Genomic DNA, 111924 nt, shown 5'->3' with positions numbered 1-111924 from the left:
TGCCATCACCATTCCGTTGTAAGCGTTTTTATTTATTATACACAAAAAATTCAAAAAGGTTTTCTATTTTTTTGTTTATGGCGACTGATGAATGTCAAATGTCTGAAGATTATAATTGTTTTAAGCAGAATATTGTAGAAAAAAGGGGAAAACACAATGAAGATTGTTATTGCACCCGATTCGTTTAAAGGATCACTTACTGCACTTGAAGCTGCCCAGGCGATTGAGCGGGGTATCAAAAGGGCGAACACTTCAGCTGAAACGGTGCTTGTGCCGGTTGCTGATGGAGGAGAGGGAACAACCGATAGTTTAGTTGCGGCAACAAATGGCCGAATGGTGGATGTCATGGTGAAAGGCCCATTATTAGAACCGGTGAAGGCAGCCTATGGAATGCTTGGCGATCAGGAAACCTGTGTTATCGAGATGGCGACCGCATCCGGCTTAAATTTGATTAAGCCTGAACAGCGTAATCCGATGCTTTCGACCACCTTCGGGACAGGGGAACTGATTAAAAAAGCATTAGACGATGGCTGCCGAAAATTTATTTTGGCCATAGGTGGAAGCGCTACCAACGACGGGGGAATTGGTATGCTTCAGGCACTAGGAATGAAGCTGTTGGATTCGGATGGAAATCCTGTGCAGGATGGGGCTGGTGCAGGTGAGCTTGCCCAGATTGCTTCCATTGATGACCGGGATTTTGACTTGCGCATTGCCGGGGCCCAGTTTCTAATTGCCACAGATGTTCAGAATCCTTTAGTGGGGCTGAGCGGAGCATCCCATGTGTTCGGTCCGCAAAAAGGGGCCACCCCGGAAATGGTGGAAATTCTGGATGGATATTTACGCCATTGGGCCGATTTGGTTGAAGCCAAAACGGGTATCCGACTTCATGACAAGCCGGGTGCCGGGGCAGCAGGCGGAATTGGCGGAGCTTTCCAGGCTTTTTTTCCAGCCGAAACAAGAAGGGGCATCGATATTGTCATCGAGTACACCAAGCTTGCAGAAAAGCTGGACGGTGCTCAGTGTGTGTTTACCGGGGAAGGCCAGACGGATTTTCAAACCGCTTCCGGAAAAACGCCGATGGGAGTGGCTCAAGAGGCGAAGAAACTGGGCATACCGGTATTTGTCCTTGCCGGGTCGATTGGCAAAGGGATTGACCAGCTTTATGAGCATGGGATTTCTAGTGTTCATAGTATCATCAATGCTCCGATGACGCTAAAAGAGGCAATGGACCGGGGGGCGGAATTGCTCGAGCAGTCAGGAGAGCTGGTAATGCGGACATATTTGGCGTCACTAGCTTAAGGGTTTTGGAATACGAACAGGGGTTGGCAGAGAGAAAGACCTTGCTGTAAAGAGGCAAAGATTTTTACAAAACAACAAAGGGGTAATACAGATGTTATTTCTAGTTTTATTAATTGGCGTACTGTTAGTCGTCATCGCCACGACGAAATTTAAGCTGCACCCATTCTTATCGTTATTATTAGGTACATTTTTTGTAGGTTTTGCTTCAGGTATGCCGCTGATGAAGATTGTGGAAAACGTGAATACCGGATTCGGAGGATTGATGGGGGGAATCGGTCTCGTTATCGTGTTCGGAACCGTTATTGGGACAATCCTTGAAAAATCAGGAGCGGCCCTCAGGATGGCTGAAGTCGTACTCCGCGTTGTCGGTCCAAAAAGACCGCAGCTTGCGATGAGTTTAATTGGATACATTGTTTCGATTCCTGTATTTTGTGATTCCGGGTTTGTTATTTTATCAAGTTTAAGAAAAGCACTAGCAAAGCGTGCAAAGGTAGCGGTCGCATCGATGTCTGTGGCGCTTGCAACCGGCTTGTACGCTACTCACACGCTTGTTCCGCCAACACCGGGGCCAATCGCCGCGGCAGGAAACATTGGCGCAAGCAACTTCTTGGGAACTATCATTTTAATTGGTCTTATTACAGCTATTCCAGCAACCATCGTCGGCTATTTCTGGGCAACAAAAGTAGCGAACAAAATTGAGGTAGAAGACGATGGTGAGGAATTGAACTATGACGAAATCGTTCGTTCCTTTGGAAAAATGCCATCTACGTTTCTATCATTCTTGCCGATTGTCTTGCCGATCGTTTTGATTGGTATTGGGTCTGTTGTTACTTTCCTTGGGTCAGAAGGAAATATCGCTAAATTTTTAGTATTCTTGGGCACACCGCTTGTCGCGTTGCTTGCTGGTGTCATCGCCGCTTTTGCCTTGCTGCCAAAATTTGATGAAGAGACCTTAACAAAATGGGTGGGAGAAGGTTTAGTAGAATCTGCTCCAATCCTGTTAATTACCGGCGCTGGCGGTGCGTTTGGCGGCGTTATCAAAAACACTGGAATTGCGGATGCGATTCAAAGCTGGTCAATCGGCGATACATTTAGCGGCGCACTGTTCTTATTAATTCCTTTCATTATTGCTGCTGCATTAAAAACAGCTCAAGGTTCATCAACTGCAGCATTGGTTATTACTTCATCTTTGATCGCTCCAATGCTGCCGACTCTTGGCATTGAGGGAGCCGTTCCATTGGCACTAGTTGTTATGGCGGTTGGTGCAGGTGCGATGACAGTCAGCCACGTAAACGACAGCTTCTTCTGGGTTGTAACGCAGTTCAGCGGAATGAAAGTTACCGATGCTTACAAAGCCCAGACTATGGCAACCTTATTGCAGGGTGCAGTTACTATCGTTGTGACGATGATTTTATGGGTAGTTTTAGTTTGATTGATTGCTAGACAGATATACGGTTTTGAACCGGTAAATGACGGCATTATCGTCCGGTCCTATCGGTTAAATTTTTAAAAAAAGTATTGAGCGGTTTAATTTTTCAGCCGCTCAATTTTTTATTTAAGGCCTCTTTTTAATCGTTCAAAACCATAAATGATTAGAGAAAAACTGATAAAAGATAAAAAGATGTGCTTAGGTTTAAAGTTAACCAATGTAAAAAGCTTTAATTTTTGATAAAGAAAACTTAATGGAAAAGAAAATAATACATCCATGATCAGGTTAACCAGCATATACCGTTTGAATTTCCCAAAGGTAAAATGGAATATCCATAGGGTTCCCACGAAGAATGGCCCCAGAATAAAGCTGCTATCGTTTAAAAGTTTCCCCTTCCATCCACCTTTAACAGTCCACCATTTATATGGAATAGCCAGCAAGCACAGCACTGTTACAAATAATGAAGCAACTATGGAAACAGGGAAGAACTGCCGAAGAGACTTTCTTGGAAGAAAAGCAATGGAAAACCAGGGTAAAATAAGATGAAGAATTCTAATCAAATATGGCATAATGGAACCTCCTTTCCAATCTTAAATTCCCCTTGATTAAAGGAAATCATTCTCAATCGAGGAAAAATTACTTTTTTCATAACCTTTGAAAAGTTTTGCAGGAAAAAGGATATATTTCGAGAAGTCTATTACTAGAAATTGAATAACAACTATAAAAAATAGATAAATAAGTTAAAAAGGAAGGGGAGTCGAGACCAATGTTATCGTTTGAGGAGAAAAAGGAGATTTTCCGCACGTTTAAGCTGGAGGAGAAAGAAATCAGCAACGGCAGAGTGAACTTTAACTATCCCGAGAGCAAGCAGAGAGGCCTGGTTCTGGCCAGGGAATTGCAGCAGAGCGGCAATGGCTATGTGCTTGGCAAGTACATGTCTGAAGAAGTCATTAGGAAAAATAGCTATACGGTTGATGCACGCGGCTGGATATCAGTAAGAGATTTTTCAAAAGATGAGTTAATAAAGGTCATTGTTGAGGCCATGAAGTCCATGTCGGGTCTGGCCATCGAAGCAGATGCGTTTATCAGGGCACAGGGTCCATCGAAAACTGTTAGGACGACGCCGAGGAAAAAAGTAGTCAGTATTAAGGCAGTCAAGGATGCAAAACGGAAACCTGTTGAAAGCAAAATACAAACACCTGATACGGCAACATCCACAGTTGTGGAGGAAGTTAAAAATGAGCCGCTTGAGGCTTCGAAACCGGCAGCTCCCGTAAAAGATGATGATTTTTCAAAAGAATTGGAAAGCTATCCCCTTTCTTGTATGTTTTTCTGGACAGGGCTGACAATGTCGTTGATGGAAACCGGCTTCCTGATGTGGAGGAATGCGGTGCGGAGATATGGTGAAGTCAGTCGAGGATTGACTAGAAAAGAATAGGATTTATTTAGCCTGGTATTCATACTGGGCTATTTCAATTCTATCCTTATTTAATGCAGGATTTTTATTATTACTCGGACGCCCCATCTGATAAGAAGGTATATAGGTTCAATGAGATCGAAACCTGACTCAAAGAATTCCCATTTGTCGCCCTTCTCTTCCTTCTTTTTCTTTTTCATTTTGAATCCCATTTTACATCCCCCCCGTAAATTTTATTACGAATTTACCTTGTGAAGGTTTCAAAATAAATAGTCCTAATCCGATTTTTGTTAATATTCGTAAATTGCTGTGATAGAATTTGGATATCATAACCAAATGTTTTTTTCAAAATAAGAGCACTAGATAGGGTTTCGGATGATGAATGAATTGGGGGATTAAGGATGGGATTTTTATTAAATAAGGTTTTTGCCGGGCAGCCAAAAACAGTCGGTGATAAGGATGCCGCCAGTTTGATGGACCGTGAGTGGACGAGTGCGATTTTTAAAGAACCTGTTGAGGGGTCTATTTGGGTCGGTAAAACAGGCTTGGCGGGAGACAGGGTATTTGATACGGAGCACCATGGCGGTCTGGAGAAAGCTGTATTTGCGTATGCTTCGGAACATTATGTGGACTGGCAAAAGGAATTGGACAACTCTCATATTGGACCAGGAGCTATGGGCGAAAACTTTCTTATAGAAAATGCTAGGGAGGATTTGATTTCGATAGGTGATACCTTTCAAATCGGCGAAGCGGTTGTTCAGGTATCCCAGCCCCGCCAGCCATGCTGGAAGCCGGCCCGCCGTTTTAAAATCAAAACCCTCGCACTGCTTATCCAAAATACCGGACGGACCGGCTGGTATTTTCGGGTGTTAAAGGAAGGTCTAGTGGAAGCCGGACAGGGCTTTACGTTGATTGAGCGCCATTATCCGCAGTGGACTATTCAGAAATGCAATGAGATTATCCATGCAAGGAAACCTAATTTTGAAGAAATGGCTGAGCTTGCTCGGTGTGAACTGTTAGCGCCAGGTCTGCGAACTACTTTAGGGGAAAGAATTAAGAAAAGGGAAATACCGGATATTACAAAAAGGGTCTACGGACCGAATGAGTGATTAAAAAGGACAAATCGACTAAAATCCTAGGTCAAAGTTGTCCGAACCAGTGCAGCCTTCGGACAAAAACGTTTGAAAAAAGGGTCAAAGTGTCCGAACTAGAGCAACCTTCGGACAAAAACGTTTGAAAAAGGGGTCAAAGTGTCCGAACTAGAGCAACCTTCGGACAAAATCGTTTGAAAAAGAGCGGAAGTGTCCGAACCTAGGTAACCTTCGGACAAAATTGCTTGAAAAAGAGGTGGAAGTGTCCGAACTAGTGCAGCCTTCGGACAAAACCGCTTGAAAAGGGGTCAAAGTGTCCTTCATAAAAGTACGTATGAAAATCTACAATCCTAATAGGTATTAATGAGGAGTGGAAAACTATGTTTTTAAAATTAATCCACAATGACACCGCAATCACAGAAGGAAGTCCATTTACTTCGGATGAAGTCCAATACAATCTAATCCATCGAATCAGTGAAGACCCTAACTCATTATGTCTTAAAACACCAGACGAAAAAATGATTTTTGCCCATACGCCCGAACATAAGGGCTGGCTGTGGATTTCGAACGATATCCTGGCCACAGAACGAACATCCTTAATACATGAACTTATAAATCATCTCACAGGAGTATCCTTGCCAGGAATTACTGGGGATCCCCAGACGGCACGGATGTTCACTGAAATTTTTTCAAAAATAAATAACGTTCAATACGAAACGGATATGACCATGGAAGCCTACCATTGTCCAAAGCTCATTAAGCCTCAAGGTGTTAAAGGTGAACTCATTAAAGCGGCTGAACAGCATGTTGACGTTGTCGCAGATTATCTCGCGGGCTTTATGAGGGATGCATTTGGGACCACTGTTGAACCGTCATCTCAGCAGACAAGGGCTGCGACGATGATTGCTGGTGGCGGGTTGTACCTTTGGATCGTCAATGGCCAGCCAGTGGCGAAAGCGAACATTTCCCACCGTTCTCCAAGGTATGCTAGAATCAATGCCGTATTTACCCCAATCCAACATCGAAAAAACGGCTATGCCAGTGCGCTGGTCGCTGAACTTTGTGAAAACATAGAGTCAGAGAAGCGAATTCCGATGCTCTATGCTGATGTGAAAAATCCTGACTCCAATAAGGTATATCAAAATATCGGGTTTCAAAAATGCGGGCTGATTGAGGAAATCAAGTTTTTCTAGTAAGAAAACAACCATCGAGGTGAAACAATCAATGTATGAAATTATAGAAGGACAAGTGCTAAGAACTGAAAATTCCACCATTCCCTACACATGGATTCGCAGCAAAGAACCAGCAAAAAGCATCTGTATCATGCTGCCGGGGCTTGGTTACACCACACAGCGGCCGCTATTCCATTATTCAACTGGAATATGTCTGAACCAAAACATAGATGTTCTTCACATAAACTACCAGTTTGCAAATAATGAACATTTTAAAAAACTTCCTGGGCCAGAGCATGAGCAATGGATGTATGACGATATAAAAGCAGTTGTGGATGAAGTATTAAAGGAACGTTCCTATGACCAATGTTTTCTGTTAAGCAAATCAATTGGCACGATTCCAATGGCGATGGAGTGGAAACAAAGGAATTTCATCCACAATGCTATTGGAATCTGGTTAACACCGCTTATCAAAATGGATAAGGTGTATCAGGCTCTTTTAAACACCGAACTTCCTTCACTCTGCATAATAGGAGACCTGGACCACCATTATAACAAGGAAAAGATTTCAGCTATAATAACTAATCATCTTGTAGATACGGTTGTAATACCAAATACAGAACACAGCCTAGAAGTAAAAGGGGATACCTTAGCAACGATAGACGCCTTGAAGGAAGCTGTGAAACATATCGAAGCATTTGTGGAGAATCATAAGATTTAAAAATATTTCAACGGAGAAATAACATGTTTAAACAATTAAAAACCTGGGCGAAAGCTTTGAAACGAAAGATATTTGTCTTGTATTTGGCATATAAAGACCCAAGAGTCTCCTGGTATGCAAAAGTTTTTGCCATCTGTGTTGTAGCGTATGCCTTTAGTCCAATCGACCTCATTCCCGACTTTATCCCTATCCTTGGCTACCTTGACGATATCATCCTTGTCCCATTAGGAATCATGCTAGCATTAAAAATGATTCCGAAGGATGTTATTGCAGAATGTGAAATGAAAGCACAGGAAATGATGAACAAGGGGAAACCCAAGAACTGGATAACAGGTTCTATTATTCTGGTTATCTGGTTCTTGATTCTTATTTGGATATTGAAAATAATTTATTTTCGGTAACAGTTCCTAAAAAGGCGTGAATAATGTGTTAAACAGAACCGTTCTGTTCCTATTGATTTGTTTATTGCTGTCAGGCTGCCAATCCACCAGTGCTCCACCAACTAAAGTAAACCCCGGAAATAATGATGTGGTTGAGACACACGGTGGCTTGGAAAATTTTCAAAGGCTGGACCAGTTTGTGAAACATGTCCAGAATAATAAGAAAGATAAAGTTCGGCTTATCCGTTACACCATTGAAGGGGATCCGATTTTTCACAATCTAGCCTATGATGGTACTAATTTAAAGTTTACCTTGGATACAACCGAGGACAAGTTTGGTCAGGGAGAAATAACCACCACAACTTGTGAAAGTATCCTGAAACAAGAAGCCGAGACGGAAACGAAATACCTGTTAACCGGTTGCCCGCAACAGGAAACAAACGAGCTGTTAGTTATTTCCCATGACGTCGATAAAGAGGACTTTTTTGCCTTCGAGTTAAAATACGGGGTAGGAGAGAAAAGTGTCATCAATACAAAAGATCAAAAGCTCATCAAGGATTTGCAAAATGGGGAGACAGTACAGGTAAGCGACTTTCAATTTACCAAACAAGAAATAAATCAAATTTATAAACTAATGATTTTATCCAACTTCCTTGATGAAAAAAAACTGTCTGCTGCATGTAACAAGAAGCCTTACGAAAGCTACGAATTGAAGGTTTGGATCAACAGTGCTGAACGGCATTATAGCTGGTCAGAATGTGATAAAAGCAAGGATGGCGAAGTAATGACCAGGCTTGTTCAGGATATTGTTGCTATCTTAAAAAACAACCACACCTACCAGTCGCTTCCAGAAGTGAAAGGCAGTTACGAATAAAAAGAGAGCGGTCCTGACCGCCCTCTTTCCGTTATTCCTCATAAATCATTTTCCGAGTCATACCTCCGTCAACGACCAGATTGATTCCTGTCACAAAATCATTTTCCTTGGCGGTTAAATAAAGACAGGCCCGGGCAATGTCCTCCGGCTTTCCGACCCGCTTTGAAAAATGCTGTTCATGATCAGCCACGCTCAATTTTGAATAATCTCCTGTTTCAATCCAGCCTGGGGAAATGGCGTTGACTGTGATCCTATATTCACTAAGAGATGCTGCAAGTGCATGCGTTATGGCGACGATTCCCCCTTTAGTGGCAGCATAGCCTTCTGAATTCGGCTCAGACATGATAGCTCGTGTGGAGGCCAAATTCACAATCGAACCGCCATCTTCGTTCTGACGCATATATTTTGCTGCTTCCCGCGAACCTAGGAACACACTTCTTAAGTTCGTGTTGATGATATCGTCCCATTCTTCGACGGATACATCAAAAGGGGACTTGAATAATCCTTTACCAGCGTTATTGATTAAAATATCAATCCGGCCGTAGGTTTGATAGGCTGTTTCCATCAATCGGACAATGTCTGATTCCAGTCTCACGTCAATTTTTACAAAAAGGGCTTCGCCGCCTTGTTCGCTTATCGCGCTGGCTGTTTGCGAACCTGCTTGCTCATCCAAATCTGCCAAAACGACATTAGCGCCTTTTTCAGCATAAAGAAGCGCTACTCCTTTTCCAATTCCATTGCCTGCTCCTGTAACAATCACTGTTTTATTAGAAAAATCCATTTATTTTCACATCCTTATTTTTAAAAATCCACGAACACTAGTGGCTATGGTATTCTTTAGTTAATATTAAATATACCACTACAAATTAAAGATAAAAAAATTGGGATGCGATAAGATCAATTTTCCTTCTCTCGGGTGTCTTGCTTTTAGGTGTGGGAATGCGTGCTTATAAAAATAGACAGTTATTCATGAAGAAAGAGAAGAATTTTTAAAGCATAGGAGGAATTGCATCGGGGCAATTCCGCTTTTGAATAAACTTGCCAATGGGATTTCATGGTAAAATGAATATAGTTTAAAATTAATTAGGAGAAGACCAATGGAAAGCGAAAAATTAAAAATTTTTGATGATAACAGAAATCAAATTGGAGTTGCGTCTCGGGAAGAAGTACATAGAGTCGGCTATTGGCATGAAGTATTCCATTGTTGGTTTGTTGGTAAGGAAAAGGATACCGATTATATTTATCTGCAGCTCCGCAGTGAAGTGAAAAAGGATTATCCAGGTCTATTTGATATTACAGCTGCCGGCCATTTGCTGGCGGAAGAATCTGTAATGGATGGTGTACGAGAGGTAAGGGAAGAGCTGGGTATTGATGTTTCTTTTCATGAACTGGAACCATTGGGTGTAATATATTACCGCGTGTTCAATGGGAATTTCATAGATAAAGAAATTGCAAACATATTTTTATATAAAATGTCGGGCGGGTTTGAAGATTTCAAACTTCAAGAGGATGAAGTTTCCGGAATTATAAAAGTTAAGTTTGATGACTTTGCTGACTTTTGGCTGGGTGGAAAGGAAACCATCCATATTGAAGGTTTTAAAATGGACGAAGAGAGCCATAAAATTCATATTGATCAAATGGCAGGAAAGAATCAATTTGTTACACATCAAAATTCATATTATGAAACAGTTATTCAAAGGATTGCTCAAAAATTAAATTCTAAATAAGTACAACTTTAGAAAGAGGTATCCTTACTGGACTCCTTTGGAAAAATAAAGCCACAATATTGCCCGGGACCTATTGGAAGAGGTGGGAACGGTAAAAATAGAGCCGCAAAATTGCCCGTTCCCTTGTTGGAGAAAGTTGCGGACTCAGAGGTAGAGAACCAAGTTATCAATTCAGAATATTTAATAGATTTATATAGGAAAAATGAGGAGGAACATCATGCTAGCAGCACTACTTCATGGAATTGTATTAGCCTTCGGGTTAATTCTTCCTCTTGGTGCCCAAAATGTATTTGTCTTTAATCAAGGGGCATCGCAGCCAAAGTTTAGAGGGACTATTCCAGTCATTATTACAGCATCACTTTGCGATACACTGCTAATTTTATTAGCCGTATTAGGGGTTTCAGTCATTGTATTAACAATGCCGGTCTTACAAACCGTTCTATTTTCTATTGGTATATTATTCTTAATTTATATGGGCTGGTCCATTTGGAAAAGTGATCCATCAGACCTATCCCGCCAGGAAGCCTCTATGCCTCCTAAAAAACAGATCATGTTTGCGATGTCGGTGTCACTGTTGAATCCTCACGCTATCCTTGACACAATCGGCGTGATTGGAACGAGTTCACTAAGCTATTCCGGTACAGAAAAAGCGGCATTTACGGCAGCCTGTATCATCGTATCATGGATTTGGTTCTCCGGGCTTGCTGTAGCCGGTAGAATAGTAGGGAATGTCGACTCTCAAGGCAAATTCCTAAAAATGATCAATAAACTATCCGCCCTCATTATCTGGGGAGTAGCGATTTACATAGCCATTCAGCTTTTTCAAAAATTTTAGGTTGGCGGTGGAAAAATTATGGAACAGAAAATTTATGATGTCATTGTCATTGGTGCAGGTTCAATGGGAATGGCAGCGGGCTATTTTTTAGCGAAGAGCGGAAAAAGCACGCTGTTATTAGATTCCTTCAACCCGCCGCATAACAAGGGCAGCCATCACGGAGATACCAGAATCATACGATATGCGTATGGGGAAGGTGCGGAATACGTTCCGTTGGCCCTTAAAGCCCAAGAATTATGGAATGATTTAGAGAAAGCAACGGGAAAACAATTGTTTCTTCAAACCGGGGTTCTCAATGTTGGTCCAGAACAATCGGACTTTATCCAAAACATCATTTCCAGTTCAGAGACTTACTCTTTGCCTCTTGATGTTTTAGATTCAAACGAAGTAAACCGCCGTTGGCCCGGAATTTCATTATCTAATGAATATATAGGCTGCTTTGAACCTACATCAGGTGTTCTGAAATGTGAGGAATGTATCGAGGCTTACCAAGAACTCGCCATAAAGCATGGTGCTGAAATTTTAACAAATAGTAGAGTAAAAGAAATCAATATTCATAATAACCTAGTAACAATTAAGACTGAGAATCAGACATTTCAGTCCGAATCCTTAATCGTTTCAGCGGGAGCGTGGTCAAGCGAGCTCCTTTCACAGTTAGGTTTGAACCTTCCTCTCGAGCCAGTTAGAAAAACCTTTGCCTGGTTTGAAGTGGATGAGAATTTATATAATCATAAACATTTTCCAGCCTTTACATTCGAATCCGCTCAGGGCCATCATTATGGATTTCCGAGTATCGATGGAGCAGGCTTGAAGGTTGGCCGGCATGACGGCGGGGAAAAAATAAATCCGGACAACGCGATACCAGGATTTGGTGAACTTCCGGAGGATGAGACTGATTTGGTGCAATTTCTGAATGCCTTTATGCCGCAAAACCAAAAATTAAAATACGGTAAAACCTGTATCTACACCCTGACACCAGATGAAGATTTTATTATCGATTTGCACCCGAACTATCCAAACGTCGCTATCGCATCTGGTTTTTCAGTCCATGGTTTTAAATTTAGCAGTGCAGTTGGACAGGTATTAGCCGAATTGATTATTGCCGGGAAAACAGAGCAAGATATCTCTTTATTTTCCATTAATCGATTTAACTAGAAGAGTTTCGAAGGGGGATATATGAAAAAAATAAATTGGTTCCTTTTCAGCGCAATTGTCATTTTAATCGCTGCAGGCTGGTTTACATATCAAAAGGTCACCGATGAAACATATGAAGGAATGTCGATTATTCCTGAGCAGCACAAGGATATTCCGTTATTTAAGGGATTGAAACCAACACGTCATGAGTATGTAATGGAAGGAAACCACTGGAAAGAAATCTATGATTTTTATAAAAAGGAAATGCCGAAGAATGGCTGGAAGATTGATCTCGAGCAAAGCTCTCCAAATGAGGATGTACCAAGTTCTATGATCACATGGCGTAAAAAAGGAATAGATTGGGAATTATCAATTAGCGTGAGTTATTTTAAATTGAATAACCAGACAGAGGTTATTTTTGATAAAAATCCAATCTTACATTCGACCGAGTGGATTGGTCAAATTCCCAATGCCATCTGTATTTATAAAAGTACTTCTGATGAAAATTGTTCCGAAATTCAAGACCCATCTCAAATAACCGAGTTGGTCCGTATTATCAATGGTGCTATTGATTGGAATGGGAAAGTGCAGCCCCGTGAAAAAACTACTGTTATTAGAGTTGGAGATATAGAAATTAAGGTACTCTATGAAGGCGACAAGGAAATCTATCTTCAATCAGAAAAAGGCACGAAAATCATGAAGCCTGAATCGGAATTCTTTAAGCTTATGAATCTTTAATGGAGGGATCCTATATATGACACTAAACAGAAAACTCTTTATCCCTGGAGTCATTGGTTTATCATTTTTTGCAGCAATGTTCGTTTTAAATTTTTATTCACTAGAGAACGCAAAAAATGCCTGTGTCGAAAACAATAGGACCCCTAAAGTCGAGCAGGGGTTCTTGGCAATAAATTGGTCTGTTTCATGTAAATAGTAAAAACCTATAATGCCTTAACATAAAACGTCCGCGTTCTCGGCCCATCGAATTCGCAAAAATAGATGCCCTGCCATGTACCCAGAAGCAGCTGTCCATCGGAAACGATAACATGTTGTGATGCGCCAACTGTACTTGCCTTCATATGTGCAGCCGTATTGCCTTCCATGTGGCGGTCAAGGTTATGGTGCCAAGGATACACCTCATCAAAGCGGCGAATCATATCCCGTTTTACGTCCGGGTCAGCATTTTCATTAATGGTGATTCCGGCCGTTGTATGAGGGCAATAAATAATCACCGCTCCATCATGTAATCCTTGTTCATTTACAAAATCCTGCACCTGTTCGGTTACTTCAATCAATTCATCCCGTTTGCCGGTTTTCAAAGTGAATTTTTTGAGCATGCTCTTCTTCCTTTCAAAAAATAAAAGCCCAACAAAGATTGAGCTGTTATTTTTTCATATCCTTATGATAATAATCCATCAGTTTAACGGATTTTGCAATTAAGTGAGGATTGTTGTTATTTGCAAAAGCAATAAAATCGGTATTAACAGCAAGAACGATTGTATCGGCTGCCTTTATTTCTGTTTTTTCATTTAAGGTGATTCCGTCAAATGGCAGATAAATCCTAACAATGTGGGTATATTCGGAGAGAACAGGCTTTCTCTTAACCTCCTTGATCCAAATGCGGATGTCACTCATTTCCGGAGGATCCATCATGACCTGATTGGCATTATATTTTTCATGGTAGAAATCGCTGGACTCTTTGATGATCCAGTGATCAAGAGTCTTGTATATGAAACTCTTTGCCGCCGCGTTTTTTACTTCTATTTCTTTTCCCGTCTCGATGACTTCAGCGGCCGCAGGGGAATGGAAATATAGTATCATTAAGAAAAATAACATTAGAATTTTCTTCAAAGTCAGTCACCTCCTAAAATTTAAGGTTTCCTAAATTAATTTATTTATTTTTAAGAAAAGGAAGGAGAAAAAATATGATTTTAGAAGCTGCGATGCTCCAAGTTAAACCAGGAATGGAACAGGAATTTGAGGGCGCATTCCGTAAAGCATCTTCCATTATTTCATCAATGAAAGGCTATCTCTCCCACAAACTGCAGCACTGCCTGGAAGTGAAGGGGAAATACTTGCTCCTGGTACAGTGGGAAACATTAGAGGATCATACTGTCGGCTTTAGAGAGTCGAAGGAGTATCAAGAATGGAAAAAACTTCTCCATCATTTCTATGATCCATTTCCAACAGTGGAGCATTTCAAAAAAGTGGAACTTTAAACGTGAGGTCTTTCTAAGCTGCCCACAGTAAAAAATGATAAAATAGAGAAAACTAGCTTAATAGATTAATGGAGGCAGCTATGAGATACGATATAATCTTTTTTGATATTGATGATACATTGTTCGATTTTGGGAAAACGGAACAGAATGCACTGCATAAGGCATTTACAGACTTTGGTCTGCCGTCAGGAATGCAGGATTATCGTCCGCACTATAAAGAAATAAGCAAGGTTTTATGGGGAGAATTAGAACAAGGGCTGATAACATTAGCCGAATTAGGTGTGGAAAGGTTTAAACGCTTGTTTGTTGAATATAATCTCAGCATTGATGCAGAGCGTTTTAATCAAATCTATCTAGGGTATTTAGGAGAGGGAAGCCATCTTGTTCCCGGAGCATTTGAAGTGTGCACTAGTTTGAATGAGTGCAGGCTGGCTGTTATTACTAACGGATTTGGCCAGGTGCAGAAGTCTAGAATAGCGGGCTCGCCACTCTCTCATGCATTCGAGGAGGTAATAATTTCTGAAGAAGCAGGATACCAAAAGCCTCATACAGGAATCTTTGATTATGCCTTTTCCAAGCTGCAAATTACAAACAAAGAACGAGTTTTAATGGTGGGTGATTCCCTGACTTCTGATATCCAAGGCGGTATCAATTATGGGATTGATACTTGCTGGTTTAATCCGAATTATAAAGATAACAATATTGGTATCAAGCCTACTTATGAAATTCGTGAACTAACGGACCTTTTAAAAATTGTTGGGCAAAAACAAGCTATGCTGATTAAATAAGTGAACGAGGGATTGAATGGAACAGAACGTAGGCTTTGATAATAGTGACTTGCCGAAGAAATTGGCCAAGCCTGCTCGCAGGGCGCTAGAAGGTGCGGGCATTTTTCGGCTAGACCAATTATCAAAGTTAAGCGAGGAAGAGATTCTGAAATTGCATGGCATGGGTCCCAAAGCATTAGGGCAGATACGTGAAGCGTTAGCTGCGAAGGGAATTTCATTCCGCAGCTGATTGTGAGATTATCTTGTGGATTCCTTGAACGTCACTTTTTGAATCTTTTCCGTTTTGTTTTCAAATTGAATATCGATAAATACACCAAATTCTCTTTGTCCTTCCTTTAACCACAACTTGAATTTTTCTACTGAGGAATTGGCGCCAGGCGTTCTTCCAATGTGGAGATAATCGACAATTTGGGCATTCGGATACTTTTTATGTGTTCTTTCCATTGCAACCCTTCCCCATTTGGCATAGGGTGGAATGGGTTTCTGCTGCGCATTTGTGTTATGTGTTAAAACCGTTGGAAGGCTGCTGACAGACACAAGAGCTGTTGCGGTTAGGAAGCTGACTAGTATCTTTCTCAACTTAATTCCCCCTTTGTTTACGATTAGGATGGGGATTTTGAATCGGAATTATGTTAACAAATCTGTGGAAGTAAAAGGATGTTATTGAATGGTTATAAGAGAGATAGAAGTTAACGAAGCAGAAAAGCTTGCGAGTCTTATCCAACAGGTCGAAGCTGAATCTGCGTATATGCTGATGGAGGCGGGCGAAAGAAGAACGACGGCCGAACAGCACCGCAAAAGAATTGAATCAATGAAGACGAGCGAAAACTCAACAATATTAGTTGCAGAGAATAGCGGGACATTGGTCGGTTATATGTTTGTAATCGGAGGGACAGTAAGAAGAACCAAACACTCTGTCTATCTTGTTGTCGGTATTTTAAAGGATTATCGTGGGCAAGGTATCGGGACTAAACTGTTTGAAAGACTTGATCAGTGGGCGGTTAGCCATAAGATTCACCGTTTGGAATTAACGGTTGTCACCCATAACGAAGCCGGAGTAGCCCTATATAAAAAAATGGGCTTCGAGATTGAAGGAACAAAGAAACATCCCCTGCTAATTGCAGGTGAATTTGTTGATGAGTATTACATGGCCAAACTGCTGCAGTGAACGGGGGAAAGGGGAAGACGCCGTTTATAGGCGGTCGTCCTCCCATGCACGGCTGTAATCCTTTATATTATCATTTGTTTTTAGTGTTTTAACTTCCTGGCTTTGGGTATTCCCCTGTGCAGGCTGGCGTTTTTTATTTTGCTTTTTCAAATCGATTGCCTCCCGATAAGAGTCTATTCAAAGAATCCTAAGGCATACTTTACAGCTTCATGAATATCGCTTGTTTCGTATGCCACCATATCCTCATGGGAAATTTTCATTCTTACGCTTTCCAAATCATATCCACTGTCCAAATCCATCTCTAAAAGAACCTCATATCCTTCGGACCCAACACTCGTCTCAATAATATTAAATGTCCGAATAGCTGACCCTGTTTCGTAATCCTTTGAGTCCAAACTATCTGCCATAAAAACACCCCGTTTTTCGCATTCTTGGCTACAAATTTAGATTTCCAATCGCGCCTTGTCCGTATTCATTTCAATTTTTGGAGTAAATACCTATATAAATTGGGAAGATAGCAATAGGAGGGAGTCATGATTAAACATTAATTTCCTTATATAGCGGAACGGACATTGGTGAAAAAAGGTTAGTTATAACAAGTGGTAAATACAGCGAAAAATGGGGGAACTCATTTACCAGGTATATTTTTTATAAAGAGATCAACGGGTCAAATATCCTTTTAAAAATAAAGCTGGTCCAGAAAAGTGGGAAGTGGTTGAAAAAAGTAAAGTTCGTGGACGATACATAACATTGAGGGAAATTAATAAAAACTGCGGACAGGGTGGGTGAAATTGGTAATTGAAGAGATCATAACGCCCGATCCGTCTGGAATATAAGTGGTCCGGTCGTTATGAAAGGCTTATAACACCCAAACCGAAGAAAGAAACAGCGCTTGGGTAGTTATGAAAGGCTTATAACACCAAAGACATCCAAAATCCGCACCCCTAGCGTTATAACAGACCAATAACAGCTATTTATCCCCCAAATACTCCGTCCTAAGCTCAGTCTCAATCACCTTATTATCAAAAGAGAGGGAGTAGGCCTTTGCATTCGGCCTGGAACTAACAATTTTATGAACATCCTGATCAATAAAATGAATCGCCACCCCATCATCTGCGGCAATCCCTCCCCCAAGTGCTCCCGTACCCACAAGCCGATGGTAAGCCGGCCGTCTGTCCTCTTCGCCATCGTAATGCGGACAATTACTGCCTTTCAAAAATCCCAGTGCTTTAATTGGTTCAAGGCCGCCGCCAAAGGAATCAGTGACACCTTCTTCAAACCAGCAAATCGAACCAGCACTGATTCCTGCCAAAACGATGCCTTGATTCCAAGCCTTTTTCAAAATTTCATCCAAGCCCCATTCTTTCCAAAGCACCAATAAATTTTTGGTGTTGCCACCGCCGACATAAATGATATCTTTTTCCAACACGAAGCTCTCCAAATCTCTAGTCGGAGGTCTGAACAATGATAGATGCGAAGGTTCACAAGGCATTTTTTAAAAAAAACGATAAAAATCGCTGACATAACTGTCTGAATCCCCGCTGGCAGTCGGGACAAAACAGATTTTTGGATTGGTTTTCCTAGATTGTTGCAGGATATATGTATCTAATAACGGGTTCTCCGGTTCCATCGAGAATCCGCCGCCGCCCAGCGCGATAATTTGCTTCATTCGATTCAGTCCTTTCCAAAATTATTGATATCCTTTTGCTTTTTTTAAAAAAACTATAGCAATATATTTAAAATAATCAACAACATAATCCCTAAAGCAAAAAAACTAATAAAAAAGTATCCAAAATACCTTAACGGCTTTGGCAGTTTTTTTAAACTTCCGTTTGCGGCATTGCCTTCGATTTTATCATAGTGATCAATGACATCATTAAATGGTTTATTTTTCGTCATTCAGACTCACCTCGTTATGAGAATGTTTTCTTTTTCTAAACATGATGATAGCAGCTGCCATTAAGAAAAGAGGGGAAATAACTAGCCATTTAAACACTCCAGGTGTTGCCGCCAAATATAAAGTTAACGGGAAAGACCAGATTGCACAAATCAATAATAAGATAGGTTTAAAAGAGCGGCTTGCGTAAAGACCTATAATCATCGGAAGAAAATACGAAAGTGAAAAGGATGCAAGAACATCTTCAGGCGGAGGACCTCCAACGTAAGGATTATTGAATAAAAAGTATATGCAGAAAAGAAGTCCGCCTAAAGAGCCAAGCACTCCCAAAAGTCTTGCTATATTCAACGCCATCCCCCCTCATTTCTTTATATTCGAATATTAGACCCAAATAACCTTCATTTTCCAAATCTTTGATAAAATAAAGAAAACATAAGCAGGGGTTATTTCTATGAAAAAGGTTGTTTTAAAGCCCGTTGAATGGGATCAAAGATTGTCTTTTTTTGATTTGCTTCTTTTAGCAGATGAAAGCGAAGAAATCGTTAACAAATATATACTTGAAGGTGAAATGTACTCCATCAAATATAAAGGGGCCACTGCCGGCGTTATGTTATTCACCTTCCATCTGGACCACGTTGTGGAAATTAAGAACATGGCTATATCAGAAAAGTATCAGGGAATGGGAATTGGCAAAATGGCCATAAAGGAGTCCTTTGTAGTTTATCGGTCCAGAGGATTCAACAAAATGATTGTCGGCACCGCCAATTCCAGCATTGCTAACCTCGCCTTTTATCAAAAAGCCGGTTTTCGAATGTCGGAAATTAAAAAGGATTTTTTCAAAAAATACCCTGATCCAATCTATGAAAATGGCATTAGGGCTTTGGATATGGTGTTGTTCGAGAAAAATTTACCATAAACTAACATACTTTTGCTTGAAACTCAAAAACAAATCCAGTAAAATGAAAATTACTCAAATTCGGAAGGGTGAACATTAAGCCAATGAATAACTAATCCTATTTTTAGAAATAATTCGTAATAACGAACATAATTCTGGATAGGATTGGTATGGGCTTTTTTATAAAAAGGTTTAAATGGTACTTGGTGTACTATGACTTTTTGCGCCTGAAAAACCTCCTATCCATTGATCGGATAAGGAGGTTTTTTTATGGAAACAACAAAATCAGACATGACCCTTGGGGCATTGTTTCGAAATCGGGTGATTCAAACAATCCTACTTTCAACTTTTTTCCTGCAAATCGGGATTTGGGTCCGAAATTACTCGATTTTACTATTCGTAGTAGAAAAAACAAATGAAAATGCAGTAGCCGTGTCGCTCATTTCGGTGGCGGAATTTGCTCCAATCTTTCTATTTTCCTTTATTGGAGGAACATTTGCCGACCGCTGGCGGCCAAAAAAGACGATGATATGGTGTGATTTCCTTAGTGCTATTTCGATCTTTGTTGTGCTGCTGGCGCTTGTTTTTGGAAGTTGGAAAGCTATTTTCTTTGCGACACTCGTATCCTCTATACTTTCCCAGTTTTCACAGCCATCAGGGATGAAGCTGTTCAAACTGCATGTAAGGGAAGAACTCATTCAAATGGGGATGTCAATCTACCAAACCCTATTTGCACTGTTTATGATTCTTGGCCCGGTGATTGGGACGTTTGTGTACCAGCGTTACGGAATTGATGTCGCGATTGCCATTATGGGCGTTGCCTTTTTGCTATCGGCAGGAATTCTATTTTTACTTCCAGCCGATTATGAGGTAGAGGAGAAGGCCGAAAAAACAACCATCACGCAGGAAATGAAAGCAGGGTTCAGTTACGTTTTGAACAGCCGTCCATTGACGATGCTTGGCGGATGTTTCGCGGCAGCCGGGTTGGCGCTGGGACTGACGCAGCCGCTGGCAGTATTTCTTGTCACAGAAAAGCTCGGCCTGCCAAAAGAGCAGCTGCAGTGGCTGATGGCAGCATTTGGTGCAGGGATGATTTTAGGTGGCGGCCTTACTGTAGGATTGGCCAAAAAGACCCCGCCGCAAATTCTGCTAGCACTAGGAATGGCTATAAATGCGATTGTTTTTATGATGCTGGGGCTATCTGAGTTGTTCTGGCTAACTTTAACGGTTCAATTTATCGCTGGCTTATTTATGCCATGTATCCATATTGGAATCAATACGATGATTTTGAAAAATACAGATGCCGACTTTATCGGCAGGGTAAACGGAATTTTGAATCCGATGTTTATGGGAACGATGGTCATTACCATGACCGCAAGCGGCTGGCTCAAGGAAAAGTTTTCGCTTGTGGCGATGTATGAAACGACTGCGCTGTTATTTATCATCGGGGTGTTATTCCTAGTTCCGCTTTTCAAAGGGTCGGCTGTTTTGAAAAAAAGTGAAGAGGCTTAATTTTTTAAGAGGAGCTTTTATAAAGGCTCCTTTTTTTATGGTAAAATATTCATATTGAGTACGAGGGAGGGCTTCAGACATGGATGTAATTGAAAAAGCACTTCAAATTGCCAGTAAAGCGCATCAGCGCCAGTATCGGAAAGGAACGGACATCCCATATATCGCACATCCGGTTGCCGTAGGAATGCTGTTGATGAAGGCGGGTTATCGCGATGAAGTCATAGCAGCGGGAATTCTACATGATACTGATGAAGATACCGATTACAAACTAAAAGACATCAAACATGACTTTGGTGAAGAGATAGCTGAAATCGTGGCTGGATGTTCCGAGCCCGATAAGTCGCTTTCCTGGGAAGAACGGAAGGAGCACACAATCGAATTTTTGAAAAACGCCTCCAGCGATATCCGTGCGGTTGCTTGTGCCGATAAACTTCATAATATCCGGTCAATCATTAAAGATTATGAGCAGGAAGGCGAAGCGGTGTGGAAGAGGTTTAACCGCGGCAAGGAGAAGCAGGAGTGGTATTATACAAGGTTAGTGGATAGCCTCAGGTACCAGGGGTCGTTTAGTTTAGTAGACGAACTAGAGAAAGAGGTAATCAGGTTGTTTAAGCGTTAGAATTTTTTGTTATCTAGCTTTACTTTAGTAGGGGAATGAAGGACATTTTGAACGAGGGGCCGCAAGGATTTGGTCGTCATCAAGTCTATGAAGGACATTTTGAATGAGGGGCAGCAAGGATTTGGTCGTCATCAAGTCTATGAAGGACATTTTGAATGAGGAGCCGCATGGATTTGGTCTTCATTAAATCTATGAAGGACATTTTGAACGAGGAGCCGCATGAATTTGGTCTTCACCAAGCCAATGAAGGACATTTTGAACGAGGAGCCGCATGAATTTGGTCTTCATCAAGCGAATGAAGGACATTTTGAACGAGGAGCCGCATGGATTTGGTCTTCATCAAGCGAATGAAGGACATTTTGAACGAGGAGCCGCATGAATTTAGTCTTCACCAAGCGAATGAAGGACATTTTGAACGAGGAGCCGCATGGATTTGGTCTTCATCAAGCCAATGAAGGACATTTGGAACGAGGGGCCCCATGAATTTGGTCTTCATCAAGCCAATGAAGGACATTTTGAACCAAGGACCCCATGGATTTGGTCGTCATCAAGCGAATGAAGGACATTTTGAACTAAGGACCCCATGAATTTGGTCGTCATCAAGCTTATGAAGGACATTTTGAACCGATACCCACCCGATTATGTCATTCATCAAAAAACGGTGGGCACATATAATCCATCCAATAGACAAACCAACCCCAGAACAACCCGAAAATTTTAACAAGGGAGATAAGTATGGAAATAAGACTACTAAACTCAAACGATGCCGCTAGCTATTGGCAGCTAAGGTTAGAAGCCTTGCAGCAAAATCCGGAGGCCTTTTTAACAAGCTATGAAGATGCCATCAAAAGAGAAAAACCAGTGGAACAAACCGCACAAAATCTCTCCGCAGAAGGAAACTATACTTTTGGAGCCATCAATAACCAAGAACTCATTGGTGTCGTCACCCTAATGCACGAGAAACCAAGCAAAATCCGTCACAAGGCCAACATTTTTGCAATGTATGTGACACCTCATAAACGTGTATCCGGTGTAGGCAGCGCTTTACTTTCAGCCGCCGTTGAAAAAGCAAAATCAATCCAAACGATCGAAAAAATAAATTTAACTGTAACAGCAAGCAATGAAAAAGCGAAGAAGCTCTATACCAAGCATGGTTTTAAAGTATTTGGATATGAAGAAAAGGCATTAATAGTGAATGGCGAATATTTCGATGAGGAGTATATGGTTTTACACCTATAACTAAAATGGGAGGGGACATAGTGCTCAAAAGCAAAAACATCTACATAAGACCCTTTACCGAAGACGATGGAGCATCCCTGCTCAAATTGCAAATAGAGAACCGCTACTTTTTCGAAAAGTTCTCCTATGAGCGCACCAACGATTTTTACACAATCGAGGCACAGCAAAACAGAATCAAAGAGTTTGCAAAGGATTGGCAAGCTGATCAGGCGTATACCTTCGGAATTTTCACAAAGGATGACGCTTTAATCGGCACAATCAATCTCTTCCAAGTTCTCCGCAGTTCTCTCCAAAGCGCCTTCATCGGTTACTTTTTGGATCAAGAGCACAACGGGAAAGGCTATACTACTGAGGCTGCAAAGCTCCTAGTGCAGTATGCGTTTAATGAATTAAATTTGCACCGTATCGAAGCGGGAGTCATGCCGCATAATATCGGCTCCATCCGGGTGCTGGAAAAGGCAGGCTTCCATAAGGAAGGAATCGCCATCAAGAATGTCAAAATTAATGGAAAATGGGAAGACCATCAGGTGCTGGCGATCATAAACCCAAATGATTAGAACATCGGTGCAGGTGATTATCCCCAAAATGATTAGACCAAAAAACCGGCTAGCCTTAAAGGGCTATTCCGGTTTTTGCTCAAGGGCTTGTCTTTTCAAATACCCACAATCACTAGATCCAAAAAAATTTCTTAAAATCATCAAAAAAATCATGATGCTTATCTTTCTCTTCTTCTTTAACAACAATTACTTTATTAGCACGAATTACGACTTGTTCGGCATCAATAACGATTCTTCCTCGTTTGTCACGGTGATGCCTCGTTAAGCCTTCTACTTCAATCTCTATTTTTTCGCCATCTCTCCATCCACTATACACTTAAAAACCCCCCTTTCCACCATTATTTATTAAAATATGCTTGTACAGAAAAAAGGCTTGGACAAACATTCTTTTTTAAAACTGTATCGGTTTAAATCTACAAAAATATGTAACAAACCTCATTATATTAATAATCTTGTTTATGATAAAATTGTCCTGTAGAGAATGGAGGTAGCTGACGATGACTTTCTACAAAGCTCTAGTTTTCATACACATTTTTTCTGCCATTATCGGGATGGGTCCAGGGTTTATTTTAACAACGGTTGTTAAATCAGGAAAAACAATGACCGAACTGCGCCATTCCTATTCAATCCGTAATAAGTTACATATCTATGTCATGATTGGCGGTACGCTATTACTGGTCACAGGCTTAGGTCTTGGCCTATTCAATACAGCACTGTTCCGTCAAGGATGGTATCTTATAAGTCTTATACTCTTTTTGGCGGCACTCGCAATCGGCCCAATCGTCTTATCGCCTAGGTCCAAACCCATTAAGGCGATGCTGGAGTCCCATAAAGGAGATGACATTCCAGAAGAGTATTGGCGGTTATCTAAAGAGCTTTTCTTTTATGAAAACTTGGAAAATGTTATTTTTATAATTATCATTGCCCTTATGATACTTAAACCTTTTTAGGGAAAAATTAGAGTGCAAGGCCGAGTCGGTTTTGCACCTTGTTATTTAGGAGTGTTTTATGAAAAAGAAACTGGCCTATACAGGCGCTGGAATCCTGCTAGTTTTTCTACTATTAATGGGTACATATAAATTAATGAATTCACGAACCTTCCAGTTATTTGGGGACCTCACCTATAAGGTAGGTACAAATCAGAAGCTTGTGGCATTGACATTTGACGATGGCCCTTCGAAAAATATACCGGAGCTTCTGCCATTATTGGAAAAATACGATGCAAAGGCAACCTTTTTTCTAATCGGCAGCGATATCCAGAAACATCCCGGGGTAGCGAAAGAGCTGGCCGATGCTGGCCACCAGCTTGGCAACCATACCTATTCCCATGAACGAATGATTTTTAAATCACCTGCTTTTATTCGAGATGAAATTGAAAAAACAGATCAGTTAATACGTGAAGCTGGCTACCAAGGTGAAATCGATGTCCGCCCGCCAAATGGAAAAAAGCTAGTCGGTTTGCCTTATTATCTAAGTAAACATGATAGAGACACGATTACCTGGAACCTGGAGCCGGACAGCTACTACACCACTGCTTCAGACAAAGTGGAGTATGTAAGGAAAAACATAGAACCAGGGTCCATCATCCTGCTACACCCTTGGTACAGCGGATCTGCTGAAGAACTGAAAGCGGTGGAGGGGATCTTGCAATCCTTAACCGACAAAGGCTACAAATTTGTCACTGTAAATGAATTGCAAGAGTCCGCAAGCAAGTGATTTTATGAGGAGGAATTTATTATGAAAAGTGCCAATCCATATGTTTTTGTTGATAATTGCCTGAAAGTAATGGAGTATTATCAAGGGTTGTTTGGTGGAGATATTAAAAACATCCAGCAGACAGATGATGGCAAGTGCCTGCATGCCGAGCTTCATTTAGGGGACAGCATCATCCACTTCTCTGACACCTTTAGCAAAGTCCATGCGGGAGATAATGTGAGAATCACGTTGGAATGTGAGAGTGAAGAGGAAATCAGAAGAGTCTATGAATCCCTAAGCAAAGAAGGAAGAGTGACCTTTGCATTACAAGAAACGTTCTGGGGGGCACTGCATGCCAATCTGGTCGATCGCTTCGGAATTGGCTGGCTTTTAAATTATCAGAAATGAGAAGAAATGCTTTACTTTCCAGGTAAGGCATTTTTTCATGTTTTTTAAACCCCCTTTTTAATAAAAAACCCCCATTTTATTTCATCTAAACGTTTAAACCCAATAATGAAAAGTTATAACCCTATAACAGATTTGTATTATCTTCCAGACGGTGGAACGGTGTAACATAATAGTAAATTAATTACCAAGAATTTAGGGAGGACTTTTATGTTATTAAAAAAACTGTCGTGGGCAACTGTAGTACTGGAATCAAATGAAACTGCAATCCTTATTGATCCGCTAGGCGCGCCGATTAAGGGGCAAGACCGTCCGCTCTCCGCGAAATTAGGGGAACCATTAGAGCCACTAGTTTCACTTAGGACCATCAAAAGGCCGGATGCTATTTTGGTTACCCATTTCCATCCAGATCATTTTGATTATCACTCAGTAGTAGATAGCTTTGGTGAGGCTGTTCCTCTTTATCTTCCAAAGGAATCTGAGAGCTATGCCGCTAAATGTGGATTTAAAAAGGTAATCGGGGTACGTCCAAATGAGGATTACAGCGTAAATCATGTAAAGGTTTCAGCCTTCTATTCAGTCGATGGTTTTGGCTCGCCGCAGGTTTCTTGGATTGTTAATGATGGCGCCCATACGATTGTCCACTGCGGCGATACCCAGTGGCATGGTTTTTGGTGGCGGATGGAGCAGCAGTATGGACCAATCCATGCAGCATGCCTTCCAGTAAACGGCCCCATCCTCCATGTTGCCGGTTTGAAAGCACAAAGCAGTTTGCCAGCCTGTTTGACGCCTGAAGAGGCAGTTGAAGCAGTGAAAATATTAAATGCTGAATATTTGGTTCCGATTCATTATGGAACCTTTAATAATCCTCCATTTTATATCGAAGCAAAAAATGTGGAGGAAAGGTTAATGCAAAGAGGCAATGAACTAGCCGTTAATATAAAAATTTTACGTCCAAATGAACCCCTTTTTCTTGGAGACACGATAAAACAATCTGCCAAATAAAAACAAACAGGAGCGATATCTATGAAAATTCAATTAATCAGACACGCAACGGTTAAAATCAGCATGAATCAATATCATTTCTTAGTGGACCCGATGTTCAGTTCTAAAGGAGAGATGGATCCGGTAGGGAATGCGGCCAATAAGTTTAGGAATCCCTTAGTGGAATTGCCGCTTCCTATTGAAACCATCCTCCATGACATTGACGCGGTCATTTTAACCCACTCCCATCGCGACCACTTTGATGATGCCGCAATCAAAACCATACCGAAGGATTTAAAGATTTTTTGCCAGCCTGAAGACGAAGAAAAGCTGCGTGGGCATGGTTTTTCCCACGTTACAAAAATTAAGGAAGAAGAGAACTGGAACGGGATTCGCTTTACTAGAACGGGAGGGCAGCACGGAACTGGTGAATTAGGCAAGCAGATGGGACCTGTGTCCGGGTTTATTATGGAGTCTGTGGGAGAGCCTTCCATGTATATTGCCGGAGACACCATTTGGTGCGATAAAGTTCAGGGGGCCTTGAACGAACGCTCGCCTGAAATCATCATTTTAAATGGCGGAGAGGCGCAGTTTTTAACAGGTGATCCGATTACTATGGGAATCAAGGATATTGAAAGAGTAAGTGAAGAGGCCCCGTCCTCTAAAATTATTGTGGTTCACATGGAGTCATGGAATCATTGCCTGTTGAGCAGGGAAGAGTTGAGAGGATACATCGCAAAAAATGGCTTAAGTAATGTCACGGTCCCGTCTAACGGAGAAATTTTTGAGTTTTAAAGGTGAAGTCACGAGTGAACGAACTCGTGACTTTTTTTACAATGAAATTCTGTCTCCTCGGCTATTGGGCTGGGAAGTGACTAGAAATTCAATGTCATTGTCTGTCTCGTTGAAAATTTGATGAGGCACCATAGGCGGCACTTCGTATCCTTCGAATTGTTCGAGAATCATTCGTTCACCATCAACCTCAAGGGTAGCTGTTCCGGACAAAATAAAAAAGAATTGCCGTGCCTGAACATGATAATGTCGCTCCTCGGCAGTATTGGCAGGCATGCGTTCATGAATAATACTCAAATTTGCATCCTTCACCAAATGCCAGCCGTCACATTTTTGTCCCCAAATGTAGTGTTCCGCATTAGATTTGCTTCGTTTCATTGTTTCTACCTCCATTCACCACTACTTGTACATACATTATACTACCTTTCATTAGACAGATAGTTTGATAATTTCCGATGTTTATCTAAAATGGTAAAATGTTCAAAAGGGCTAAAAAAGGATGAGCGCGCTATATGAATATTGATTACTTTCGAAGTTTTGTAGAAACGGTCAATCAAAAAAGTCTTTCCAAGGCAAGTGAGCGTCTTAATATATCGCAGCCGGCATTAAGCAAGCAAATTCGGAAATTAGAAGATTTCTTTGATGCGCCATTATTAGTGCGGTCCACATCAGGAGTCGTTCTTACCGAGGCAGGGGAGTTAGTCTACAAAAGGCTGCCGCAAATCCTTGGTGATCTATCGACTCTTCAAAATGATCTTAACAGTTTGAAGGAAATAAGAAGTTATAGAGTTGGAACCTTACCAAGTTTGGCCGGCAATTATATCCCGTCCCGAATCTTAAAATTGAAGGAGAATGGGATTCACGTGGAGGTTGTTATAAAGAATGCCTCTCAAGAAGTATTTGAACTCCTAAAAAATGGGGAAATCGATGCCGCCATCATTGAAGAAATGCCGGTCAATAAAACTTATTGGCAAAAGGAAATTTTTGAAGAGCCTTTATATGCGATCTTCCGTACTTCTCATCTGCTTTCTGAAAAACAGTCTGTTCTAATTGAAGAGATCAGTGACGAGGAATTTGTATTATATCCTTCGTTCTGTACGATTAGGGAAAGTGTCAGCAGGATGTTCCAGGAACAGGAGAAAGAGCTTAAGATTATTAGAGAAATAGATTTTGGGGATTTTTTAATTGGATACGTTGCGGCCGGGTCTGGGATTACCGTGGTACCGGAGATGAGTATCAAGAATCTGGGGAACTCATTTGTAAAAGCCATCCCATTAAACCACTCCTTAGCCAAACGGACAATATCGCTGATTGCAAATTCGAGCACAACTGGAAAAGCACTATATCCATTTTTTAAAAAACGTTAGGGGGATGAAATTTTTGTTTAAAGATATGATTGAAACTGAGGCAGAACTGCGGTCATTGTTGGGAACACCGAGTGAACTGGCATCTAAAAAGGTCATTCACCATTTAGACCATCACTGCGTGGAATTTCTTTCAAAATCGCCTTTTTTGGTGATGGCTACTGCGGACAAGCAGGGGTTTTGTGATGTTTCCCCACGTGGAGACCGGCCCGGGTTTGTCCATGTCTTAAATGAAAAACAGTTCGTCATACCGGAGCGGCCAGGCAACAAAAGGGTAGATTCTTTGCGAAATATTTTATCCAATCCAAGAGTAGGTCTGCAGTTTTTCATACCGGGGTTAGGTGAGACGCTGAGGGTAAATGGGAAAGCTTGTATAGTAAGAGATGACGTGTTGCTTGAGAAGATGGCGGTCCGCGGGCGGAAGCCGCTTTTAGGGATTGGAGTGGACGTGGAAGAGTGTTTTATACACTGCGCAAAAGCCTTAAGACGCTCAGGTTTATGGGATACAGAGTCCTGGCTTGAAAAAGAACTGCTTCCATCTGCGGCTAAGATCCTTTTTGCACACGCAAAGCTCCCAGATTCCAATGTCGATACTATTCAAAAAAGTCTTGAGGAGAGCTATACTAAGAGGTTGTATTAATTGATGTCAAAGGAAGTTATCAAAATGAAGCATTACGTAGTCGGCTTTGCATTTAATCACACAATGGATCGCGTCTTAATGTTAAAAAGAAACAAGCCGCCTTACCAATATCTTTACAATGGTGTAGGTGGGAAAATCGAACTTGGTGAGGATCCACAGCATGCCATGTTTCGGGAACTCCAGGAAGAAACGGGTTTAAAACAGTCCGATATTCAAACATCCAGTCACTTAACCACGCTGGAATTCAAGTCGGGTGTAAGACTAGCCGTCTACTATTTCCAATTGAACCGGAACATTGAACCCTCCCCCACAGTTAAAACAATGGATGAAGGCACATTGGAATGGCTGCATATTGAGGACGACCATTTGTTGGACGCCTCTAACCTCAAAATGGCCGGAGACGGAAATATCGCCTATTTCATTCAATTTGCCCAAAAGGTACATAAAGGAATTGCCTCTTTTTAAAGACAGCAGAAAAACATAATCGGAGGGACACCCATGAAAGAAATCCAGGAATTCGCCAAACAATTCCATAAAGAAATGAACTGGGAAATCAGCAATGAAAGCTTTGAGGAAGCCCGGGCTTCCCTTTTAAATAACTACATGCTGCTGACAACAGAAGTGGCGGAGGTCGCGGAGGAACTGAGAAAGGCTTTTAACATGACAAGGACTCTAGTCCATGAAGGCATGGAGGAAGGGAATGCCTTCGAAATGTCTAAGGATTTTGTAAAAGAAGACATAGGCAAGGAATTAGCTGACTGCCTCGCCTACATGCTCAAACTTTATAATTATTTTGGACTCGACCTCGAGGAAACCTTTTACTCCAAAATGGATGAGGTCAAGAACCGGCGTAATAAGGATGTCGCACCGGTAAAAAAATAAAAGACAGGAAGCGCATTCCTGTCTTTCTTCGTCTAAGCCTTAATCTGACCGAACGGTTTTTATTTTAAAAATAAAATAATAGTATTTATAAATGACAACCAACACTAGAACGCCTTTCACAATATAGCTTGGATGCATAATAAGAGGAATCGCAATCATCGCATCCGCAAACAACAAAATCGACAGCTTCTGTTTTAGAGTCATCGACCGTTCCCGCACGAAGCTTTCCAAATGGCGTTTATAGAGGTTTGTCCCCTTAAACCAGCGCTCAAACCGTGCTGACCCTTTCATAAAGCAAAAGGATGCCAAGAGCAGCAAAGGTGTAGTTGGCACAACAGGTAAAACAATCCCGATAATCCCCAAGCCAAGCGAAATAAACCCAATCACTATAAAAATAAATTTAACAATACGGTTTTGACTAATCATTGTTCCCTCGGACCCAACTTCGTTTTCTACATTATACCTTATCAGAAAATAGGTAAGACAGAATCTCCGGCATTCTCTCCCGGAAAAAACGATAATGGTGTTCGCCGGCTTCCACGCTCACAAAGCGGGTATCGGCTATTTGGCTGCTTAAAATGTCATAGACCTGTCTGGCAAGGTCTAAGAACAGCTTGCTTGCTTCTAGGTCATCCGGAACTTCCTTCGTTCCGATATCCATATAAAATTTCTCCACACCCGCCAAATCACTCTGTCTAATAAATTCCTCCAAGGTTTCTTGGTTCCGATAAAAGCCTGGCGAAAGTACGGCGATTTTTCTGAATATCTGCGGATAACAGCAGGCTGCATAAGTGGAAATGATTGCTCCTAACGAAATCCCAGCCATCGCTGTTTCATGCTCAAGTGTCCGGTATTTACGGTCGATGAAAGGCTTCAATTCGTGGACAATAAAATCCAAATAGTCCTCGCCCTTCCCGCCTGAAGGACTGGCATAGCCTAATATTTCCTCACTTAACTTTCCTTGTTTCCACGGGCAGTATTCGTCTATCCGACCCTCGCCCTCAGTATTTAAATCAATTCCAATCACGATTATTTCAAGACCAGATTCCTCTAAAAACTCTTTCAAACCTAATGAAGTTCCGTTAATAGCACCTTCATCCTCAAACACATTCTGCCCGTCGTGCATATAGAGAACGGGATACCGTTTCAATCCGTCCTGATAGGATTCTGGCAAATAAACACGAATCATTCTATCTTGCTGAAATGATGTCATATAAAGGGTGAATTTTTCCAACACAATGAACCACTTCCAATCATGCAATCTCCTAAACTTAAATTTATCATAAACACCAATTTTTGCCTAAATTTTTATATAAAAAGAAGTTAACAGGATTTATAATATGGTTTGATATGGAAAAAATTCCAGACTATTGGAGTGGTGCGAAATGCTCGCGAGGAAAACGAAAAAGATACAGAGCCAAACGGAATCCATTGCATCATTGGAAGAAGTGATGATTGGCGGCAGAAAGCAATGGGTCCTATTCAGAGGGGAAGATGTTAACCAGCCGATTATGCTGTTTTTGCACGGCGGACCGGGCACAGCACAAATCGGATTTGCCCCCAAATTTCAAAAGGACCTTGAAAGGGAGTTCCTAATCGTCAACTGGGACCAAAGAGGGGCAGGGTTGTCCTACTCTCCTGATATTCTAAAAGAAGACCTAACCATTGAAAATATTTTAAATGACACCATCCAAGTAATTGAATATCTCCTTAAGCGTTTCAACAAAGAAAAGCTGATTCTTGTTGGGCATTCGTGGGGAACAGTCCTTGGTATATTGGCTAATCAGAAGTGTCCGCAATATATCTCTAGCTATATCGGCATTGGCCAGGTGGCCGATATGCGTGCGGGGGAAAAGCTATCATATGAATATACATTGAACAAGGCCCGTGAACTAAAAAATGTGAAAGCTCTTAAGGAACTGGAAGGGCTTGTTTATAATCCTGCTGACATGGACTACTTAAATGTCCAAAGGAAATGGCTGACAAAGTTTGGGGGCTCCTATATTGGGGTCAATGAATTTAATCTGATTTATTCCAACATGCTGTTTGCCAATGAATACACGCTGAAGGACTGGTTCTCCTACATAAAGGCAGGAAAATTTTGTTTGGAAACTATGTGGGAAGAGTTGTTGCCAATCGATTTCATAACGAATGCGATAAAGCTGGAGGTGCCGGTTTTTATTTTTGCTGGCAGGCAGGATTATCAGACACCATCCGCCTTAGCCAAACAATACTTTGACGCTCTGCAATGTCCATATAAGGAATTTGTTTGGTTTGAAAACTCAGCCCATCTATTGAACTTTGAGGAACCTGAAAAATTTTATCACGAATGTATAAAGATTAAACAAAGGCTGACGAATATTTAGGCAATAATAAGCAGCATAGAACTCTGGAAACAGGGTTCTTTTTCGTTATGGTTCGATATACATAATTATTTAATATTTCAAAATAATTTTATTTTTAAAATAGTCCTAATGAATTACTTGAAAATGGTATTTCTTTGCCATTGATTTGAATGCGATTTATAAATAAAATTATAGTAGGCGACAAAATGTGATTGTCTTCATTTATTTTTTGAAAGAAAAGAGGTAAAATGAATAATTCCTCTATGCATTTAAACATTACAACAAGAGAGGTGCATGTTATGAAAAGAATTAGCTTGGCTTGGCAAATCTTCATTGGTTTAGTGCTTGGTATTATTGTTGGTGCCATTTTCTATGGAAACCCGCATATTGCAGATTATTTACAACCAATTGGAAACGTTTTTATTCGGTTAATTAAAATGATTGTCGTACCAATTGTCGTTTCGAGTATCATAGTAGGGGTTGCCGGTACCGGTGATATGAAATCTTTAGGGAAACTCGGCGGCAAAACGCTGCTATATTTTGAAATCATTACAACAATTGCCATTGTTGTTGGTCTTTTGGCCGGTAACATCTTCCATCCAGGGACTGGCGTTGACCGTTCTCACTTAACGAAAACTGACATTAACACGTATGTGGAAACTGCCAAAACAACAGAAACCCATTCAATGGCTGATACCTTTGTCAATATTGTTCCGACCAATATCATGCAGTCATTAGCGAACGGTGATATGTTAGCGATCATCTTCTTCTCCGTCATGTTCGGATTGGGCGTTGCCGCTATTGGGGAAAAAGGAACCCCGATAATCAATTTCTTCAAGGGAACAGCTGATGCTATGTTCTATGTGACCAATCAAATTATGAAGGTTGCTCCAATTGGTGTATTCGCCTTAATTGGTGTAACGGTTTCAAAATTTGGGTTATCTTCGCTAATTCCTTTAGGAAAATTGGTCATCGTTGTGTATGGTGCCATGGCGTTCTTTATTTTAGTGGTCTTAGGATTAACAGCTAAAATAGTCGGTTTTAATATCTTTAAGCTATTGAAATATTTGAAAGACGAACTATTATTAGGTTATTCTACAGCAAGCTCGGAAACGGTTCTTCCGAAAATTATGGAAAAAATGGAGAAACTCGGCTGTCCAAAGGCGATTACCTCCTTCGTTATACCAACGGGCTATTCCTTTAATCTCGATGGTTCTACCTTGTACCAGGCTATTGCGGCGTTGTTTATTGCACAAATGTACGGAATCCATATGAGCATCGGCCACCAAATTACGTTGGTGCTTGTATTGATGATTACCTCTAAAGGGATTGCCGGGGTTCCAGGTGTATCATTCGTTGTTCTTCTTGCCACTTTGGGAACCGTAGGTATCCCAGTAGAAGGTCTTGCCTTCATCGCCGGGATTGACCGTATTCTAGACATGGCACGGACTTGCGTCAATATCGTCGGTAACTCCTTGGCTGCTATCGTGATCTCAAGATGGGAAGGCCATAAGATTGATGACGAGGTAAAAGAATTAGCGGCATAGCGGTAATAATAAATCAAGGTGTCTGATACTTTTATGGTGTCAGGCGCCTTTTTATTATGGCGAAATTTGAAAAAATAGGTCCTTTTTTAATTAGATTAGTCTTAAAAAATGCCCCAGAATTAAAGTGGAATACATTTTTGAAGGTTTGTAATATTGTTGACAAAAAACCGCTTGGAACAAATTCCAAGCGGTTTTTTGCATTCTCTGAAAATGTAAAATAGTAGTAAATGCGCCAATACCTTTTCAAATGGTTACACATATTTTAATAGCATAGGACAACCACTTGAGGGAGGTGCATATTTTTTGCATAACGGCGGACGAAGAAATCCATTTGGCTTTTGTATATTCCCTGGTTACCGCTGGTGAGGTCCAGGTTGCAGCGGGCCGGGTGCCCCCATTAATGATGTTGATGAATGTTGTCAGCGGCATGACAATTGCCTAAAACGTGGAATTGACCCATGTCACTGTGATTTTGAATTCATGGATTGCCTGCGCCATAAACGAAACCAACATACAGATAAAGGAAGAAAAGCAGCGTTAATGTATGATTTTATGAAGATTAAAACCTCATTTACCTGCCGTGAACGGTATGAATCTAGAGATTGAAAATAAGTTCATGATGTATTTTAGTCATTAAACCTTACAAATAATCGACAAAAAAATATAAATGCTGGGTATAATTTTTCGCTTGAATCCCTTGCCATTATGCAAGTTACTGCCGTATTTATCCAATCATAAACCGATTCTCTATTACCGAAAATAATAGCGGTCGCTTGAATATTGCAAAGGGGGAAACGGTGTGAAATGGCATAAGCGGATTCTTTCGATGATTCAGGAACGTCAGGATAAAAAGGTGGCCTTGGCAGTGGACACTTCCAGTAATGATGCCCCAACGATTCTCATCAATAACATAGTCAAACTGTTTGAAACAGTCAAACCCGATACTATTTTGGTTCAAGCAGATTTTAAAATAAGGAGCATTTCTCCGATAAAAAGTGACACCATTAAATGGTATTCTCACGGGAAATCCTCCTATACATTAGTTCTTGAGTGGGCAAAGGAAGAACAAATTGATACGCTGTTTTATATTACCGATGTTACTGGCTTTTTTTCTGAGGACTTAGAAAAGCTTGATTATGAAATGTTTTGGCTCGTACCAGGTGTATTCCTTCCAAGAGTGCCGTTTGGCAAAGCAATTAAAGTGGCCTAAGACCGTTAAAAAGACCAAATCCAGGTTTGGTCTTTTTCGTCCTTATTCTAAAATGAAAAAAGAAGCGTGGTGGCTGCCACACTTCAAAACGGTTGGAGGTTTTAGGAGGGTTGTCCAAACTAAATTAGTATCTGCCGAAGCTTGTTCCTACAATGATCAATAGGATGAACAGAACAACAATTAAAACGAAGCTGTTGTTGTAGCCGTACATAACCTCACCTCCTTTTTACGAGGTAATATAATGTATTCAAAGGGTTTATTTTTTGAACTGGACAAGTATGGAATTATACCGAAATATCTTTATCTGTTGAAAAAATAAAATTCTAAAAGATGGTATTGCCTTCAACAATTTCATATAATTATTCTATTATGCAGTGTTGTAGGAGGCAGAAATGTCGAAAAAGACGATTGTTTTTACAGGCGGGGGTACCGCAGGCCATGTTACACCCAATCTTGCCATTATCAGTGAGATAAGAAATGACTGGGATATAAAATATATTGGCTCCAAAAAGGGCATTGAAAAGGAATTAATTAGAAAAATCAGAATCCCGTATTATGGAATAAGCAGCGGGAAGCTGAGAAGGTATATTGATTTTGAAAATGTTAAGGATATATTCCGGGTGTTGAAGGGCTGCCTGGAGGCAAGAAGGGTTTTGAAAAAACTAAAGCCTGATTTGGTGTTTTCAAAAGGTGGATTTGTGTCTGTTCCGGTCATTATTGCCGCCAGTTCTTTGAAAATCCCGATTTTCATTCATGAAAGTGATATGACCCCGGGTCTGGCAAATAAGATTTCCCAAAGGTTCGCGGACAAAATCTTTACATCCTTTGAAGAGACGGAAAAATATTTTCCGAAAGGTAAAGTGAAGGCGATTGGCTCACCAATAAGGAAGGAAATTTTAGAAGGCGCGTCGGACAAGGGGAGACGCTTCCTAGGATTCCATAGCGGCCGGCCAATTCTGACCATTATGGGTGGAAGCCTGGGGGCAAGAAAGATCAATGAGGCAGTAAGAGGCTCGCTAAAAGAGCTGACGGCAAAGTACCAAATTGCTCATTTGTGTGGAAAAAATAATCTTGACCCCAGCCTTGAAGGTATACCAGGGTACAAGCAATTTGAATATGTACATGAAGAGCTCTCGGATATTTTAGCAGCAACAGACCTGGTGATTACAAGAGGAGGATCCAATGCCATTTTTGAATTTTTGGCATTAAATATCCCAATGTTAATTATTCCACTCGGTCTGCAGCAAAGCAGGGGCGACCAGATTTTAAACGCAAAAGCTTTTGCGCAAAAAGGATTTTCACTTACCCTTGAAGAAGAACAATTATCTAGTGAATCGCTTTTAAAACATCTGGAGGCGCTTGATCAAAAAAGTCCGGAGATACGCCAAAATATGAAGCGTTCACAGCAAGGGGAAGCACTGCAGACGCTGGTGATGGAAATCAATAAATATAGATAAAAAAGCTAGCGAAGGCTAGCTTTTTTAGTTCGATTGGTTATTCAGTTTTTCTAATTCCTCATCAATGGCTTTCACGTCAATCCGTTCGAATAATGGCTTCGCATCGATAATTTTATCCAGGACAGAGTCGATAGATTCCCATGTAAACTCGGAACGAGCAAACATCTGATTGACCTCTTTGCTGGAAAACGGCAAAAACGGTGCTAATAATTGCGCTAAATTCAATATGACGATCGTACAATGAAAAATGGTTTGATCGCATTCGCTTTTATTTTCATCAATTTGTTTCCATGGCTTTTGTTCGTCAAAATATTTATTCGTGTAGCGGACAAGACTGAAAACCTCTTCTAATGCCTGTTTGAAATGTCCGCCTTCTATATTCTTACCGACCGTCTGATAGGCCTTTTTAATTTTTGTTTGAATATCAGGTTTAATAGAACCAATTGGTACACGTCCCCCGTAGTATTTTTCAATAAACTTCAACGTCCTATTGACCAGGTTCCCATACCCGCCAAGCAACTCGGAGTTGTGGCTATAAATAAATTCCCGCCAGGAAAAATCAGTATCTCGATTCTCAGGTGCATTAATCGTTAAAAAATAGCGAATCGAATCGGGATGATATTTTTCCAAAATATCCGGCACCCACACAGCCCAATTGCGGCTGGTCGAAATCTTTTTCTTTTCAAGCGTTAAATATTCATTCGAAACAATATGGTCTGGCAGCTTTTTGTTTTGAATGCCGAGTAAAATCGCTGGCCAAATGATGCTATGAAAAGGAATATTGTCTTTTCCGTGCACATAATAAGAAACGGCGTCCTCACCCCAAAATTTTGAATCATTTTTTCCGGAATCTAAGGCCCATTTTTTGCTGGCGGAATAATACCCCGAGACTGCCTCAATCCAAACATAGATTTTTTTCTCTTCATAGCCTTTTACAGGAACGCTGATTCCCACTGGTAAATCTCTAGAGACAGCCCGGTCCTGTAAGCCTTCGTTGATGTATCTTTCAGTTAAATGGATAGCATTTTCCCGCCAGGCAGCATTCTCTTTAGCTCTGGAAACCAAGTTTGTGAGTGGTTCTTTGAATTTCTTTAATGAAAAATAGAAGTGCTCTGTTTGCCTGATGGCCGGAGTATTCCCGCATAGCTTGCACTTTTTCTCTAATAGGTCAATCGGGTCGAGAATAGTGGAGCAATAATCACATTGGTCGCCGCGTGATGGCTGCCCGCAGTTGGGACAAATCCCCTCGACGTATCGGTCAGGAAGAAACTGCTCGCAGGATTCACAATACGTTTGCTCGATTTCTTTTTTATAAATATAGCCATTGTTGATAAGGTCCAAGAAAATTTGCTGCACCGTTTTATGGTGGTGCTCCGAGTCCGTCCTCGTGTAGCAATCGTATGAAAATCCCAGCCTTTTAAAATTGTCGTCGAACTCGTTGTGGTAGCGGTCGGCAATTTCCTTAGGGGAGACACCTTCCTGTTTGGCGCGGATGGCAATCGGCGTCCCGTTGCAGTCACTTCCCGAAACGTACAATACATTTTCTCCTCTTTGCCGATAATAACGGGCCAAAATATCGCCTGGCAACAGGCTTGCGATATGACCGAGATGCAGCGATCCATTCGCATACGGCCAAGCCCCTCCAATAAATACATTCATTTTCAATACCCTCCTTTTTTGAAAAAACAAAAAACCCCGCCCTTATCCATTGAAAATAGATAAGGACGGGGTTGTATTAATATCCCGTGGTACCACCTTAATTTACTAATTGCTCACGCAATCAGTCTCTGCAAGTACGGAACATTGATGTTCGATACTGTGGTTTTGATAACGAGTACCAACTCTCGCCGCAGCCTACTAGTTACAGGGTGTAACGTTCAGAACGGAGCTCAGAGGCCATTGTTCAAATGAGTCACTTTGCTTCTTTTCAGCTCCCGAAGCTCTCTGGTGAAAGTATCGTCATTTTACTTTTCCTCGTCATCGCTTATGATGAATATATTGGAATTATTATAAAGGGTAAATTTCCTAAAATCAATTAATATTTGAAAAATGGACTTTAAGAATTGAACTGCAGGGATCTTTCTACCCTTTCTACCCTAATTTCCTAATCACAGCCCTCACCGGACTTCCATCAGCCTCCACCAATGGCAGCGGCAGGGCAGCCAACTCATAATCCCCTGGCTCCACCTCATCCAAGACCAATCCCTCTAAAATATGAATCCCACAGCGCGTAAGCTCATGGTGGGCGGAAAGTACTTTACTATCCAACTCATCCACGGATGGCAAATCGAGTCCAAGCAGCCGTACACCCCGTTCAGAAAGATAAACCGCCAACTCAGGCTCTACTGGGGGAATTGAGCTAGGAAACGCACGACGGTCTGACCAAGCATCAGTCCTAATTAAAAGCCGCTCAACTCCTTCCAAATCTACACCGTTAAGCTCCTTAACTCCTATTTTCGCCACATTCGGCAAATGAACAACCCGCGCCGGGCCAATATACAAATTAATATCCAAATCAATTACCCTTTTTCCATCATTATCAAAATGGTAGGGGGCATCAATATGGGTGCCGGTGTGAGCACTCATCGTGATTTCGCCGACATTGCACGAGCCGCTCTCTTCCATACTCCAACTCACCCGATAAGAGAAAGGGGTATCCCCCGGCCAAACCGTAATATTGTTATCCAGCCGCTGCGAAATATCTATCCATTTATTCATTTAAATACCGCCTCCAACAATTACATAACCTTAGTGTATTACAGCTTTGTCCTTAGGCTCAAGAGCTCAGGGAAGAATTGATGATCAATGACCTTTTTTAAATAGGGAACACCGGAGGATCCACCAGTTCCTTTCTTATGGCCAATAATTCTCTCCACAGTCGTCATGTGATGAAATCGCCAAAGCTGCTGCTGATGACCGATGTCGACCAGCTTTTCAGCCAGTTCGTAGAGGTCCCAGTATTTATCGGTATTGCGGTAAACCGTCAGCCACGCCTCCTCGACACTGTTATTCGGCTCATAACACACCGACCAATCTCGTTTCAGCACAACCTCATCAACAGGTAATCCATTAGCCGGAAGGGCTGAGATGGCTGCATCATATATGCTGGGCTCGCCTAGAGCATCGCACATCTTTTTATATAGATCAGCCTGATGCCGATAAACAGCCAATGTCCCGGTGTTTTTCTGACCTAACGCAAACTCAATCAACCTATTTTGATACGATTGGAACCCAGAAGAACGTCCAAGTTTATGGCGAAATTGCATGTAATCAGCAGGCGTCAAGGTCGTGAGAACATTCCACGACTGGATTAACTGCTGCTGAATCCTGGAAACGCGCGACAGCATCTTAAATGATGGCTCCAAATCGTTTCGGAGAATACATTGAATGGCAGCGTTCAATTCGTGCAGAATCAGTTTCATCCATAGCTCGCTCGTCTGGTGGATGATGATAAACAGCATTTCATCGTGGTGGTCGGACAACCGGTTCTGGCTTGATAAAACTTTATCGAGATGAAGATAATCTCCGTAGGACATTTCCTTTTGAAAGTCAGTCTGAATTTCCTTGTCTAAATTCAAGTTTTGGTCTTGCGCATCGCTTTCCATATATCTAGGCTCCTTTAGGAAATTTTTTTAAAAAAAGACCTAAGGCTACGCGACAATATCCCGCTCGTTGGCAAACTTTTCATACTGTTTTTCCGACATAATGATCTTTAAAACTTGAACAACCTTCCAAACTTCTTCAAAGGTGTTGTAAAGGGCAACCGGAGCCAGCCGGATAATATTAGGAGCACGGAAATCTGGAACGACCCCATTTTCCTTTAATGCTTTGCAAATTCGGGCAGCCTCATCATGCTCAAGACTGACATGTCCACTGCGGCAGGAATCCACACGAGGGTTTCCGATGACGAAATTCATGTCAGCTAACTCATGTTCAATTAATTTCATTAGATATTGGGTAAGATGCAAGGATTTCTGCCGAATATTCTCAATCCCGGCTTCAGCAAACATCTCCAAGGAGCCAATAAGCGGGGCGAGGCTCAAAACATGCGGTGTGCCAATTTGATAAGCGGCCGCTGTTTCCGCCGGTGTAAAGGTATGCTCCAGGTCAAATTGCTTCTCTTTGTTCGACCCAAACCATCCAGCTAAACCAGGGGATGCCCCAAAATGTTTCCGATTCACATACAAACCACCGACGGCCCCAGGCCCGCCGTTTAAATATTTGTAATTGCACCAATAGGCAAAATCCACATTCCATTCGCTGAAGGAATGGGGGATGGCGCCAATTGAATGGCAGGCATCAAAGCCTATTAAAATATTACGCTTGTGTGCTTCCAAGGTTATCCGTTTCATATCCAGCACTTGGCCGCTCCGGTACAAGACCGTCGGGAGGATAACCAAAGCAACGTCTTCGGCCATTGACATGATAATATCGTCCTCATCTATAAATCTCCCATCCTGGCTCTTCACGCGAATAAGGTGAGCATCTGGATTAAGACCATGGACCTGCAGCTGGCTTATTAAAGCATAAATATCACTAGGAAAGTTTAATTCATCCGCTAATATTTTCGTGCGAGAACCTGTTGGTTTATAAAAAGTAGCAACGAGCTGATGGAGATTAGTAGTTGTGGAACCGTTTGCAATTACTTCGTCAGGCGCTGCCCCTATAAGCGGTGCAATCATTTCTCCTAATTTTTCTGACAGGAAAAACCATGGCTGCTTCCCTTTTGTCCAGCCATCGATTCCATATTCCTTCCAAGCTTCGATAGTATCGAGAAGGGCTCGTTCCGCTCGTTTGGAAAGCAAACCTAGAGAGTTTCCGTCCATATAAATGCTATCAGGCTTTATGTAAAACTCTTCACGAAACCTCGATAGGGCATCCTCCTTGTCTAACATCCTTGCAAACCCTTGTGTCGGCGAAAAATCTTCAACGTGCATTGGACTCCTCCTTTTCTAATTAAAATATATTCTAATTGAATCTTAACAATGAATTGGAAAAAAGGGCAAAAAAAATAGATTGGTGACAGCACCAATCAAAATTATGGGAAGTTTTAAGAAATGAGTTCAAGGAACTTATTTCTTAATTAAGTTACTTTTATAATAGTGAAAAGTTATGTAGAAGTTGGGGGGAATTTGTGGGGAAGTTGTGAAGATTTACTCTTGTTACCTTGCTCAAAACCTGTATTTCCCCAATTCCTCGAAAACCTTTCTTAAAACTTTGGTACAAAATGGTTTAATTTACAGAATAATTGATTTATAATTTTATTTGTAAACCAAATTGTGTTTTTAGTTAACAAATAAAATTTGAGGTGATAATTTGAGTTGGTCAAAACTAGCAAATCAAGTGATTGATGGATATGTTTTAACAAAAGAGCAAGCCAAGGAAATCCTGCTTTCCAAAGACGATGAAATCTTGTCCCTGGTCAATGCCGCCTATGAAATTCGCAGACATTATTATGGGAAAAAGGTAAAGTTGAATTTAATAATCAACGCTAAAAGCGGCCTATGTCCGGAGGATTGCGGCTATTGCGCACAGTCGATTAATGCGAAAACCGAAATCGATCGGTATACCCTTATCAGCAAGCAGACGATTGTCGAGGGTGCCAAGGAAGCGAAGAAAAACAAAATTGGTACATACTGCATCGTCATGAGCGGACGGAAACCGACCAACAATGAGGTCGATACCGTCATTTCAGCAGTTCAGGAGATTAAGAGCGAGGTCGAGCAAATCAAGATTTGCGCTTGTATGGGGCTGGTTAACGAAGAGCAGGCAGTCAGGCTGAAAGAGGCAGGGGTGGACCGTTTCAATCACAACATCAACACAAGTGCCAATCACCATGCCAATATCACCACCACACATGATTATGACGACCGTGTCGAAACGATTGAAAATGTGAAAAAAGCGGGGATTTCGCCTTGCTCCGGCGTTATTTGCGGAATGGGAGAAACCGATGATGATATCGTTGAGATGGCCTTTGCGTTAAGGGAACTGGATGCTGATTCCATTCCGGTTAATTTCCTTCATCCAGTCAAAGGAACAAAGCTAGAGGATCTAAACGAGCTGACTCCAATCCGTTGCCTCAAAATATTGGCACTGTTCCGCTTTATCAATCCGACAAAAGAAATCCGCATCTCCGGCGGCCGTGAATTTAATTTACGTTCGCTTCAGAATCTAGGGCTATTTATGGCCAACTCCATTTTCGTCGGCGATTACCTGACAACCGCCGGCCAAGGGGCTAATGAAGACTTCCAACTAATCAAAGACCTTGGCTTCGAAATTGAAGACAACCCATTTGAAACAGAAAGTAAGACATTTGCAGAAACCTTTTAAAAATTAGTCCCTCACTTTACTCTAAAGTGGGGGGCTTTATTTTTAAGGCAAAAAAAATAGATTGGCGCCAGCACCAATCAAAATTATGGGAAGTTTTAAGAAATGAGTTCAATGAACTTATTTCCTAATTAAGTTACTTTTATATTAATAGAATCTTGTGTAGAACTTATAGGGAACTTGTGTGGAAGTTGTGAAGATTAGGTTGATATCTTTAATTGATCCCATGTTCCTTCCCATTTCTTGGTTTTAACACGATTAAAATAAACTTTTTTAAGCTCCATATTTTTCAAAAATAATGGAGTCGGTTTAACCTCCATATGAATCAAATCCTCGATTCCCCATGGGGCAGCAATTACTAAGTTGTCTTTTTCATCCAGTTTTACTCCAACTGCTGTTGCTGTTTCGGGAAACTTCGAAATACCATCCACAGCAGAAGAGTAGGGATTCAGGTTGTTAACAACATGCATTCTGGCTTGATTTTTAACCGACCATGGGATGTCAGGCCTCAAGATTTTTAGTTTATCTTCAAACATCTTTTCTTCATACTCATCGATATTTTCCGGATTAAAATAAATTACATCGATATCCTGAAGAGGGGTCCTAGCGGTAAATCCATGGAGTACATCCCAGATTTTTGAGCGGACAAACCCGGCGCATACCCACCAATCAGGCAGATTCATAGTTTGTACTATTTTTAAAATATCCATCATCCAGATATCTTCTCTAATAACTTGAATAATATCTTCCTGATTTTTGATAATTTTAACACTCCTTAACTATTTTTTAATTAACGTAGTCGATATGAAGTACGGCTCAAATAAAATCTAACATATTTTTCCTATGTGGTCCCGTAATTCTTCTAAAAATCAATAACACCTTGACAGCTTAAACAATTAAAGCCCTGGTCGTTATGAAAGGTTCATAACACCCAAACGATATAGAAAATCAAGTTTCCGGTCGTTATGAAAGGTTCATAACACCCGAACTACATAAAAACCGTTGCCCTGGTCGTTATGAATTTTCACCCCAGCAAAAACATTCCGCCCCGGTAAAACCTTTTCTAAAAACTTTCGTCTAAATTAAAAGAGGTGATACATAATTGAAGGCAATCATATTTGATTTTGATGGATTAATTGTGGACACGGAAACAATCTGGTTCGAGGCATATAAGGAGGTACTAGATAAAGGCTATGGAATAAACCTTACGCTGCAGCAGTTTTCCAAAGTCATAGGAACAGACGACACCGAACTATTTGCTTATATTCAAGAAAATCTGTCGACGCCAATAAATCCCGAAGCCATTGAAAACTCTGTCAAACAAATAGTTTTAGAAAAAATGAAGGAGCTGGCCGCACGGGAAGGTGTGGAGGAGTACCTTAAAGAAGCAAAAGAATTAGGATTGAAAATTGGCTTAGCATCTAGCTCGACACGTGAATGGGTGGAAGGCTTTTTGCAAAGGCTCGATATTCTTAAATATTTTGATGTGATTAAAACGAGGGACGATGTTTCAAAAGTGAAACCGGACCCAGAATTATATATTCAAGCTGTCAAAGCACTAGACATCAAACCATCCGAAGCTGTTGCCTTTGAGGATTCCTTGAACGGACTTAAAGCGGCGAGAGAAGCAGGAGTTCATTGTGTGGTAGTGCCGAATCAAGTCACATCGCATTTAGAGTTTTATGGCCATAGTCACAGGCTATCTTCTATGGCAGAGATAAAATTGAAGCAATTATTGCAAAAAATTAAGGGGGATGCATTTGAACGGTTATCAAATCAGACTTGCGACCAATAAAGATGAACAATTTTTATGGGAAATGCTCTATCAAGCTATCTATATACCGGAAGGACAGCCGAGGCCATCCAGGGATATTTTGAACGAACCACATATTGAAAAGTCTCTAAAAGGCTGGGGCAGAAACGGAGATACGGCCATTATTGCAGAGGATAATGATCATCATCCCATCGGTGCGGTTTGGGTTCGATTGTTCGATGAATTCAATAAAACCTACGGCTATATCGACAGTCAAACTCCTCTATTGGGAATGGCCCTAATGCCGGAATACCGGGGAAATGGGATAGGGACTGTTCTGCTTGGCGAAATACTAAGAATCACAAAAGAATCCGGATATAAAGGAATCTCTTTAAGCGTTGACCCAGACAATCCTGCCCTGCAGTTATACAAACGATTTGGCTTTAAAAAGATTGGTGTTGATGGAACATCATGGGATATGCTGGTGACATTCTAACGATAAAAAAAGGTGACAGCACAAAAATGTGTCAGTCACCTTTTTTATCATTACTCCAAGCCATTTTTATAAGCTTTTTAGCTGATACTTTTTGAATTCATCGATATATTTTTTGATGTCTTTCTATGCAGCCATTGATAAATAATCGGAATGATAATAAAGCTGTTGATGGTCGATGTTACCATACCGCCGATCACGACGATACCAAGTGTTTGCGAAATCACCGTATCTGCGTTATGAGATAGTGCCAGCGGCAATAAGGTAAGCACTGTCGCTGCTGCTGTCATCAAGATTGGTCTAATCCTTGAAAGACTGCCATTCAAAACTGCTTCCTCAACAGGCATTCCCTCTTTTCGATTTCTTTCAATTTTGTCTATCAACACAATTCCATTGGTTACGACAATACCCGTAAGCATTAGAATACCGATCAATGCTGCTAAATTCCATTCACCATGGAATAATATTAATGCGATAACCACACCGCTTAATGCCAGCGGAATGCTTAATAATACTGATAATGGCGCCTTCCATCCTTTGAAGATAGAAGAAGTAATGAGCAATACTAACAGGATTGAAAAGGCAACTGCAACCGACATATCAAAAATCATGTCTTTTACTTGTTCGGTGATTCCTCCTAATGAGTACGTTACATCTTTAGGAAGTTTCATGCTGCTTAGAGCAGTTTCTGCTTGGCTTGACACTTTGCTAATATCGTTTGATGTTATCTGTGCTGTTACCAAAGAGAAAGGCTGCCCATCCCGTTCGCTAACTGTTGATGGGGACTGGTCTTTCGAGATTTTAGCGATCTGGTCAAAACGGACCGCTTCACCATTATTTCCATTAAACGTTTCAGCAGCAAGGGATGCTAAAACATCATCCGCAGAAGCCTCTAATGTAATATTTGAGTTTTCACCTGAGGCGATTTGATCTAAATATTGGTCCACAGGAAGTGCCTTATGATCAACCATAATCGTGGCATCCTTTGATGCAGACATATAACGGTTTATAACGGTCAAAATGTCCGCCACTTTAACCCCTTTATCCTGTATCGCCTTTTGGTCAAACGTCACCTTGTACTTAGGCGCACCGTTTGTTAAATCCACTTTTCCATCGACACTCAAGTCTGCAATTTTTGATAGGTTTGTTCGTGCTTCCTGCGCTACCTGATCCAATGTCGCTTGGTCGGAACCAGTGAACAAGATACGCATTTGTGAATCATCACCAGAAATGTTCTGGCTTGTTACTGTATAAGTAACATCCTTCGATAATGATGGAAGCTGTCTTTGTAACTGTTTAATGACGGAATCTGCATCCTTGTCATTTTTCAAAACAACAGAAAGGTTAGCAACATTCGGATAGGTGATAAAGCCGCCGCCTTGGTCAAACACGTCATCACTTTGCGGTGTCATCGTTGAACCAAAATTGGCAGAATAGGCATCCACCTTTGGATTTTGTTTTAATGCTTTTTCGATTTTTTGTACTTCAGAATCTACCTGGATTAGGGTACTTCCTTTAGGTAATTCTGCTTTTATGGCAATTTGTCCGATTTTTCCGCTAGGCAGTAAACTTACTGGAAGGAAAGCAGAATAGATGCCAGCACCTAAAAATACTAAGATTGACACAATAATCATTGCTTTTCTGTGCTTAAATGCAGATTGCAAAATTGGTTTCATTTTTGCATCGAGTTTGACCGTTTGTTTTTCTCCGTTTCCGCCTTTCCATCCCATAAACGCAAGAGCAGGAATGACAAGCATGGCAACAAAGAATGAAATGATAAGTGCAATCACGACAGACCAAGCGAATCCGCTGTATGAAGCACTGACGACGCCTCCAACAAAGGCAATTGGAATATAAACCGCAATAGTCGTTAAGGTAGAGCCTAAAATTGCTGGAATCATTTCAACAACAGATGAAGCAAGAATGGAAAGCAGCGGTTTATCTTTCGATTCTTCCCGTTTTCGATACATGTTGTCTAAGATAACGATGGAATCGTCGACAATTCGTCCCATCGCAACGATTAATCCAGAAACAGTTAGGATGTTTAATGTGATGCCCATTGACTTCAAGAAAGCCGTTGTCGCTAACAATGAAATTGGCAGCGAAATCGCAATTAACAGTGTCGATCTTACATTTCGGAAAAAGAAGAACACACAGACCATAGAGAATAAGCAGCCGAGCAAACCTTCTCGAACTAAACCGAAAAGAGAGCTGTTTAATTCTTTTTCTCGGTCAAGTAAAACTTGGAACGAAATGTCTTTTGAATTGACTGTGTCCAAGTGAAGATGAGCAACACGATCTTTAACTTGTTCTGAGACATCAGTAATATTGGCTGATGGTGTTTTAATTACATTTAAAGTCACGCTTGGTGCTCCGTTTGTTCTTGAAACAGTCTTCACGTCATTCAAGGAATGAGTAATTGTACCGAATGCCGATACAGGAATAACTTTTCCTTCCTTATTCTTAATTGTTGCGTTTTCCATTTGCTGCTCAGTTAATGGCAGCCCGTCAAAGGAAACAGGAATCGATAATTGGTTGTTTACAATATTGCCTTGTGGCATGGATGGAACTGCCAAAGCAAACGATTTATTCACATCATCCAATGTTAAACCGTTTTTCACAAGGTCTTTCATGCGGACAGTTAATACATATCCATCTTTTGCTCCACCGATTGCAGATACATCCGCTACACCAGGAACGGATTTTAATTGTTTGATTATTTCCTGCGTTGCAGTAGATCTTAGTGTTTGTTCATCCATTTTTGAACTTGTTACACTGTAAGTCAAAATTGGGAATGAGCTTGTTGTTAAGCGAGTCACTGAAGGACTACTTGTAATCGTTGACGGAAGGTCAGCATTTGCCAAGGCTTTATTTACTTGATCCTCGGCTGCCTTCATGTCTGTATTCATTGGAAAATACAAACTCATAAATAATCCGCCGTCATAAGAGGTCGTTTCCACATTGGACAAACCATCCACTGTTTTGACGGCACTCGAAAGGTTATCGGTAACCTGCTGTTTTACCTGAGCCGCTTGATACCCAGGAACTCTCATGCTTACTGTTAGGGTCGTATTGTTAATCCCAGGCAAGTAATCCCGCTGCATCTGGTAAGCGGAGATGCCTCCCCAAGCCAGTATGATGACAACACACACAATCATTAGAATGGCTCGTTGCATGGTTGCCTCAACTAATCTTTTCATTGTTTTTCCTCCCATATATGTTTTAACCCAGAACATGATCTTTTTCTGCTGTGAATTCATGAATGGACTTGCAATAAAATTGGGCACTTCAAAGTATATAAGACGAGTCTGTTTGTTCACTTAATAAAAGATTAATATTTCATTAAGATGGAAAAATCTTTTAAGAATAACGGAAGAATGTATAGAAAAAACTAAATTAGTGGAGGATTTAAAAGTCAGGGGGGACAACCTTGTTCAAACATTTAATAAAAACGATTCCTAATTTATTTACATTAGGAAATTTATTGTGCGGTGTTCTTTCTATAACTTTAAATATGAGTGGATTTATCGAAGTGGCCTCGATTTTTATATTTTTTTCAGCTGTGTTAGATCTTCTTGACGGAAGGATTGCCAGGAAATTAAAAGTGAACAGTGACTTAGGGGTTGAACTGGATTCCTTGGCAGATATTGTGAGTTTTGGGGTGGCACCGGCACTTCTATTTCATTCAATAGCAGCACCATCCATTCTAACTTCTCTGGCATTTATCCTTTTCCCGATGATGGGGGCATTAAGATTAGCCAGGTTTAGTGTGAAGCCAACCATCGGCTATTTTAAAGGATTGCCCATTCCCGCTGCTGGCCTGCCGCTTGCTGGTATGGGATTCTTCTCATATAGCAATGCATGGATTACCTTAATCCTAGCCCTCTTAATGGTAAGCCCAATTAGGGTTAAAAAAATTTAATTGGTTTTTCTTTTTTAAAAAAGCTAAGAACCTTCATATTCATAGCTTTTTTATTTTATCCATTCACCTTTTTGTTATCTTAATAAAGGATTAAGAATTCATTAAAATAGTAAATATATGGATTTATCGTGCTACATTGTATTTAGAAAGACCATTTGTTTTCCTTTTTAAAAATTTTGGAGGCATGTATATGTCACATTTAATTACTTTATTTGAACAGCACAGTTATCTGATTCTATTTATCGGAATTTTTCTTGAATTAATGGCCCTGCCTATTTCGGGCGAATTTTTAATGAGCTATGCTGGATATTTTGTCTATCAGGGAAAAATGAATTATATTTTGGCGCTTCTGACAGTTTTTTTATCGGGTGGCGCAGGAATAACCGCAACGTATTGGATTGGGAAAGCGGGAGGATACAAGCTTATAGAAAAATACGGAAAATATATTCATCTTGGACCTGAACGGTATAAAAAAACGGCTGCTTGGTTTGAACGGTACGGCAGTAAACTGTTGATTTTTGCATATTTTATACCTGGAATTAGGCATTTCACTGGTTATATATCCGGGATTTCAAAAATGCCGTTTAAAAAATTTATCATTCCTGCTTATATAGGATCTTTTTTATGGGGGATTTGCTTTATTACTTTAGGAAAAGTTTTGGGACCACGCTGGGAGGTTTTTCACCACGCGGCAAGTAAATACTTCATTATTGCTATTATTGTTTTGGCAGTACTGTTAGCAGGCTATTTTGCTTACCGTTTTTATAAAGTCCAAATTAAAAATTTCTTTATTCGTTGGGTAAGTTTATTGGTTAAACGACTGAAAACGATAAGAGCAGCGGAAGTATTTCTTATTTTTCTTACTTTCGTTTTTATTGGTATGGTTACTCTGATGCTGGGACTTGCACAAGATTATTTATATGGAGAGTTTAGTCAGTTTAATGAGCTTTCAGAATATATGGTGAAGACTGCTATATTTATGAGTTGGATGAAGGTATTTGAAATATTTCAATCTCCGTATGCCTTCGGTGTGATAATTGGGATTACAGTCATCCGTATTTGGAGAAAAGGAAAGAACATCATATTAGAGTTTTTATTACTGATTGTTCCAATTTTAGGTGCAAGGTTGTTTCATGAATCAGTGATTGAGATTTTTACTTTTCTTCGATCAATCGGGTTTGTAGGGAAGTTCCATTCCGGTGATTTTCCTAATTTACAAAGTACTTTAACGATTATCGTATATGGAACATGCGTATTTTTGCTTGTCCGTCATTCGAGAAAAAATTATGTTCCCCTTATTGTTCCTTTAATTGGTTTAAGCTTATTAATAGGAATAGCGATCGTCAATATAGCATCAGCATCTCTGCTGCCAAGTGATATTGCTGGTGGATATGTATATGGCAGTGTCTGGATCTTTTTTAACTTCTTATTGTTTGAGATGTTCCGGCTTGTGCTGGAGAGATATTAAATTCAAAATAAGCAATAAGATAGTACTCCTTAAAAAGCTTTGGAAGGACGTATGTTTCATGGAAACACATATTTTAGTAATTGAGGATGAAGCTCAAATTGCACGGGTTTTAAAAATGGAGCTTGAGTATGAAGGGTATGAAGTAACAGTTGAACACAATGGGAAGGCTGGATTGGAAACCGCCTTACAAATAGACGTTGATTTAATCTTACTGGATGTCATGCTGCCTGAGTTAAGTGGAATGGAAGTATTAAGGAGATTTAGAAGAGAAAACACAGTGACTCCTGTCATTCTTTTGACAGCCCGGAATTCAACTTTTGATAAAGTATCAGGCCTGGATCATGGTGCAAATGATTATGTCACAAAGCCCTTTGAAATCGAAGAACTGCTAGCTCGTATTCGTGCGTGTCTGCGGGATCGCCCGAATGGGGAAAAACTGAAATTAATTGTTGGGGATCTAATCATCAATAAGGAATCAAGAGAAGTCAAAAGGGATGGAAAACTTATTACATTAACACCGAAGGAGTATGACTTCTTGGTTTATTTAGTCATGAATAAAAACAAAGTCGTTACCCGGGAGAACATCATCCTTAATGTATGGGGCTATGATTACGAGGGAGAGACCAATGTAATCGATGTTTTTATTAGACATCTGCGAAAAAAGGTGGATGAAGGTTTTTCTGTCCCGTTAATTACAACTGTGAGAGGGATTGGTTTTACGATAAAGGAGAAAACGGATGAAGATCTCGACGAAAATTAACCTGTTAACAACGGCTTGGATGCTTTGTATATTAATACTCGTTAATGTTGTTGTCTTCTTCTTATTTATGAAAACGACCATCAATATGGAAGAGGATATGCTCTTTCAAAAGGCTGCAGATATTGAAAAACAAATTGATAACAGCCAATCCCCGCATGATATAGACGACAAGTTAAAAGGACTATTATCCGAATACTCCTATATCCGAATTATCGGGCCCGGGAACACTATCGTCCACGAGGTTTCGAATGATAAAGTACTATCCAGAAAGATAAAAGGAAAATACGCAGTAAATCAACAGTCTCAAACTTACGTAATTTCTGGCAAAAACGGGGAAGAACAAGTTTTGGTTATTCATTCTCCGGTTAACACAAAGCAATTGAAAGGAAGCCTCGAAATTGGGGAGAGATTAAAAGGTTTAGAAGCAAGAAAAGAGATTCTTAGAGCGATTTTAATATTTAGTACGATCCTTGCTGCCTTATTATCTTTACTAGGAGGAAGATGGCTGTCAAATATAATCATGCGACCGATTTCTAATATGATTACAACCATGGAGGAAATTGAAAAAAGCGGTGTTCCGAAGACCATCACAATACAAAATAGGGCAAAGGACGAACTGCAGACCTTGGCTAAAACATTTAATCGGATGATAGATCGGCTTCAGGAAAATCTAGCGAAGCAATCGCAGTTTATTTCTGATGCCTCTCATGAATTAAAAACCCCGTTAACGGTAATTAAAAGCTATGCAAATCTGCTGAGAAGGCACGGCCTTGAAAATCAAGAAATGGCTGACGAAGCCATTCAGGCTATTCATTCTGAGGCAACGAGAATTCAAAAAATGACTGATACCTTTTTGGACTTAGCCACCCTGGAAAAGGAAACGGAATTAGAGATCAACGAAGTAAACCTGGTTTCTTTATGCCAGAGTATTTTAAAGCAACTAAAACAAGTCTATAGACGAGAAATAACATTAGAATATGACATGTCCCCGCTCATTGTTCATGCAGATGAATTAAAACTCAAACAAATAATTATCATTTTGCTGGACAATGCCATGAAATATAGCCAGGAAAAAATTGAGGTTTTCTTAGAGCAGAAAGGACAATTTGCCATTATTCGTGTAAAAGATTATGGGATTGGAATCCCGCGGGATGAGATTCATAATATCTTTGAGCGGTTTTACCGAGTTGATAAAGCGAGGAGCAGAGAAACCGGAGGAACTGGACTGGGGCTGCATATCGCCAAAAGTATCATGAAATTGCACAAAGGTGAAATAGAAATAGAGAGTAATGAAGGATCAGGAACCACTGTAACATTACTTTTGCCTAAATGAAGCAGGTCAATCCAAAACCAAAAAAGCTGTCAGTCACCGTACTGACACCTTTTAAAGTTAGTCCTGCATTTTTTGATAATCTGGGCTTTTCTTTTTCACTATTCGAAGCCATTCTTTTAAACCAAATTATTTTTTTAAAATGTGATTTTTTTTACTTTGGTTTCCTTCTGAATTGCTATATAATGGGTATAACGAGTTCACAATTTAGACAAAAATTCATTTTAGTATATAGCAAAAACCTTACGGAGGGATTACTAATGATAAGAGCGGCAGTTGCAGGTGTTGTAGGTTTCATTTTGATTTTTATTGAATCCATGATTGTCATGAAATTTAAAGGCTATGCTACGATAGAATTCGGCGGCCTTACGCCATTTATTAACGTTTGGGCAATGAATTTCTTTGCTGTTTTTGCTATCCTGACACAGGTTACAAATTGGTACGTTAACAGACAGAGTTTCAAGGAAGATAGCAGCTATTAATCTACAAAAGACAAACACCTCCATCTCAAGGCTGAGATAGAGGTGTTTTTTAGTTATGCAGTATGTTTAACCGGGTTGTTTGTTTTTAAAACTGCTTTACGGAAGAATGGAACAACCCAACGGTCTAATCCGATGCGGCCAGCATTGTAGCCTGCGGCTAAGATAATCACGCCAAGGAAAATGTCAGTAGGAATGTGAGATACAGTTCCTGCAAGGAAGAACGCAAAGTTCATAACTAAAGCAAAGAACGCAGCGGCAGTTGTTAAGCAGCCTAACATTAATCCTAATCCGACTAAAACTTCTCCCCAAGGAACGATAAAGTTAAAGATATCAACGTTAGGAAGGGCAAAGCCTTTTAAGAATTCCACATACCAGCCATAAACAACGGCACCATCAGGACCTTTTACAGGGTTAGCAGTCACTCCTTTTAAAAATCCTGCGGCGTCGAATCCTCCTGTTAACTTATGAAAACCTGCGGTAAACCAAGAATACCCAAGATATAAACGTAAGACAGTTAAAATACCAGCGGCAATTTTGTTTTCTCTTAACCAATTTGCAAACATATGAAACATCTCCTTAAAAAGGTTTAATAAGTAATGAATAATTTCTACACTGTTAATATAGCAAATTTAATTTGAATTGAGAGGTTTTTGTACGCTAATTCACATATCGGTCAAAAAGCTTTGAACACTTTGTTACATGACGATATTGGAAATGCTGGAGGCCGAAATCGACTGATCTCAGGCTGAAAAGAATTCGGGCAGAACAAAATAAAATCGCCTCAGTTCGGCTGGAACTGAGGCGATTAATGGTTGTTAAGCGGTTTGTTTAATAGGTTCTTTTCCTTTGATTACTGCTTTACGGAAGAATGGAACAACCCAGCGGTCTAAACCGAAGTGACCGGCATTGTAGCCAGCAGCAAGAATAATCACGCCAAGGAAAATGTCAGTAGGAATATGAGATACAGTTCCTGCAAGGAAGAACGCAAAGTTCATCACTAAGGCAAAGAATGCAGCGGCAGTTGTTAAGCAGCCTAACATTAATCCTAAGCCGACTAAAACTTCTCCCCAAGGAACGATAAAGTTAAAGATGTCGACGTTTGGAAGGGCGAAGCCTTTAAGGAATTCCACATACCAGCCATAAACAACGGCACCATCCGGACCTTTTACAGGGTTAGCAGTCACTCCTTTTAAAAATCCTGCTGCATCGAATCCTCCAGTTAATTTATGAAAACCTGCGGTGAACCAAGAATACCCAAGATATAAACGTAAGACAGTTAAAATACCAGCGGCAATTTTGTTTTCTCTTAACCAACGAGCAAACATTTGAAACATCTCCTTAAAAGGTTTATAAGTTTTAAATAATTTCTACACTGTTAATATATCAAATTTAGTTTGAATTGAGAGCTTTTTGTTCACTAATTCACATATTCGTAAAAAAGCTTTGAACAATTTGTTACATACTGGAAGGGAAGATAATTTAGGAAAATTTTTCAAATAAACCTCTTGATTTAACTAATGTTATTAGTTAAAATAAAACTAACGATATTAGTTAAGGGGTTGGTCATAATGAGAATGATCAAGAAGGGATATTTGTATCAGGTAACGTTTATGGCGAATTTGTTTCCGGTGAATTGCTATTTAGTCGACGAAGACGACGGTTTAACCCTAATTGATGCGGCCTTAGGGTTTGGTGCAAAGGGAATATTGCAGGCTGCCGAGAGAATTGGAAAACCTATTACAAAGATTGTTTTAACCCATGCCCATGAGGATCATGTGGGAGCTCTGGATTTGTTAAAGGAAAGACTGCCGGACGTCCCTGTTTATATTTCGGTGAGAGATAACCGATTAATGTGCGGTGACCGTTCCCTAGATTCCCATGAAGATCAGACCCCGATTAAAGGCGGTGTGCCGAAGAAATTGAAAACTAGAGCCAATGTATTATTGAAGGAAGGGGATGAGCTTGGACACTTAAGGGTGGTTGAATCACCGGGCCATACACCTGGGTCGATGTCATTTCTTGATTTGCGGACGAAGGCCTTAGTAGCAGGTGACGCCTTCCAGACAAGAGGAGGCATAGCGGTTGCAGGGGATATAAGACCACTGTTTCCATTTCCCGCGTTCGGTACGTGGAGCAAACAAACCGCGCTAAAAAGTGCTAGCAAACTGGCTGAATTGAACCCAAGTTTACTTGCTGTCGGACACGGGGAAATGGTAGAAAACCCAGTTGCAGTCATGGCGATGGCTATTAATAAATTCGAACAAAAATTACGAAAAAAGGAGCACTAAAATGGCTAGACCGAAAGTTGGACTTGAATTATCCGCGATACTGGAAGTGGCAGGGGACCTTGCCGACCAATATGGCATGCAGGAGGTTACCTTGGCAAATCTGGCAAAAGAGCTGAACATTCGCCCGCCTTCTCTATATAATCATTTCGATGGACTGCCAGGATTAAGGAAAAAGCTGGCTATCTATGGACTCAACATGTTGTATGATGAATTGGCCCAGGCAGCTATCGGGGTGTCAGGAACCGATGCACTGCTATCGATTAGTAAGGAATATGTAGGCTTTGCCAGGAGACATCCTGGAATCTATGAGGCCACCTTGATGGCACCAGAACCGGAGGATGTTGATGTCCAGCAGGCGGGGGCAAAAATAGTCGACCTTTCCGTCCGGGTCCTGCAGGCTTTTCATCTCGAAGGTGATCTCGCCATCCATGCTGTAAGGGGACTGCGGAGTGTCCTGCACGGATTCTCGTCCCTAGAGCAAAGAGGTGGATTTAAGATGTCATTGGATTTGGATGATAGTCTGGAAATTGTCATAAGAGCGCTTATGGTTGGATTAGAGCAGCGTGGAAATTTTTAAGCTATGGGATGGGTGAAGGGAATCTGGTATAATAAAGGAAATTTTCGATTTAAGGAATGATCACTTTGCAAAGACAGGCGAAATTAGGATTAATGCTGGATGTGGAAACTACGGGGCTGGGACCGACTACTGATGAGGTTATTGAACTGGCCCTGAAGTTATTTTCTTACTGTACGGAAAGCGGTGAAATATTAGAGGTTTTGGAGGAAGACTCCTTTTTGCGAGAGCCGCTTTCGAACTCGGCACGCAGGAATTATGATAGGGCTTATCGGGTTCATGGAATACCATATGATTTGGTTCAGGGCAAAAGCTTTCATGATGTAAAAGTTAAAACCTATTTTCAACGTGCTGATTCTGTTTTTGCCCACAATGCTTCCTTTGACCGCAGTTTCCTTTATCACATGTACCCGGAAATAAATGACTTGCAGTGGTTCTGCACGATGAGGAATGTGCCTTGGAAACAGTACGGCTTTCCAAATGGCAAGCTGATTACCCTTTTGGAAGCCCATGAAATCACAAACTATCAAACACATAGAGCGATGGACGATATTACATATTTGATGGAATTGCTTAAGCGGACAAGCCCGAAAGGTAATCTCTATCTGCAAGAAGTTCTTGAATTTGGACCGATGAGAAAATACCAGCCGGCTGCATCAAGAGCGAAGATGGGTTAGTTGTATCCGATTTGTGCTGCCCAAACTATTGAAAAAACGAGTGTAATAGTCGCCAATAGGCGCCTGAGCTTCAGAAAAAAACGCATCGGTAAGCCCGATGCGTTTTTACTACCCATTAATAATCGTCCCACCATTCACATGAATCATTTGCCCGCTCATATAGGACGAATCCTCTGAGGCTAAGAAAACATAGCTTGGCGCCAGTTCATGAGGCTGTCCGGCACGCCCCATTGGAGTATCTGATCCGAAAGTGGCAACCTGGTCTGCCGTAAAGGTCGATGGAATAAGCGGAGTCCAGATTGGACCAGGGGCAACCCCGTTTACGCGGATTCCCTGCTTCGCCAATGAAAGGGCTAACGAACGAGTAAAGGTGACAATCGCTCCTTTTGTGGCCGAATAATCAAGCAATTGTTCATGTCCATGGTAAGCTGTTATGGAAGCCGTATTGATGATGGATGCTCCTTTCTTTAAAAAAGGAAGCGCCATTTTCGTCATATAAAAATAGGAGAAAATATTGGTCCTGAATGTTTTTTCCAGCTGCGCTGAAGTGATATTTAAAATACTTGGCTGCGGGTGCTGCTCCGCTGCGTTGTTGACCAAAATATCCAATCCGCCGAACTCATCAATTGTTTTCTTCACAACCTCTTTGCAATAGTCCTCATTGCCAATATCGCCAGAAAAGAGAAGACATCTTCGTCCTTCGGCTTCTATGATTCCTTTGGTTTCCTCAGCATCCTGATGTTCTTCTAGGTAAACAATTGCTACATCTGCACCTTCTTTAGAAAAATAAATCGCAACTGATTTTCCAATTCCACTGTCACCGCCAGTAATAATCGCGGTTTTTCCGGATAATTTTCCGGCCGGCTTATAGTTGGAATCAACGGAAATCGGCTTTGGGTTCATTTCACTCTCAGTTCCCGGCTGATGGTTTTGATGCTGCGGCGGAAACGTCTGCTTTTTTTGACTTTTATTGCTGCTCATTTTCTAACCCTCCATTGATTTTCATCTCTCGTTAGTGTTAGAAAAATGAGGAAAATTATGATGTTTAAAAATAAGTCTTAGTATTGGGAGGCTCTTTAAACAACAAAGGCTCTGTTGCAATTGCTGCAAACAGAGCCGCTTTGTGTATTATTCGTGGGGTTTTCCTTCCGTAAACACTTGAAAAAATATGCCAAATTTATCGATTACGGAACCATACGCAGGGCTGAAGAAGGTTTCCTGCAGAGGCATCTCCACTTTCCCGCCTTCTGAAAGGGCTTCAAACATCTTCTTTGCTTGCTCAGAATCATTTGTTGAAATGCAAATGGTCACTTGAGTCCCGCTTTGATGCTCCTGTCCAGGGAAGGTGTCAGAAAACATAATTTCAGACTCACCAACTTTAATGGTCGCATGACTTACCAGATCCTTGGCTTCAGCAGGCAGAGGATATTCTGGATTTTCAGGCATGTCACCAAAACTTTGCTGGAATAAAACTTGGGCATCCAGTGCCTGTTGGTAGAATTGAATTGCTTCCTTTGCATTTCCTGCCATTACTAAATAGGGTATCAATCTTACTGTCATGAACATTCACTCCCTGAATTAATCATAATTTAATTTATTAGTTAACCTTTCAATAATGAGGCCTCCAATGGCCAACAGCCATATAAAGAAACACAATTTCTATTATTAACCAATAAATTTATTATAAGACACAGAACTAATGTTCGCAATAACTTTTCTTGAAAAAAGATACAATCAACGAGGATTGGATGGTCTGGAATTTATTTTAGTGTTCCAATATATTTGGATTGCGGCCGGTAGATGGTATTGTTTTCTGCTTGCTCCAGAACGTGGGCTGTCCAGCCGACGATTCTGCTTGCAGTGAAGGTTGGTGTGAAAAGGTTTGCCTCCATGTTGATGGCTTTCATGATGGCTGCGGCGTAGAATTCTACATTTGTATAAAGGGAGCGGCCGGGTTTTAACTCCTCTAACACCCTTACTGCGGTTTTTTCTGCGTCCATAGCAAGATCAAGCCAAGCATCCTGGCCAACTAGCTCCCGTAATTTGGCCTTTAAGGCAATGGCACGCGGATCGTGGGTTTTGTACACACGATGGCCAAACCCCATTAATTTTTCTCCTCTTAATATTTTTTCTCTCATTACCTTTTCGGCATCACCGGCCGCCGCAATCTCATCCAAAAGTTCAATTACTCCTGAAGGGGCGCCGCCATGAAGCGGTCCTTTCATCGTTCCAATCGCTGATGAAACGGCTGATACTAAATCAGATTCAGTTGATGCCGTAACCCTTGCTGAAAAGGTTGAGGCATTCATTCCATGTTCAAGTGTCAAAATCATATACGTTTCGAGTACCTCCACATGGGCTTCTAGTGGGATCGAACCATTAAGCATATAAAGGTAATTAGCCACATGATCCAATTCATTCAACGGAGCAACAAACTCTTTACCTTCCAGCTGTCTTTGCCGGTATGCAATGATTGACGGGGCGAGGGCGGTAATACGAATAGCCTGTGACACAGTCGGCTTCCAGCCATAATTGAAATTCCCGGCTTCAGCTGAAATGGCTGTTCTCATCACACTCATTAGGTCCATACCAAAAGGGAGCAGGTCGATTAACTTTTTTATATTTTCCGGAAGTTCACGGTTGCTCTTTAACTCATTTTTCAAAGCTCGTAACTGAGCATCATCAGGTAAGTAGCCGCGCCAGAGCAGGTAGGCAACTTCTTCAAATGAGTAACGATTAGTAAGCCTTCCGATTTCATATCCCCGATAAATAAGCTCTCCCTTTTCACCATCAATATGACTGATCAATGTTTCGGCGGCGACAATTCCTTTTAAACCCTTCTGAATCATACAAAATCTCTCCTTCCTTTATTTGTTAATAGTTTATATAATAAATTTGATTAATGAAATTAAATAATTTTAAACGAATTGATTAATTTCTTTAATAAGGAGGAGAATATGGAATTCCAATGGCTTAACACGTTTATTACGGCAGCTGATTGTGGGAATTTCCGCAGAACGGCGGAAATCCTTTATATTTCACAGCCATCTGTAACGGTTCATATAAAACAATTGGAACAAGAGCTCGGTATTCAATTATTTGATCGGGATGGAAAAAAAGTAAAACTAACTGAAGCGGGGAGGAGATATTTGCTTCATGCCAAAAAACTGTTAAAGGTTTATCAGGGGGGACTCGAGGACATTCACTCATTTAGTCAAGGCTACACAACGAAATTTTCCATTGCCATATCACCTCTAATCGCAGATACCATCCTGCCATATGTTTTAAAAAGCTATACAAACAAGCATCCGGAAGTAGAGATCTCGGTTAAAATCATTGAATCCGTTGGTATCGAGGAAGCGGTATTAAGGGAGGAAGTTGATATCGGGCTGTCCTGTTTACACAGCCTTCATCCTGAATTGATTAGTGAACTTTTATATAGGGATAGGGTTATGCTGGTTGCGCCTCACGATGGGAGAGATTCCGAAACAGCGCCTCCGTTAGATGAAGAAGAGGTTTTAACATCGAACTATCTGTTAACCCATAATCACCCAGGTTACTGGGATGGTCTTTGCCATGCCGTAAAAACCAAATATCCAAAAGTAAGAATGATGAAAGTGTCACAGGTGCACATTACGAAAAGATTTATTGTCGAAGGGCTAGGGGTTTCCTTCCTCCCAACATCAACGGTCAGAAGAGAACTTCTAGAAGGCAGGCTTTTAGAAGTAAACTGCCAATCCATCCACCTGCCCGAAGCAAACACCTACGCCGTCATGAAATACGACCACTCCAAACAAAAAGAATTTCTCGAGTTTATATCAAACTATCGAATTTAAAAAACAGTGTCCGCCTGAGGCAGACACTGTCCACTAGCGGTGCCTGACACCACTCGTTAGTTCAATTTAGTTAAGTATCGGTCTGTCACGATGCTGCGGTGGTGGATTGCATGCCCGGCGATGATGTAGGCGATGGCGCGGGCGGTGACCTCCATGCCATTGGCGTTGCCGACATTTGTCCAAGCTGACTCTGGCATGTTCTCGACCAGAGTGATTGTTGCTTTTCTGACTGCGATGAAGTCAGCAAGAATAGATTGCAGCGGCAGCTCGCCCATTTGTGCTCCAGCCACATAATCATTTTCGTTAAAACCTGCCAATGGAGTCTTGTCGCCGCGGCCAACTCGAAGCAGGCGGTAGCTCATGATCCTCTCGGTATCTGCCATATGGCCAAGTACTTCCTTGATCCTCCATTTACCAGGTTCATAGCGGAATTGCGCATCTTCCTCTGAAATCCCTTCGAAAAGAGAAACCACTTTTTCAAGACTTTCCTTGAGAAACTGCAATAAATCTCCTTCTGGAACTAACTGAACATACGGTACATAATAATCTGGAAACTCATTGTTATTAGGACGCTGCACCATTCGAAAAACCCCTTTCAAAGATTCTGAAAAAATAACTATCTTCATTTTAGAATTTTTTTCAATTAAATACCATAAAAAAAGAGCTGCCGCCATAGGTAGTCCCCTTAAGGCAACAGCTCATAAAATTTATTTAAAGATTTTATCAAAATGAACGCGCTTGTTAATGAAATACATGACCGGCATGCCGACAGCCATCACAACGAATTCCCCAACTGCCGTTGTTAACCATGTAAACAGGAATGGCAGATCGAACGCTAAATGCAGTTCAATCGCAATGAGGAACATCGTAAAGGTGAACACCAATGTATTCACAATCATCCGTGTCCAAATTCCTTTAATGAACCGTGCACACAAAATCGTAATCACTAAAGCAATCAATGACTGCCCTACACCGAAAATAAGGTCATACGCCTTCATTGGTGAGAAGAATAAATTCGTTAAAAATACCCCTAAAATAATCCCGTATAAATACTTTTTGTTGAATACGACGAGATGGTTAAACATCTCTGAAACGCGGAATTGCACCTGGGTAAACCCGAATGGCTGAATTAATGCCGAAACCGTAATGTACAGCGCCGCAATAATTCCGTTTACAACGATTTCCCTTACCTTGCTGCTCGATGTGCCCGTCGCGTACTGGGCGTCTAGCATGTTTGTTGTTTTTTCCATATTCATTTCTCCTTAGTTTTTTATAGTGGGAGGTTCTCGAACCACTAAAGGTAAAATACTAACAAACTATTATAATATTACATAAAAAAATGGCAGTCAATGACAGTTTTTGGGATAATGGGAATATAAAAAATATTGTTGCGGAGGAGAACTATGTACGAATATAAATTTGAAAGAATTGAATTAAGCAAGTTAAGCGGAAAACCTAAGGAAGATTACCATGAAATCATTCAACAAAATGCCAAAAACGGCTGGAGACTGATCCAGATTTTTGCGCCGGGAATTGCGGCATATGGGTCTGCAGCTTATTATGAAGCCATATTCGAAAGAAAAATAGATTAAAGAAGGAACTAGCTTCTACTAGTATAAAGGAGGTCATTGCAAACAACGGAGAGAAATTGTAATCAAACTATTGGGGCTGACGAGGAAACTTTGTGTCAGCCCCTTTGCTTATATTTTCCTCTGACGGACATCTTTCAGGCAAAAAAAAGAATAATAAAGAAAGTACATAATTGATATTTAAAGAAAAGGATGATTTTTTAATGGAACGTAATCAACAAAGTTTCCCCGAAGGATTTCTATGGGGCGGCGCAACTGCTGCCAATCAAATAGAAGGCGGATTTCGAGAAGGCAATAAAGGTTTGAATATCTCTGATGTTCTACCTGGGGGGAAAGAGCGGCTTAAAATATTGATGTCACCTGGATTTAACTTTGAAATTGACCATGAGAAGTATAGGTACCCAAACCATGAAGCGATTGATTTTTACCATCGTTACAAGGAAGATATCGCTTTGTTTGCGGAAATGGGCTTCAAAGTATTTCGGATGTCGATTGCGTGGACGAGAATTTTTCCAAATGGTGATGAGCTAGAACCGAATGAAGCGGGTTTGGCTTTTTATGACCGGGTCTTTGATGAATTACATAAGTACGGAATTGAGCCCGTAGTGACCATCTCGCACTATGAAATGCCGCTGCATTTGGTCAAAGAATACGGAGGCTGGAGAAGCCGTCAGGTGGTTACTTTCTTTGAAAGATATGCAACGGCGCTTTTTAATCGCTATAAGGATAAAGTGAAATATTGGATGACCTTTAATGAAATTAATGGTGCCTTAAAGATGCCAATCATGAGTATGGGCTTCTCTCCTCGAAACGAAGAAGTCCGATACCAACAGACCTTCCAGGCATTTCACCATCAATTTGTGGCCAGTGCGATAGCCGTAAAAGCCTGTAAGCAAATCATTCCAGATGCAAAAATTAGCTGTATGATCCTGTTTGCACCTGTTTATTCCTACGATAGTAATCCGGAAAATGTCCTCTTTGCCTTAAAAGAAGAGGAACTGTTCAATTATTTTTGCGCAGATGTTCATGTGCGCGGCGAGTACCCAGCCTTCATTCAGCGCTTCTTTAAAGAGCATAGTGTTGAACTTGAGATTCAGGATGGGGACTTGGAATTAATCAAAGAAGGAACGGTAGATTATATTGGCTTAAGCTATTACATGTCCCGTACTGATAAAAAAGTAAAGGCTGAAGAGGAAAAGGCAAATGGAAATATTGTCGGAGGAGTGAAGAACCCATTCCTGAAAGCAAGCGATTGGGGTTGGGAGATTGACCCTGTCGGTTTGCGGATCAGCTTAAACAGGCTGTATGGAAGATACCAGGTGCCGCTATTTGTTGTCGAAAATGGGTTAGGGGCGTATGACCAAGTGGAGGAAGACGGTACCATCAACGATAATCACCGGATTGATTACCTCCGTGAACATATCAAAGCCATGGGAGAGGCAATTGAAGATGGAGTAGAGCTAATGGGCTATACAAGCTGGGGCTGTATCGACCTGGTCAGTATGTCAACTGGTCAAATGTCCAAGCGCTACGGCTTTATCTATGTCGATAAACACGATGACGGCAGCGGAACATTAGAGCGCAAACCTAAAAAGTCATATCATTGGTATAAAAATGTCATTGCTACCAATGGGGAGCAATTATAACAATAAAAAATCGGTATCTTATTAGGTACCGATTTTTTTACGTATAACATTAAGCTAGTGACCTTAGCCCAATCACACCAACGATAATCAAACCGACACTGACAAACCTCCCTATGTTTTTCGATTCATCGAACAAAAACATATTTATCAAAACCGCTCCAGCTGTGCCAATCCCAATCCAAACCGCATAAGCGATGCTGACCTGTAAATATTGAAAAGAGGTATATAAAAAGCCAAAGGAGGCACTGAACCCGCCAATATAGAGCACGCCATTTCTCAATGTTTTCTGCTGACTGTACAATTTTAACCCGCCGGCACCAATAATCTCACTTACACTTGCCAAAACGACAAATAACCACCCCACCTCAGGCAGCCTCCTTTGCCGTTTCTTTTTTCCCATCCGTGTTGTCCGCCAAATTCAAACCAATCACACCAAGCACAATAATCGCGATAAACAAAAGCTTGCCGCTGCTGAATCCTTCCCCAAAAAGGAAGACATCCATCATAACGGTCCCAATCGTCCCAACACCGGAAAAAACGGCATAAACTGTTCCAGTCGGCAATTCTTTGCAGGCTTCCGGTAGAAAGTGAAAATCGGTAAAAATAATCGCGATGACGATTGCCCACTGCCACCAGGTTTCAGCGACATTAAAGCCATATACCCACATTAATTCAAATAAACAAGTTAAAGCTACAAATAACCAAGCTTTTTTCAATCGTCTCACCTCATGAAAGCCAGCTTTTTTACAAGCTAGCTTAACCTATAGTATATTAGGATATCACAATCGCTAAAAAAATTGATTCAAACCGAATTAAACACAATGGGAAATTGTGTATTCGTTAGAAAGTGTGATATAAATCACGAAACACCGTCAGGTAAATCAGTATAATAATAAAAACAGGGAAAATTTTGCAGAGGAAGGTGTAGAACTTTGGAATACCAACTAAAAACACTTTATTCGGAAATCGGCGGCCAAGAGACGATTGATAAACTGGTGGAAGCTTTCTATCCGCGCGTCTATGCCGATCCTGATTTAGCTCCATTATTTGAAGGGGATATGGAAGAAATCAAACGGAAGCAGAAAATGTTCCTGCCGCAATTTACAGGCGGTCCGGCACTCTACAGCCAGGAATTCGGCCCTCCTGCAATGCAACACCGCCATCTCCCATTCGAAGTGACACCCAAACGGGCGAAATGCTGGCTTCGCTGCATGAAGGAAGCTTTCCAAGAAATCGGTCTTGACCAGATCCCAGCAGGACAGGCATTCTATGACCGCTTAACACAAGTAGCCGGCATTATGGTGAATAGCCCTGACCATGAATAAATCGTGAAGATCCTCATCAACACAGAGGATCTTTTTTATCCCAAATCATCCTGCATAGTTTTATTGATAAAAGAAATGATAGAAATTGGAGGTGCTTGAAAAATGGCAAAGAAAAACACTCCCAATTCAATCCCCTACAGTATTTGGGATACCAAATTAGATAATGAACAAATAAAAATGAACGAAAAAATTGCTGAATCAATGAAAGGCAGTATTGCAGAACAAAAATCAACGGAGCAACAGGATTAACAGGCAAAAAGCAGCCATTCGGTTGCTTTTATTTTGTATTGGCAGCCCTTTCAAAATGAGACCGTTGTGTTATGATGTAGGTGTTATTGAAGGGAAGGAGCAGCAAAAATGAATACAACTGACCAATGGTGGAAAAAAAGCGTCGTTTATCAAATCTATCCGCGCAGCTTCCGTGATTTGAACGGGGATGGAATTGGAGACCTTCCGGGGATTATTGAAAAACTGGATTATCTAAAATTACTAGGTGTCGATATCATCTGGCTGAGTCCGATCTATGATTCGCCCAACGATGATAACGGCTATGATATCCGGAACTATCAGGAAATCATGAACGAATTTGGAACGATGGCTGATTTTGACCGGCTTCTTGAAGAAATTCATAAGCGGGATATGAAGTTAATGATGGACCTAGTCGTCAATCATACTTCTGATGAACATGAGTGGTTTGTCCAATCGAAACAATCTAAGGACAATCCTTATCGTGATTACTATATTTGGCGGGAAGGCAAGGACGGAAAAGAACCTAATAACTGGGGGTCTTTTTTCAGCGGCCCGGCCTGGGGATACGATGAGGCGACGAATGAATATTATTTGCACCTTTTTTCAAAAAAACAGCCCGACTTAAATTGGGAAAACCCAAAGGTTCGCCAAGAGGTTTACCAGATGATGAAGTTCTGGCTGGAAAAGGGTGTCGACGGCTTCCGGATGGATGTCATCAACATGATTTCCAAAGCTCCAGGGCTTCCGGATGGAGTGCAGCATAGCGGGCAATTATTTGGTGACGGCGCTCCTTATTTTATGAATGGCCCAAGAATTCATGAGTTTTTACAAGAAATGAATAAAGAAGTATTGTCCCAGTACCCAACCATCTCAGTCGGGGAAATGCCTGGAACCACTCCAGAGGATGCAGTTCTTTATACGAATCCAAACCGCCGTGAAGTGAACATGATTTTTACGTTTGAGCATATGGACCTTGACAGCGCACCCGGTGGAAAGTGGAATCTTAAGCCTTTAAATCTCCTCGATTTAAAAGAAAACTTGGCCAAATGGCAAACAGCTATACATAACAGGGGCTGGAACAGCCTGTACTGGAACAATCACGATCAGCCTCGGATTGTCTCGCGTTTTGGCAATGACGAAGAATATCGGGTGGAATCAGCAAAAATGCTGGCCGCGTGCCTGCACTTTATGCAAGGAACACCTTATATTTACCAAGGCGAGGAAATCGGCATGACCAATGTGAAATTCAAATCTTTTGAAGATTACCGTGATATTGAGACGATTAATATGTACAATGAACGGACATCTCAAGGATATTCCCATGAGGAAATCATGGCCTCCATTTATGCAAAGGGAAGGGATAATGCTAGAACCCCGATACAATGGGATGATTCGGAACATGCAGGCTTCACCACGGGAACCCCTTGGATTAAGGTGAACCCGAGGTATCAAGAAGTAAATGTGAAGAATGCTCTAGATGATAAGAATTCTATATTTTATTTTTATCAAAAATTAATCGCCTTAAGAAAGGAACTGGACATCATTGTCGAAGGTGATTTTCAATTGCTGCTTGAAGACCACCCCGAATTGTTTGCTTATGAACGTAAATGGAAAGAAGAATGCGTGATTGTTATTTGCAATTTTGGGGATAAGGACGTGGCTATAGAGAATGAACTTGTGACAAGAATTTCTGATTACAACGTCATTCTTTCAAATTACGAAGGCTCAAACATAGAAAAACTCCGGCCATTTGAAGTAGTCGTTTTAACACGCTAATTAACCAGGGGCCTGAACCCGAACTGTCCTGATAAAGAGTGGGGATCCAGGCTCTGCAAAAAAATGTTTGCACATTTAGCCCAGAAGTGTTAATATGAATCTACCGATTAGTGCAAACGTTTTCACTAATTGCTACATAATGAGATAGGGGGTCTAAATAGACAAAGGCTGTTATACGCAGTTAAATTGAATTGTTGCCTGCTAGATTTATTATGTTTTTTTGCACTTTTGCGCAAACGATTTCGCAAAATAGTATTTTGATAGATGACAATTTCGACTTTCCTTTAACAAAGTAGTTAGATTTTTTACTATACGGAATTGTGCAAACGATTTCGCAAATCTTTACTAGAGTAACAGAAGTCGTATCTGTCAATACTACCAACATCTCTGTCAATATGGTAGCTGCGCAAAAGACGATGGACCAAAAATTATTATGCAAAGCATGGGGGTAAATGATGAACAAGAAAAAGTTATTTTCCGGCATAGGTGCAGGGGTTTTATCGCTAAGCCTTCTTTTAACTGGCTGTGGAAACGCTGATAAGGGCTCTTCCAACGAAAGTTCAAAAGGCAATGTGACAATTGATGTTTTCCAATTTAAGGTTGAATTTAAAAAGCAATTTGAAACAGTTGCTAAAAAATATGAGCAAGAACACAAGGGTGTAAAAATCAACATCACGACTGTTGGCGGCGGTGAAGATTATGGTGCGGCCCTTAAATCCAAATTTGCTTCCGGCAAAGAACCAGCCATCTATAACATTGGCGGTCCGCAGGACGTAGAAGATTGGCAGAAGAAACTTGCTGACCTTTCTGATACTGAAGCATCAAAAGCTGCCCTAAAAGGTACTCTTGACGGAGTATCAAAGGACGGAAAAATTCTTGGTTTACCGTACAACCAAGAGGGCTACGGTTTGATTTACAACAAAGCTGTATTTGAAAAAGCAGGCATTGATGCAAAATCAATCAAAAGTTATGCTGACCTAGAAAAAGCAGTTAAAACATTAGATTCCAAGAAAAAAGAACTTGGACTTGATGCGGTATTTGCTCTTCCTGGAAAAGAAACTTGGGTAACTGGTCTTCACTTATCCAATGCGTTCCTTGCTCCGGAATTTGATAACAACGTATTAAACGCATATAACGCGAAAAAGGTTGACTTCAAATACGGCGATGCATTCAAGAAAGTACTTGATCTGCAAAATGATTATTCTGTACAGCCAACTGTAAGCTTAGATTACTCTAAGCAGGTTGAAGAATTGTTCTCCCTGCAAAAAGTGGCATTGATCCAGCAAGGTAACTGGGTATATGGCTCTATCGAAGGCATTGACAAGGAATTTGCCCAAAAAGGCATCGGCATCCTGCCAATCCCTGTTGAAGGCTACAAAGAAGATGCGATTCCTGTAGGGATTCCAATGTACTGGGGCGTAAACAGCAACAAGGACAAAGCAACTGTTGCTGAAGCGAAGAAATTCCTAGACTGGCTATATACTTCTGACGAAGGTAAAGCAGCGGTTATCAACGATTTTAAATTTATCCCTGCTTATGATGGCTTTGATGCATCAAAAATCAGCGATCCGCTTTCAAAAGAAATTTATCAATATGCCCAAGATGGCAAAACAATCGGCTGGACATTCATGGGTTACCCAACTGGCTGGGGACAAAACGAGCTTGGCGTACAAATCCAGAAATACTTGAGCAAAGAAGCTAAGTGGGAAGATGTTGTGAAAGCTACTCAAGCAGCCTGGGAGAAATCCAGAAATAAATAATCAATGAACGCTGAGGCGTTGTTCTAACACAAATTTATAATGGGTCCTTAACAAAAGGACCCATTATTGTTTGAGAGACAAGCGGCTGGTTCGTAAGGAAGCTTCCCCTTATCAATCAGCCCCTTTTCTCTCATTATAAAACGAGAGATAGAGATTATTGCTTGGAGGTTTTTTACCATGATGCGTACTCGGGATTTATCCTATTGGCTATTTTTAGCACCGGTTCTGTTGGCCTTATCTATGGTTGTGATCGTCCCGCTGGTATTTGGTATATATTATTCTTTTACTAATTGGAACGGAATCGAAGTGGGCAGTTTCGTCGGCCTTGAGAATTATTTGGCCATTTTGGATGATAAGGAATTTTTAGATTCCATGTGGTTTACCGTGAAATTTTCAGTGGTTTCCATTATTCTGATTAACCTTTTTGGCTTATCTTTAGCCCTTATTGTCACTTCAAAAATTAAATCCAATAAGTTCTTAAGAACGATTTTCTTTATGCCAAACTTAATTGGCGGCTTGATTCTTGGTTTTATCTGGCAGTTTATTTTCATTAAAGTGTTTGCTGGAATTGGTTCAGTGTTTGGAATTCAAAGTTTAGAAGGCTGGCTTTCTACGACACAAACAGGTTTCTGGGGACTTGTCATTTTAATGAGCTGGCAGATGTCCGGATACATTATGGTCATCTACATTGCCTATTTGGAAGGTGTGCCTGGTGAATTGATAGAAGCAGCAGAAATTGACGGAGCAAGTCCATTCCAACGTCTCCGCTACATTATTTTCCCATTAGTTGCACCTGCTTTTACAGTCAGCATGTTCCTGACTTTGTCCAATACGTTCAAGCTTTACGACCAAAACCTATCGCTTACTGGCGGAGGACCATATAACTCCACACAAATGGTGGCAATGGAAATTTTTAAAACGGCCTTTACTGAAAGTGAAATGGCGTATGCGCAGGCAAAAGCGGTTATTTTCTTTGTGATTGTTGCTGTCATTTCCTTAACACAGGTATACATCAATAAGAAGAGGGAGGTTGAAATGTAATGAGGAAAAATAAATGGCCCATTGAGATCCTAGGTATTATATTAGGTCTTATCTGGCTCTCTCCCTTCTACTTAATGATTGTGAACTCCTTTAAAACAAAGCGTGAAATGTTCGAGGATACACTAAAGCTTCCGGCAGGCTTTAACTTCGATAACTATATCGAAGCCTTTACGGAGCTCAATTTTCTTCAAACTTTCATGAATTCCGTGTTGATTACAGTAGTCAGCGTACTGGTGATCATTGTTTTTTCATCGATGGCAGCATATGCTTTATCGCGGAATAAAAGCAAAATCAGTAGTTTTATATTCTTCCTGTTTGTTGCAGCAATGCTGATCCCGTTCCAATCAGTTATGATTCCATTGGTGACGATATTCGGGAAATTAGAAATGTTAAACCGGGCTGGCATTATCTTTATGTACCTCGGATTTGGCGCCAGTTTATCGATCTTTTTATATCATGGTACATTAAATAGCATTCCTAAATCATTGGATGAAGCGGCAACTATTGACGGAGCTAACCGCTTCCAAATCTTCTGGTATATCATCTTCCCAATGTTAAAACCGATTACGGTCACCGTTGCGATTTTAAATACGATCTGGATTTGGAATGACTACCTGCTTCCATCCTTGGTTATTAACCAGGAAGGGATGGAGACGATTCCGCTCAAGATGTTCTTCTTCTTTGGAGAGTATACGAAGCAGTGGCATCTGGCCCTTGCCGGACTAACCATTGCGATTATTCCAGTCATCATCGCTTATTTCTTTGCCCAGCGAGAAATTATTAAAGGGATTTCCGAAGGTGCAGTTAAATAACAAATTTACTATATAATAGAAGCAAACTTTATTGGCTTAGGGGGAAGAACTGTGGTAACGATTAAGGATGTAGCAAAGGCAGCTAATGTGGCGCCCTCAACGGTTTCTCGGGTGATAGCCAACAATCCGAGAATCAGTGAGAAGACTAAGAGGCGTGTGAAAGAGGTCATGGAGGAATTAGGATACTATCCTAATTTGCAAGCAAGAAGTCTGGCCGCCAAAAGCACCCAAACGATTGGTGTCATTATGCCGAACTCAGCCTATCATGCTTTCCGCAACCCGTTCTTCCCTGAAGTCTTACGAGGAATCAGCATGAATGCCCATGACAGCAGATACGGGATTTACCTTTCCACAGGTTCAACGGAGGAGGAGATTCACGAGGAAGTGCTGTCGATGGTAAATGGGAGACGGGTCGATGGGATTGTCATGTTATATTCACGGGTTAATGATCGCACCATGCAGTACCTTGCGGAAATAGACTTCCCATTTACCGTAGTGGGCCGGCCAAGCACCTATGAAGAACGAATTACGTATGTTGACAACGATAATATTTTTATAACTAATCAGGTGACAAAATATTTAATTGACCTTGGTCATAAAAACATTGCCTTCGTGGGCGGGAATTTGGACTTTGTTGTCGCTCATGACCGTTTAAATGGTTATCGAATGGCTTTAACAGAAGCGGGTCTTCCCGTAAATGAAGCCTATTTGGTTCATGAAAGGTTTGTTAATGAAAATGGACGGGATGCCATTCAATCTTTGATCAATTTGGAAGTGCAGCCAACTGCATTTGTCACCCAGGACGATTTAATGGCGTATGAAATCATCAGCCACTTGGATGCTTTGAACATCCGGGTGCCAGAAGATATTTCGATTATCAGCTTTAATAACCTTTCATTATCGGAGCACTCGAAGCCTCCATTAACGTCAGTGGATATCGGCACCTTTCAACTGGGCCAGGTGGCAACGCAATGTTTAATTGAAAAAATTGAACACCAAGACACCCTGCCAAAACGCATCACCATACCGACGAAGTTGATTGAACGGAAATCCTGCGCCCCCAAAAGCTAACTACTAACAAGTATTACAAATAGAAAGTCAGTGAGGAAGATATGAATAAATTATGGTGGAAAGAAGCGGTGGCCTATCAAATATACCCGCGCAGCTTTATGGATTCGAACGGTGACGGGATTGGCGATATCCAGGGGATCATCACGAAGCTTGATTACCTTAAGGATTTAGGAATCGACGTCATCTGGGTCTGCCCAATGTTCGAGTCACCAAATGATGATAACGGCTACGATATCAGCAATTATCAGGAAATCATGAAAGAGTTTGGAACGATGGAGGATTTTGATTTGCTTTTACAAGAAACCCACCGCCGAGGGATGAAGCTAATCCTTGATTTAGTCATCAACCACACGAGCGATGAACACCCATGGTTTGTTGAATCCCGCGCCTCTAAGGACGATCCGAAGCGCGACTGGTATATTTGGCGCGACGGTAAGGGCGGAAAGGAACCGAATAACTGGGAAAGCATTTTTTCCGGGCCTGCTTGGGAATATGATGAAACAACTGACCAATATTACATGCACCTTTTCTCAAAAAAACAGCCTGACCTTAATTGGGAAAATGAAGAGGTCCGCCAAGCCCTCTATCAAACAGTAAATTGGTGGCTTGATAAAGGGATTGACGGATTCCGCGTCGATGCCATCAGCCATATCAAAAAGGAAGCCGGCCTCCCCGACATGCCGAATCCAAAGGGGCTTCCCTTCGTTCCGTGCTTTGAAAAAATGATGAACGTGACCGGGATACACGATTTTCTTCAGGAGTTAAAGGAAGAGACGTTCTCCAAATATGACATTATGACGGTTGGTGAAGCAAATGGTGTCACCGCTGATGATGCTAAGGACGTTGAGCTTTGGGTCGGGGAACAGCAGGGCAAATTCAACATGATTTTTCAATTCGAGCACCTTGCCCTTTGGGATGCTGAGGTAAAAAAAGAACTGGATATAGTAGAATTTAAGGATGTCCTGTCGCGCTGGCAGAAAGGGCTGGAAGGGAGCGGCTGGAATGCCCTTTTTATTGAAAACCACGACAAGGCCCGCGTAGTCTCCACCTGGGGAAATGATAAGGAATACTGGCGGGAAAGTGCCACTGCCTTTGCTGCGACTTATTTTCTGATGCAGGGGACGCCATTTATTTATCAAGGCCAGGAAATCGGCATGACTAACGTCCGCTTTGATTCCATTGAGGATTATGATGATGTGTCGGCAAAAAATATGTACCGCTTGAAACGCGCGGATGGTGTACCACATGAGGACATCATGGAGATAATCTGGGCGAGCGGCCGCGATAATTCCCGGACGCCGATGCAGTGGTCAAATGAAGTAAATGCTGGATTTAGCGTCGGAACCCCATGGCTAAAGGTCAATCCAAATTATCGCAAAATCAATGTGGCGGCACAAGAACACGACCAGGACTCCATATTGAATTTTTACAAAAAAATGATCCGTTTGAAAAAGGCCAATGAAGTGTTTACGTATGGCACGTATGATTTACTTTTGGCAAAAGACCCACAAATATTTGCCTACACCAGAACACTTGGCAAGGAAAAGGTGCTGGTAATTGCCAACCTTTCAGATAGGAAGGCAAAGGTAAAAGGAGTTAACTTTGAAAATAGCTCCTTGCTGCTTCATAATTATGAAGTTCCAAAAACGAGCGAACCAATTTTAAAACCATATGAAACAAGGGTATATCGCTTGAAATAAAAAAAGACGATTCGGAAAGCCGAATCGTCTTTTTGCTTAAGTTGTTACACTGTTACTTTTGGTTTATCAGCTGCATTCTTTTTGCCAATCTTTCTAAGGAATGGTACTACCCAATAATCTAAACCAAATCGTCCTGCGTTATAGCCGGCTGCTAGAATGATAAAGCCAAGGAAGATGTCAGTAGGGTTATGAGATACAGTTCCGGCTAGGAAGAAGGCGAAGTTCATCACAAGACCGAAGAACATAGCTGCAGTTGTCAAACATCCAAGCATCAATCCAAGACCAACCAACATTTCACCCCAAGGGACGATAAAGTTGAAGAGATCTACGTTTGGCAGGGCCACACCTTTTAAGAAATCTACATACCAGCCGTAAACAACAGCTCCATCTGGACCTTTTACAGGGTTTGCTGTCACTCCTTTTAAGAATCCTGCTGCATCGAAGCCGCCTGTTAATTTATGAAGACCTGCTGTGAACCAAGCGTAACCAAGGTATAAGCGGATAACAAGTAAGATGGCTGCGGAGACTTTGTTCTCCCTTAAGAATTTGTTAAACATAACTCATTCCACCTTTCAAAATTTATTTGTTTCTTTCTACTTCCAATATATAGAATTTTTCAGTAAAAAACATGGCTATAGTAATAAGTTCAAAGTTTGTTCGAAATGTTTTGACAGTTCCTTGAACGGTACAAAATTCAAAGCGGATGCCCGCATTTTTTACCATTGGAAACGCCGCCATCTTTGCTGTAACAACAATTGTAAAGTTAGATGTTTTTTGTTATTTTAAAATTAATGATTTTCGAAGCGAAAAAAGGGGAAAGAACGTTGATGGAAATGAAATTGGCAAATTTTCGAATAAAGTGGATGATCATCATTTGTTTGCTTGTTTTTTCAGAGCTACTTGATTTAATTGTTTCTTTCAATTTTCCATCTATTAAACTATTTCACTTTACAACAATTGCTGTGATTGTATGTGCCATCCCTTTTCTCCTGATCACTTTAAAGGAAATGGGGAAAAAATCAGTAGAATATGAAAAAAATGAACAAAAGTTAAAAAATATTTATGATTCCCTAGATGTAGCGATTTGGTCCCATGACCTCAAAACCAATCAGCTTTTCATTACCCAAGGGATAGAAAAATTGTATGGAGTATCGTTAGAAGACTTTTATCATGACCATGCTTTATGGAAAAAGGTCATTTTTTCGGATGATTTACCGATCATATCTGAACGTGAGCATAAAATAGCACTTGGGGAAACAGTTACAAGTGAGTATCGAATTATCCGGCCTAACGGTGAGGTGAGATGGATTTATGACAGGGGTTTCCCGACTTTGGATTCCAAAGGAAACTTTGTTTATTTTAGTAGTGTACTTTTTGATATTACCGACCGGAAGGAAAGTGAGGACCGCTATCGCAGTTTAGTAGAAATGTCCCCTGACATCATCGCTGTTGTTAGTGAGGAGAAAATTGAATATATTAACGAGGCTGGATGGAGGATGATGGGCGCAGCCTATCCGGAGGAACTGATTGGCAAGTCGCCATTAAATTATGTTCCCAATAACATTATCCGGACAATTCGAAGGAGGGTTGGATCCTATGATAACCCTATTCAGGAAAGAGTAAGTTTCGAATTTCAGGTAAAACGGCTTGATGGTGAATTAATAGATGTCGAAATGGCTTCAACCCCAATTCTTTTCGAAGGCAGATTTGCTGTGCAAGTTGTCGGCAGGGATATTACGGAAAGGAAAAGGGCAGAGCAAACGATTAAAAAAATGGCTTACTATGACGCGTTAACCGGCTTGCCAAATCGAAACAGCTTTAAGGCCCACTTAACTGAGGCAGTAACAAATCACCAACACCAAAAACCGGCTGTGTTATTTTTAGACCTGGATCGCTTTAAGATTATTAACGATACGAAAGGCCATTCTATTGGGGATTTAATCCTTCAAATGGCAGCAGGCAGACTGCAAGGTGCAGTTCAACAGAATGGGATTGTTTCGCGGCAGGGTGGAGATGAATTTATCATTTTACTAGAAGACACCGATAAGGAGCAAGTGACCTATATAGCCGAAAAAATCCTAAATGCCTTTTCAAAGCCCTTCTCCGTAAATAATCAGGAATTCTTTGTTTCAACAAGTATAGGAATTAGTCTTTATCCTGAAGATGGCGCTGATGAGGAAAGCTTAATAAAAAATGCCGATACCGCCATGTATAAGGCAAAAGAGCGCGGGAATATCTTTCAATTTTATTCATCTAGTTTAAATGGAATATCAGTCCGAAAGATGGAATTGGAAAATGGTCTGCGTAAAGCATTGGAATTCAACCAACTGATGCTCTATTATCAGCCGCAATTTTCCTTGACAACCGGGGAGATCGTGGGAATGGAGGCATTAATCCGCTGGGATCACCCGGAACACGGATTTGTTCCACCCTCTGAATTTATACCGCTTGCTGAGGAGACGGGGCTGATTGTCCCAATTGGCAAGTGGGTTCTTAGGGAAGCCTGCAGACAAAGGAAGGATTGGAGCAAAGAGGGAATAGCGGATTTTCCAATCGCTGTCAATGTATCGGTACGCCAGTTCGAAGATGACCATTTTATTGAATATACTGCAGCGGTTTTGGAAGAAATAGGACTCGATGCAGGGCTTCTTGAATTGGAAATCACGGAGAGCATCATGCAAAATCTGCAAAGATCGTCTTACATCCTTCATCAATTGGAGAGGATGGGAGTGCTTTTATCCATTGACGATTTCGGGACGGGTTATTCCTCGTTAAGCTATTTAAACCGTCTTCCCATTCATAAAATCAAAATCGATAAATCCTTTGTTCAGGATGTACCTTTCCTTGCAAGCCAAGAAATGCTGGTAAAAACAATTATTGATATGGGGTTAAACCTGAATTATATAGTCATCGCAGAAGGCATTGAAACCGAACATCAATTGGAGTTCCTGCGGCAAAATGACTGTGCTGTCGGCCAAGGCTACTTATTCAGCAAACCATTACCTGCAGACGAGATTGAGATGTATCTTGAACGCAATAAAAGTGGTATCCGTTTTTAATGGGTACCACTTTTTATTTGGCTAATAAGAAAGTATAAGTGCAACTACGCCTCATGAACCGCCCTTAGGGGCTAGCCAGTCGGCGAGTTTTCTTTAGAAAAATACATTAGGCTGCCGCTCATAAGGAATTTATATAAAGATGCCGATTAGGGTAATTCATTGCCCCCATTTCATGTTAATAGATAAAGTGCAGCAGTCTGCAGGCTGAGCCTGATTGGCTGGCGTAGTGAGGATGAAAGCTACACCTGATGGCGTAAACCTTGTGCCAACAGGAATGGTGAGTCCAATCGATTTAATGAGGCTGTCAACCTCGGCGTGCTTCCCTTGCTGGGCAGCGTTCATGATTTTGCGGGCAAATCCGACATCACTAAGCCGATCGAGCAGCAGGCTCCCCTGCCTCATTAAAACACGGAAAGACTTGATGGATTGTTCAAAAATTTTCGTATCCACTGGCGGGTAGGCCCTTGGCGGAGGAAAGTGTATGGTGTAGGCAGGATAATATGTCATTGGCGGATTTACAGGATAATGAAAAGGGTTGTAATACATCATAACACTCCTTTTATAGCAAAACAGCATAGCAGTATACGGTATGTTTAAGGCGGAAATTTGGTTCCTAGCGGCAGAATCGTGATGCATATCACCGAAATGATTGTCCGTTTTTGTTAAATTGTAAATAGATTCGAAATTTTCCCTAAATTGGAGGGCGAAAGGTGACAATCAAACGGTTAGCATTTATTTGTATGCTTCTCACGTATTTCTTAATTGTGTTTGGCGGCTATGTGGCTTCCTCTAATTCCGGAATGGGCTGTGGGCCGGAATGGCCGTTATGTAATGGGGAAGTAGTTCCTGTATTAAAAGGGGCCACCTTAATCGAGTTTGGTCATCGGGTAATTGGTGCGCTTCTTGGAATTCTATCCCTGGTGCTATTTGTGAAGCTTTTCAGGTCAAAGGAGGAGCAAGTTGTCCGTTTAGCCGCTTTTTCGATGTTAGGGCTTCTTATTATTCAAATCCTACTTGGTGCGATTGTTGTAGTCCGCGATTTGCCATCCATCATTATTACCATCCATCTCATCATCGCTTTTGCTTTTCTTGCTTGCTTAATTTGGATTTGGAGATACCCGGGATTTCAAAATCAGGCTAGTCGGGTTGCTTACATTACTGAAAAGGCTCAAACCGCTACTATCCATTTGAACATATTACTCATTCTTCTGACATGTACACTTGCATTTGGCGCTTATATTAAACATGAATCGTTTGGTATGGCTTGCGGGTGGCTTGGCTGCCGGCAAACATTTTTTCCTTCAAGCACACCAGAGTTGTTGCAAACTCTCCACCGTGGTCTTGCCGGTATTTCCGCAGTTTACATCCTATTTTTGACATACTGGTCTTTTTCAAAAAACTGGGGAAGGAGTCTTCAGAAACGTTTATTGTTGGGGACATTAACTGTCTTATTTCAATTGGTTATTGGTGCAGCCGTTATTGAAACTTCGATTTCCATCCCGTGGGCTGTCCTTCACCTTGCTATTGGAACCGCCCTGTTTGCGATTGTCAGCGAGGCAAGGATTTATTTAAGTGGAAGAGCAGTTGTGCCGGTTTCCGGCCTTAAAGAGATTAGACCGCAGGGAGACAGGAAAAGTTTTGACTAATTTAATTCAGAAGGCGCTTGAAAAATGACTTTTCAAGCGCCTGCGATTTTTTAGAAATTATAAATGCTTTGCCTTTCCGCCATACACCGTTTTCTTTTTCCGCCGCGACTGATGAAGGAATTCCTCGAGCGCCCCAGAGCCAAATAACACCCCAAATAAAATAAGGAGGAACCCAAGGATCTGCGCTACGGATATATTTTCTCCAAGAATCGTCACCGCGCCGACTAAGGTAAAGAAGGGCTCGAAGTTGATGAAGATGGCTGCTTCCGTTACGCCAACCTTGCTTACCGCATAATTGTAAATCATATGGCCAATCGCAGTGGCGAATACGGCGGAAGCAAGAAAAATCATCCAAATACCGAAGGACCCGTTAGATAATTCCTTTAACCCGCCTGGCTCCATAACTAAACTTAGGAAAAATAATACAATCGACCCGAAAAGCATCATGTATCCAGTCAATAAGCGGGGGTCCAATGTATCGGAAACTTTCTTTATCAGCACAAAACTATATGCCTGTGTAAGAATCGATAAAAAGATATACAGGTCCCCAAGGGAAATACTGCTTAAGGACAAACCGCCATGTCCTGCCAAAACAATAAAGGCAACCCCAGTAAAACCTAAGATGATTCCCATAACTTTTACTAACGTTACCCTGCTCTTTAAAAAAATAAATGCCAGAATGGCCGACAAGAGCGGTCCTAGCCCTAGGATAAGTCCACCGTTTGATGCAGTGGTTTTGGCTAAACCAATCGACAAAAAGAAATGGTGACAGACCACGTTGAAAAATCCAGCCGCAGCGATATAACGGAGTTCCTTTCTAGTCGGTATTCGGACCTTCTTTAATAAGGCTAGGATAGTAAAGACAGATATTGCTGCGGTGAAAATCCGTAATGACGTTATCGTAACGATAGGAAAATGCGAGACAATCACTTTGATGCCGACAACGTTAAAACCCCATGCTGCCATCACTATAACGAGCAGCAAATACATCTGGAATTTTTGCTCTTTTGCCATATCCCCACTTCTTTCTTTTTCCGTAAAATATAATGCCAACATTATACAATAATGGCAGTCATTTTTGTTCAGCTTTTTTTCGGCTAACGAAAGATATTAACCCCTCAAATAATAAAATTGTGTTATTCTTTTGAATGGGGGTGTTTGTAATGTCAGTGAAAAAAATTACAGCTAAAGAGCTGCATAAAAGATTGCAGGCACGAGAAAATGTTATGATTTTAGATGTCCGTGCAAACGAGAAATACAACGAGTTTCACATAGAAGATTCCCATGTAGAAAGCCGCAATATTCCAAAAACGGAAATATTTGAACTTGAAGAAAATAAGGACAAACAGCTTACCTTACCGAAAGACAGAGAGGTCATCGTTACCTGCACGACCGGGAATTCGGCAGCAAAATGCGCGAATATCCTTGACCAGAAAAATTACCAGGTCACGCTATTGGAAGGCGGCGTTACAGCCTGGAAGGACTTCTTAAAGTCACTTGAAGATTAAAAAAGGGAGCGACCCTTTATGCTGCAAAAATTGAATAAAAAACTAGAGAAAATTATGCCATTTATAACCCCGGTTAGTGTTATAACCGGGGTTATCTTAAGTGATTATATAAAGGATTTTTCCTTTTTAATCCCGTGGATTTTCGCTTTTATGACCTTTGCCGGAAGCTTAAACTCCAATTTTAAATCGTTGAAGGATGCGATGCTTCATCCTTTTCCAATCATAATTGCAATGCTGATTCTCCATATTATTATGCCGCTGTTTGCGTTGGGAGTGGGGCATATCACCTTCCCGAATGATGCCTATACCATTACGGGTTTAATTTTAGGGATGGTTATTCCAACAGGCATTACGAGCTTTGTTTGGGTTTCTATTTATAGAGGGAATATTCCGCTTGTGTTATCCATTATTTTAATCGACACCTTGTTATCACCAATCATTGTTCCATATTCTCTCTCGGTTTTTATGGGACAAAAAATCGAAATGGATTATGTCGATATCATGAAAGGATTATTGGGAATGATCGTGATCCCATCCATTATCGGCATGCTGTTAAATCAGTGGACAAAAGGAAAAATAAATCAACAATTAGGGGTAAAGCTTGCCCCATTTTCAAAAATCAGTATGGGTGTTGTTGTGATGCTGAATGGAGCGGTTGTTGCTCCCTATCTAAGAAATATTGACCTTAAACTAATCGGCATTATGATGACAGTCTTTGTTATTGCACTGTGCGGATATTTGCTTTCTTTTTTCCTTGGGAGGCTTTTGATTGGCGACCGGGACACGGCTATCACCTTGACCTTTTCAGGGGGAATGAGAAATATTAGTGCCGGGGCTGTCATCAGCGTCACGTATTTCCCGCCGGCGGTGGCCGTTCCGGTAGTGGTAGGAATGCTTTTCCAACAAATATTAGCGTCTTTAAATGGACATTTTATCGCAAAATACTACCAAAAAGGCGCGGAAAAGCAGGATTCAGTTGCTGTCTAGAAAGAAGGAAATTTTATCATGAAGGAACAAACAATAAAGGATAGCGGATTGATTACTAGTGTCCAGGGAATTCAGTGGGCTGTTTTTATGTTAACGAACGTAATTGCAGTGCCGGTCGTTGTTGGAGCAGCCTTTCATATGGCACCGGCTGAAATCGCTGACTTTATGCAGCGCATGCTGTTTGTAACAGGAATTGCTACCTTAATTCAGATTTTTTTCGGCCATCGTCTTCCCCTTGTGGAAGGGGCAGCAGGAATGTGGTGGGCCATTTTTATTCTGCTTGGGACTATGAGTATCCCGGCCAATCAAGGAAATGTGCTTCAGCAATTAGAAATGGGGTTAATCATCGCCGGAATATTACTGGCCATTATAGGATTTTTGCCGATTATTGAAAAAATACGCCTCCTATTTACACCGATTGTAACTGGCGTTTACTTAATATTGCTGGTCAGTCAATTGAGCGGTTCGTTTTTAAAAAGCATGCTTGGCTTCACTGCCACTGGCCATTTAAACGGAAAAATTACACTTATTAGTTTCCTTGTTATTTTCATTATTTTATTCATATCTTTGAAAACCAATGGCATATTAAGGAGCTTAGGACCGCTTGTTGGAATCATTGTTGGCTGGACTATGTTCCATTTCCTCGGTTTGATTGATACAAATCAGTCCTTCGAGCCCTCCAGATGGTTCAGTATTCCGAAAATGTTTGCTTGGGGAACCCCGAAGTTTGATATTGGGATCATACTTACCACTCTCCTTACTTCGGTCGTCCTCATTTCCAACGTGATCTCCAGCGTTTTGGTAGTTGGACTGGCTTTAGAAAAAAGGGTGAAGCCTAATCAGTATCAAAAGGGGATTTTTGGGAATGGAGTTGGTTTATTCTTCTCCGGACTCTTTTCCGTAGTGGGCGTCATCCCGCTGGCTATTTCTGCTGGATTCATCATGACCACTGGCATTAAAAAATTGCTCCCACTTATCATTGGGGCGATATTAATCACTGTGTCAGGATTTTTTCCATATATAGGAGGATTTTTAGCAACCCTGCCCTTAGAAGTCGCTTATGCTTCCCTCTTTACCATGTTTACACAGTTGCTTGGCTTTGGTATCCGTGATTTAATGGGGCAAGAGCCGACGGGACGGAACCTGATGGTGATTGGAATTTCCTTAATGACAGGAATCGGCATCATGTTTTTACCGCCCGAAGCGTTTGAAAATATCGCTCCTTGGCTGCGGAATATTGTTTCCAACGGACTGCTCATAGGCCTTATTTTATGTTTCTTATTAGAGCATTTGGTTTTTCAAAAAAAGATGATTCGACAGACCTCGTAATCCCTTCCTGCTTGATGGAAGGGATTTTTTATATTTGTTTTTGGAGAAAGTAATAAAGAAATTTTTATTGACATGAAACCAAATGGTTTTATATAATCAAAAATGTGAAACCGAATGGTTGTATATTCTTATTAGAAAGCAGGCGAATTGGTATGGTAAATACACTAGAAGATATCAAGAAATCGATCGTTATTGATGCACCAATTGAAAAAGTATGGGAGCACGTTTCTACGGCTGAAGCGATTGGGGAATGGTTCATGCCAAACGACTTCAAACCGGAAGTGGGTCATGAGTTTCACTTGCAATCTCCATTTGGCCCATCTCCTTGTAAAGTAACCGAATTTGATCCGCCCAATCGTCTTTCATTTAAATGGGATACAGAAGGCTGGTTTGCATCCTTTATTTTGAAAGATTTAGGTGGGAAAACGGAGTTTACGTTAATTCATGGTGGCTGGAAGCCTGCTGATGAAGTCATCGGTAAAGCCGGTCAAAAATCTGGTGTCATTCGTGAACACATGTCTGGCGGCTGGAGTGGCATTATCGAAAAGTTAAAAAGGATTGTGGAGGGCTAAGTGTCTGCAGCAGCACAAAAGCATGATGTGTTTCAGGCAATTGCTGACCCTACCAGGAGAGAAGTGCTAAAGCTTCTTTCTGAAAAAGAATTGCCGATTTCGGAAATTACATCGCATTTTTCGATAAGCCGGACGGCTATTGCCAAGCATTTGAAAATCCTTTCCGAGGCGGAATTGGTCAGCGGACGAAAGGAAGGCCGTGAAAAAATTTACCGGCTCCATCCTGAACCGCTCTCGGAGCTAAAGCAGTTCTATGACCAATTCTGGAACAATAGGCTTTCTGTGTTGAAGCATATCGTGGAAACGGGCAGGGAAAACAGCGGCCTAAAAGTGATTCAATCAGAGACAGAAAAAAAAGAACCTTAATAGGGTTCTTTTTTGTACTTTAGGGCAAACCAAACGTTACTCTGCATCGATCGAGATATGCTGAAACTTGGAAACCTGAAACAAGCCTTTGTCGGTTAGCTTTAATTCAGGTATCACCGGCAGTGTTAAAAAGGAAAGAGTTAAAAATGGGTTGAACTGGCGATTTGCTCCTAACTGGTTTAGTGCACCATGGATATTGTTCAGATTGGCGTAAACCTCTTGATAGGAGCGGTCCGACATCAATCCCGCGATGGAAAGCTTTAATGCTGCAAGGACCTTGCCATCTTTTACAACTACCATTCCGCCTTGCATCTCCTTAATAGTTTTGGCGGCCATCACCATATCACGATCGTTTGTGCCGGCGATTACAAGATTATGGGAATCATGGGCGATTGTAGTCGCAATGGCACCGGATTTCAGCCCTAGACCTTTGACAATTCCCAAACCGATAAAACCACTCTGGTGATGGCGTTCAATCACGGCCAATTTTAGCTGGTCTTTATCCAAAGAGCATTGAAAGAAACCGGACTCATTTGTTTCCACCTGTTCAACGATATGACGTGTCACCAGGCTATTTGGAATGATTTCGATGATGTTTGCCTTATGGGATTGAACCGGAATTTGAAATTCATCCTCGGAAATTTCATGGAAATGAACCGTATGGGTTAAAGTGCTTGGGAGTTCCTGCTGGCTGCTTTCTGGAAAGTGTACGATGGCTCCTTTTTTGACCACAGCTGTCCCGTCCTTATAAACATCGGCAATTTTAAAACTTTCAAGATCCTCCATGATGATGAAATCGGCTTTATATCCGGGAGCGATAGCCCCTTTTTCCTCAAGTCCAAAACATTCTGCCGCGTTGATCGTTGCCATTTGAATAGCGGTTATTGGGGAGATGCCGGATGAGACCGCCAGCCTAACATTGTGATCGATGCTTCCTTCATGAAGCAGGTCGTCTAGATGTTTATCATCTGTCACGAATAAGCAGCGTCGGGCATTATGTTCATTTACGACGGGGATCAATTGACGTAAATCCTTGGCCACAGTCCCTTCACGGATCATGACATACATTCCCCGCTTGAGACGTTCCTTTGCTTCTGCAGCGTTGGTACACTCGTGATCGGTTCGGATGCCGGCAGCCATGTACACATTTATATCATTTGCGGAAAGACCTGCTGCATGGCCATCAATTTTTTTCCCAAAAGCTTTAGAAGCAGCAATCTTTGCGAGCATATCCATGTCACAGTTAACAACTGCAGGAAAATTCATTATTTCAGCCAATCCTAGAACCTTTGGCTGCTGAAAAAAAGGTTTTAAATGTTCGGCATTTAAAACAGCACCGGAATGTTCGAACTCAGTCGCAGGGACACAGGAAGGGAGCATAAAGTAAAAGTCAAACGGCAGGTTTTCGGAAGCATCAAGCATATATTGGATTCCTTCGGTACCCAGAACGTTGGCAATTTCATGTGGATCTGCGATAACAGTCGTTACACCATGCAAAAGAAGAACTTTGGCAAATTCGGAAGGTGTGACGATGGATGACTCGATATGAACATGTCCATCGATGAAGGCAGGAGTTAAATAAGCCCCATTCGCATCAATCACCTGTTTCCCCTCATATGTGCCAATGCCCGCAAAGTAACCATCTGCAATCGCAATGTCCCCTTCAATCATTTCCCCATTAAAAACATCGATAATTTTTGCGTTTTTAATAACTGTATCGGCTGGTTCTTTGCCGGATGCAACCGAGATTCTTCTTGCCAATTGTTGTCTTTCCATGCGCACCATCCCCCCTGAACTCTATATCTGACATATATTCTTTCCATACTAGTATTCTGTTAGTGTACGTAATTATTACAAGGTGCGATAAAGTCCTTCCAAAAATAAAACGGACTGCAAAATTGAATATATACGATTTAAATGCTAGGTTATAACCGCCGGCTTTTTTATGATACAATTTCCTTAAAAAAGGAGTCGGCCAACATGAATATCATTGACCTTCATTGTGATGCATTACTTAAGCTTTCGGAAGGTAAAGGTAAGCTGCGCTTTGCCAATGCCCCGGAATTAGAGACAAACAAAGCTCGCCTGCAGCAAGGCAAAATCAAGGCACAGTGCTTTGCGATCTTTATCGAACCGGATATCCCATCCGACCAAAAGTTCCAGGCAGCGCTGGAGCAAGTTGATTATTTTTATAAGGAAGTCTTAGGGGAAAATCCCGATATGGTACATATAAAGAATTGGGCTGATTTTGACCAGCTCAAAATTGGCCAGATTGGCGCGATGCTGACGCTTGAAGGTGTCGACGCAATTGGCAATGACCTTATGAAGTTGCGTACATTGTTCCGATTAGGTGTCCGTTCTGTCGGTCTTACCTGGAATAACGCCAATTTGGCGGCTGACGGTGCCGGCGAGCCGCGCGGGGCGGGGCTTACACTATTTGGTAAGGAAATCGTGCAATTAAACAATGAACATCAAGTCCTAACGGATGTATCTCATTTGTGCGAAAAAGCATTCTGGGATGTCATAGAACTTGCAGATTACCCGATTGCGAGCCACTCCAATGCCAAATCCCTTTGTAACCACCCCCGCAATTTAACTGATGAGCAAGCTGCGGCAATGTTCCAAAAGGGCGGACTGATCCATGTCGTCTATAATCCGCCATTTATTAATGAATCTGGGGATGCGCACATAAGTGACCTCATCAAGCATATTGACCATTTCTGCTCCCTTGGCGGGGTAAAACAAATTGGTCTAGGGTCGGATTTTGATGGAATCTCCCAATTTATCATTGATTTAGAGAATGCTTCCAAATCGCAAAATTTGCTCAATGAACTTTTAAAACATTACAGTGAAGAAGAGGTTAGGGGCTTTGCCTCACAAAACTTTCTTGACCACCGGCCGGGTGCAGCACGATGAAAATACGCGAAATGGGTATAACCATTGGAAAGCTTAATACTGGCGAAAAAAATTGCATAACTGACGTCCCAGGTGTAATGGTTGGGCACGTGACACTAGATTATCCTTTAAACGAAACAGGCACCGACTATGTCTGTACGGGAGTAACCGCTATTTTACCCCATAGTGGAAACATGTTTAAAGAAAAAGTGACGGCGGCAAGCTGTGTCCTGAATGGTTTTGGCAAAACAACCGGACTCGTACAGGTAAATGAATTAGGTGTTCTCGAATCGCCGATTATGTTAACAAACACCTTTGGAGTCCCGGCGGTGACTCAAGGCACGATTGAATATATGCTGGAGGAAAATCCAGAAATCGGTGATACGACTGGAACCATCAATATTGTGGTGGGGGAATGCAATGACAGCTATTTAAACTCAATTCGTAAGTTTCCGGTTAAACCAGAGCATGCCATTGAAGCGATCAATAAGGCCTCCAATCATCAAGCTGAAGAAGGGGCCGTTGGTGCCGGAAAAGGCATGGTCTGCTTTGGGTACAAGGGCGGGATAGGGTCATCATCCCGAGTGGTATCAGGCTATACAGTGGGCTGCATGGTCCTCAGTAATTTTGGCAGAAAAGAAGATTTCCGCGGCTTTCAATATGAAACCAAAGGCGGACTCTCTGAAACCGCTGACGGTTCCATTATTATCGTTTTGGCGACCGATGCCCCATTGAGCGACCGGCAGCTAAAACGCGTGGCGAAGCGTTGCGGAATTGGTCTTGGGCGGACAGGTAGCCATTTCAGTCACGGCAGCGGCGATATTGTGATTGCCTTTTCAAACGCTCATAAAATTCCTCATTTTTCAGATGAGACGGCAGAAACACGGACACAGCTGCGCGAACACCATCCCATTATGAATCAGCTATTTGCCGCAGCAGCTGAAGCGGCGGAGGAAGCGATTCTTAATTCCTTGACTCAGGCCGTTACCACACATGGACGGGAAGGCCATGTTGTCGAAGCTATTTGTTTAAGGAAAGAAGGAAATTAAATGTACCTTTCAATAAAAGAAACAGCAGAGTTTTTATCCACATCAGAAGCTGACGTTAAAAAGCTCATTCAGCAGAAAAAAATCCGCGCTCTTTTTGACGGCAGTGATTACTTAATCAACAAGGAACAATTTAACACCCATCTAAAACAAATGGAAAAATACAAACAGCTTGTAGAGGAAATCTTGAGTGAACCCATACCTGAAGACTTGGACGTAAAGGATGAGGATTAATGGCAAATATTTTTTTAAAGCGAGTATATGAGCCTTACGATGAATCGGATGGGTGCAGGGTTTTGGTGGACCGGCTTTGGCCAAGGGGGATTTCGAAGGATACGGCAAGGCTCGATCATTGGTATAAAGAGATCGCGCCAAGCCCAGATCTTAGAAAGTGGTTTTGTCACAAACCGGAGCTGTTTGACGAGTTTCGCAGCCGTTATATTCAAGAACTCCGTACTGATGAGGAGAAGCTTCGATTAACTAGTCAAATATTTGAGATGGCAGCTTCTCAAAACGTAACGCTTTTATATGGCGCGAAGGACACGGTCTATAACCATGCGGTGGTTTTGTATGAGGAGTTAATGGAGAGAGGGGACATCGGGTGAAAAAAATATTTTTCACAGCACTGTTGTTAGTGTTATTCCTATCTGGATGTTCTTCCAATTATCAAGCCAATAAAACGGATAAGAAAGATGCGAAAGTGGAATTAACTATTTCCGCTGCCGCAAGTCTGCAAGATTCCTTGAATGATATTAAAGCAAGCTTTGAAAAAGCCCATCCCAATGTACAAATAAATTATAACTTTGGTGCTTCTGGAGCGCTGCAGCAGCAGATATCCCAAGGCGCGCCTGTAGATTTGTTCTTTTCCGCTGCAGAGGATAAATTTAATTTATTGGTCCAAAGAGGCGATATTGAAAAGAAAAACAGTGTTAATCTTGTGGGAAATGACCTGGTGTTAGTTGTTCCGAAGGACAATAGCAAAGGTATTAATAATTTTAAAGATGTTTCGCGCGCGGAAAACATTTCGGTTGGTACCCCGGAATCGGTGCCTGCTGGAAAATATGCGCAGGAAACATTCGAAGCATTAAATATTTGGAATTCCCTTCAAGGTAAAGTGGTCTACGCAAAAGACGTCCGCCAAGTCCTTACCTATGTTGAAACCGGCAATGTGGATGCGGGAGTTGTCTATAAAACCGATGCCTTAACCTCCAAAAAGGTTAAAATAGCAGCAACGGCAGGGAACAACACCCACACACCCATTATCTATCCGGTAGGTGTTGTAAAAGAAACGGCACATCCAAAAGAAGCCGAGTTGTTTCTCGAATATCTTCAAAATCAAACATCGATGGACATTTTTAAAAAATACGGATTTAAAAACATACATTAAGCATGAAAAAAGCCTGGACGCGTCCAGGCTCTTTTTCATTAGATGACATATAAAAACACGCACATAAAATGGGCCAAGCTTCCAAGCATAATGAAGATATGGAAAATTTCATGGAAACCCCAATTTTTAAATTGCAAAAACTTCGGCTTTGCTCCGTAAATGACGCCGCCAACGGTATAGAAAATACCGCCAAGTACCAGCAGGAATAGGCCGTATGGATTAATGCTGCCGGAGAGCGGCGAGAAAACAAAGACCACCATCCAGCCCATTGCAATATAAAGGGCCGTTGAAATCCAGCGCGGGCAGTGAAACCAAACCATTTTAAAAACAACGCCGCAGATGGCGATTGCTGCAATAATCGAAAAGAGAACAGCACCTGTTTTTCCATTTAAGCTGATAAAACAGAATGGAGTGTACGTACCGGCAATTAGGATAAAAATCATCGAATGGTCAAGTTTTCTTAAAAAAGCAATCACTTTATCCCGCGCAATGACCATATGGTAGGTTGCCGAGGCTGAATAAAGAAGAATCATGCTAATACCAAAAATGATGACAGCGGCAATGGCAAGGGGCGAATGGGAAGTCAGTGAGGCTTTAATCACCATCGCCAACAGTCCGACAAAAGACAGAATCGCACCCGTCAAATGAGTGAGTCCGTTAATGGGCTCCCGAATATACGCATTCATTTTGTAACACTCCTATTCCGTTACGTAGTTTTGATAACTACATATAATGATACAAGTATATCAGAATCTAGTCAACGTCTATGTCTTCAGGTATAATAAAAAATATTAAGAATTGAACGGGGTTAACAGTAATGGAAAAAATCAATCAAATCATTGAAGAACTTGATTTGGAAGCGAATTTGCCGTTGGATGAGATTCCAAAGATAGATTTATATATGGATCAGGTCATCCAGCTTTTCGAAAATAAATTTGCGGAATCGAAGCGTAACGATGATGAAAAAATTCTTACGAAAACCATGATTAACAATTACGCCAAAGGAAAGCTTATTTTTCCTATTAAAAATAAAAAATACTCCAAAGAGCATCTCATCCTTATTAGTTTAATCTATCAACTGAAAGGTGCTCTATCAATTAACGATATCAAAACGACTCTTGATGGGATTAACAAAAGAATAATAAAGGAAGATATCGATTTAGATTCTTTCTATAACAGTTATCTAAATTTGACTGCCCAAAATGTCTCCGATTTCAAAGAGGAAATGACAAGAAGAGGGTTGGAGGTAAAGGAAGAAATCGCTGAAGGGCAGGAGGATACGTCGCCCTACCTGGAACGGGTGTTGATGATTTCGTCCCTTGTCCATATGAGTAATTTATATCGAAAAGCGGCAGAGAAGCTCGTTGACGGCATCATGATTGACAAAGAAGGAAAGCGCCAGAGATCATAATGGTCTCTGTTTTTTTTATACATAATCGGTGAAAATTTCTTCCATTTATACTATAAAAAGAGAAAATAATTTACGAAACTTCATGAGTATGCTATATTTTGTTTGAAAGCGGTTAACAATAAGAAATCAATTTATGAAGGAGCCGATAAAGATGATTGCCGATCACATTAGTAATTTTGAGTTATATAAAGGGATAAACGAAAGAGTGAATCGTGCCATTCATTATATTCAAACCCACAATTTTTCAAGCCTTCAAACAGGCATACATGAAGTTGAAGGGGAAGAACTTTTTTTCAACTTAATAGAATATGAAACGAAAGAAGCCGAGGAGCGGTTCTGGGAATCCCATAAAAAATATATCGATCTTCACTATATTCTTGAGGGAAAAGAGTTTGTCGCCCACGAGCTTTTTGAGAGAATGTCGGTAAAACAAGACTACGATGAACAGGATGATTATTTCCTGCTGGATGGGAAAGTGCAGTCCAAAGTGAAGCTTGAAAAGGGCAATTTTATGCTCTTATATCCGAGCGATGTCCATATGACGGGCATTAAGGTGGACGAAGCGGAAAAGGTCAGAAAAGTAGTTTTTAAAATTCTTATTTAGGATGTGCGGGACAGATGATTAAAGAAATCATGACAACGGATGTATTGGTCGTTGGCAGCGGGATTGCCGGGCTTAAGGTAAGCATGGAACTGGCAAAAGCCGGACAAAACATCATCATGTCGACAAAAACACAGCTTTGTTCCGGATCCAGTTTTTTTCCCCTAAAGGCCTCTTTAGGGACACAAGTGACAAAAAACGATGAAGACAAAGCCGTGTTTTTAGCGGATATAGATGCCGTCAGCCATGATATGCAAGACCGTGAGATGGCAAAAATCTATATTGACGAGATTCGGGACAGGGTTGAGGAGTTTCCCGAAATCGGAATAGAGCCTTATAAGCTTTCCGATGACCGGAAGGCCTGTTTTGCCAACCATGGCAGAACTATTTACATGCTGAAGGATTGGAATAAAATCAGGGAAAATGTTACCGAAATCATCGATCATTTCCCTAATATTACCCTCATGGAGAGAACGGCAGTCATTTCCTTGGTAAAGCAGGATGGTAGAGTGGCAGGGGCGATTCTCTTAAACCGGGATAATGACTTTATCATGATTAATTGTAAAGCCGTTGTCCTTGCTTCCGGGGGATTTGGGAATATATATAAGCATAATTTGAACCCAAATGACGTCGATGGCTCGGGCCATATCCTGGCACTTGAAGCAGGTGCAAGCCTTGTTAATATGGAGTTTATTCAATTTATTCCGGGCTTTACATCGCCAAAATACAAGACATTATGGGGCGAGCACACGTTAAATTATTGCAAGGATTTTGTGGATGAGGAAGGAAACAGCATTTTAGATAGTGTGCTCCCAGAAGGCCTTTCTAAGGAAGAATGCTTTAAAATTCGCAGTACCCACGGTCCGTTTACAAATTCTCTGCCCTCCAAATATTTTGATATCGCGATGATGAAAGAAATTTTCAGAACGAAAAGCGAAGATGGTTTCGAGTTACTTTACGATCCTGAAATTTACAATAATAAAAGTGATTTCTATACGATTTATTTAAATTGGCTGGAAGACCGCGGCATAAATCTAACCAAGAATAAGATGAAAATTGCTCCGTTTGCTCATGCCAGCAATGGCGGCGTCAAAATTGATAGCTACGGTCGGACAGGCGTACCCGGGCTATATGCAATTGGAGAGCTGGCCGGCGGGATTGAGGGTGCCAACCGTTTGGGTGGGAATTCTACCGGAGCTTGCATGGTGTTTGGAAAACGAGCTGCCCAAAATTGCCTTGAATTTGCAGAAAGCATCGAGCGGCTAGAAATTAATCTACATCAGGTGACAACACAGTTGACACAGGGGATTCATGCCTTTTCAGCAGATTCACAAAGTGCTCTGACTCCACATGAAGTAATGGATGCGGTCAGGGAAATTATGTGGTTCCATGGCAACGTCATTCGTGATGAAAAAAATCTCCAAGCAGCCTTGAATAAAATCAAGGACTTGAAAGCATCTTTTAATATGGGGATTTTTACAAATAATATAAAAGAAAGAAAAAGCGCCTTTAAAGCAAGAAACTTCCTGATTCTTTCCGATCTGCTTCTGAAGGCAATGCTGGAAAGAAAGGAAAGCAGAGGCGCTCATTATCGGGAAGATTATCCTTTTGAAGATGAATTTTATAATAAAAGGTTGGTAATTTCGGGAATCAATGGAAATCTTAAGCTGGATTTTGAGGTCAGATAATCTTTCCATAGGGTATTGAAAAAGCGGAGATTTTTTTCGAAAATAAAATAAATGGAGAAAATTATTTACAGTATTAAAATATTATGATATATTTTGCTTGTAAACGTTAACATTACTTTCACTCAGGTGGGGATATACATGAAATTAGAAAAGTTTAAAGGGATCATTCCCGCATTTTATGCCTGTTATGATGATGCAGGTGAAGTATCGGAAATCAGAACAAAAGACCTCTGCAACTATCTTTATGAAAAAGGGGTAAAGGGTCTTTATGTCGGCGGGAGCTCAGGAGAATGCATCTACCAAAATCTTGAGGAAAGAAAAGCAACCTTAAAATATGTTGCCGAAGCGGTTAAAGGGAAGCTGACATTAATTGCACATGTCGGCGCACCATCAACTCGGGATAGCGTCATTTTAGCAAAATATGCAGAAGAGCTTGGCTATGATGCACTATCTGCCATTCCGCCAATCTATTTTAAGCTTCCAGACAGCTCGGTTATTAAGTATTGGTCAGAAATAATGGAATCTACTGAACTGCCGTTTATTATTTACAACATCCCGCAAACAACAGGATACAATCTTTCGCTGTCAGCCTTTAAGAAGCTGATTGAAAATAAAAAGGTAATCGGCGTAAAGAATTCATCGATGCCGGTTATGGATATCGAACGCTTTAAGGCAGCAGCAGGAGAAAATTTTATTGTCTTTAATGGTCCTGATGAGCAGTATGTTTCCGGCAGAGTAATTGGCGCTGACAGCGGAATCGGCGGTACGTATGCGGCAATGCCTGAATTGCTTTTAAAAGCAGAAGAGTTTGTATCATCTGGGAATTTTGAACAAGCGAAAAATATCCAACGGGATATTAACGATATCATCATTGCCTTATGTTCTCTAAATGGCCATATGTATTCCACGATTAAGGAACTTCTAAAATTACGTGGTGTCAATGTTGGAAGTGTTAGAGGACCGCTTGAGCCTGTAACAGGCGAGGATTTGAAAAAGGTAGAAGAAATTAAGGATATGATTGATCAAGCTATCCTTAAATATAGCAGGTAAAAGAATGAAAAGAAGAATTGTTTGCTTTGGTGATTCTAACACATGGGGTTATAATGCCAAAACAGTGGAAAGATTCCCGGAAGGTATCAGATGGACTAGTATTCTGGCTGAGTTTTTGGGGGAAGAGTTTCAAGTGGTCGAAGAAGGGCTATCAGGCAGGACAGCTGTAGTAGATGACCCCTTATTTGAAGGGCTAAATGGATACTCTTATATTCATCCATGTTTGATGAGTCATTCACCGCTAGAGCTAGTAATCATAATGCTTGGGACAAATGATACGAAAGAGAGGTTCCATTTAACTTCTTATAACATTGCCCAAGGCATAGCAAGACTCTCACAAAAGGCAAAAAGCACACCGGCTGGCGTCAAAGGGGCTTTCCCTGAAGTATTAGTCATTGCACCGTCGCCAATTGGCAAAGAGTACTACGAAACAGAAGTAGGAAAATCCATGGGAAAAGGCTGTGACACCAAATCAACGGAACTTTCTGCCCATTTGGAAGAATTGATGCGTATTCAAAAAACTGAATTTCTTGATACAAAAGGAATCGTTCCGATGAATCACATCGATTTTATGCATCTTGATGAGGAAGGACACAGGCTTCTTGCTGAGCTTGTCTTCAATAAAATAAAAACTTATTTTTAAGGGGGAGAAATTTATGTTCAAGAAGCGTTTTCTTGCAACCGCTTTATCTGGTGTACTTGCCCTTTCAGCATTAGCTGGATGTTCAGACAAAGAATCAAGTAAACCGGCTGAAGGCTCCAAAGACAAAAAGACTGTAGAATTATCCTTGATGTTAACACCTCAATGGAAGGGTGTTATGGATGCAACAGAACAAGGAGCTGACTATGATAGCTTCTTCAAGCATGCAGCAGAGAAATTTTCCAAGCAATATAAGGACTATAATGTAAAGGTTAAGGTTGAAGTCGTTGCCAGTGAACAACGGGACGAACTGTTAAACGTTAAGTTAAACGGTGGCACCCCGCCAGATATCTTCTTTGAAAATACGTTTGCTATGGGTGACTACGCTCATCGCGGTGCATTAGTGCCATTAAACGATATTGTTGATGACGCAGCAAAGAAAGATATTGATCAGAACTACTGGGATACTGTTACATTTGGAAAAGATATTTACTTCTATCCATTCTCCCATATGCCAGGTACATTTGCTTACAACGCTGATATGTTAAAGGCAGCCGGACTTGAAAAATATATCGGCGGCGAGAATGAAATTAAAACGTGGACTCTCGATGAATATGAAACTATTTTAAATACTCTTAAAAAGGACTTGCCTAAAGACAAATATCCAAATGCCTATCCAATGGGATTATATGCTCTTAACAACCAAGCGGATACTTGGAACCTAGCGTATTTAAGAATGTTTGGCAATAAGTTCTTTGATAAAAAAGGCAATATTGTCCTTGATGATGCTAAAGGTGTGAAAGCTGCAGAATGGTTAAAGAAAACCTATGATGCTGGTTTAACCAACCCTGGTGCCGAATCAGTTTCTTCAAACGACGTACTAGCTATGTTTAAGAACCAAAAAATTGCTATTGCTTTCACTAACTCAGTACTATTTAACAACACAAAAGCTGAGATGGAACAAGGCAAGGCTCCTAAGTTCGATATCAGACTTGCAAACATTCCTTCTGAAAGCGGCGACCCATTAACATTTACTTATGTATCAGGTGCAGCCGTATTTAACACACAAGATGAAACTAGAATTAAAGTAAGTAAGGATTTTGTAAAATTCTTCTCAACTGACCCTGAGCTAGTAAAAGCATCTAAAAATGGTGTTCCTGTTAGAACTTCAGTCGCAAATGAGTTCAAATCACAAAATCCATTATTTGCAGCATATGACAAAAACGCTCAGTATTTATTCAACTTTACAGGAAGCGTTCCTGGGTACAGCCAGTTAAGACAGGTATTATTCCCTGAACTGCAAGCTATCTATACTGGTCAAAAATCACCTGAACAAGCAATCAAAGATTATCAGAAGAATGGTAATCAAGTAATTAAAGATGCAAAAGAAAACTCGGTGATTAAATAACCTTCAGCGTTATAAATAAAAGCTTAAGCCCCGATATTGGGGCTTAAGTTTTAGAAAGGTTGAGGCTTCTTATGAATTTCAACAAGCATGCTTTAAAAGAGAATTTGACGGGATACCTGTTTATTGCTCCACAGCTTATACTCTTCTTGGTATTTCTCGTTTATCCAATTATTGAAGGAATTCGATTAAGCTTATATCGGATTAACTATACGAATGAAGTTTTTGTCGGTTTTGAAAACTATCAAAAGTTATTTGAGAATCCGGTCTTTGTAAAATCAACTATAAATACTGTCGTATTTGTTATTTTTATCGTTGCTTTAACTGTTATTTTTGCCCTATTCGTATCAGCGGCTGTTTTTGATAAAAATGCGAAATATGTTTCTTTCATTAGAGGAAGCTATTACATCCCGGTAATGGTTTCAATGGTTGTCATGAGTATGGTTTGGAGCTTTTTGCTTAATCCGGCTAATGGTCTCATTCCTTATATTGCAAAACAGATGGAAATGTCATCAATCAATTTCTTGGGCAACCCTAAAACCGTATTGCCGGTCATCATTTTTGTAACCTTTGCAACTAACGTTGGTCAAGCGATCATACTTTATATAGCATCGATGATTGGAGTTCCAAAGGATTTATTCGAGGCGGCAGAGGTTGACGGTGCCAGCCGAACGACGATCATTTTTAAGATCCTAATTCCAATGGTAAAGCCTACTACCATCTATATTATTATCATGAATATAATTGCAGTATTAAAAATATTCGTTGTCATCCAGCTCTTAACGGGCGGCGGACCAAATAATGCTTCTACAACGCTCATGTATTTCTTATATAATAACGCGTTTAAGTTCAATCAACTTGGAATTGCTTCCGCTGTTGGTGTCATTATGTTCTTAATTACATTAGTGCTATCGGTTCCACAATTAAGAGCAATGTTTAAGAAGGATTGAGGTGACAGAGCATGTTGAAAAATAAAAATAAAAGAAAAAGAGAAACGGTTGACGTAGTTGCAAACGTGATCATTCTTTTCTTTGCAATCCTAAACCTGTTTCCGCTCTACTGGTTATTTACGAGCTCGTTAAAAAATAGTGCGGATGTTATCAAAATGCCGCCGGATTGGTTTCCAAAAACCATATCCTTCAGCAACTATGTGGATGTATTCCAAAATCAGCCGGCATTAAAATGGACATTTAATAGTATTGTTGTATCACTTGTCTCAACCATTGCAGTTATCGTAGTCAGTTCCCTGGCAGCCTATGCTTTTTCAAAGCTGCATTTTAAAGGGAAAAATGTTATTTACATTATCTTTATCTCAAGCTTAATGATTCCAAAAGAGGTTATGATTGTTCCATTGTTCAGAATTATTCAAGACTTAGGTATGGTCAATTCGCTAAATGGCATGATTTGGCCAAACGTCGCAACCGCTTTTGGTGTATTCCTGCTAAAAGGATTCTTTGATTCGATACCTGACTCATTACGTGAGGCGGCCAGAATTGACGGTGCAGGTGAATTATATACCTTCTACAAAATTATTTTGCCAATTGTAAAACCGGGTATTGGTGCATTATTTATTCTAAACTTTGTTCAGGTATGGAACGATTACCTATGGCAGCTGGTGGTTGGCCAGAGTGAAGAATCGAAAACTTTAATGGTTGGTATTGCTTCATTAATGCAGGATCTAAATCCAAACTTTGCTTACAAGATGGCAGGAGCTACTGTTGCTGCAGTTCCAATGCTGTTAATCTTTATTTTCTTCCAAAAATACTTTACTAAAGGCTTAGCAATTGGGGCAGAAAAGGGATAAAATTCAACTTGGAGATGCTTTTAAATGGATAATAAGGATAAAATTTTTGAACAAGTTAAAGGTAAATTAATCGTTTCGTGTCAAGCTCTTCCAGAGGAGCCGCTGCACAGTCCATACATTATGGGGAGAATGGCGTATGCGGCCAAGCTTGGGGGAGCGTGCGGCATCCGCGCTAATAGTGTAGAAGATATTAAGGAAATCAAAAAAACGGTTGATTTGCCGATTATCGGAATTATTAAACAAGTTTACGATGGGTCTGATGTATTTATAACACCTACAATGGAAGAAATTGACCTTCTTTACCGTGAGGGTGTGGACATCATTGCTTTAGATGCTACAAAAAGAGTCCGACCAGATGGCACGACGATTGAAGAGGTATTTCCTAAAATAAAAGAAAAGTATAAAGATCAACTCTTTATGGCCGATTGTTCTACTTATGAGGAAGGTATGACAGCCTATAAATTAGGCTTCGATTGTGTTGGTACCACCTTAAGTGGATATACAGAATATACAAAAGGAACGAGCCTGCCGGATACAGATTTAATAGGGAGCTTAGTTCGTGAACTGCCCATTCCGGTAATTGCTGAGGGAGGTATCTGGACACCTGAGCAATTAAAAACTGTTTTTGAGCTTGGGGTTCATACCGCGGTGGTTGGAACCGCCATTACAAGACCGATGGAAATTACCAAAAGATTTGTTCACGTTATTCAATAATGGAGAAAATTTTTTCCAACATGAATCCCCCGAGTTTCTCGCGGGATTCATGTCTTCTTAGGTAGATGCTGACGGGGAGTGGGAATTGTGGAAATATTAGCTGTCGATATTGGAGGGACATCCATCAAGTTAGGCCTCTCCGACGAAAAAGGTAATATGAAGGTATTTAGAGAATATGATTCGGAAGCTAAAAAAGGCGGGCCATATTTAGTAGAAAAACTGATTCAGATTATTTCAGAATTTGACGGTTTTGATGCTATTGGCATCAGCACGGCGGGACAGGTTAACAGCGAAGAAGGGTACATTATTTATGCCAATGATAATATTCCGAATTATACAGGAACGCATTTAAAAAAGATTTTTGAGGAAAAATTTAAAGTTCCTGTTGAAATAGAAAATGATGTAAATTCAGCTGCGTTAGGTGAAAAATATTTTGGTGCCGGCCGAGGATTTAATGATTTCCTTTGTTTGACATATGGAACAGGAATCGGCGGTGCCATAATTGCTGATTCCAAGGTATACAAGGGTCATAAAGGAATTGCAGCAGAATTTGGCCATATTATTACCCATCCCGCAGGGAATCCATGTAATTGCGGTGGAAGAGGCTGCTATGAAACATATGCTTCCACATCAGCATTAGTAAGAATGGCATTAGTGATTGACAAGGAATGTATAAATGGTAAGATTATTTTCGAAAAAATAAACCAAGGTGATCAACAGCTGTTGAAGGTTGTCGAATCTTGGGCTCATGAAGCCGCGCTGGGGCTGGCTTCATTAATCCATATATTTAACCCTCCTGCTATTATTGTTGGCGGCGGGGTCATGGAACAGGAGTTTTTGGTTGAAAGGGTTTCTGCGAAAGTAAAAGAATTGATTATGGAGAGCTTTTCTGATGTGGAAATCATCAAAGCTTCTTTGGGAAATAAAGCGGGCATGCTAGGTGCCGTTTCACTTCATTTAACGAGCGGGAAATAGAAGGGGTGCTTTATGACAACGGTAGATATCTTTTCACTTATTCGGTCACGATATAATTCATTTACAAATACAGAAAAAAAGGTGGCGGATTACGTCCTCGAAAATATTAAGGATGTCATCTATATGTCGATTACGGACCTGGCTGACGCCTGCGATGTAGGCGAATCAAGCGTTTTTCGGTTTTGCAAAACTATGAATCTTAAGGGGTATCAAGAGTTTAAGATTGCATTAGCCCATAGCATTTCACAAGGTGAAGAAACACCGCAGATATCAGGTCAAATTACGATGCAGGATACAATTGGGGAGCTTGCCTCCAAGATTTTAACAACGAATGTAAGTGCCCTTACAGACACGTTTAACCTAATTAATGAGGACGATATATCAACAGCGATAGACTACATCATAGCTGCAGATAGAGTTCACTTTTTTGGAGTTGGCGCCTCTTTAATGACTGCGATGGAAGCTAAGAACAAGTTTATGAGGGTTACCAATAAAACAGAATGTTCCATTGATACTCACCTGCAAATAATGTCAGCTGCTTTGATGACGGATAATGATGTCGCTGTTCTGATCTCCTACTCCGGTTCAACAAAGGACACGATTGAAGTGGCAAGGGTGGTAAAAGAAAGAGGAGCAAAGATTATTGCGATAACTCGTTTTGCAAAATCCCCTTTAACAAGTTATGCAGATATTACCCTGCTTTGCGGAGCAAATGAGGGACCGCTTCAAGGCGGCAGCCTATCGGCCAAGCTTTCCCAGCTTTATTTGCTGGATTTGCTCTATGCTGAATATTTCAAAAGAACCTACAAAGAATCGACTGTTAATAAAGACAGTACAGCTAAAGCTGTCATTGAGAAAATGCTTTAATAGGAAGGCCTTCAAAAAACCATAAAGTGATGAAGCACTTATGTTTTTTTGGAGGCCTTTTATCATGTTTGCGGCTTGTGTTCTTTAATATTATGCAGATTTACGTCTTGAATGCTGGCTCCTACTTGAACTGCTTTTACAGTGGAATCCTGAATGACGACATCCCGAATCTCAACACCATCGGCCCCGTAATCTCCCCCAAACACTTTTATTCCGGCACCTGCAGTTTTAAAATTTTTAAATGAAACATTGTTTAGGGCAACATTTCTTGCCCGATATTGAATGGCAACGATTGGATTTCCTTTATAGTCATAGTCGGGATCGCCAATAAAAGTTACATGATTCAGCACCACATTCTTATAGGCGGAAACCACTAAACCACGCGGCGTGGATTCTTTATACAAATCTGTAAAAATAGGTGCGATGCTAGCCAGGTTTATCGCGAGAATATTATAGGCAGTCTGCGACTCCATGTCCGTGCTTTTGTGATGGCCGATATGCCGGAAGTTAAAGGACCGGTTATCGTTCAGGGAAATGTGCCCGACAATTTGCACGTTGGATGCCGCCGAAGAATTTTGATGCGCCTTGATTTCCACACCTCCAAAGCACCTGGCCGTGGAATTATTAACAAGGAGGACATTCCTCGACCCATCATCCACCTCAATCCCATTCGAGTTTGAAAATCCTTTCTGGTGGGCACGGCCGCTCGGGTCGCACATATGTGAATTTGAAATCCAAATATAATCACTATGGTGGGTGGTGATTCCGTCATCACCAAAGCCATGCCCGTTTAAATTATCTAGCCAGACATACTTGCTGCCACCGCGGGCCCGGAAACCATCACCGGCATAATTGTATAGGGTTGAAGTAATATCAAAGCAATGGAGTCCTGGATCAATGGCTTCTACGTCCTTTACCCACCCATATGTTACATTTGCATAGGTTAGGCAGCTGGAATGGTTCCCCCATGTACTTGTTTTGGCAGTATCCCCAAGTCTTTCGACATTCCAGTCCAGGCTAAGACCTTGCACGAAGATATGGTGATTTCCTCGCCAATGGTTTGTGTTGGTTACAAGTCTCATCCCTTTTGGTGCAGAGTCGTGCATCCGGATGGTCGTAACCCCTTTACCTGCCCCAATAAGGCATGTCCATGATGGGATGCGAATTCCCTTTATGTTGTATACGCCTGGCGGGACGATGACTTTTACTCGGCCATTTCCAATTGCCTTTTTAAAAGCTGAAGTGTTATCAGTGAATCCGTCTCCAACTGCCCCGAAATCTTCGACATTGACTTCCAACTTTATGCACCCCATAAGCTTAGTAAATTCCTGATCCAAACTATCCTTCCAGTTAGGAATGACATTCCCTTCTGAGTCAATAGAAAGTCTGGTTGGTTCTAAGCGTGCTGATGGTTTTGCTAGAAGCCGAAAAAGCCTTTCTATGATTCTTTGTTTAAAAGGAATTGAGGGATTTCTAGGATGGGAGGGGCTATTTTTTTTATAAAACGGCTGAAAAAGCTGTTCTGTTTCATTAAGGACCTTTTTAATGTCTAAGCGTCTTCCTGAAATTTGGGCAAGCAGCTCATTATTGCTGCGTGGATCATGATTTTTCTTTAAACATAACATCGTTGTTCACTCCAAGAATTGATGGCATGATATAAGTATTATAGCCCTTTTCCCTGCTGGCATGTCCTAAATAACCAATCCTGCTATTAATAATCCAATAGGGATTATGCTGACAACAAGCATTCTGGCAGTGCTTACCCTTCCGTATAAAACAATGGTTCCAATTTGTTTATCCCAAGTGGCGTACCCGTGTTTCTTTAAATCTTTATAGGAGAAACCAAAACAAATAAAATTAATGATGGGCACTCCTAGTCCCATTCCAGCTGCTGTTACAAAAATACTTCGTTTTAGTGCGGTTACAAAATTAATAGGTTCACCCGTAACCGTTTTTATACGTGTGTTTAACAGAGACTTACCAAGCGTATTTCCAAAGACAGAGAGAATGGCCGCCTCTACAAGGATATAAAGGATTAGACAAATCATGAATACGGTAATGGCTGAGGATTCAACGATGAACTTCGGAGAAAAAATAGAAACAAAAGCTATAAGGAAAAATGTAAAGAGGGCAAGATCAAAGAACCTGGCAAGAAATCTCACAAAGGGCCTTCCGGCAGGATAGGTATCCTTTTTGATTTCCTCCCAAACTAAGGCATAATTTATAGGCTTTTGTTCATTTAATTTATTGGGAACTTGAAATAAGTCTAGAGATTTTGCCATGCACCAACAATCCATATCTGAGGACCAAAGAAAGCTCTCCCCTGTTAAAACACCTTGTTCAAATAGTTTTTTTAATTCAAATAAGCCTATGGGCCCCTGTTGTTGATGGTCACGAATATAAAACCAGACATTACGGTCAAGTATATCCATTTCATCATTCCTCCCTAATTAGGTAAATTATACCATGGTAGTGAAAGGATAATTTCGGAACATTTTTTGACAATTTTTCAATCAAGGATATTTTTTTAAAAAGGAAAAATACTAACAAATGTTCGGGGGTGAAATGAATGAATCAAAAGGATTTTGAAAAAGTTTATGAACAATACAAGCAGCAAGGGGAGCAGCAGGCGCAGTCTGAGGCCGGGGAAACTAATCCGGATGGAAGGGAAGAGTTTGTTGCTGTTAAGAAAAATGATGATGGGGACATCATTGCTTTTAAGACCAACACTGGCCGGGAACTGGATTATCTGCAGGCCTTGGATGAAGCAAAGTCAGGAAGAATCGCCCATATTGATGTTTTTCATAAATACGGGAGAGATATTATCCGCAGCGAACCGGATGGTATTAAAGAAAATAATCTAGACAATTTACCTGAATTTTAATATTTGAAAAACTGAGTGGGAGGGGAGCCTGCTCAGTTTTTTGCTTTCCTAAAGCGTGGAATAATCCTGTCACGATATGCGGAAAATCAATATATACATTTAATAAAGGAGCCATGTTAATGCATTGGTATGAAAAGTTAAATCAATATTTTCCGGTTGAGGAAATGAAATCGCAGGAGCATATGGAAACGCTGCTCCGAGAGCGGTCCGATATTTACCATAAGGATGAGGGGCCAAACCATGTATTGATGTATGCCGAACTCGATAATTTTGTTTTTATTGATTATTTTTTTGTTTCGAGCAATGCCCGCGGGCAGGGTCTTGGGCATAAGCTTATCGAAAAAATGAAGCAAAAAGGGAAGCCAATTATTTTGGAAGTAGAACCGGTTAATTACCAAGACAGCGATACGGCCAAAAGGCTGCGCTTTTATAAACGGGAAGGCTTTGAGCATGCGGAATCCATTGGCTACGAAAGAAGGTCCTTGGCGACAAATGAAGTAAACAAGATGGAAATTCTCTATTGGGCACCGCATCAAGAGTCGGAGGAAATGATTTTTGAAGCGATGAAAAAAACATATAATTTGATTCATACCTATAAGGATGAACATTTTTACGGTGAATCCTACCAGCCGGCTGATGAGGTGTTGACCTTTAATGAAGAACCGGATAGTCAAAATATATTGGATCCTCATTAAGAGCAAGCCTTACACCTAATGTTTTTAAGAACAGCTATAAAAACAACGTAGCTGCAAAAGCAAATGAGCCTGATTTTCAGGCTCATTTTTTATGTTTATTTATGGGCAAGTTCGTATTCATTAATCTTATCTTCATAGGTTAAAGTAACACCGATTTCGTCCCAACCATTTAGGAGCATTTCCTTTGGGTATGGAGCGATGTCGAAAGTTAATTCAAAACCATCGTTGTCGTAAACCTTTTGTTCTTCAAGATTTACTGTAAGCGAATAGCCCTCAGTTTCTGCTTTTTTCATTATAGTTTGGACTTGATCTTCCGTTGCAGCGATGGCAAGGATTCCGTTCTTTACGCAGTTATTTTTAAAAATATCTGCATAGCTAGGCGCGATGATAACTTTAAAGCCAAAGTCCTGAACTGACCAAGGGGCATGCTCGCGGGAGGAGCCGCAGCCGAAGTTTTCACCGGCAACCAGGATAGAAGCACCCTTATATTGCGGTTGATTTAATTCGAAATTGGGATTTGGATTACCGTCATCGTCAAAACGCCAGTTATAAAATAAGAATTGGCCGAAGCCGCTTCGTTCAATGCGCTTTAAAAATTGCTTCGGGATAATTTGGTCTGTATCAATGTTTGAGCGGTTAATTGGACAGACAAGGCCTTGATGTATGCGTAATGGTTCCATTTCTACATAACCTCCTGAGCAGTGAACTTGCGGACATCGACGAAGTGGCCGGCAATTGCTGCTGCAGCCGCCATTTCAGGGCTGACAAGATGAGTGCGGGCCCCTTTACCTTGACGTCCTTCAAAGTTCCGGTTGGATGTGGAAGCACAGCGTTCACCAGATGGAATGATATCGTCGTTCATTCCGAGACACATACTGCAGCCCGCTTCACGCCATTCAAAGCCTGCTTCTTTAAAGATTTGATCCAAGCCTTCTTTTTCCGCTGCAAGCTTGACGCTGAAGGACCCTGGAACGACAATCGCAGTAACCGAAGGGTTAACCTTCTTGCCGCGAACGATGTTAGCTGCTTTACGCAGGTCGCTTAGACGTGAATTGGTACAAGAACCGATGAAGACATGGTCGATTGTTACGCTGGAAATCGGCTGCCTGGCTTCAAGACCCATATACTCAAGGGCACGCTGAATTTCGTCTTTATCACTTGGTTTATCTGTGTCATCCGGGCTGGGCACGTTTGCAGTTACCGGAATACACATTCCAGGATTCGTTCCCCAAGTTACCTGAGGTTCTACTTCTGAAGCTTCGATTTCAACAATTGTATCATAGGTGGCACCTTCGTCTGTTGCAAGGGACTTCCAGTCAGCAGCGGCTTCATCGAAAGCTTCACCTTGCGGAACGTGTCTTCTGCCGCGTAAATATTCGACTGTTGTATCGTCTGGGGAGATAAGTCCGGCTCTTGCACCGCCCTCAATCGACATGTTACAGACGGTCATGCGCTCTTCCATGGAAAATCCACGAATGGTTTCCCCTGTATATTCTATGACATAGCCAGTTCCAAATTTGACGCCGTATTTTCCGATAATCGCAAGGATTAAGTCCTTAGCGGTAACGCCTGTCCCAAGCTTGCCATTGACTTTGACATTCATCGTTTTTGGCGGTGCTTGCCAAAGTGTTTGTGTAGCAAGGACATGCTCGACTTCACTTGTACCGATACCAAAAGCAAGGGCACCAAATGCACCGTGTGTAGAGGTATGGCTGTCGCCGCAGACGATCGTTTTTCCAGGCTGGGTAAGACCAAGCTCAGGACCGATGACATGAACGATTCCGTTATCTGGGTGGTGAAGGTCTGCTAGCGTAATGCCGAACTCCTCACAGTTTTGCTGTAATGTATCGACTTGTTTTTTTGAAATAGGGTCATTGATTACAAGACGCTGGCGGGTTGGGATGTTATGATCCATTGTTGCATAAGTAAGGTCAGTGCGGCGAACCTTGCGCCCGGTCATGCGTAAGCCCTCGAATGCCTGAGGAGAGGTAACTTCATGAACGAGATGCAAATCAATATAAAGTAAATCCGGCTTTCCTTCTTCTTGATGGACAACATGCCGTTCCCAAATTTTTTGAATGATATTTTTTGGTGTTTGCATAGCTTCCTTCCTCACGTTTATAGATTTTTTGCCTGAAATAGCAGGTAAACTAGTATTCTCTTTAGAATAAACGCCAGGCCAATTCTGCACCAGCCTGGCGGTAACGTCCTTAAATTTAATAGTAGCAGCTTGCGATACACTTAGATGCGTTCAGTGTACGGATGTAGTCGACGATTAATTTTGTCATTTCCTCGGTGCCCACTTTGCGGCCGTTTGGAATCTGCAAATCAGCAGTATGATAGCCGGCATCAAGTACAGACTGGACAGCATCTTCGATAATTTTGGCTTCGTCCTCCAGTTCGAAGGAATACCTTAGCATCAAGGCAGCGGATAAAATCATCGCAACCGGGTTGGCTAGGCCTTTTCCGGCAATGTCAGGCGCTGAGCCGTGAACCGGTTCATAAAGTCCGACGCCAGATTCATTTAAGCTGGCAGAAGGAAGCATCCCCAGGGAGCCTGTTAACACAGATGCTTCATCACTTAAGATGTCGCCGAACATGTTCTCAGTGACAACAACATCGAAAGAAGCAGGGTTGGTGATTAGCTTCATTGCTGCGGCATCGACTAACACATGATCAACAGACACTTCAGGGTACTGTGCTTTTTTCTCCTCGACGATTTCACGCCACATCTTGCTGGATTCAAGCACATTTGCCTTGTCTACCGAAGTTAGCTTGCCGCGGCGACCTTGAGCAGCTTGGAATGCCTTATCTACGATTCTTTCAATCTCGCGGCGAGTATAAGCTAGAGTATCGACAACCGATTCGCCATTATCACGCCGTTCACTTGGAGTACCAAAGTAAATACCGCCAGTTAATTCACGGACAATAAGGAGGTCGCTTCCAGAAACGATTTCTTCTTTAAGCGGCGAAGCGTGAAGAAGATTTTTGAAGCCTTTGATTGGCCGTAAATTGGCATATAAATCAAGGGCCTTTCTGATTCCCAAGAGGCCTCGCTCAGGACGCAGATGGGACGGATTGTTATCCCATTTCGGACCGCCGACAGCACCTAAAAGAACGGCATCTGCCTGCTTGCAGGCATCAACTGTCGTTTCCGGTAGGGGAGTGCCGTATTGGTCAATGGCTGCTCCTCCGATTTCATGGGTTTCAAAGCTAAAAGTATGATTATATTCTTCTGCAATCGCCGTTAATACTTCCTTCGCGGAATGCATAACTTCCTTGCCGATACCATCACCGGGAAGTAAGACAATTCGTTTTTTCACTAGAAGCAACCTCCTTATTATTTTAAAAAATTTAGTTCCTAGCTTATCTCTGTATAATGCAGTAATCAGTATTACACCAGAACTTGCATTACAATTGTTTTATAGTGCAGCCGGTTCTTTAACACCGATTTTTTTGTTGAAAAAGACTCGGTTAACCGCGTTGATAAATGCTTTCCCAGATGCCTCAAGAACGTCTTGGGCAGAGCCGCGGCCGCTGACATTGACGCCATTTACGGTCAATTTGACATTTGCTTCAGCCAGGGCATCACGTCCTCGGCCGACTGAGCTTAAACTATAATCTGTTAGATGAATCTCTTCTTTAATAAGAGCATCTAACGTGTTAAAAAGAGCTTCTACACTTCCGGAGCCTGTGCGTGCTGTTTCCACTTTTTCACCGTCAGGAGTGGTTAATGCGACAGTAGCTGTCGGCAGGTTAGCTGAAGCATATTGAACCTGGAATGCGACTAATTCATATTTTTTCACATCGAAGCCCGAGGTTTGAATGTCTGTTAAGATCGTGAATAAATCTTCATCCGTTACTTCTTTTTTCTTATCTGTTAAGGACTTAAATGACTGGAATGCCTCATTTAATTTATCCTGCTCTAATTCAAAGCCCATTTGCTCAATTTTGTCTTTAAAAGCATGACGTCCTGAGTGTTTTCCAAGAACAAGGTCATTGGATCCGACACCAACAAGCTCTGGTGTAATAATTTCATAGGTTAACGTATTTTTTAACACGCCATCCTGATGAATTCCGGATTCATGTGCGAATGCATTTTTTCCGACAACGGCTTTGTTGCCAGGGACCTTCATTCCTGTAAAGCGGCTGACTAAGTCACTGGTGCGCTTGATTTCTTTTAACACAAGATCGGTTGTGTACGGATAAAAGTCCTGACGAATATTTAATGCCACAGCAATTTCTTCTAAAGCCGCGTTTCCAGCACGTTCACCGATTCCGTTAATGGTGCCCTCGACCTGAGTAACGCCGTTTTCAATAGCAGCCAATGAGTTGGCAACAGCCATCCCCAAGTCATCATGACAGTGGCACGATAATGCTACTTTATGGATGTTAGGCACGTTTTCGCGGATATAGCGGAACATGCGTCCATATTCAGCCGGTGTGGTATAACCAACGGTGTCAGGAAGATTGATGACAGTAGCGCCGGCATCGATTACCTTCGTAATAATTTGAACCAGAAAGTCTAAATCTGAACGTGAAGCGTCTTCTGCTGACCATTCAACCTGCGGGAAGTTTTTTCGTGCGTATTTCACCATTTCAACAGCGGTTTGCACGACTTCCTCAGGTTTTTTCATCAGTTTGTACTGCATATGGATAGGGGAGGTTGCAATGAATACATGCAATCTTGGTTCTGCAGCATCTTTTAAAGCATCCCACGCAATGTCAATGTCCGATTTAGTGGCACGGGCCAGACCTGTGACGGAAGAGTTTTTAATCGTTCTGGCGATGGCTCTTACCGCTTCGAAATCTCCTTGAGAGGAAGCCGGGAAGCCGGCCTCCATAATGTTAACGCCAAACCGTTCGAGCTGTCTGGCAATTTCCAATTTTTCAAGTTGGTTTAAATTTACACCAGGGGACTGTTCACCATCGCGTAAGGTTGTATCAAAGATGTTAACGTGAACCATTTACCACCACTTCTTTCTTTTGATTTACTGGCTTCTTAATAAATGGCATTAACGCACGAAGCTCGCGGCCAACCACTTCGATTTGATGGTTATTTTCGGCACGGTTGATTGCGTTGAATTGTGGGCGGTTAGCTTGGTTTTCTAAAATCCAGCCCTTAGCAAATGCGCCAGTTTGGATATCTTTTAGTACTTCTTTCATACGTGCTTTTGTATCTTCGTTTACAACGCGCGGACCTGATACGAAATCTCCCCATTGAGCAGTGTCAGAGATGGAGTAACGCATGTTTTCAAGTCCTCCTTCATATAGAAGGTCAACGATTAATTTCAATTCATGTAAACATTCGAAGTAAGCAACTTCTGGCTGATAACCTGCTTCAACAAGTGTTTCAAAGCCTGCTTTGATTAGGGCAGTTGTACCGCCGCAAAGAACAGCCTGCTCACCGAAAAGGTCAGTTTCAGTTTCTTCTTGGAATGTTGTTTCTAAAACACCTGCACGGGCAGCGCCGATTCCTTTTGCGTAAGCAAGCGCGATCTCGCGAGCCTGGCCAGTGTAGTCTTGGTAAACTGCATACAGTGCAGGAACTCCAGCACCTTCTGTATAGGTACGGCGAACTAAATGTCCAGGACCTTTTGGTGCAACTAAGAATACGTCAACATCAGCAGGAGGAACGATTTGGCTGAAGTGAATATTGAAACCATGTGCAAATACTAAAGAGTTACCGGCTTGAAGATTAGGCTTGATGCTTTCTTCATATACTTTTGGCTGCATTTCGTCTGGAAGAAGAACCATAACAACATCAGCTTCCGCAGTTGCATCAGCAACAGATTTTACTTCAACACCATCTTCAACAGCTTTATCCCAAGATTTTCCGCCGCGTAAACCAACAACTACATCAAAGCCGCTTTCTTTTAAGTTAAGGGCATGAGCATGGCCTTGAGAGCCGTAGCCGATTACCGCGATTTTCTTTCCTTGTAAAACTTCCTCTTGAATATCTCCGTTATATAGTACTTTAACCATTACAATCATCCTTTCAGAATTAAGAGTTATTTTGTTAGTGAGTATGCTGATAATTCATTTACTTGTGGCTGGTGGCCTCGTAAAAAGGCGGTCAAGCCGGTTCTGGCAACTTCTTTAATGCCGAATGGGCGAAGCAAGTCGATTAAGGCATCAATTTTATCAGGCTTGCCAGTAACCTGAACGGTAATGCTGTCTTTACATACATCCACAATAATCGCGCGGAATGGATCGATGAGCCCGTTAATCTCGCTGCGCAGCTGTGAACCAGATGTTACTTTGATTAGGGCGAGTTCCCGAGCGACAATGGCCTTATCGGTTATATCAGAAACCTTTAAAACATCGATCTGCTTGTTAAGTTGTTTCGTTACTTGTTCAAGGCGCTGCTCATCTTCTACTTCAACCACAAGAGTCATTTTAGAAACGCCTTCGATTTCAGTAGCACCAACGGATATGCTGGAAATGTTAAATTGACGCCTTTGGAGCAGTCCCGTCACGCGATTTAGAACACCGCTTCGGTCTTGAACAGTTAGTGTGATAATTCGTTTCATTCTGGTTTCACCCCAATCATTTCATGAAGCCCTTTGCCAGGAGCAACCATTGGAAAAACTTTTTCCTTCTGAAGGACTCGGGCATCAATGAGAACCGGACCATCATAGGCCATAAGCTCTGGCAGGGAGGCAACTAGGTCTTCTTGGTTATCAATTTTTGCACCGCGGATTCCGTAGCTTTCAGCCAGTTTGACAAAATCAGGCTGGGTATGAAGCAGGGATTCGGAAATGCGATTATCATATTGAAGCTCCTGCCACTGGCGGACCATGCCAAGTGCACCGTTATTAACAATAATGATTTTAACTGGCAGGTTGCGTTCGTAAATGACCGATAATTCCTGCAGTGTCATTTGGAACCCGGCATCTCCGACAATTGCCACTACGGTACTGTCTGGTTCAGCCATCTGCGCCCCAATCGCAGCAGGGAAACCGAAGCCCATTGTTCCAAGTCCGCCCGAAGTAATCCAGCGGTGCGGATGATTGAAGTTGTAGAACTGTGCAGCCCACATTTGATGCTGGCCAACATCAGTAGCGACAATCGCTTCACCATTCGTTACTTTATGAACTGCTTCGATTAGCCATTGCGGGCTCATGCCGTTTGGATCATGCTTATACCAAAGCGGAAAGTCCTTTTTATTTTGATTAAGAGTTTCCAGCCAATCCTCATGTGATGGGGAATCCGCTGCTTCTTCAATCAATTGTGTTAAAGCTGCTTTGGCATCGGCCACAATCGGAATTTGGGTTGGAACGTTTTTGCCAATTTCCGCAGGGTCAATGTCAATGTGCGCAACTTTTGCAAATGGAGCAAAATGCTTCAAGTTTCCTGTTAATCGATCATCAAAACGAGCACCGAAATTGATGAGCAAATCGCATTCGTATAACGCCATGTTAGCTGCATAAGTTCCGTGCATACCGCCCATTCCTAAGGAGAGCGGGCTGTCTGCCGGGAAGGTTCCAAGTCCAAGCAGGGTGGTTACGACTGGAATCTTATGATTTTCAGCAAACGCCGTTAATTCAGCGGAAGCTTTTGCATGGAGAACGCCAGCGCCGGAAAGAATCACAGGCTTTTTAGCTTTTGGAAGGGCCTCAGCAAGCTTCCGAATTTGCAATGGATTCGGTTTAATTGTTGGCTGATAGCCTGGCAGGTCCATGGCAGCTTCTCCTGGGTATGCCGTTAAAATTTCAGAAGAGATATCCTTCGGTACATCAACTAAAACCGGTCCTGGTCTTCCTGTAGAAGCAATATGAAAAGCTTCCTTAACAATTCTCGGCAGGTCGGCTACAGATTGCACTTGATAATTGTGTTTTGTAATCGGCGTGGTAATCGCCATTACATCTGCTTCTTGGAAGGCATCTGTTCCGATGACTGTCCGAGCTACCTGCCCTGTGAAAATCACAAGTGGTAAGGAATCCATCATGGCATCTGTAATTCCAGTAACCAAGTTCGTTGCCCCAGGACCCGAAGTGGCAATGACAACTCCAGGCTTTCCGGTAATTCGGGCATACCCTTCAGCAGCATGAATCATTCCTTGCTCGTGACGGAAGAGGACGTGCTTAATGGATTTTTGTGCCCGATAAATCGCATCGTAAATCGGCAGGACGGCACCTCCAGGATACCCGAATAATGTATCAACACCTTCTTTAATTAAAAGATCGATGAGAAGGTCTGCACCTGTTTTTGGTGCCGTACTGGTTTGGATTTCCAGCTTTGCTTCTGCTTTCACGTCATAGTTCCCTCCTTATGGGTAATTGAATATTTAAAAAACTAAATCTTCAACTGTGTTTAAACACAGTAAAAAAGGCCTGTTCTCTCCGAATAAACTGCAGTCAAGTACATCAAAAGCAGAATGTTCGGGGAGAAAAGGCCTTTCATTTTCTCGGTACCACCCGGGTTTTACAGTATCCTTACGAATACTGCCTCATGAAGCGACAACTAATCTAAAAGAAACGCTTCTTTTTGTAACAGGTGCTCTAAGTTGACACCCGGCTATACCTACTGAGTTAAAAACCGTTCAGAATAACACTCAGGGATGATGTCGGAGTAGGTTGTATTACTGGGCTTCCAGCAACCCCAGCTCTCTGAAAATACAAATTCCTACACCTTTATTCCCGTCATCGATTTGACTATTTTATTGTCAAAGATTTTGTTGTAGTACCTTAACTTCTTTAGAGAAGGGGAGGGGTACTAGTGGTTCCCTAAGGGTTTAATAATTCTGTTACTATTTTTTACTTAGATAACTGTCTAGCTCCAGCGCCCAGCGGCTAGTGTCCTTCGCTCTTCGTGTTTCCTTTATCTCAGTCGAAGCGCTCCAGGCCATACGCCGCTAAACGGGCGCTTCCGCTTTTCGGTTTATATTTTCATTACTCCGCCGGTGTTGGCAGAAGTAACGAGTTTTGCATATTTTGCTAGATAGCCAGATTTGATTTTAGGCTCCGGCTTTACCCAATTCTTGCGTCTTTCAGCTAACACAACATCATCCACGACAAGTTCAATTGAACGTGCTTCGAGGTCAATTAATATTTTGTCACCATTTTCAACGAGACCGATTGGGCCGCCTTCTGCAGCTTCAGGTGAGATATGACCGATAGAAATTCCGCGGCTTGCACCTGAGAAACGGCCGTCTGTGATAAGGGCAACTTCTTTTCCTAACCCTCGGCCCATAATAGCGGAGGTAGGAGCTAGCATTTC

At 41.3% G+C, this 111924-nt stretch carries 126 protein-coding genes, 1 pseudogene, 1 riboswitch and 1 other annotated feature (1 of these 129 only partly in view); of the genes and pseudogenes, 82 read left to right on the top strand and 45 right to left on the bottom strand.

Translation table 11 applies throughout. The features are described 5' to 3' along the window. The first annotated feature begins 156 nt into the window (after positions 1-156). Complete coding sequence (locus ACFPA1_RS26685; RefSeq protein ID WP_378587585.1) at positions 157-1299, top strand: glycerate kinase; 1143 nt, start codon at positions 157-159, stop codon at positions 1297-1299. Positions 1300-1390: 91 nt separating this feature from the next. Continuing rightward, positions 1391-2731 (top strand): GntP family permease, encoded by a 1341-nt coding sequence (locus ACFPA1_RS26680; RefSeq protein ID WP_213146378.1) that lies wholly within the window; start codon positions 1391-1393, stop codon positions 2729-2731. Positions 2732-2850: 119 nt separating this feature from the next. Here the strand turns inward: ACFPA1_RS26680 and ACFPA1_RS26675 are convergent, their stop codons facing one another. Beyond that, entirely contained in the window at positions 2851-3297 is a 447-nt protein-coding gene (locus tag ACFPA1_RS26675) for a hypothetical protein (protein ID WP_213146379.1), read from the bottom strand. A 197-nt stretch (positions 3298-3494) separates the two neighbouring features. Between ACFPA1_RS26675 and ACFPA1_RS26670 the strand changes: the two genes are divergently transcribed. The 6 genes from ACFPA1_RS26670 to ACFPA1_RS26645 all read left to right on the top strand — a co-directional run bounded on the left by ACFPA1_RS26670 (position 3495) and on the right by ACFPA1_RS26645 (position 8383). Further along, a complete protein-coding gene (locus tag ACFPA1_RS26670) occupies positions 3495-4166 on the top strand; it encodes a hypothetical protein (protein WP_378587582.1) in 672 nt (223 codons plus the stop codon). 380 nt (positions 4167-4546) lie between these two features. Next, positions 4547-5254 carry an MOSC domain-containing protein gene (locus ACFPA1_RS26665; protein WP_378587579.1) on the top strand — a complete coding sequence of 236 codons (708 nt, stop codon included), beginning with the start codon at positions 4547-4549 and terminating at the stop codon, positions 5252-5254. A 362-nt stretch (positions 5255-5616) separates the two neighbouring features. Further along, positions 5617-6429, top strand: a complete 813-nt coding sequence (locus tag ACFPA1_RS26660; RefSeq protein WP_378587577.1) for a GNAT family N-acetyltransferase — start codon at positions 5617-5619, stop codon at positions 6427-6429. A 31-nt stretch (positions 6430-6460) separates the two neighbouring features. Then, entirely contained in the window at positions 6461-7129 is a 669-nt protein-coding gene (locus tag ACFPA1_RS26655; RefSeq protein WP_378587574.1) for an alpha/beta family hydrolase, read from the top strand. A gap of 23 nt (positions 7130-7152) precedes the next feature. After that, entirely contained in the window at positions 7153-7530 is a 378-nt protein-coding gene (locus tag ACFPA1_RS26650) for a YkvA family protein (RefSeq protein ID WP_378587572.1), read from the top strand. Positions 7531-7555: 25 nt separating this feature from the next. Further along, positions 7556-8383: a DUF4362 domain-containing protein gene (locus ACFPA1_RS26645; RefSeq protein ID WP_378587569.1), complete on the top strand. Its 828-nt coding sequence runs from the start codon at positions 7556-7558 to the stop codon at positions 8381-8383. 31 nt (positions 8384-8414) lie between these two features. Here ACFPA1_RS26645 and ACFPA1_RS26640 read toward each other — a convergent pair whose 3' ends face one another. Continuing rightward, on the bottom strand, positions 8415-9164 hold the full coding sequence (locus ACFPA1_RS26640; protein ID WP_378587566.1) for a glucose 1-dehydrogenase: 750 nt from the start codon (positions 9162-9164) through the stop codon (positions 8415-8417). A gap of 316 nt (positions 9165-9480) precedes the next feature. On the opposite strand from ACFPA1_RS26640, the gene ACFPA1_RS26635 reads away from it, so the two are divergent. The 4 genes from ACFPA1_RS26635 (at position 9481) to ACFPA1_RS26620 (ending at position 12817) form a co-directional block, all read left to right on the top strand. Next, the gene (locus ACFPA1_RS26635) at positions 9481-10110 is read left to right on the top strand and encodes an NUDIX hydrolase (RefSeq protein ID WP_378587563.1); all 630 of its coding nucleotides are present in this window, start codon (positions 9481-9483) and stop codon (positions 10108-10110) included. 217 nt (positions 10111-10327) lie between these two features. After that, on the top strand, positions 10328-10945 hold the full coding sequence (locus ACFPA1_RS26630; RefSeq protein WP_213146387.1) for a LysE/ArgO family amino acid transporter: 618 nt from the start codon (positions 10328-10330) through the stop codon (positions 10943-10945). An 18-nt stretch (positions 10946-10963) separates the two neighbouring features. After that, positions 10964-12100, top strand: a complete 1137-nt coding sequence (solA, locus tag ACFPA1_RS26625; RefSeq protein WP_378587560.1) for an N-methyl-L-tryptophan oxidase — start codon at positions 10964-10966, stop codon at positions 12098-12100. A 21-nt stretch (positions 12101-12121) separates the two neighbouring features. Next, on the top strand, positions 12122-12817 hold the full coding sequence (locus ACFPA1_RS26620; protein ID WP_378587557.1) for a hypothetical protein: 696 nt from the start codon (positions 12122-12124) through the stop codon (positions 12815-12817). Positions 12818-13020: 203 nt separating this feature from the next. Here ACFPA1_RS26620 and ACFPA1_RS26615 read toward each other — a convergent pair whose 3' ends face one another. Further along, on the bottom strand, positions 13021-13416 hold the full coding sequence (locus ACFPA1_RS26615; RefSeq protein WP_378587554.1) for a secondary thiamine-phosphate synthase enzyme YjbQ: 396 nt from the start codon (positions 13414-13416) through the stop codon (positions 13021-13023). Positions 13417-13462: 46 nt separating this feature from the next. Continuing rightward, positions 13463-13930, bottom strand: coding sequence for a hypothetical protein (locus ACFPA1_RS26610; protein ID WP_378587551.1), 468 nt, complete (start codon positions 13928-13930; stop codon positions 13463-13465). 74 nt (positions 13931-14004) lie between these two features. Here ACFPA1_RS26610 and ACFPA1_RS26605 point away from each other — a divergent pair, with 74 nt between their 5' ends. From ACFPA1_RS26605 to ACFPA1_RS26595, 3 genes are all read left to right on the top strand, one after another. Next, positions 14005-14298 carry an antibiotic biosynthesis monooxygenase family protein gene (locus ACFPA1_RS26605; protein WP_378587548.1) on the top strand — a complete coding sequence of 98 codons (294 nt, stop codon included), beginning with the start codon at positions 14005-14007 and terminating at the stop codon, positions 14296-14298. Between the two features lie 80 nt (positions 14299-14378). Next, complete coding sequence (locus ACFPA1_RS26600) at positions 14379-15086, top strand: YjjG family noncanonical pyrimidine nucleotidase (RefSeq protein ID WP_213146393.1); 708 nt, start codon at positions 14379-14381, stop codon at positions 15084-15086. A 16-nt stretch (positions 15087-15102) separates the two neighbouring features. Beyond that, positions 15103-15315, top strand: a complete 213-nt coding sequence (locus ACFPA1_RS26595; RefSeq protein WP_378587545.1) for a DNA-binding protein — start codon at positions 15103-15105, stop codon at positions 15313-15315. A gap of 8 nt (positions 15316-15323) precedes the next feature. Here ACFPA1_RS26595 and ACFPA1_RS26590 read toward each other — a convergent pair whose 3' ends face one another. Then, positions 15324-15665, bottom strand: a complete 342-nt coding sequence (locus ACFPA1_RS26590) for a YqzG/YhdC family protein (protein WP_378587542.1) — start codon at positions 15663-15665, stop codon at positions 15324-15326. A gap of 88 nt (positions 15666-15753) precedes the next feature. Between ACFPA1_RS26590 and ACFPA1_RS26585 the strand changes: the two genes are divergently transcribed. Continuing rightward, positions 15754-16254: a GNAT family N-acetyltransferase gene (locus ACFPA1_RS26585; RefSeq protein ID WP_378587539.1), complete on the top strand. Its 501-nt coding sequence runs from the start codon at positions 15754-15756 to the stop codon at positions 16252-16254. 24 nt (positions 16255-16278) lie between these two features. Here ACFPA1_RS26585 and ACFPA1_RS26580 read toward each other — a convergent pair whose 3' ends face one another. The 5 genes and pseudogenes from ACFPA1_RS26580 to ACFPA1_RS26560 all read right to left on the bottom strand — a co-directional run bounded on the left by ACFPA1_RS26580 (position 16279) and on the right by ACFPA1_RS26560 (position 18499). Beyond that, positions 16279-16404 carry a hypothetical protein gene (locus tag ACFPA1_RS26580; RefSeq protein WP_261363804.1) on the bottom strand — a complete coding sequence of 42 codons (126 nt, stop codon included), beginning with the start codon at positions 16402-16404 and terminating at the stop codon, positions 16279-16281. 23 nt (positions 16405-16427) lie between these two features. After that, positions 16428-16661: a hypothetical protein gene (locus ACFPA1_RS26575; protein WP_378587535.1), complete on the bottom strand. Its 234-nt coding sequence runs from the start codon at positions 16659-16661 to the stop codon at positions 16428-16430. Between the two features lie 563 nt (positions 16662-17224). Further along, positions 17225-17923, bottom strand: a pseudogene (locus ACFPA1_RS26570) (Type 1 glutamine amidotransferase-like domain-containing protein). 53 nt (positions 17924-17976) lie between these two features. Continuing rightward, the gene (locus ACFPA1_RS26565) at positions 17977-18153 is read right to left on the bottom strand and encodes an amino acid transporter (RefSeq protein WP_213146399.1); all 177 of its coding nucleotides are present in this window, start codon (positions 18151-18153) and stop codon (positions 17977-17979) included. Then, a complete protein-coding gene (locus ACFPA1_RS26560) occupies positions 18140-18499 on the bottom strand; it encodes a hypothetical protein (RefSeq protein ID WP_378587532.1) in 360 nt (119 codons plus the stop codon). The genes ACFPA1_RS26565 and ACFPA1_RS26560 overlap by 14 nt, the downstream gene beginning before the upstream one ends. A gap of 103 nt (positions 18500-18602) precedes the next feature. On the opposite strand from ACFPA1_RS26560, the gene ACFPA1_RS26555 reads away from it, so the two are divergent. From ACFPA1_RS26555 to ACFPA1_RS26530, 6 genes are all read left to right on the top strand, one after another. Further along, the gene (locus ACFPA1_RS26555) at positions 18603-19067 is read left to right on the top strand and encodes a GNAT family N-acetyltransferase (RefSeq protein ID WP_378587530.1); all 465 of its coding nucleotides are present in this window, start codon (positions 18603-18605) and stop codon (positions 19065-19067) included. A gap of 249 nt (positions 19068-19316) precedes the next feature. Next, a complete protein-coding gene (locus ACFPA1_RS26550; protein WP_378587527.1) occupies positions 19317-20558 on the top strand; it encodes an MFS transporter in 1242 nt (413 codons plus the stop codon). Between the two features lie 79 nt (positions 20559-20637). Next, positions 20638-21177 (top strand): HD domain-containing protein, encoded by a 540-nt coding sequence (locus tag ACFPA1_RS26545; protein WP_378587524.1) that lies wholly within the window; start codon positions 20638-20640, stop codon positions 21175-21177. Positions 21178-21396: 219 nt separating this feature from the next. Further along, positions 21397-21528, top strand: a complete 132-nt coding sequence (locus ACFPA1_RS26540; RefSeq protein WP_378587522.1) for a hypothetical protein — start codon at positions 21397-21399, stop codon at positions 21526-21528. A 384-nt stretch (positions 21529-21912) separates the two neighbouring features. Next, positions 21913-22416, top strand: a complete 504-nt coding sequence (locus ACFPA1_RS26535) for a GNAT family N-acetyltransferase (RefSeq protein WP_378587519.1) — start codon at positions 21913-21915, stop codon at positions 22414-22416. 17 nt (positions 22417-22433) lie between these two features. Next, positions 22434-22973 (top strand): GNAT family N-acetyltransferase, encoded by a 540-nt coding sequence (locus ACFPA1_RS26530; RefSeq protein WP_378587878.1) that lies wholly within the window; start codon positions 22434-22436, stop codon positions 22971-22973. A gap of 112 nt (positions 22974-23085) precedes the next feature. Here ACFPA1_RS26530 and ACFPA1_RS26525 read toward each other — a convergent pair whose 3' ends face one another. Continuing rightward, the gene (locus tag ACFPA1_RS26525; RefSeq protein ID WP_213146408.1) at positions 23086-23289 is read right to left on the bottom strand and encodes a hypothetical protein; all 204 of its coding nucleotides are present in this window, start codon (positions 23287-23289) and stop codon (positions 23086-23088) included. Positions 23290-23470: 181 nt separating this feature from the next. Between ACFPA1_RS26525 and ACFPA1_RS26520 the strand changes: the two genes are divergently transcribed. The 5 genes from ACFPA1_RS26520 to ACFPA1_RS26500 all read left to right on the top strand — a co-directional run bounded on the left by ACFPA1_RS26520 (position 23471) and on the right by ACFPA1_RS26500 (position 26852). After that, complete coding sequence (locus tag ACFPA1_RS26520; RefSeq protein WP_213146409.1) at positions 23471-23923, top strand: DUF2269 family protein; 453 nt, start codon at positions 23471-23473, stop codon at positions 23921-23923. A gap of 58 nt (positions 23924-23981) precedes the next feature. After that, positions 23982-24689, top strand: a complete 708-nt coding sequence (locus tag ACFPA1_RS26515) for a polysaccharide deacetylase family protein (protein WP_378587516.1) — start codon at positions 23982-23984, stop codon at positions 24687-24689. Between the two features lie 21 nt (positions 24690-24710). Next, positions 24711-25076, top strand: coding sequence for a VOC family protein (locus ACFPA1_RS26510; RefSeq protein ID WP_378587513.1), 366 nt, complete (start codon positions 24711-24713; stop codon positions 25074-25076). Between the two features lie 207 nt (positions 25077-25283). Next, complete coding sequence (locus ACFPA1_RS26505; RefSeq protein WP_378587510.1) at positions 25284-26078, top strand: MBL fold metallo-hydrolase; 795 nt, start codon at positions 25284-25286, stop codon at positions 26076-26078. A gap of 21 nt (positions 26079-26099) precedes the next feature. Beyond that, on the top strand, positions 26100-26852 hold the full coding sequence (locus ACFPA1_RS26500; protein ID WP_378587508.1) for an MBL fold metallo-hydrolase: 753 nt from the start codon (positions 26100-26102) through the stop codon (positions 26850-26852). A 36-nt stretch (positions 26853-26888) separates the two neighbouring features. Here the strand turns inward: ACFPA1_RS26500 and ACFPA1_RS26495 are convergent, their stop codons facing one another. Then, positions 26889-27227, bottom strand: coding sequence for a cupin domain-containing protein (locus tag ACFPA1_RS26495; protein ID WP_378587505.1), 339 nt, complete (start codon positions 27225-27227; stop codon positions 26889-26891). 134 nt (positions 27228-27361) lie between these two features. Between ACFPA1_RS26495 and ACFPA1_RS26490 the strand changes: the two genes are divergently transcribed. The 4 genes from ACFPA1_RS26490 to ACFPA1_RS26475 are packed head-to-tail and all read left to right on the top strand — an operon-like array spanning position 27362 to position 29735. Next, on the top strand, positions 27362-28216 hold the full coding sequence (locus ACFPA1_RS26490) for a LysR family transcriptional regulator (protein WP_378587502.1): 855 nt from the start codon (positions 27362-27364) through the stop codon (positions 28214-28216). Positions 28217-28241: 25 nt separating this feature from the next. Beyond that, positions 28242-28853: a pyridoxamine 5'-phosphate oxidase family protein gene (locus ACFPA1_RS26485; protein ID WP_378587875.1), complete on the top strand. Its 612-nt coding sequence runs from the start codon at positions 28242-28244 to the stop codon at positions 28851-28853. Between the two features lie 24 nt (positions 28854-28877). After that, positions 28878-29318, top strand: a complete 441-nt coding sequence (locus ACFPA1_RS26480) for an NUDIX domain-containing protein (protein ID WP_378587500.1) — start codon at positions 28878-28880, stop codon at positions 29316-29318. A 33-nt stretch (positions 29319-29351) separates the two neighbouring features. Next, positions 29352-29735, top strand: coding sequence for a MazG nucleotide pyrophosphohydrolase domain-containing protein (locus ACFPA1_RS26475; RefSeq protein WP_378587497.1), 384 nt, complete (start codon positions 29352-29354; stop codon positions 29733-29735). A gap of 39 nt (positions 29736-29774) precedes the next feature. On the opposite strand, the gene ACFPA1_RS26470 is transcribed toward ACFPA1_RS26475, so the two are convergent. Further along, positions 29775-30161, bottom strand: coding sequence for a YbaN family protein (locus tag ACFPA1_RS26470; RefSeq protein WP_378587494.1), 387 nt, complete (start codon positions 30159-30161; stop codon positions 29775-29777). A gap of 31 nt (positions 30162-30192) precedes the next feature. Continuing rightward, positions 30193-30972 carry an alpha/beta hydrolase gene (locus ACFPA1_RS26465; RefSeq protein ID WP_378587492.1) on the bottom strand — a complete coding sequence of 260 codons (780 nt, stop codon included), beginning with the start codon at positions 30970-30972 and terminating at the stop codon, positions 30193-30195. 148 nt (positions 30973-31120) lie between these two features. Here ACFPA1_RS26465 and ACFPA1_RS26460 point away from each other — a divergent pair, with 148 nt between their 5' ends. From ACFPA1_RS26460 to ACFPA1_RS26450, 3 genes are all read left to right on the top strand, one after another. Further along, entirely contained in the window at positions 31121-32101 is a 981-nt protein-coding gene (locus ACFPA1_RS26460) for an alpha/beta fold hydrolase (RefSeq protein ID WP_378587489.1), read from the top strand. 278 nt (positions 32102-32379) lie between these two features. Next, positions 32380-33627: a cation:dicarboxylate symporter family transporter gene (locus ACFPA1_RS26455; protein WP_378587486.1), complete on the top strand. Its 1248-nt coding sequence runs from the start codon at positions 32380-32382 to the stop codon at positions 33625-33627. Between the two features lie 799 nt (positions 33628-34426). Further along, positions 34427-34837 (top strand): hypothetical protein, encoded by a 411-nt coding sequence (locus ACFPA1_RS26450; RefSeq protein ID WP_213146421.1) that lies wholly within the window; start codon positions 34427-34429, stop codon positions 34835-34837. 124 nt (positions 34838-34961) lie between these two features. Here the strand turns inward: ACFPA1_RS26450 and ACFPA1_RS26445 are convergent, their stop codons facing one another. Then, a complete protein-coding gene (locus tag ACFPA1_RS26445; protein WP_378587872.1) occupies positions 34962-35048 on the bottom strand; it encodes a YjcZ family sporulation protein in 87 nt (28 codons plus the stop codon). Positions 35049-35229: 181 nt separating this feature from the next. On the opposite strand from ACFPA1_RS26445, the gene ACFPA1_RS26440 reads away from it, so the two are divergent. After that, the gene (locus tag ACFPA1_RS26440; protein WP_378587482.1) at positions 35230-36294 is read left to right on the top strand and encodes an undecaprenyldiphospho-muramoylpentapeptide beta-N-acetylglucosaminyltransferase; all 1065 of its coding nucleotides are present in this window, start codon (positions 35230-35232) and stop codon (positions 36292-36294) included. A 24-nt stretch (positions 36295-36318) separates the two neighbouring features. Here ACFPA1_RS26440 and metG read toward each other — a convergent pair whose 3' ends face one another. From metG to kynU, 4 genes are all read right to left on the bottom strand, one after another. Further along, complete coding sequence (gene metG / locus ACFPA1_RS26435; protein ID WP_378587479.1) at positions 36319-37953, bottom strand: methionine--tRNA ligase; 1635 nt, start codon at positions 37951-37953, stop codon at positions 36319-36321. 58 nt (positions 37954-38011) lie between these two features. Beyond that, positions 38012-38284: a binding site (T-box leader), on the bottom strand. Between the two features lie 101 nt (positions 38285-38385). Further along, the gene (gene kynB / locus ACFPA1_RS26430; RefSeq protein ID WP_378587477.1) at positions 38386-39012 is read right to left on the bottom strand and encodes an arylformamidase; all 627 of its coding nucleotides are present in this window, start codon (positions 39010-39012) and stop codon (positions 38386-38388) included. 38 nt (positions 39013-39050) lie between these two features. Further along, the gene (gene kynA / locus ACFPA1_RS26425; protein ID WP_378587475.1) at positions 39051-39899 is read right to left on the bottom strand and encodes a tryptophan 2,3-dioxygenase; all 849 of its coding nucleotides are present in this window, start codon (positions 39897-39899) and stop codon (positions 39051-39053) included. Between the two features lie 45 nt (positions 39900-39944). Next, positions 39945-41231 carry a kynureninase gene (kynU, locus tag ACFPA1_RS26420; protein ID WP_378587472.1) on the bottom strand — a complete coding sequence of 429 codons (1287 nt, stop codon included), beginning with the start codon at positions 41229-41231 and terminating at the stop codon, positions 39945-39947. 379 nt (positions 41232-41610) lie between these two features. On the opposite strand from kynU, the gene bioB reads away from it, so the two are divergent. Then, positions 41611-42624, top strand: a complete 1014-nt coding sequence (gene bioB / locus ACFPA1_RS26415) for a biotin synthase BioB (RefSeq protein WP_378587469.1) — start codon at positions 41611-41613, stop codon at positions 42622-42624. Positions 42625-42821: 197 nt separating this feature from the next. On the opposite strand, the gene ACFPA1_RS26410 is transcribed toward bioB, so the two are convergent. After that, positions 42822-43334 (bottom strand): nucleotidyltransferase family protein, encoded by a 513-nt coding sequence (locus tag ACFPA1_RS26410; protein WP_378587466.1) that lies wholly within the window; start codon positions 43332-43334, stop codon positions 42822-42824. A 389-nt stretch (positions 43335-43723) separates the two neighbouring features. Here ACFPA1_RS26410 and ACFPA1_RS26405 point away from each other — a divergent pair, with 389 nt between their 5' ends. Together ACFPA1_RS26405 and ACFPA1_RS26400 are read left to right on the top strand one after the other, a co-directional pair. Further along, positions 43724-44416 carry an HAD family hydrolase gene (locus ACFPA1_RS26405; protein ID WP_378587464.1) on the top strand — a complete coding sequence of 231 codons (693 nt, stop codon included), beginning with the start codon at positions 43724-43726 and terminating at the stop codon, positions 44414-44416. Continuing rightward, positions 44382-44870, top strand: a complete 489-nt coding sequence (locus ACFPA1_RS26400) for a GNAT family N-acetyltransferase (RefSeq protein ID WP_378587461.1) — start codon at positions 44382-44384, stop codon at positions 44868-44870. The genes ACFPA1_RS26405 and ACFPA1_RS26400 overlap by 35 nt, the downstream gene beginning before the upstream one ends. Positions 44871-44947: 77 nt before the next feature. On the opposite strand, the gene ACFPA1_RS26395 is transcribed toward ACFPA1_RS26400, so the two are convergent. Further along, the gene (locus tag ACFPA1_RS26395; protein ID WP_378587458.1) at positions 44948-48067 is read right to left on the bottom strand and encodes an efflux RND transporter permease subunit; all 3120 of its coding nucleotides are present in this window, start codon (positions 48065-48067) and stop codon (positions 44948-44950) included. A gap of 230 nt (positions 48068-48297) precedes the next feature. Between ACFPA1_RS26395 and pssA the strand changes: the two genes are divergently transcribed. The 5 genes from pssA (at position 48298) to ACFPA1_RS26370 (ending at position 52829) form a co-directional block, all read left to right on the top strand. Then, on the top strand, positions 48298-48789 hold the full coding sequence (pssA, locus tag ACFPA1_RS26390; protein WP_378587456.1) for a CDP-diacylglycerol--serine O-phosphatidyltransferase: 492 nt from the start codon (positions 48298-48300) through the stop codon (positions 48787-48789). A gap of 190 nt (positions 48790-48979) precedes the next feature. Then, entirely contained in the window at positions 48980-50257 is a 1278-nt protein-coding gene (locus tag ACFPA1_RS26385; RefSeq protein ID WP_378587453.1) for a DedA family protein, read from the top strand. Between the two features lie 58 nt (positions 50258-50315). Next, a complete protein-coding gene (locus ACFPA1_RS26380; RefSeq protein ID WP_378587450.1) occupies positions 50316-51017 on the top strand; it encodes a response regulator transcription factor in 702 nt (233 codons plus the stop codon). Beyond that, the gene (locus tag ACFPA1_RS26375; protein ID WP_378587447.1) at positions 50995-52350 is read left to right on the top strand and encodes a sensor histidine kinase; all 1356 of its coding nucleotides are present in this window, start codon (positions 50995-50997) and stop codon (positions 52348-52350) included. The genes ACFPA1_RS26380 and ACFPA1_RS26375 overlap by 23 nt, the downstream gene beginning before the upstream one ends. Before the next feature lie 257 nt (positions 52351-52607). Next, positions 52608-52829: a hypothetical protein gene (locus ACFPA1_RS26370; RefSeq protein WP_213146436.1), complete on the top strand. Its 222-nt coding sequence runs from the start codon at positions 52608-52610 to the stop codon at positions 52827-52829. 53 nt (positions 52830-52882) lie between these two features. On the opposite strand, the gene ACFPA1_RS26365 is transcribed toward ACFPA1_RS26370, so the two are convergent. Beyond that, complete coding sequence (locus tag ACFPA1_RS26365; protein ID WP_213146437.1) at positions 52883-53392, bottom strand: DoxX family protein; 510 nt, start codon at positions 53390-53392, stop codon at positions 52883-52885. Between the two features lie 252 nt (positions 53393-53644). Continuing rightward, positions 53645-54154: a DoxX family protein gene (locus tag ACFPA1_RS26360; RefSeq protein ID WP_378587444.1), complete on the bottom strand. Its 510-nt coding sequence runs from the start codon at positions 54152-54154 to the stop codon at positions 53645-53647. Positions 54155-54397: 243 nt separating this feature from the next. Between ACFPA1_RS26360 and ACFPA1_RS26355 the strand changes: the two genes are divergently transcribed. The 3 genes from ACFPA1_RS26355 to ACFPA1_RS26345 all read left to right on the top strand — a co-directional run bounded on the left by ACFPA1_RS26355 (position 54398) and on the right by ACFPA1_RS26345 (position 56368). Then, on the top strand, positions 54398-55117 hold the full coding sequence (locus tag ACFPA1_RS26355; protein ID WP_378587441.1) for an MBL fold metallo-hydrolase: 720 nt from the start codon (positions 54398-54400) through the stop codon (positions 55115-55117). 1 nt (position 55118) lies between these two features. After that, positions 55119-55694: a TetR/AcrR family transcriptional regulator gene (locus tag ACFPA1_RS26350; RefSeq protein WP_378587436.1), complete on the top strand. Its 576-nt coding sequence runs from the start codon at positions 55119-55121 to the stop codon at positions 55692-55694. A gap of 65 nt (positions 55695-55759) precedes the next feature. Next, on the top strand, positions 55760-56368 hold the full coding sequence (locus ACFPA1_RS26345) for an exonuclease domain-containing protein (RefSeq protein ID WP_378587434.1): 609 nt from the start codon (positions 55760-55762) through the stop codon (positions 56366-56368). A 108-nt stretch (positions 56369-56476) separates the two neighbouring features. Here the strand turns inward: ACFPA1_RS26345 and ACFPA1_RS26340 are convergent, their stop codons facing one another. From ACFPA1_RS26340 to ACFPA1_RS26330, 3 genes are all read right to left on the bottom strand, one after another. Next, positions 56477-57349, bottom strand: a complete 873-nt coding sequence (locus ACFPA1_RS26340; RefSeq protein ID WP_378587432.1) for an SDR family oxidoreductase — start codon at positions 57347-57349, stop codon at positions 56477-56479. A 147-nt stretch (positions 57350-57496) separates the two neighbouring features. Beyond that, positions 57497-57928 carry a VOC family protein gene (locus ACFPA1_RS26335; RefSeq protein ID WP_378587429.1) on the bottom strand — a complete coding sequence of 144 codons (432 nt, stop codon included), beginning with the start codon at positions 57926-57928 and terminating at the stop codon, positions 57497-57499. 200 nt (positions 57929-58128) lie between these two features. Continuing rightward, the gene (locus tag ACFPA1_RS26330) at positions 58129-59217 is read right to left on the bottom strand and encodes a citrate synthase/methylcitrate synthase (protein ID WP_378587426.1); all 1089 of its coding nucleotides are present in this window, start codon (positions 59215-59217) and stop codon (positions 58129-58131) included. Positions 59218-59325: 108 nt separating this feature from the next. On the opposite strand from ACFPA1_RS26330, the gene ACFPA1_RS26325 reads away from it, so the two are divergent. Next, positions 59326-60204: a LysR family transcriptional regulator gene (locus tag ACFPA1_RS26325; RefSeq protein ID WP_378587423.1), complete on the top strand. Its 879-nt coding sequence runs from the start codon at positions 59326-59328 to the stop codon at positions 60202-60204. 56 nt (positions 60205-60260) lie between these two features. Here ACFPA1_RS26325 and ACFPA1_RS26320 read toward each other — a convergent pair whose 3' ends face one another. Beyond that, positions 60261-60878, bottom strand: a complete 618-nt coding sequence (locus tag ACFPA1_RS26320; RefSeq protein WP_378587420.1) for a DinB family protein — start codon at positions 60876-60878, stop codon at positions 60261-60263. Positions 60879-60911: 33 nt separating this feature from the next. After that, on the bottom strand, positions 60912-61436 hold the full coding sequence (locus ACFPA1_RS26315) for a QueT transporter family protein (RefSeq protein ID WP_378587869.1): 525 nt from the start codon (positions 61434-61436) through the stop codon (positions 60912-60914). Between the two features lie 24 nt (positions 61437-61460). Continuing rightward, a riboswitch (PreQ1 riboswitch) is annotated at positions 61461-61505 on the bottom strand. 102 nt (positions 61506-61607) lie between these two features. Here ACFPA1_RS26315 and ACFPA1_RS26310 point away from each other — a divergent pair. Continuing rightward, entirely contained in the window at positions 61608-61796 is a 189-nt protein-coding gene (locus ACFPA1_RS26310; RefSeq protein ID WP_213146446.1) for a DUF4177 domain-containing protein, read from the top strand. Between the two features lie 200 nt (positions 61797-61996). Then, complete coding sequence (locus tag ACFPA1_RS26305; RefSeq protein WP_378587418.1) at positions 61997-63439, top strand: glycoside hydrolase family 1 protein; 1443 nt, start codon at positions 61997-61999, stop codon at positions 63437-63439. Between the two features lie 49 nt (positions 63440-63488). Here ACFPA1_RS26305 and ACFPA1_RS26300 read toward each other — a convergent pair whose 3' ends face one another. Both ACFPA1_RS26300 and ACFPA1_RS26295 read right to left on the bottom strand, forming a co-directional pair. Next, positions 63489-63803 carry a DMT family transporter gene (locus ACFPA1_RS26300; protein ID WP_378587415.1) on the bottom strand — a complete coding sequence of 105 codons (315 nt, stop codon included), beginning with the start codon at positions 63801-63803 and terminating at the stop codon, positions 63489-63491. 1 nt (position 63804) lies between these two features. Beyond that, complete coding sequence (locus tag ACFPA1_RS26295; RefSeq protein WP_378587412.1) at positions 63805-64164, bottom strand: DMT family transporter; 360 nt, start codon at positions 64162-64164, stop codon at positions 63805-63807. Positions 64165-64371: 207 nt separating this feature from the next. Between ACFPA1_RS26295 and ACFPA1_RS26290 the strand changes: the two genes are divergently transcribed. The 8 genes from ACFPA1_RS26290 to ACFPA1_RS26255 all read left to right on the top strand — a co-directional run bounded on the left by ACFPA1_RS26290 (position 64372) and on the right by ACFPA1_RS26255 (position 73173). Next, positions 64372-64764, top strand: coding sequence for a globin (locus tag ACFPA1_RS26290; RefSeq protein ID WP_378587409.1), 393 nt, complete (start codon positions 64372-64374; stop codon positions 64762-64764). Between the two features lie 102 nt (positions 64765-64866). Continuing rightward, on the top strand, positions 64867-65013 hold the full coding sequence (locus ACFPA1_RS26285; RefSeq protein WP_378587407.1) for a hypothetical protein: 147 nt from the start codon (positions 64867-64869) through the stop codon (positions 65011-65013). A 108-nt stretch (positions 65014-65121) separates the two neighbouring features. Continuing rightward, a complete protein-coding gene (locus tag ACFPA1_RS26280) occupies positions 65122-66789 on the top strand; it encodes a glycoside hydrolase family 13 protein (RefSeq protein ID WP_378587405.1) in 1668 nt (555 codons plus the stop codon). Positions 66790-67244: 455 nt separating this feature from the next. After that, positions 67245-68549 carry an ABC transporter substrate-binding protein gene (locus tag ACFPA1_RS26275; RefSeq protein ID WP_378587866.1) on the top strand — a complete coding sequence of 435 codons (1305 nt, stop codon included), beginning with the start codon at positions 67245-67247 and terminating at the stop codon, positions 68547-68549. A gap of 180 nt (positions 68550-68729) precedes the next feature. Beyond that, on the top strand, positions 68730-69590 hold the full coding sequence (locus tag ACFPA1_RS26270; protein WP_213146749.1) for a carbohydrate ABC transporter permease: 861 nt from the start codon (positions 68730-68732) through the stop codon (positions 69588-69590). Further along, positions 69590-70402 (top strand): carbohydrate ABC transporter permease, encoded by an 813-nt coding sequence (locus tag ACFPA1_RS26265; RefSeq protein WP_213146453.1) that lies wholly within the window; start codon positions 69590-69592, stop codon positions 70400-70402. Before ACFPA1_RS26270 ends, ACFPA1_RS26265 begins: the two co-directional genes overlap by 1 nt. 51 nt (positions 70403-70453) lie before the next feature. Beyond that, positions 70454-71473 (top strand): LacI family DNA-binding transcriptional regulator, encoded by a 1020-nt coding sequence (locus ACFPA1_RS26260; protein ID WP_378587402.1) that lies wholly within the window; start codon positions 70454-70456, stop codon positions 71471-71473. A 41-nt stretch (positions 71474-71514) separates the two neighbouring features. Beyond that, positions 71515-73173: a glycoside hydrolase family 13 protein gene (locus ACFPA1_RS26255; protein ID WP_378587399.1), complete on the top strand. Its 1659-nt coding sequence runs from the start codon at positions 71515-71517 to the stop codon at positions 73171-73173. Between the two features lie 44 nt (positions 73174-73217). On the opposite strand, the gene ACFPA1_RS26250 is transcribed toward ACFPA1_RS26255, so the two are convergent. Next, a complete protein-coding gene (locus ACFPA1_RS26250; protein ID WP_213146456.1) occupies positions 73218-73730 on the bottom strand; it encodes a DoxX family membrane protein in 513 nt (170 codons plus the stop codon). Between the two features lie 270 nt (positions 73731-74000). On the opposite strand from ACFPA1_RS26250, the gene ACFPA1_RS26245 reads away from it, so the two are divergent. Beyond that, a complete protein-coding gene (locus ACFPA1_RS26245; RefSeq protein WP_378587862.1) occupies positions 74001-76232 on the top strand; it encodes an EAL domain-containing protein in 2232 nt (743 codons plus the stop codon). Positions 76233-76388: 156 nt separating this feature from the next. Here ACFPA1_RS26245 and ACFPA1_RS26240 read toward each other — a convergent pair whose 3' ends face one another. Beyond that, entirely contained in the window at positions 76389-76781 is a 393-nt protein-coding gene (locus ACFPA1_RS26240; protein ID WP_378587395.1) for a hypothetical protein, read from the bottom strand. A 161-nt stretch (positions 76782-76942) separates the two neighbouring features. Here ACFPA1_RS26240 and ACFPA1_RS26235 point away from each other — a divergent pair, with 161 nt between their 5' ends. Next, positions 76943-77878, top strand: coding sequence for a COX15/CtaA family protein (locus ACFPA1_RS26235; RefSeq protein ID WP_378587393.1), 936 nt, complete (start codon positions 76943-76945; stop codon positions 77876-77878). 57 nt (positions 77879-77935) lie between these two features. On the opposite strand, the gene ACFPA1_RS26230 is transcribed toward ACFPA1_RS26235, so the two are convergent. Beyond that, positions 77936-78892, bottom strand: a complete 957-nt coding sequence (locus tag ACFPA1_RS26230; RefSeq protein WP_213146459.1) for a DMT family transporter — start codon at positions 78890-78892, stop codon at positions 77936-77938. A gap of 149 nt (positions 78893-79041) precedes the next feature. Between ACFPA1_RS26230 and ACFPA1_RS26225 the strand changes: the two genes are divergently transcribed. The 5 genes from ACFPA1_RS26225 to ACFPA1_RS26205 all read left to right on the top strand — a co-directional run bounded on the left by ACFPA1_RS26225 (position 79042) and on the right by ACFPA1_RS26205 (position 82640). Beyond that, the gene (locus ACFPA1_RS26225; RefSeq protein ID WP_378587390.1) at positions 79042-79386 is read left to right on the top strand and encodes a rhodanese-like domain-containing protein; all 345 of its coding nucleotides are present in this window, start codon (positions 79042-79044) and stop codon (positions 79384-79386) included. Positions 79387-79404: 18 nt separating this feature from the next. Beyond that, positions 79405-80373 (top strand): bile acid:sodium symporter family protein, encoded by a 969-nt coding sequence (locus tag ACFPA1_RS26220; protein ID WP_378587388.1) that lies wholly within the window; start codon positions 79405-79407, stop codon positions 80371-80373. Positions 80374-80391: 18 nt separating this feature from the next. After that, entirely contained in the window at positions 80392-81702 is a 1311-nt protein-coding gene (locus ACFPA1_RS26215; protein ID WP_378587386.1) for a purine/pyrimidine permease, read from the top strand. A 152-nt stretch (positions 81703-81854) separates the two neighbouring features. Next, the gene (locus ACFPA1_RS26210; RefSeq protein ID WP_277398197.1) at positions 81855-82274 is read left to right on the top strand and encodes an SRPBCC family protein; all 420 of its coding nucleotides are present in this window, start codon (positions 81855-81857) and stop codon (positions 82272-82274) included. Continuing rightward, complete coding sequence (locus tag ACFPA1_RS26205; protein WP_213146463.1) at positions 82275-82640, top strand: ArsR/SmtB family transcription factor; 366 nt, start codon at positions 82275-82277, stop codon at positions 82638-82640. Between the two features lie 36 nt (positions 82641-82676). Here ACFPA1_RS26205 and ade read toward each other — a convergent pair whose 3' ends face one another. Further along, positions 82677-84422, bottom strand: coding sequence for an adenine deaminase (gene ade / locus ACFPA1_RS26200; RefSeq protein WP_378587859.1), 1746 nt, complete (start codon positions 84420-84422; stop codon positions 82677-82679). Between the two features lie 198 nt (positions 84423-84620). Here ade and ACFPA1_RS26195 point away from each other — a divergent pair, with 198 nt between their 5' ends. Genes ACFPA1_RS26195 through modA form a run of 5 tightly spaced genes read left to right on the top strand, consistent with a single transcriptional unit; the run spans position 84621 to position 87968 of the window. Further along, positions 84621-85556: a dipeptidase gene (locus ACFPA1_RS26195; RefSeq protein ID WP_378587382.1), complete on the top strand. Its 936-nt coding sequence runs from the start codon at positions 84621-84623 to the stop codon at positions 85554-85556. After that, the gene (locus ACFPA1_RS26190; RefSeq protein WP_378587380.1) at positions 85553-86584 is read left to right on the top strand and encodes a P1 family peptidase; all 1032 of its coding nucleotides are present in this window, start codon (positions 85553-85555) and stop codon (positions 86582-86584) included. The genes ACFPA1_RS26195 and ACFPA1_RS26190 overlap by 4 nt, the downstream gene beginning before the upstream one ends. After that, the gene (locus ACFPA1_RS26185) at positions 86585-86815 is read left to right on the top strand and encodes an excisionase family DNA-binding protein (RefSeq protein ID WP_213146467.1); all 231 of its coding nucleotides are present in this window, start codon (positions 86585-86587) and stop codon (positions 86813-86815) included. Further along, positions 86815-87186 carry a DUF488 domain-containing protein gene (locus tag ACFPA1_RS26180; RefSeq protein WP_378587377.1) on the top strand — a complete coding sequence of 124 codons (372 nt, stop codon included), beginning with the start codon at positions 86815-86817 and terminating at the stop codon, positions 87184-87186. The genes ACFPA1_RS26185 and ACFPA1_RS26180 overlap by 1 nt, the downstream gene beginning before the upstream one ends. Next, positions 87183-87968: a molybdate ABC transporter substrate-binding protein gene (gene modA / locus ACFPA1_RS26175; protein WP_378587374.1), complete on the top strand. Its 786-nt coding sequence runs from the start codon at positions 87183-87185 to the stop codon at positions 87966-87968. The genes ACFPA1_RS26180 and modA overlap by 4 nt, the downstream gene beginning before the upstream one ends. Positions 87969-88006: 38 nt before the next feature. Here the strand turns inward: modA and trhA are convergent, their stop codons facing one another. Beyond that, the gene (trhA, locus tag ACFPA1_RS26170) at positions 88007-88654 is read right to left on the bottom strand and encodes a PAQR family membrane homeostasis protein TrhA (RefSeq protein ID WP_378587371.1); all 648 of its coding nucleotides are present in this window, start codon (positions 88652-88654) and stop codon (positions 88007-88009) included. A 131-nt stretch (positions 88655-88785) separates the two neighbouring features. On the opposite strand from trhA, the gene ACFPA1_RS26165 reads away from it, so the two are divergent. From ACFPA1_RS26165 to ACFPA1_RS26115, 11 genes are all read left to right on the top strand, one after another. Continuing rightward, positions 88786-89379, top strand: coding sequence for a DUF1836 domain-containing protein (locus ACFPA1_RS26165; RefSeq protein WP_378587369.1), 594 nt, complete (start codon positions 88786-88788; stop codon positions 89377-89379). Between the two features lie 151 nt (positions 89380-89530). After that, a complete protein-coding gene (locus ACFPA1_RS26160; protein WP_378587366.1) occupies positions 89531-89983 on the top strand; it encodes a YhcH/YjgK/YiaL family protein in 453 nt (150 codons plus the stop codon). A 14-nt stretch (positions 89984-89997) separates the two neighbouring features. After that, positions 89998-91668 carry an FAD-binding protein gene (locus tag ACFPA1_RS26155; RefSeq protein ID WP_378587364.1) on the top strand — a complete coding sequence of 557 codons (1671 nt, stop codon included), beginning with the start codon at positions 89998-90000 and terminating at the stop codon, positions 91666-91668. Positions 91669-91806: 138 nt separating this feature from the next. Next, a complete protein-coding gene (locus ACFPA1_RS26150) occupies positions 91807-92718 on the top strand; it encodes a dihydrodipicolinate synthase family protein (RefSeq protein WP_378587362.1) in 912 nt (303 codons plus the stop codon). Between the two features lie 4 nt (positions 92719-92722). Then, positions 92723-93361 carry a GDSL-type esterase/lipase family protein gene (locus ACFPA1_RS26145; RefSeq protein WP_378587359.1) on the top strand — a complete coding sequence of 213 codons (639 nt, stop codon included), beginning with the start codon at positions 92723-92725 and terminating at the stop codon, positions 93359-93361. A 13-nt stretch (positions 93362-93374) separates the two neighbouring features. Beyond that, on the top strand, positions 93375-94766 hold the full coding sequence (locus ACFPA1_RS26140; RefSeq protein WP_378587356.1) for an ABC transporter substrate-binding protein: 1392 nt from the start codon (positions 93375-93377) through the stop codon (positions 94764-94766). A 71-nt stretch (positions 94767-94837) separates the two neighbouring features. Next, positions 94838-95713 (top strand): carbohydrate ABC transporter permease, encoded by an 876-nt coding sequence (locus tag ACFPA1_RS26135; protein ID WP_378587353.1) that lies wholly within the window; start codon positions 94838-94840, stop codon positions 95711-95713. An 11-nt stretch (positions 95714-95724) separates the two neighbouring features. Next, entirely contained in the window at positions 95725-96567 is an 843-nt protein-coding gene (locus ACFPA1_RS26130; protein ID WP_378587351.1) for a carbohydrate ABC transporter permease, read from the top strand. A gap of 24 nt (positions 96568-96591) precedes the next feature. After that, positions 96592-97281 (top strand): N-acetylmannosamine-6-phosphate 2-epimerase, encoded by a 690-nt coding sequence (locus ACFPA1_RS26125; protein WP_213146479.1) that lies wholly within the window; start codon positions 96592-96594, stop codon positions 97279-97281. An 87-nt stretch (positions 97282-97368) separates the two neighbouring features. Further along, on the top strand, positions 97369-98256 hold the full coding sequence (locus ACFPA1_RS26120; protein WP_378587348.1) for an ROK family protein: 888 nt from the start codon (positions 97369-97371) through the stop codon (positions 98254-98256). Positions 98257-98268: 12 nt separating this feature from the next. Next, on the top strand, positions 98269-99123 hold the full coding sequence (locus ACFPA1_RS26115) for a MurR/RpiR family transcriptional regulator (protein WP_213146481.1): 855 nt from the start codon (positions 98269-98271) through the stop codon (positions 99121-99123). Positions 99124-99185: 62 nt separating this feature from the next. Here the strand turns inward: ACFPA1_RS26115 and ACFPA1_RS26110 are convergent, their stop codons facing one another. Next, complete coding sequence (locus tag ACFPA1_RS26110) at positions 99186-100748, bottom strand: glycosyl hydrolase family 28-related protein (protein ID WP_378587345.1); 1563 nt, start codon at positions 100746-100748, stop codon at positions 99186-99188. Between the two features lie 66 nt (positions 100749-100814). Beyond that, on the bottom strand, positions 100815-101555 hold the full coding sequence (locus ACFPA1_RS26105) for an RDD family protein (protein WP_378587342.1): 741 nt from the start codon (positions 101553-101555) through the stop codon (positions 100815-100817). Positions 101556-101692: 137 nt separating this feature from the next. On the opposite strand from ACFPA1_RS26105, the gene ACFPA1_RS26100 reads away from it, so the two are divergent. Beyond that, entirely contained in the window at positions 101693-102007 is a 315-nt protein-coding gene (locus ACFPA1_RS26100; protein WP_378587339.1) for a DUF3892 domain-containing protein, read from the top strand. A 119-nt stretch (positions 102008-102126) separates the two neighbouring features. Next, positions 102127-102702, top strand: a complete 576-nt coding sequence (locus ACFPA1_RS26095) for a GNAT family N-acetyltransferase (protein ID WP_378587336.1) — start codon at positions 102127-102129, stop codon at positions 102700-102702. 95 nt (positions 102703-102797) lie between these two features. Here ACFPA1_RS26095 and leuD read toward each other — a convergent pair whose 3' ends face one another. The 8 genes from leuD to ilvD form a co-directional block, all read right to left on the bottom strand. Beyond that, on the bottom strand, positions 102798-103382 hold the full coding sequence (leuD, locus tag ACFPA1_RS26090) for a 3-isopropylmalate dehydratase small subunit (protein ID WP_378587333.1): 585 nt from the start codon (positions 103380-103382) through the stop codon (positions 102798-102800). Positions 103383-103384: 2 nt separating this feature from the next. Beyond that, the gene (leuC, locus tag ACFPA1_RS26085) at positions 103385-104803 is read right to left on the bottom strand and encodes a 3-isopropylmalate dehydratase large subunit (RefSeq protein WP_378587330.1); all 1419 of its coding nucleotides are present in this window, start codon (positions 104801-104803) and stop codon (positions 103385-103387) included. Between the two features lie 115 nt (positions 104804-104918). After that, a complete protein-coding gene (gene leuB, locus ACFPA1_RS26080; protein ID WP_378587327.1) occupies positions 104919-106025 on the bottom strand; it encodes a 3-isopropylmalate dehydrogenase in 1107 nt (368 codons plus the stop codon). Positions 106026-106124: 99 nt separating this feature from the next. Further along, a complete protein-coding gene (locus ACFPA1_RS26075; protein WP_213146489.1) occupies positions 106125-107669 on the bottom strand; it encodes a 2-isopropylmalate synthase in 1545 nt (514 codons plus the stop codon). Then, the gene (gene ilvC, locus ACFPA1_RS26070) at positions 107656-108687 is read right to left on the bottom strand and encodes a ketol-acid reductoisomerase (RefSeq protein WP_213146490.1); all 1032 of its coding nucleotides are present in this window, start codon (positions 108685-108687) and stop codon (positions 107656-107658) included. The genes ACFPA1_RS26075 and ilvC overlap by 14 nt, the downstream gene beginning before the upstream one ends. A gap of 26 nt (positions 108688-108713) precedes the next feature. Next, positions 108714-109235 (bottom strand): acetolactate synthase small subunit, encoded by a 522-nt coding sequence (gene ilvN / locus ACFPA1_RS26065; protein ID WP_213146491.1) that lies wholly within the window; start codon positions 109233-109235, stop codon positions 108714-108716. Continuing rightward, a complete protein-coding gene (gene ilvB / locus ACFPA1_RS26060) occupies positions 109232-110959 on the bottom strand; it encodes an acetolactate synthase large subunit (protein ID WP_378587322.1) in 1728 nt (575 codons plus the stop codon). The genes ilvN and ilvB overlap by 4 nt, the downstream gene beginning before the upstream one ends. A 626-nt stretch (positions 110960-111585) precedes the next feature. Then, on the bottom strand, positions 111586-111924 hold the 3' portion of the coding sequence (gene ilvD / locus ACFPA1_RS26055) for a dihydroxy-acid dehydratase (RefSeq protein WP_378587319.1). Its footprint extends 1332 nt past the window's final position; the window shows 339 of its 1671 coding nt (coding positions 1333-1671); its start codon lies beyond the right edge, outside the window; it ends in the stop codon at positions 111586-111588.

Origin of the sequence: Neobacillus sp. GCM10023253 (genome assembly GCF_042653105.1) — a bacterium.
Taxonomy (GTDB): Bacteria; Bacillota; Bacilli; order Bacillales; family Cytobacillaceae; genus Neobacillus; species Neobacillus citreus.
The sequence above is the reverse complement of the archived record's forward strand: the minus strand, read 5'-3'. Positions and strand labels throughout refer to the sequence as shown.

What these genes read in the sequence shown, in the direction of transcription:
- ACFPA1_RS26685 (WP_378587585.1), top strand. Translation starts at nt 157, where the DNA reads ATGAAGATTGTTATTGCACCCGATTCGTTTAAAGGATCACTTACTGCA.
- ACFPA1_RS26680 (WP_213146378.1), top strand. Translation starts at nt 1,391, where the DNA reads ATGTTATTTCTAGTTTTATTAATTGGCGTACTGTTAGTCGTCATCGCC.
- ACFPA1_RS26675 (WP_213146379.1), bottom strand. Translation starts at nt 3,297, where the DNA reads ATGCCATATTTGATTAGAATTCTTCATCTTATTTTACCCTGGTTTTCC.
- ACFPA1_RS26670 (WP_378587582.1), top strand. Translation starts at nt 3,495, where the DNA reads ATGTTATCGTTTGAGGAGAAAAAGGAGATTTTCCGCACGTTTAAGCTG.
- ACFPA1_RS26665 (WP_378587579.1), top strand. Translation starts at nt 4,547, where the DNA reads ATGGGATTTTTATTAAATAAGGTTTTTGCCGGGCAGCCAAAAACAGTC.
- ACFPA1_RS26660 (WP_378587577.1), top strand. Translation starts at nt 5,617, where the DNA reads ATGTTTTTAAAATTAATCCACAATGACACCGCAATCACAGAAGGAAGT.
- ACFPA1_RS26655 (WP_378587574.1), top strand. Translation starts at nt 6,461, where the DNA reads ATGTATGAAATTATAGAAGGACAAGTGCTAAGAACTGAAAATTCCACC.
- ACFPA1_RS26650 (WP_378587572.1), top strand. Translation starts at nt 7,153, where the DNA reads ATGTTTAAACAATTAAAAACCTGGGCGAAAGCTTTGAAACGAAAGATA.
- ACFPA1_RS26640 (WP_378587566.1), bottom strand. Translation starts at nt 9,164, where the DNA reads ATGGATTTTTCTAATAAAACAGTGATTGTTACAGGAGCAGGCAATGGA.
- ACFPA1_RS26635 (WP_378587563.1), top strand. Translation starts at nt 9,481, where the DNA reads ATGGAAAGCGAAAAATTAAAAATTTTTGATGATAACAGAAATCAAATT.
- ACFPA1_RS26630 (WP_213146387.1), top strand. Translation starts at nt 10,328, where the DNA reads ATGCTAGCAGCACTACTTCATGGAATTGTATTAGCCTTCGGGTTAATT.
- solA (WP_378587560.1), top strand. Translation starts at nt 10,964, where the DNA reads ATGGAACAGAAAATTTATGATGTCATTGTCATTGGTGCAGGTTCAATG.
- ACFPA1_RS26620 (WP_378587557.1), top strand. Translation starts at nt 12,122, where the DNA reads ATGAAAAAAATAAATTGGTTCCTTTTCAGCGCAATTGTCATTTTAATC.
- ACFPA1_RS26615 (WP_378587554.1), bottom strand. Translation starts at nt 13,416, where the DNA reads ATGCTCAAAAAATTCACTTTGAAAACCGGCAAACGGGATGAATTGATT.
- ACFPA1_RS26605 (WP_378587548.1), top strand. Translation starts at nt 14,005, where the DNA reads ATGATTTTAGAAGCTGCGATGCTCCAAGTTAAACCAGGAATGGAACAG.
- ACFPA1_RS26600 (WP_213146393.1), top strand. Translation starts at nt 14,379, where the DNA reads ATGAGATACGATATAATCTTTTTTGATATTGATGATACATTGTTCGAT.
- ACFPA1_RS26595 (WP_378587545.1), top strand. Translation starts at nt 15,103, where the DNA reads ATGGAACAGAACGTAGGCTTTGATAATAGTGACTTGCCGAAGAAATTG.
- ACFPA1_RS26585 (WP_378587539.1), top strand. Translation starts at nt 15,754, where the DNA reads ATGGTTATAAGAGAGATAGAAGTTAACGAAGCAGAAAAGCTTGCGAGT.
- ACFPA1_RS26575 (WP_378587535.1), bottom strand. Translation starts at nt 16,661, where the DNA reads ATGGCAGATAGTTTGGACTCAAAGGATTACGAAACAGGGTCAGCTATT.
- ACFPA1_RS26565 (WP_213146399.1), bottom strand. Translation starts at nt 18,153, where the DNA reads ATGACGAAAAATAAACCATTTAATGATGTCATTGATCACTATGATAAA.
- ACFPA1_RS26555 (WP_378587530.1), top strand. Translation starts at nt 18,603, where the DNA reads ATGAAAAAGGTTGTTTTAAAGCCCGTTGAATGGGATCAAAGATTGTCT.
- ACFPA1_RS26550 (WP_378587527.1), top strand. Translation starts at nt 19,317, where the DNA reads ATGGAAACAACAAAATCAGACATGACCCTTGGGGCATTGTTTCGAAAT.
- ACFPA1_RS26545 (WP_378587524.1), top strand. Translation starts at nt 20,638, where the DNA reads ATGGATGTAATTGAAAAAGCACTTCAAATTGCCAGTAAAGCGCATCAG.
- ACFPA1_RS26540 (WP_378587522.1), top strand. Translation starts at nt 21,397, where the DNA reads ATGAATTTGGTCTTCACCAAGCCAATGAAGGACATTTTGAACGAGGAG.
- ACFPA1_RS26535 (WP_378587519.1), top strand. Translation starts at nt 21,913, where the DNA reads ATGGAAATAAGACTACTAAACTCAAACGATGCCGCTAGCTATTGGCAG.
- ACFPA1_RS26520 (WP_213146409.1), top strand. Translation starts at nt 23,471, where the DNA reads ATGACTTTCTACAAAGCTCTAGTTTTCATACACATTTTTTCTGCCATT.
- ACFPA1_RS26515 (WP_378587516.1), top strand. Translation starts at nt 23,982, where the DNA reads ATGAAAAAGAAACTGGCCTATACAGGCGCTGGAATCCTGCTAGTTTTT.
- ACFPA1_RS26510 (WP_378587513.1), top strand. Translation starts at nt 24,711, where the DNA reads ATGAAAAGTGCCAATCCATATGTTTTTGTTGATAATTGCCTGAAAGTA.
- ACFPA1_RS26505 (WP_378587510.1), top strand. Translation starts at nt 25,284, where the DNA reads ATGTTATTAAAAAAACTGTCGTGGGCAACTGTAGTACTGGAATCAAAT.
- ACFPA1_RS26500 (WP_378587508.1), top strand. Translation starts at nt 26,100, where the DNA reads ATGAAAATTCAATTAATCAGACACGCAACGGTTAAAATCAGCATGAAT.
- ACFPA1_RS26495 (WP_378587505.1), bottom strand. Translation starts at nt 27,227, where the DNA reads ATGAAACGAAGCAAATCTAATGCGGAACACTACATTTGGGGACAAAAA.
- ACFPA1_RS26490 (WP_378587502.1), top strand. Translation starts at nt 27,362, where the DNA reads ATGAATATTGATTACTTTCGAAGTTTTGTAGAAACGGTCAATCAAAAA.
- ACFPA1_RS26485 (WP_378587875.1), top strand. Translation starts at nt 28,242, where the DNA reads ATGATTGAAACTGAGGCAGAACTGCGGTCATTGTTGGGAACACCGAGT.
- ACFPA1_RS26480 (WP_378587500.1), top strand. Translation starts at nt 28,878, where the DNA reads ATGAAGCATTACGTAGTCGGCTTTGCATTTAATCACACAATGGATCGC.
- ACFPA1_RS26475 (WP_378587497.1), top strand. Translation starts at nt 29,352, where the DNA reads ATGAAAGAAATCCAGGAATTCGCCAAACAATTCCATAAAGAAATGAAC.
- ACFPA1_RS26470 (WP_378587494.1), bottom strand. Translation starts at nt 30,161, where the DNA reads ATGATTAGTCAAAACCGTATTGTTAAATTTATTTTTATAGTGATTGGG.
- ACFPA1_RS26460 (WP_378587489.1), top strand. Translation starts at nt 31,121, where the DNA reads ATGCTCGCGAGGAAAACGAAAAAGATACAGAGCCAAACGGAATCCATT.
- ACFPA1_RS26455 (WP_378587486.1), top strand. Translation starts at nt 32,380, where the DNA reads ATGAAAAGAATTAGCTTGGCTTGGCAAATCTTCATTGGTTTAGTGCTT.
- ACFPA1_RS26445 (WP_378587872.1), bottom strand. Translation starts at nt 35,048, where the DNA reads ATGTACGGCTACAACAACAGCTTCGTTTTAATTGTTGTTCTGTTCATC.
- ACFPA1_RS26440 (WP_378587482.1), top strand. Translation starts at nt 35,230, where the DNA reads ATGTCGAAAAAGACGATTGTTTTTACAGGCGGGGGTACCGCAGGCCAT.
- metG (WP_378587479.1), bottom strand. Translation starts at nt 37,953, where the DNA reads ATGAATGTATTTATTGGAGGGGCTTGGCCGTATGCGAATGGATCGCTG.
- kynB (WP_378587477.1), bottom strand. Translation starts at nt 39,012, where the DNA reads ATGAATAAATGGATAGATATTTCGCAGCGGCTGGATAACAATATTACG.
- kynA (WP_378587475.1), bottom strand. Translation starts at nt 39,899, where the DNA reads ATGGAAAGCGATGCGCAAGACCAAAACTTGAATTTAGACAAGGAAATT.
- kynU (WP_378587472.1), bottom strand. Translation starts at nt 41,231, where the DNA reads ATGCACGTTGAAGATTTTTCGCCGACACAAGGGTTTGCAAGGATGTTA.
- ACFPA1_RS26410 (WP_378587466.1), bottom strand. Translation starts at nt 43,334, where the DNA reads ATGATGGATATTTTAAAAATAGTACAAACTATGAATCTGCCTGATTGG.
- ACFPA1_RS26395 (WP_378587458.1), bottom strand. Translation starts at nt 48,067, where the DNA reads ATGAAAAGATTAGTTGAGGCAACCATGCAACGAGCCATTCTAATGATT.
- ACFPA1_RS26385 (WP_378587453.1), top strand. Translation starts at nt 48,980, where the DNA reads ATGTCACATTTAATTACTTTATTTGAACAGCACAGTTATCTGATTCTA.
- ACFPA1_RS26380 (WP_378587450.1), top strand. Translation starts at nt 50,316, where the DNA reads ATGGAAACACATATTTTAGTAATTGAGGATGAAGCTCAAATTGCACGG.
- ACFPA1_RS26375 (WP_378587447.1), top strand. Translation starts at nt 50,995, where the DNA reads ATGAAGATCTCGACGAAAATTAACCTGTTAACAACGGCTTGGATGCTT.
- ACFPA1_RS26370 (WP_213146436.1), top strand. Translation starts at nt 52,608, where the DNA reads ATGATAAGAGCGGCAGTTGCAGGTGTTGTAGGTTTCATTTTGATTTTT.
- ACFPA1_RS26365 (WP_213146437.1), bottom strand. Translation starts at nt 53,392, where the DNA reads ATGTTTGCAAATTGGTTAAGAGAAAACAAAATTGCCGCTGGTATTTTA.
- ACFPA1_RS26360 (WP_378587444.1), bottom strand. Translation starts at nt 54,154, where the DNA reads ATGTTTGCTCGTTGGTTAAGAGAAAACAAAATTGCCGCTGGTATTTTA.
- ACFPA1_RS26355 (WP_378587441.1), top strand. Translation starts at nt 54,398, where the DNA reads ATGAGAATGATCAAGAAGGGATATTTGTATCAGGTAACGTTTATGGCG.
- ACFPA1_RS26350 (WP_378587436.1), top strand. Translation starts at nt 55,119, where the DNA reads ATGGCTAGACCGAAAGTTGGACTTGAATTATCCGCGATACTGGAAGTG.
- ACFPA1_RS26340 (WP_378587432.1), bottom strand. Translation starts at nt 57,349, where the DNA reads ATGAGCAGCAATAAAAGTCAAAAAAAGCAGACGTTTCCGCCGCAGCAT.
- ACFPA1_RS26335 (WP_378587429.1), bottom strand. Translation starts at nt 57,928, where the DNA reads ATGACAGTAAGATTGATACCCTATTTAGTAATGGCAGGAAATGCAAAG.
- ACFPA1_RS26330 (WP_378587426.1), bottom strand. Translation starts at nt 59,217, where the DNA reads ATGATTCAGAAGGGTTTAAAAGGAATTGTCGCCGCCGAAACATTGATC.
- ACFPA1_RS26325 (WP_378587423.1), top strand. Translation starts at nt 59,326, where the DNA reads ATGGAATTCCAATGGCTTAACACGTTTATTACGGCAGCTGATTGTGGG.
- ACFPA1_RS26320 (WP_378587420.1), bottom strand. Translation starts at nt 60,878, where the DNA reads ATGGCGGCAGCTCTTTTTTTATGGTATTTAATTGAAAAAAATTCTAAA.
- ACFPA1_RS26315 (WP_378587869.1), bottom strand. Translation starts at nt 61,436, where the DNA reads ATGCTAGACGCCCAGTACGCGACGGGCACATCGAGCAGCAAGGTAAGG.
- ACFPA1_RS26310 (WP_213146446.1), top strand. Translation starts at nt 61,608, where the DNA reads ATGTACGAATATAAATTTGAAAGAATTGAATTAAGCAAGTTAAGCGGA.
- ACFPA1_RS26305 (WP_378587418.1), top strand. Translation starts at nt 61,997, where the DNA reads ATGGAACGTAATCAACAAAGTTTCCCCGAAGGATTTCTATGGGGCGGC.
- ACFPA1_RS26285 (WP_378587407.1), top strand. Translation starts at nt 64,867, where the DNA reads ATGGCAAAGAAAAACACTCCCAATTCAATCCCCTACAGTATTTGGGAT.
- ACFPA1_RS26280 (WP_378587405.1), top strand. Translation starts at nt 65,122, where the DNA reads ATGAATACAACTGACCAATGGTGGAAAAAAAGCGTCGTTTATCAAATC.
- ACFPA1_RS26275 (WP_378587866.1), top strand. Translation starts at nt 67,245, where the DNA reads ATGAACAAGAAAAAGTTATTTTCCGGCATAGGTGCAGGGGTTTTATCG.
- ACFPA1_RS26270 (WP_213146749.1), top strand. Translation starts at nt 68,730, where the DNA reads ATGCGTACTCGGGATTTATCCTATTGGCTATTTTTAGCACCGGTTCTG.
- ACFPA1_RS26265 (WP_213146453.1), top strand. Translation starts at nt 69,590, where the DNA reads ATGAGGAAAAATAAATGGCCCATTGAGATCCTAGGTATTATATTAGGT.
- ACFPA1_RS26255 (WP_378587399.1), top strand. Translation starts at nt 71,515, where the DNA reads ATGAATAAATTATGGTGGAAAGAAGCGGTGGCCTATCAAATATACCCG.
- ACFPA1_RS26250 (WP_213146456.1), bottom strand. Translation starts at nt 73,730, where the DNA reads ATGTTTAACAAATTCTTAAGGGAGAACAAAGTCTCCGCAGCCATCTTA.
- ACFPA1_RS26245 (WP_378587862.1), top strand. Translation starts at nt 74,001, where the DNA reads ATGGAAATGAAATTGGCAAATTTTCGAATAAAGTGGATGATCATCATT.
- ACFPA1_RS26240 (WP_378587395.1), bottom strand. Translation starts at nt 76,781, where the DNA reads ATGATGTATTACAACCCTTTTCATTATCCTGTAAATCCGCCAATGACA.
- ACFPA1_RS26230 (WP_213146459.1), bottom strand. Translation starts at nt 78,892, where the DNA reads ATGGCAAAAGAGCAAAAATTCCAGATGTATTTGCTGCTCGTTATAGTG.
- ACFPA1_RS26225 (WP_378587390.1), top strand. Translation starts at nt 79,042, where the DNA reads ATGTCAGTGAAAAAAATTACAGCTAAAGAGCTGCATAAAAGATTGCAG.
- ACFPA1_RS26220 (WP_378587388.1), top strand. Translation starts at nt 79,405, where the DNA reads ATGCTGCAAAAATTGAATAAAAAACTAGAGAAAATTATGCCATTTATA.
- ACFPA1_RS26215 (WP_378587386.1), top strand. Translation starts at nt 80,392, where the DNA reads ATGAAGGAACAAACAATAAAGGATAGCGGATTGATTACTAGTGTCCAG.
- ACFPA1_RS26210 (WP_277398197.1), top strand. Translation starts at nt 81,855, where the DNA reads ATGGTAAATACACTAGAAGATATCAAGAAATCGATCGTTATTGATGCA.
- ACFPA1_RS26195 (WP_378587382.1), top strand. Translation starts at nt 84,621, where the DNA reads ATGAATATCATTGACCTTCATTGTGATGCATTACTTAAGCTTTCGGAA.
- ACFPA1_RS26190 (WP_378587380.1), top strand. Translation starts at nt 85,553, where the DNA reads ATGAAAATACGCGAAATGGGTATAACCATTGGAAAGCTTAATACTGGC.
- ACFPA1_RS26185 (WP_213146467.1), top strand. Translation starts at nt 86,585, where the DNA reads ATGTACCTTTCAATAAAAGAAACAGCAGAGTTTTTATCCACATCAGAA.
- ACFPA1_RS26180 (WP_378587377.1), top strand. Translation starts at nt 86,815, where the DNA reads ATGGCAAATATTTTTTTAAAGCGAGTATATGAGCCTTACGATGAATCG.
- trhA (WP_378587371.1), bottom strand. Translation starts at nt 88,654, where the DNA reads ATGAATGCGTATATTCGGGAGCCCATTAACGGACTCACTCATTTGACG.
- ACFPA1_RS26165 (WP_378587369.1), top strand. Translation starts at nt 88,786, where the DNA reads ATGGAAAAAATCAATCAAATCATTGAAGAACTTGATTTGGAAGCGAAT.
- ACFPA1_RS26160 (WP_378587366.1), top strand. Translation starts at nt 89,531, where the DNA reads ATGATTGCCGATCACATTAGTAATTTTGAGTTATATAAAGGGATAAAC.
- ACFPA1_RS26155 (WP_378587364.1), top strand. Translation starts at nt 89,998, where the DNA reads ATGATTAAAGAAATCATGACAACGGATGTATTGGTCGTTGGCAGCGGG.
- ACFPA1_RS26150 (WP_378587362.1), top strand. Translation starts at nt 91,807, where the DNA reads ATGAAATTAGAAAAGTTTAAAGGGATCATTCCCGCATTTTATGCCTGT.
- ACFPA1_RS26145 (WP_378587359.1), top strand. Translation starts at nt 92,723, where the DNA reads ATGAAAAGAAGAATTGTTTGCTTTGGTGATTCTAACACATGGGGTTAT.
- ACFPA1_RS26140 (WP_378587356.1), top strand. Translation starts at nt 93,375, where the DNA reads ATGTTCAAGAAGCGTTTTCTTGCAACCGCTTTATCTGGTGTACTTGCC.
- ACFPA1_RS26135 (WP_378587353.1), top strand. Translation starts at nt 94,838, where the DNA reads ATGAATTTCAACAAGCATGCTTTAAAAGAGAATTTGACGGGATACCTG.
- ACFPA1_RS26130 (WP_378587351.1), top strand. Translation starts at nt 95,725, where the DNA reads ATGTTGAAAAATAAAAATAAAAGAAAAAGAGAAACGGTTGACGTAGTT.
- ACFPA1_RS26125 (WP_213146479.1), top strand. Translation starts at nt 96,592, where the DNA reads ATGGATAATAAGGATAAAATTTTTGAACAAGTTAAAGGTAAATTAATC.
- ACFPA1_RS26115 (WP_213146481.1), top strand. Translation starts at nt 98,269, where the DNA reads ATGACAACGGTAGATATCTTTTCACTTATTCGGTCACGATATAATTCA.
- ACFPA1_RS26110 (WP_378587345.1), bottom strand. Translation starts at nt 100,748, where the DNA reads ATGTTATGTTTAAAGAAAAATCATGATCCACGCAGCAATAATGAGCTG.
- ACFPA1_RS26105 (WP_378587342.1), bottom strand. Translation starts at nt 101,555, where the DNA reads ATGGATATACTTGACCGTAATGTCTGGTTTTATATTCGTGACCATCAA.
- ACFPA1_RS26100 (WP_378587339.1), top strand. Translation starts at nt 101,693, where the DNA reads ATGAATCAAAAGGATTTTGAAAAAGTTTATGAACAATACAAGCAGCAA.
- ACFPA1_RS26095 (WP_378587336.1), top strand. Translation starts at nt 102,127, where the DNA reads ATGCATTGGTATGAAAAGTTAAATCAATATTTTCCGGTTGAGGAAATG.
- leuD (WP_378587333.1), bottom strand. Translation starts at nt 103,382, where the DNA reads ATGGAACCATTACGCATACATCAAGGCCTTGTCTGTCCAATTAACCGC.
- leuC (WP_378587330.1), bottom strand. Translation starts at nt 104,803, where the DNA reads ATGCAAACACCAAAAAATATCATTCAAAAAATTTGGGAACGGCATGTT.
- ACFPA1_RS26075 (WP_213146489.1), bottom strand. Translation starts at nt 107,669, where the DNA reads ATGGTTCACGTTAACATCTTTGATACAACCTTACGCGATGGTGAACAG.
- ilvC (WP_213146490.1), bottom strand. Translation starts at nt 108,687, where the DNA reads ATGGTTAAAGTACTATATAACGGAGATATTCAAGAGGAAGTTTTACAA.
- ilvN (WP_213146491.1), bottom strand. Translation starts at nt 109,235, where the DNA reads ATGAAACGAATTATCACACTAACTGTTCAAGACCGAAGCGGTGTTCTA.